The sequence below is a fragment of the Parabacteroides goldsteinii DSM 19448 = WAL 12034 genome, assembly GCF_000969835.1.
Taxonomy (GTDB): domain Bacteria; phylum Bacteroidota; class Bacteroidia; order Bacteroidales; family Tannerellaceae; genus Parabacteroides; species Parabacteroides goldsteinii.
Genome location: NZ_KQ033914.1, coordinates 195,909 through 311,251 on the forward strand (window position 1 = coordinate 195,909; position 115,343 = coordinate 311,251).

Genomic DNA, 115,343 nt, shown 5'->3' on the forward strand with positions numbered 1-115,343 from the left:
GCGGTCAAGACTGCGAGTCCTTTAACGCGTGTATGAAATTTTTTTTCTTAGCTGTTGTAAAATTATAAAATGCCCAAAGATAATAGCCAACCGCATTTGTATCTATACAAGTGCTCTCTTTTGTTTTGTCTGAACTCTAAAAAAATCAATTTATTAATGGTTTAAACGGCTCTCTTGAGATAGGGAGCGCAATTTATTTACATATGAAACATTGTATTAGAGTTCACGGAAATATCCAGTCCTTCTTTTTGTGCTTTTTTGGTTGTCACCATAATAGCGCCGTCTCCACCTCTCGAGCCATAAAGTGCCGAGGCTGTAGAACCTTTCAAGACACTGATGGATTCAATATCATCTGCCGGTATATCAGACATGGAGACATTATAATGAGGGATTCCGTCTACTACCAGTAAAGGCGTGCTTCCACGTAAAGTCAAAGTTGGGGCTGCAGCAAATTCCGTACTGTTCTTAATATTCAAGCCTGCAATTTTTCCTGTCAGGGAAGTTGCAACGTTTGCTCCTTTGGCAACAGTCAATTGATCGCTTTTCACTTCCTGAACTGCGTATCCCAGTGCCTTTTGTTCTCGTTTGATGCCTAAAGCAGTAACGACAACTTCGTCTAACAATTCCGTGTCATCTACTAAGGTAATGGAGAGATCCTGTTTTTTATTAATAGTGATTTCCTGTGTGTTGTAACCGATATAGGATATTAGTAAGACGTCACCTTCGGCAACTTCCAGCTGGAATTTACCATTGATGTCGGTGATGGTTCCGTTTATAGTGCCTTTGACTAGAATGTTAGCTCCTACAATCTGTTGGCCTTGAGTATCAAGAACTATCCCGGAAATAGTTTTGATCTGTGCTTTGAATAGAGCAATGTGTTTATTGGATATGCGAAAAGAAATATTTCTTTTGCTGCGGAGTAGACTCCGTAGTATTTCTGTTAAATCAAGATTGGTTTCTTGGATGGAAATCCTTTCATTTTTATCAATGTCGGAAGTATTATAAACGAATTTATATCCGGTCTTTTCTTCTATCTCATTGAATATCTCTTCAAATGTTGCATTTTGCTTATTCAGGGAGAGTTTTACTGTCTGTGCATGTATAAATGAAATATTGATAAACAGAAATAGTAAAAGAAGTCCGGTAACACTGATTTTGTGTTTAAAAGTCTGTTTTGATGAGGTATAATGCCCCTTACAGGTAAAATCCTTCTGATTTTGCCTGATAAATGAAATTTTATCCATAATTTTGTATGTATTAATTTAAAAATTAGCAGGTATATATCTGCTGATTAACAATGTAGAATTCGGGAATGGTCTCAACATTCCCAATTCTTTTGTATCTGTTTCTTTGAATTAAGTAGTGTTTTTCATGTGCTATCCATAATTGTTTGTTTTTTGTGGTTTAACATTCTGTGTTTATTTGAGGAAAATTTCTCCTTTCCTTTTTTCTATTTTATATCGGGCGGAGATCTGTAAAACAGATAATATTTCTTCCAGTGTTTCTTTTTCCGTAAAGTTCGCATTGAAAGTCTGTCTTTTCAGATTTTCGTTTTCGATATGTATTTTCACATGGAAAGCTCGTTGCAGCTCTTGCATGATATCTTCTAATGAATTGTCTTTGAATTCAAATACTCCTGTAACCCACGATATTGTATTTTCCGGACGTATAGTCAAAATCTTTAGGTCATTATCCGATTTAAAATATACCGCTTGTTCACCTGGCTGTAGTATCTGGTCTGCTGTTTGATTTTGATTTGTACTTTTGTATAGTCCGATTTTTCCAGTAAGAAGGGTAATCAATGTTTTGTCTGATTCTGTATCAACATTAAATGTTGTGCCTAATACTTTGATTCCAACTCCATCGGTCTGAACGATAAAAGGCCTTTTTTCATCTTTCCGGACTTCGAAGAATGCTTCTCCTTTTATTATTTCAACTTGACGGATTTGCTGACTGAATTCTCTCGGATAACGTAGACAGGCATTTGCATTTAACCATACGACGCTACTATCCGGTAATGTTATTTTTGTTTTAGCATCAGGAACCGCCGTTGTTTCATAATAAACAAGTGCTCGTTCTGGTTCTTTATCTATTAGGAAGATACTGGTAACCACTAATAGGGCAATGGATGCAGCTATAGATAAATATTTCCAGGCGGAATTTCCTCTATCAGCATAGGATATGACAACAGGTCGTTTGACTCTATCTACTAAACGATCGAACATATGTTTTTCATCAAATGGCAAAGACTTAAAATGTATACGCTTTGTCAGTGATTCGAGTTCTTTGTTATTTTGTTCATTTTTCATCTTATTCCGATACCTTTGTAAATAAAGATGACAGGTAAAGTAAAAAACTCCTACTCAAGATATGAAAAAAATATACTTTTTTAGGATGCATTCAAAATTCATCGATAAATAGTCATTTACATGCTCATTTTTTTCTTAACTCTAACATCTATGGTTGTTGTGTATTTTTGTATTGTATATCATATGTGGCATATAAAATACTTTCATGAAAAGATACATTTTTTATCTTTAGGTAGTATCTTGAAGAATTTTTAATTACATTTACTGACTAATATATTGTAAAAAGACTGTATTCGAGATGGAGAAGGAGAGTGGCATGTCTCTTTTTAAAAGTGTAGTGAGAGGGGATGAAACAGCGTTCCGGTTATTATTTGAAACTTATTCCCGGCGTCTGTTCCATGTCGCTTATTATTATCTGAATTCTCGTGAACTGGCGGAGGAAGCTGTTCTGGATGTCTTTACTGTTATTTGGCAAAAGCGGGAAACGTTGTCCCATGTGAAAGAACCGGAACGTTATTTGTATATATCAGTAAAAAATCAGGCTTTACATTATGTAAGAAGAGGGTATGTGCAGGAAAAAGATTCTTTTTCTTTGTATGAAATGGAACTGATCCCGGATTCGGATACACCAGAAAAAAGTTTGATGGATGAGGAATATCAAGTGTTAGTCCAACAGGCTATTGATTCTTTGCCCCCCAAATGTAGAGAAGTTTTTCGTCTTGTGCTCTCTGATAAATTAAAGAATCGGGAAATTGCCGATGTATTAGGAATTAGTGAGAAGACAGTGAATATACATATTGCTAAAGCTTATGAACGTATTGCAGAATATGTAAACCGGCAATATAAACAGGTGAAGTTTTTTTTGTTTCTTTTCTTTTAATCCGGAAGATCATAAAAATCCCCGAAGCCTGTATCGCTCCGGGGATTTTTTATTTTTTCATTTCCTTTTCTTCCATCATGTCGAGTTCGTTCTTGTCGGAATCAATAAACTTGTATTCCAGAAAACCCAGACTTTGGTTAGGAATGACTTTCATACCCATTGAGTATTTTAGTTTCCATTTCATACTGAGGGGATAAAGCCCCTTGTTTACGAATGCTGCCACGTAGGGATGTACGTGCAGGGCGAATTTCTTTACATTATGCTTATTCACTAAACAATCGATCTTACCTTCCAGATTGTCGGTAAATAGGATCGAAGGTTTGATTGTCCCTGTGCCGAAACAGGTAGGACACGATTCTGTTGTATCCACATCCATTGCCGGGCGTACCCTCTGGCGGGTAATCTGCATCAGACCAAACTTACTTAAAGGCAGGATGTTGTGTTTGGCCCGGTCGCTTGCCATCGCTTTAGTCATGTGTTCAAACAACTTCTGTCGGTTGGCGGCTTCCGCCATGTCGATGAAGTCGACCACAATAATACCGCCCATATCACGGAGACGAAGCTGGCGTGCAATTTCGTCGGCGGCGGCTGTGTTTACGTCGATAGCTGTTTTCTCCTGGGCGTCGCTCCCTTTGGAACGGTTGCCGCTGTTCACATCTATCACGTGCATGGCCTCGGTATGCTCGATAATCAGGTAAGCTCCACTTTTATACGTAACCGTACGTCCGAACAGCGATTTAACTTGTTTCGTGATACCGAAATTGTCGAAGATAGGTAATTCGCCGGTATATCGCTGTACGATCTCTTCCCTTCCGGGAGCGATCAGGCTGACATAATCGCGTATGTTATGATAAACATCCGCATCGTTTACGTAAATGTTCTGGAAAGACGGGTTGAAGATGTCGCGGAGCAAAGCTACCGTACGTGCCGTTTCTTCATATACAATCGACGGCACTTTCAGTTTGGGAACTTTGACGATGTTATCTTCCCATCGTTTCACTAATGTCTTTAATTCATGGTCGAGTTCAGCAACACGTTTTCCTTCGGAAGAAGTACGTACGATCACGCTGAAATTTTTCGGCTTGATGCTCTGAATCAACTGCCGCAAACGGGCACGTTCTTCGCTCGACTTGATTTTTGTGGAGACAGAGACCTTATCGGCAAATGGTATCAATACGATGTATCTTCCGGCAAATGACAGCTCGGAAGTCAGTCGCGGACCCTTTGTTGAGATCGGCTCTTTGGCAATCTGTACCAACACCTCTTGTCCTACTTTTAGCACGTTACTGATGCTTCCGTCCTTTTCAATCTCCGGAAGTATCTGTACTTTTGAAATGGCGGGCATCTTTTTAGGATCGCCAAGTGCTTGTTTGAGGAACTTTTGTTGGGTGTTGAAGTTAGGACCTAAGTCCAGATAATGAAGAAATGCGTCCTTTTTGTACCCTACGTCGATAAAAGCAGCGTTCAAACCCGGCATCAGTTTTTTTACTTTGCCAAGATAAATATCGCCTACGGCAAACGAGACATTGCGGGCCTCCTTCTGGAGTTCCACAAGGTTTTTGTCTTCCAATACGGCAATAGATACCTCTTTGGGTTGTACATCAACTACTAATTCACTTATCACTTAATAAGAGGGTTTTTTAATTCAGACCTTTCTAAATACGCAAAGAACAAACTTAAAAGGTCACTTATTAAGTTTGTTCTTTAGAGTTTCTCGATAGACTTATTTCTTTTTATGTCTATTCTTTTTCAGTCTCTTTTTGCGCTTGTGCGTAGACATTTTATGTCTTTTTCTTTTCTTTCCGCTAGGCATTGTTTCTAAATTTTAAATTAAACTATAATTACTAATTACTTAACTTCGTTCAGGAAAGTTTTAGCCGGCTTGAATGAAGGGATGTTATGCTCCGGAATGATGATCGTAGTATTTTTTGAAATATTACGAGCAGTTTTCTGGGCTCTCTTCTTAATAACGAAACTTCCGAATCCTCTCAGATAAACGTTTTCACCCTGAGATAACGAACTTTTCACGATGTCCATGAAAGATTCTACGCTATTCAATACCGTCTGCTTATCGATACCGGTACTTTTTGAAATCTCGCTAACAATATCTGCTTTAGTCATGTCTATAAATTAATTAATGATTTGGACCTATTAATTTTTTGGAATGCAAATATATAGCTTTTTATTTAAGTGGGAAAAGAATTGCCCGCCATTTTTTAATAAAAAAGATTCCTTACAATTCATTATATCTGTGTATGTTTGCATTAATCAACGAGTTGAGAGTTTCAAAACTACAAAAACAGGACATTTTAACGCAAATGGAAAACGAATTGGAAGTCAGCCATATTTTGCTGGTCTGGTATAAAACGAATAAGAGGATGCTGCCCTGGCGGGAATCATCCGACCCGTATATAATTTGGATATCGGAAATTATCCTTCAACAAACCCGTGTCGCTCAGGGAATGGACTACTTTTACAGGTTCACCGAACGCTTTCCGGATGTCGCTTCCCTGGCGGCGGCGGAAGAGGATGAGGTGCTGAAATATTGGCAGGGGTTGGGCTATTATAGCCGTGCCCGTAACCTGCACGCTGCCGCTAAGAGTATCATGGAACGGTTCGGCGGCGTTTTCCCCCGGGAATATAAAGAGATATTGTCTTTGAAAGGTATCGGTGAATATACGGCTGCTGCCATCGTGTCTTTTGTATGGAATAAGCCTTATCCGGTTGTCGACGGGAATGTGTACCGTGTCTTATCCCGATTGTATGCAGTCGACACGCCAATTGATAGCACGCAGGGAAAGAAACAGTTTGCGGAACTGGCCGCTCTTGTGATGAATCCTAAATATGCGGGGACGCATAACCAGGCGATTATGGAGTTCGGGGCTTTGCAATGTGTTCCACAAAATCCGGATTGTGAAGTTTGTCCGTTGAAGGAACGTTGTATGGCCTATGTTTCGGGTAATGTGCAGGCGTTTCCGGTCAAGCAGAACAAGACGAAAACACGGCCCCGTTATTTTCATTATCTATACATTATATATAAGGGGCAAACCTGGCTTTCGCGCCGGGGCAAAAAAGATATCTGGGAAGGGCTTTATGAATTCCCATTGATCGAGACGGCGGAACCGATGGATTTTGCCGGATTGCAGCAAACGGAAGCGTACCGGAAATTGTTTGCCGGTGCCGGTCGGATGAATGTTTCCGTCGATATGTCCGAGGTGAAGCATGTCCTTTCCCACCAGGTTCTTTATACGACATTTTACCGGGTCGAGATTGAAAATGTGACGGAAGCACTGGATTCGTATCTGGTTGTTCCGTATGAAGATATCGAACGTTATGCCGTTCCCCGCCTGGTACATATTTATTTGGAGAAATTAAACGGAAATTTGTCTGAATGATCGAATTTATGTTTCTTTGTAAGATATTAAAAGAATTACAACTATGTCATTGAATAAAGTCATATTGATTGGTAACGTGGGCAAAGATCCCGACGTTCGTTATTTCGACAGCGGTACGGCCGTTGCAAACTTCCCTTTGGCAACTTCCGAAAGAGGTTACACACTGGCAAACGGTACGGTTGTGCCGGAGAGAACAGAATGGCACAATATCGTGGTTCGCCGCGACCAGGTTGCTTTTGTTGAGAAATGGGTGAAGAAAGGTTCGGGTGTTTATGTAGAAGGAAAGATTCGTACCCGCAGTTATGACGACCAGAGCGGTGTGAAACGTTATGTGACTGAAATTCATGCAGACCGTATTGAATTTTATAATACGGGTACACGTCCGGCCGACGGTACGACTACAAATACCGGAAATGGTTTCCAGCAAGGTGGACAGCCACAGGCAACACAGCAGGCAACGTCTTACCAGCAACCGGCGCAACCGGATATGTCATCAGATTCAAACAGTGCGGATGATCTTCCGTTCTGATATTGTTTAACTAATACGGTTCCCCTTGGACTCAGACTATTATTTATCGGGCTTATTCGATCAGGTTACTATACAGGCGCTCACAGCAGGCCCTGTTATAGCGTTAAGCCTTGCTTGTTTACTGCTGTTGGTGTCCGGCTTCGTGTCGGCATCGGAAGTGGCATTCTTTTCTCTTTCCCCGGGTGATATAAACGACATCCGGGAGGAGAATTCGCCTTCGGACCCGTTGATCCGGAAATTACTGGACCGCTCCGAATATTTACTTGCGGCTATTTTGATTGCCAATAACTTTGTGAACGTGGCCGTGGTTATGCTTTGTACCTACGGTATCAATTCTTTGATCAATTTCTCGGCTGTCCCTGTCTTGGGTTTCATTCTTGAGACAATCGTACTGACCTTTTTGCTTTTACTTTTCGGCGAGATCATGCCTAAGATTTACGCACAGAAAAATTCGCTCCGTTTCGTTCGCCGTTCCGCCTCGGTGTTGAATATGGTGGAACGCCTCTGTCGTCCGCTTTCGGTGGTATTGGTTAATTCTACTTCTATTATCAACAAGGCGCTGGTGAAGAAAAAATATGACTTGTCGGTCGATGAGTTATCTAAGGCATTGGAGTTGACCTCTAAAGAGATTCCGGAAGAGAAAGAGATGCTGGCTGAGATCATCAAGTTCTATAATAAGACGGCCGATGAGATTATGACGCCCCGTTTGGATATGGAGGACATCGAGATAAAGACCAGTTTTCGTAATGTGATCGATTTCATTATCAAATCCGGTTATTCGCGAATCCCTATATATGCCGAATCGGAAGATAATATTAAAGGTATCCTTTATATAAAGGATTTGCTTCCTTATATAGAAAAGCCGGATACATTCCGCTGGCAGAGCTTGATTCGTCCGGCTTACTTTGTTCCCGAAACAAAGAAGATCGACGACCTGCTGGAAGAATTCCGTACCAATAAGATTCACATGGCGATTGTGGTGGATGAGTTTGGCGGTACATCCGGTATCGTGACGATGGAAGACATCCTGGAGGAAATTGTCGGCGAGATTTCGGACGAATATGATGAAGATGAAAAGCAGTTTGTCCGTCTGGCAGACGGTAGCCTGATCTTTGAAGCCAAGATTTTATTGACAGACTTCTTCCGTGTTATCAATACAGACCCGTCTGAGTTCGGCAAACTGACGGAAGATGTAGAAACGCTTGCTGGGCTTTTGCTGGAAATAAAAGGTGACTTCCCGCGCCGCAGGGAGATCATTGATTATGGTAAATATCGTTTCCAGATTCTGGAAATGGATAACCGGAGAATCCTGAAAGTGAAATTCAACTGCATTTCAGAAATAGAGAAAGAAGGAGAGGAGTGATGAAGCAGATTCTGTCCGGCATGGTTTTCTTTTATATCCTGTTGTGCTGTGTGTCTTGTACGGAATATACACCGAAACCGCGTGGTTATTTCCGTATCGAGCCGCCTCAGGCACGTTATCAGGTGTTGCCTCTGGACAGTTTGCCCTACTCATTCAATGTTTCTCAGTTGGCTATTGTCGAGCTGCCGGAGATTGGAAGTCCTGAAGGATGGATCAATTTGTCTTATCCTTCATTGGGTGTAAAGATTTATTGCAGTTACTTACCCGTCACCCGTTCTACTTTGCAAATAGCAGAGAATGAGTCGCGTTCCCTGGTTTCCCGCCAGGCGAAGCAGGCGAAAGCGGTAAAGGAACAAGCCTATAGCAACCCGGATGAACGGGTGTATGGCTCTCTTTTCCTGTTGGATGGGGAGTCTGCTTCTCCTGTACAGTTTATGCTGACCGACAGTGCCTCGAACTTCTTTCGGGGTGCTTTATATTATGATTGTGTACCGAATGCCGATTCGTTGGCACCGGTTACAGATTATCTGAGAAAAGATATTATCGAGTTGATACAATCCTTTAGCTGGAAAAAGTAATGCCTGTCCTGTTTAAATACACAGAGCCGTTGTTGGGTGTCTGGAAGATTGAAGAAAGTTCGGAAGAATTGCTGTCGATGCTGGAACAGTCATCCGAATATCTCCCTTTCCTGCAACAGATAAAAACAGAAAAACGTCGTCAGGAATGGCTGGCGTCTCGTGTTCTCCTGAAAGAGTTGGCGGGAGAGGAGTTGCTGATCGCTTATCATGACGATGGCGCTCCTTACTTACCTGATTCATCCTTATCACTGAGCATTTCCCATACGAATGGCTATGCGGCAGTGTTGTTGCAGGAGCAGGGGGCTGCTGGTATAGATATAGAATACCGTTCCGACCGGGTATTAAAGATACGTAGCCGTTTTATGTCTCCGGAAGAGAATGCGTCGGTCGGTCCAGATTATGAAACAGAACATCTGCTTGTCCACTGGTGTGCCAAGGAGGCTTTATTCAAGATGATCCGGCAACAGGATGTTGACTTTATAGAACATCTGCATGTGGAGCCGTTTACTTATACCGGTTTCGGAGAGCTTTGGGCGTTTGAAACCCGGACTCCCGAACGAAAGTCGTATGTTCTGAGCTATAAAGTATTTCCGGAGTTTGTTCTTGTTTATAGTATCCCTTCCTGCTTTGGCAATCCGGAATAGAGAGGTTGTTTTTATCCGTTCGCAACATTCTACCGATAGCTTTGTTCTAAATGATAGAGAAGTATATTTATATAAATTGTTGAGTAAATAATAAAACAGGTGTATTATATATTAGGAGAAAAGTGTATCATAATATATGATATTTTATTTTCATAATATATGCGATTCTAATATCATAATATATGATACTGTGATCCGCAATAAGGGAACACGATGTTACTATGTCAACGATATAGATAGGGAAAGGATATGGGACGGAACAAGAAGATCATAAAATACATTTTCCCGGCAATAGGATTGCTGGCGGTGCTTCTGACTGTCCTGAACCTGTATCTGAGCAACCGCCTGGAAAGATATTTGAAAGTAGAACTGAGCCGGCGTACCGCTGAGGCTACGGACGGATTCTATAATCTTTCTTTTGATGATCTTTCGATCGGTTTTGTGAAAGGGGAACTGAAGATCGAAGGCATCAGGCTGATGCCCGATTCAACTGTGTTTCAACAGTGGAAAGCTATTGACAGCCTTCCCCGTACTTATGTGAAAGCGGAGATCGGCATGATAGATTTCAAAGGTGTAAACCTTACCTGGCGGTGGAGTTATAAGGAATTGCATTTTAATACGTTTGAAATAAAAGACCCACGGATAGAAGTTTTTGATTCTTATTATTCGGGGCGTGTGGAGAAAAAGGTCCGGCATGCCGATACCAAATCATTGTATGAAGTAATCTCTCCTTATATAAATGTGTTGAGCGTACGGACACTGAACCTGTCGAACGCCAGCGTATCCTATACCGTCGAGAATCCTGTGACACCGATCGTCTATGGGCTTGATGATGTCAGCTTCCGCGCTTACGGTTTTCTGTTGGATAAGAACTCGTCACAGAGCGGAAAGTTACTCTATTGCGATAACTTTGAATTTGTGACGAACCAACCGCAGACGCTGCTAGCCAATAACGACTTTCTCCTTAAAACAGACAGCATAAAACTCAGTACGCAGGATTCGATTATTTATATAGAGAAGATACGATTGATTCCGCAGGATAGTTTATGGACGGAGACAAAACAACGTCCGGACAGCTATGTCGATGCACAGGTCCGGACAGTGGAAGTCAACGGAATCCGTTTTAAGCGGGAGGATGCGCTGAATTATCTGACAGCCCGTTCTTTTGAAATATCTTCGTCGGACATTCAGGTATTTAATCTGGCCGCTAATGCCCCGGCAGCGAAAACTCCGGCAGATAATGCAACAAAGATCGATACGGATTCTTTGGTACAGGCTTTATCTTTATACGATATTATATCGCCGGTATTGCATAGCGTTTCCATCCGAACAATTGGAATCGATGCTGCCAGGGTCACTTATTCGCAAGCCGTAAAAGATTCAGTGGAAGTCTATAAACTGGATAACTTCAATTTCCGGGCAAACGACTTCCTGGTTGATTCGGTTTCGGAAGAGAAGCATGGTTTGTGGTATTCCCGTAGTTTCGCCTTTGAAGCAACCGGCATCAGCGGGGAGATGACGGCACGTAACCACCGTTTCGATATTGCCCGTATGGCATTGGATACGGAGTCCGGCGATTTCAATATAGAGAAAATCCGCCTGAAGCCTATAAAAGTAAATTCCCGGAAAGACTATATGTCTGGTAGCATTGACACAATCGGTATCAGGGGATTGCTTTATGATAAAGGGATCAGTGCCGACCTTTTCAAGATAGACCATCCGGTTATCTATTATTATAAATCCCCGTCTTATGCGAAGAAAAGCAAGGAAACGAAGCTGCCGGTAAATCCGAGGGCGGATGTGGAAAGTATTCTGAACCCGTTATTGCAATATTTGTCTATTAAACGGATCAATCTGAATCATGCGTACGTAACATTGAATGACAGAAGCGTTCCTGATCCTATAATCTATAAGCTGAAGGATTTCAATTTCTATGCTACCCGCTTCCTGGTGGACGACAGTACGAACCGGAGTGGAGGGCTGTTCTTTGCCTGTGATCATTTTGGTTTCAGTTTCAAAGACTTCGACAATTATTTGCCGGGAAAAGCCTACCGTCTGTCTGTCCGGAAAGGTAATTTCTCTACGGCAAAAGGCATATTGGGGTTACAGGACGTGAAACTGCTCCCGCAAGACTCTTTATGGCAAATGGGAACAAATTCATATTTTCGTATAGAGACTCCGATGATTTATGCAACCGGTTTGAACCGTCTGCCAGAGAATTTGCTTCAGCGCCTGGATGCTACTTCGCTGCATGTCGAATCACCCGATATTCGCATGATGAAAAAAGACGGAAGTCTGTTACAGGTATCACTTCAGGACTTGGGTATCGATAAAGTCGTGTGGGACAGTTTGCATTTTTCTGTCGGTTCAATAAATCTATCTGATCCGGTTGTCAGTTATCAGGCCGGGACTTCTCCCGATACGATAAAGACAAAAAAGAAATCTCCCGCTGTCCTGTCGGATGATATTTATGAGGCTGTCGGTCGGTTTACACCTGACCTTTCACTGGGAAAACTGACAGTCTCCAATGCTGTATGGAATCGTGATACGGCAAACCTGTTTCTTGAAGGACTGCATGTCAATGTCAGGAACCGGACATTCGGGCTGAAGACTGTCCGGTTCGAAACCAAAGACCTGGCATTCCCGTTGGATAATGGTTTTTATACATTGAAGATAGGAAAAGTCAATCTGAATAATACCGATCTGAATCTGGAAGATATCCATTTGGTTTCTGCCTATCCGAAAATGGAATTTGCTTACCGGCAGCCAAAGCATCAGGATTGGTTTGATGTCAAGGTCGGCCGGTTGGGATTGTCGGGAATCGATTTGCCGGCTTACTTCTCGGAGAAAGTGGTCCGGATAAAAAATGTAGAGGTTGACAATGCCGAACTTCAGAATTTCAAGAACCAACAGATTGCCGTGCCCCGCCGTATCGTACCGATGATCTATTCCGGTTTGCAGAAGGCACCGGTGAAAATGGCTATCGACAGTCTCCGTGTAAATAACTTTTCCGTTGTCTACGAAGAATTGTCAAAGAAAGGGATACAACCGGGTAAACTGTTTTTCACGGAAATGAACGGGAAATTCTCCGGCTTTACCAATGTCGTTTCCTATCCGGACCAGTATATCCGTCTGGATGCAAACGGTAAATTAATGGGGAAAGGATATTTTACCGCTACCTGGCAGCTTCCGGTCGATTCCCTGAACGATCGTTTCCTGCTGGATGCGCATATGGAGGACTTTGATCTGACTGCATTGAACCAACTGATCACGCCGCTTGCCTTTGCTAAAGTGGAGAGTGGCAAGCTGGTCGACTTTACATTCAGTACTGAAGCCTCCACTAAAGGTGCCACTGTCGATATGCTATTTCTTTACAGGGATCTGAAGGCTGAAATAATGAAAGAGAAAAACGGGGAAGTGATCGATAATAAATTCCTGTCGCGTTTGGCTAACCTGGTGCTGAAACATGATAATCCCGACCATCCGGAACAGGGAACATACAGGCCCCGTCATTCTCATCTGACGATAGAACGTGACCCGTATCATTCTACATTTAATTATCTGTGGCAAATTCTTCGTCCGGCATTGACTGAGTCGGTCGGTGTTTCTAAAAAGGTGCAGGATGTTGCCAAAGGAGTCTCCGGCTTCTTTACAAAAGTGAAGAATTTCTTCCATCCCGGAAAGAAAAAGCAACAAAAGCAGCCTGTATCCGGACAAAATGAACCGGCAGGTGAACTAATTCCCGAATAAACTGTTTTATCTATAACAGGGTGTTGTTTTGTAGATAAAAAATAAATTATGGAATATGATATTGTTCACCATCCGGAGAAATATCGCTTTGAAATAAAGCAGGATGGTTTAACTGCCTTTGTGCAGTACAGGCTTGTTGGTAATAATCTGGATATTATTCACACAATAGTTCCGGTTCCTCTGGAAGGTCAGGGAATAGCCGCTTCACTGGTGAAAGCGACTTTTGACTACGCAATAGAAAATCAATTGAAACCCCGGGCTGTCTGTTCTTATGCAGTTGCCTGGCTAAAAAGACATCAGGAATATGCAAAATAACGAATTTGAAGAAGATTATCCTTTAATTGTAACACCCAGCAGATGGGCTAATTCCAATGCTTGTAAAGAGGTGACTGTTGCTCCGCGTAATTCACAGCCGATGATAGGACTTATCCGGATGCCGGATATGTCGCAGCTACTGAAGTCGACACCTTTTAAAGATGTACGGTAAAACTCAGCTTCCTTGAGATCACTCTCATGAAAGTTCACGCTGGCATACTGACCGTTCTCAAAGGAACTGTTTCGCAGGTCGCATCGGTCGAAACTGACATATTTCAGTTTACTCATGCTCAGATTGAGGTATTCTGCCTTGCAGTTGCTGAAAACAATATGGTTTAGCGCTGATTCGGAAAAGTTTGTCCCGATCAGTTTGCATTCGACAAATTCGATACGGTGAAAACCGGAACCGGAGAAATTCATATTAGACAGGTCGCAGTTCTTGAAGATGATATCACAGAACTGCGATTTTTTATGCCGCAACCGATCAGTATGCTGTTTGTAAACAGGCAGTCCTGCATACTCATATTTTCCGTTTTAAATTCGAATACTCTTTGATTCCTGAAAGAATATTCCGCCAGGTCTTCTCCCGGTTGCAGGAGCATTTCATCGAGTGTACAGTCTTCTTTTAATACTTTAGTTATCCGGGGTGCAGTGATCTTCATCTTTTATATTATTTTTGAGCGGGTAAAGATAACGATTTAGATCCGTATTTTATGAAACCGGTGTCGATATCGTTTTATCCCTTGCAGAAATATTCTTATTTCGGTTGCATAATAATCGTTACATTTGTACTGTAATCGTTCCTGTTGAACGAATTAAAAAATAATATGGTTTATGGAAGATAAAAAGAACGGATACAAAAGCAAACATTATGATTTCCCGACTAAACGTTATTGTCAGACGCTGGACCTGAAAGATGATCCGGAGTTAATCAAAGAATACAGGAAAAGACATGGGCAGGAATGTTACTGGCCCGAAATAGGCGAGGGGATTAAAAGCGTCGGAATCCTGGAGATGGAAATTTATCTGTGCGGGAACCGTTTGTTCATGATCGTGGAAACACCGCTTGATTTTGATTGGGATACGGCATTCAGCCGTCTCGCCGGTTTACCCCGTCAGGCTGAGTGGGAAGAATATATGTCTGTTTTTCAACAGGCTGACCCGGGTGCCAGTTCCGCAGAGAAATGGCAGTTGATGGAACGTATCTTTCATGTGTATGAATAGCTTATAATTTGTTTTTATACATGACGGAAGTCTGTCCTGTATATCTTTTGAAAAGGCGATATCAGGTGAAGATTTGTCTGATCTGGCCGTCAGCGATTAGCATGTCCATAATAGGAGAGCCGTTTACTTTGGTTTTCATGATTCCTTTTTTATAGGATTCGCATTGTAGTGCCAGAGGGATACCTCCCGAAAGTTCTATCTCATTTCTTTATCCGTTTGCAAGATAGGGTTTTTACATAGAAGCAACCTGCCGTTTGGATAGGATGGGGCTGTAAGCCAGATAATTCTTATTGTTAGCATAAATAAAAAGCAGGGAACCGCCTTTTATCGTGTTGATAATAGGCTTGCTTACAGCCTGTGGCAGGGCCGGACAGCCGAAACTGCGTCCCAGGCGGCCGGATGAAGCAATTACGGAAGGATTGGAGTAAGCAGCTCCGTGGATAACGATCGCCCGTTCTTTGGCGCGGTCGTTGATCCCTTTTTCCAATCCGTTCAGGACAAGTGAGTAACCGTTCTTTCCCTGATAGGTGTTTTCTGTCAGGAAGAACCCCAGTGAACTTTTGAGGGAACCGTTCTCGTTGGAAAAGGAGGTGGCATAATTCCCTCCGCTATTCTTTCCGTGTGATACCAGCGAAGAGAATAATAATTTTTTATGCCTCATGTCGAATACATAAAAACGCTCTTCGGTCGAAGGCTTACTGAAATCGACCAGTGTAAGGATCTCTTTCGTTTTATCTTCGATTTTATGGTATCCGGTGATTGCTTGTTCGAATGCCTCAAAGTTTACCACCCCATCCAGTTGCATCTCCTGGTACAACTGCCGGCAGCTTGAAACTTCATGGATGACCGGTTCCGTACTTCTCATTTTTGAGAAGTTTACTGGGATAAACAATAGGAACAGATAGATGAAAACTTTGTGCATGTCTGTGTGAATCAGACTGCAAAGTTAGAATTTTTAATCGAAAACAAAAACAAGAGTCTCATAAACCGGTGCCCAGTCGTAGATGAATTTAGCATGTGAAGTGGCATTCCTGACACACATATGGGAGCGGGGAGTGGTTCCCAACGTCGAACTGTATTCGATCAGTGACTTGCGCGGAGCATTGACGGGTACCCCGTGGATATACCCCCCGTTTGTGAAGCGGCTGGCATACGGAGCAAAGCCTCCTGTCTCCGTGGTACCGTCCACCAGATAGATCATGCGGGGTTTCTTTTCCTGGATAATATATACTCCGGGAGGCGTTTCCTGGGCATAGGGTGGCCTGTGCAGTCCGGTTGTAGCCGGGTTCATGCTTCTGACCAGCCATTTGTCGCCTTCCTGTTCCAGTGTCGCGATATTCTGATTCCGGGTATCTACAAAGACAGCTTTTTTGAAGACGATCGTATCAGGAATCGTCTGGATATATTTTTTAGGGATCATCCACTCTTTTCCGGTGTGCACGGAAGCAACCCTGGTGAAATTCGTATAGTCTTCCAGGTGTTTTACCAGGGCACCGTCCCTGCCGTAGAGTTCGGGCACCGCAGTGTCTGTTGTCAGGTAGAGCGGTATTCCCTGGAAGCGTTCGACGCCCAGCGAGTCGGCTATACGGCGGTATGAATCTCTGTGATAGTTTTTTACCAATGGCGCTTCCCCGTTTTTATTCCTGTAATTCTGGAGGATCGCCCAGGTGGCCGGTTCTTTCTGGATGGATTCGAGCCAGGCAAGGCGCTCCTTTATCTTTTCCCACTGGAACTCCCGTGTCGTATCTTTATACGGATAAGTATCTTCCAGAGTATGCTGGTCGTAAAGCAATTCCTTTTCAATGATTATTTCTTTAGGGACAGTATCTATTATTTCCGCTACTTCTACAGTCGCAGAGTCTGGTGCAGGTTGTCCGTCAGTAATCGGCTTATCCGTTTTGCCGGTACAGAAACTCAGCAGAATAAGGCAAAATACCGGAAGTATAGCAGTTTTCTTCATCCCAATTATCTTTTTTGTGAATATACGGTTTTTTATTGGAATACCGACAAATCCTGACAGGAAAAGAGGTTATCCCAAACCGGAATAACCTCTCCACTTTTTACTCTGTAAAACGTGAGTGGTCCTCCTCACTTAATCATATTTAATAACGCTGACCGGACAGCTTTCGGCTGCTTCTTTGATCTCTTCCTCGTAATCGTTGAAGTCTACTCCCTCGTTTACGCGGGAACGATCCGTCACATGAAAAACCTCCGGGCAGATGCCTTCGCAAGTACCGCAAGCGATACAGTCTTCTTCTATCCAAACACTTTTAATAGCCATAGTTTCTATACCTTTAAGATGATTATATTTTAATAACAGCTATGGATGGGAAAATGTTGATATATACCATATACCAAAGTGTTTCTAATTAAAACTAATTTAACTCTTTACTCACTTTGTTTTAAAATTATTTTACTACGTTTACAGCATAGAAAAAATCATTGATTAACTATTTATAAACTAAGAAACAACATGGATAACGCTATTTTTAGATTTCCTAAGCCTATTAATGAGCCGGTAAAATCGTATGCACCCGGATCGAGTGAAAAAGCAGCTTTGAAAAAAACGTTAGCTGAACTCTCAAATGAAGAATGGGATATTCCTTTGATCATTGGCGGAAAAGAAGTCCGTACGGGTAATACCGGTAAAGTGGTTATGCCGCACGACCATCATCATGTGCTGGCTACTTACCATAAAGCCGGCGAGAAAGAGGTGCAGATGGCCATCGACGCCGCTATGAAGGCGCACAAAGAATGGTCTGAACTACCCTGGGTTGAACGTGCTTCCGTTATGTTAAGGGTGGCTGAACTCTTTGCTACAAAATATCGTTATCTGTTAAATGCCTCAGTGATGCTGGGACAGAGCAAGAACCCGTTCCAGGCGGAAATCGATGCTCCCTGCGAACTGATCGACTTCCTGCGTTTCAGTACGTTCTATGCCAGCCAGGTATATGCCGACCAGCCTTATTCGGAAACGGGTATCCTGAACCGTATGGAATACCGTGCCCTGGAAGGTTTCGTGTTCTCGTTGACACCGTTTAATTTTACTTCTATCGCCAGCAACCTGAATATGGCTCCCGCCATGATGGGTAATGTGGCTGTCTGGAAACCGTCTACTACGGCTATCCATTCAAACTATCTGTTGATGAAGGTATTCCAGGAAGCCGGACTTCCGGATGGTGTTGTCAACTTTATCCCTGGACAGGGGAGCGTGATCGGTAAGGTGATAACTGCCAGCCGCGATCTGGCAGGTTTCCATTTCACAGGTTCTACTGCGACATTCAATACGCTATGGCGCCAGATGGGCGAGAACCTCGGCCATTATAAATCTTATCCGAAGATTGTCGGTGAAACGGGCGGTAAGAATTTTATCTTTGTTCATCCGTCTGCTCCGGCATTGGACGTGGCGACTGCTATCGTTCGCGGTGCGTTCGAATATCAGGGTCAGAAGTGTTCTGCCGGATCACGTGCCTATATCCCGGCTTCTTTATGGAAAGATGTAAAAGAGATGGTAGGCGATATGCTGAAAGAGATCAAGATGGGTGACGTGCAGGATTTCACGAACTTCATCAATGCGGTGATCGATGAGGCTTCATTCGATAATATCATGAGTTATATCAACTATGCGAAACAATCTCCGGATGCTGAGATCGTCTTTGGCGGTAATGGCGACAAGTCGGTAGGTTATTTTGTTGAACCGACTGTTATCCAGACAACAGATCCGATGTTCAAGAGCATGGTGGAAGAAATATTCGGTCCGGTGATCACTATTTATGTATATGACGATAATAAATATGAGGAAACATTGGAGTTGTGCGACCGTACTTCTCCTTATGCCCTGACCGGTTCGATCTTTGCACGCGACCGTTATGCTATCGACGTGGCATTCAATAAACTGCGCTATGCTGCCGGTAACTTCTATATCAATGATAAGCCGACCGGTGCCGTTATTGCACAGCAGCCGTTCGGTGGCTCGAGAGCTTCCGGTACGAATGACAAGGCCGGTGGTCCGCTGAACCTGATCCGCTGGACGAATCCTCGTTGTATCAAGGAGGCTTTGGTTCCGCCTACTTCTTACGGTTATCCGTTCTTAGGAGAAAAATAACATATCAGCTGGCAGTTGACAAGTGACAGTTGACAGGTAATATGCTTCGAAATTGTTTACTGTCAACTGTCATCTGTCAACTTTAAAAATCAGATACTATGTTAGACTTTAATAATACCGAGATTGCATTTTCATCCAAATCGCAGTCTGAATTGAGAAACGCTTACTTACTCTTCAATACAATAAAATATCCGTGGCTGGTAAAATGTGCCAGTTTTGGAAGTAATATCGCCTTAAAGATTCATTTCCCTTTAGCATGGGCTGTAAAGCCAACTTTATATAAACAGTTTGTCGGTGGTGAGACATTACAGGATTGTACCAAAGCGATCGACCATCTCCGACAGTTTAATGTGCGTTCTACCCTTGACTTTTCAGCCGAAGGCGAGCAGACTCCTGAAGGTATCCAGGCTACATTTGAAGAAACACTACGTTCAATCGATTTTGCCAAAGGAAATGATAACCTGGCTTATGCCGTATTCAAACCTTCTACTATAACGACCGATGAACTTCTTGCCAAGGCTTCTGAAAAACGGGGCGAACTGACCATTGAAGAAGTAAAAGCCTTCCGCGAATTTAAAGAACGCTTTATGGCTTTCTGCCAGCGTGCTTATGAGAACGATGTCCGTCTGATTGTCGATGCGGAAGATTACTGTTTCCAGGATGCGCTGGATGAACTGACCGACGAGGCGATGCGGAAATACAATAAAAAACGTGCGATCGTATTTGCTACCTTGCAGATGTATCGTCATGACCGTATGCCTTACCTGCGCCGTATTCTGGATGATGCCAAAGAAAAAGGATATATCGCCGGTGTCAAGTTCGTGCGTGGTGCTTATATGGAGGCCGAACGTGTGCGTGCTGCGGCTTTGGGTTATCCCGACCCGATCTGCAAGGATAAGAAGGCGACCGATGAGAATTTCGATGCGGCTGTTCGTTTTACCATGGACCATCTGGAGCATTTCGAGATGTTTATGGGAACGCATAATGAGGAAAGTAATTATAAACTGGCTAAGCTGATAGATGAGAAAGGTCTCAAACGGGATGATTCCCGTATCTTTTTTGCCCAGTTGCTGGGGATGAGCGATAATATCTCATTCAATCTGGCCCATGAAGGATTTAATGTAACCAAGTATGTGCCTTATGCTCCGGTAAGAGACGTATTGCCTTACCTGATCCGGCGTGCTGAAGAAAACACTTCGGTCGCAGGGCAGACCAGCCGTGAACTGAAGATGTTGCAGTCAGAATTGAACCGGCGTAAGAAGATGAATCGATAAACACTCACAGAATGTTTTCGGTATTTTGTTTGCCATTTGCAATATGCCGATGCAATGCATTGTTAAACAGTTATATATACTATTGCAAATGTTTTTTCTGTTTGCAATGTTATTTGTCATTTGCCATAATCAACCGTAAGAGGAATGATGGCAAATGGCAAATAGTATGGCAAATAGAATAGTTATTTGCCATGTCTTATTGTGCTTATTGATAGGATATTATAGAAGTATATTGCAAATGGCAAATAAATACTGAAAACATTGTGTATAAAAGATGTTTTATCATGTATCACTTCTGAAACTATTGCTCTCTTCCGGTCTGAGTAAATCAAACCCTATAATAAACTAATTGTTAACTCCTTACTTAGTATAACTACCCTGTACAGGATAATCGATTAGCCTGTACACCTTGGTGGATTATCCTGTACACCTTGGCTGGCTATCCTGTACACCTTGCCAATAAGGAGTTCTTACATTTCAATTAGTTAGTAGGGAGGAATGAATTAGTTTCCCGGCTTCTGCCGGTTAGTTTGTCGTTCTGGCACGACTCGCATATTCCTTTATTCTATTTTCGCAAACTTCTTTGGTGATCGCTGCTAAATGCTCTACACGTGGGATTAAGGCTTCTATATCTTCCTTCGTTGTAGCATAATATTTATTGTATCGTGCTTCTATGTAGGCTTTAAGCAACAAATTGAACAATCGTATTTCTTCTTCGGTATCGCGGGGGAATACTTTGGTTATTTCCAAAGAATGTGTTTTGGCAGCTTTAATTAACTCTTCCAAATCATGTATTTTATAGGTATGCATTGTAAATGTCAGAATAATAGCACGGTATAAGTTCTCGCAAGCCTGATGCAGATGAAACGCGGCCATATTGAATTCACTTTCACTTAAATAAAAACAAGCCCCTTTCATAAAACTTGTCGCTAATTTAAATTTAGTAGTATAATATTCTTGTCCCAGTTCTCCAATCTCGGAAAAATTAAGCTTGCGGCGACGGGCTAATTTGCAATTACCACTATCGTATAGCAGGATACCTTCTTTCTTTATGTCTGTATAAAAGTAGCGGCTTTTTGTTATTTCTTTGTTAAAGTCTTTGATCGTTTCATCGATAAAATGGATGTGAGTCGTAAATGCATATCTTCCCATCCCTTTATATTTGTAATAACGATCTTCCACTTTTTCCAACTGACGGCTTATTCCGCTACTATTGCAATCATTCCGGGTGATGACCAGTATATCGAAATCACTCATGAAGTAAGTCGGTATTCCAAATTCGATCCGTTGGTCGTACTCTACGTAGTTGCCGCGAGCATAACTACCATAAAGAATGATCATTTCACATTGATCACCAAGAACTTCGACTACATATCGGGCGATCAGACGTAAATCGGTCTGTTTCTCTTTAGGTAAATGGGATAAGGACTTTTTCATTCGGATTTGCATTTATCATAGCATACAAAAGTATGGAAAAAAGGAATAACCCCCGTACATTTGCTGCAAAATATATAAAGCTTTTACTCGCTACGTTGTAGCATGACTTTTTCTTACATTAACAAGTCTCCTTACGAATGGCATAACATCCGAAATTAGAAATAATTGAACCTACTTTTCCCTTGATGGAAAAGTAGTCAAAAGATCAAGGCTTAACCGGCTTCACTGCTCCGGTGAAAGACTTCGCTGAAAAATCCGAAACTCGCTTCGCTCAGACAACGGATTTTTTTAACCGCTTCGTCTTCCCCCTACGCGGACGTTCACCCGCTTAGGCCTTTCCTAGGAAGCTTTGCTTCCTCTTAGGATGGCTGATACCGGTACTTATAGAACAAAAACTATCGGATTTAACAGGTAGTATCGGCAATCTTAAGAGAACGCAAAGCGTTCTATGAAAGGCCTCATCTGGTGAGCGTAAAGCGAAGTATCCGTAGAGAGCGTCCGGAGGCTGTGCTGTTTGAGCGTAGCGAGTTCACAGACGACAGCGAACGCAGGATGCTGAGTAGCGAAGCAGATGCAGCCTTGATCTTTTGGTTACTTTTCTATCAAGAGAAAAGTAACATTCACTTCTGATAAATTCTGAATCAATTTATAATTCTCTTTTTATTTACTGGCTTTCAATCCCCTGATGACAGAAGAGGTGAAACCGGACAGTTCCATTTCATTCAACCCCTTGATGGTAATACCGCCGGGAGTGGTAACCTTGTCGATCTCCATTTCCGGATTGCTCTTGTTTTCCAATAACAGGTCGGTAGCCCCCTTTACGGTATGGACAACGATCTCCTGTGCCTGCTTCGGATAGAAACCCAATTCGACACCGCCTTCAATAGCAGCACGGATATAACGGAGGGCGAAAGCGATACCGCTGGAAGCCAGTGCAGTACCGGCACCCATCAGGCGTTCTTCTACCAACATCGCATTGCCAAGCTCATTGAATATATTTATTATCAGGTCGGATTGCTCCGGTGTTGCGTTATGGGCGGAGACGAAAGTCATACTGCTCAATACCTCGATAGCGGTGTTGGGCATAATACGGAAAAGAGCCGGAGTAACCCAGTCTTCATAACTGGTGTTTTTAGTGAGATAAGAATTCAGCGTATCGAAGGTGATTCCGGCAGCTACTGAAACGATGATCTGTTTGTCGTAATCGAGCACTCCTTTTATCTGGTCGATGATCTCTTCCACCCGCCAGGGCTTTACTGCTATGACGATGATGTCTGCTCCCTTTACAGCTTCTATGTTGTTGAGTGACAACACAAAGTCTGGATTGGCCGCTTTCATTTTGTCCAATGTGGCTTGCGACTGTGCCGTACAGGTGATGTCCGATGCTTTAAACATATTTCCTTTTGCCAGTCCGCGGGCGATGGCACCGCCGATACTTCCGGCTCCGATAATCGTAATTTTCATGTCTCCGTTAATTTATAATTGTAAAATCATGAGTTGCAAAAGTATGGAAAAAAGGAATAAAACCCGTACATTTGCGTCAAAATGTATAATTGCTAATATAATCGAAAACAAAAGATGAAGAAACTTGTTGTTGCCGGCTTGATGCTGGCTTGTGCGTTCTCTGCAACAAATGTTGGAGCACAAGAAAAAGAGGGAGAAAAAGAAGAAGGTTTCATTTTTACAACAGTAAAGGAAAACCCGATTACATCCATTAAGAATCAGAACCGGGCAGGTACTTGCTGGTGCTACTCTACCATGGCTTTCCTGGAATCTGAATTGCTTCGTATGGGAAAGGGAGAATATGATCTTTCGGAGATGTTTACCGTTTACCACACTTATCAGGATCGTGCCGATATGGCTGTCCGCACTCATGGCGATGCTTCGTTCTCGCAGGGTGGGTCTTTCTATGATGTGATTTACGGAATGGAAGCTTTCGGTTTGGTGCCGGAAGAAGAAATGCGCCCCGGGGTGATGTATAGCGATACATTGAGTAACCACGGAGAGTTGTCTGCCCTCACAGATGCTATGGTGGGTGCCATGGCTGGCGGTAAAGTAAAAAAATTCCAGTATGACGAGGATTATAACCTGTTGTGGAAAAAGGCTGTAGCTGCCGTACATGAAATCTATCTGGGAAAAGCTCCGGAAAAGTTTACTTATAAAGGAAAAGAATACACTCCGAAGTCATTTTATGAATCTACAGGATTAAAACCGTCGGATTATGTATCGTTGACTTCTTATACGCATCATCCGTTCTATACGCAGTTCTCGCTGGAAATCCAGGATAACTGGCGTCACGCATTGTCTTACAACCTGCCGATCGACGAGTTTATGGAAGTGTTCGACAATGCGATCAATACAGGTTATACGATTGCCTGGGGATCCGACGTAAGTGAGTCCGGCTTTACCCGCGACGGTGTAGCTGTTATGCCTGACAACGAAAAGGTACAGGAACTGAGCGGATCTGACATGGCTCATTGGTTGAAGATGAAACCGGAAGAAAAGAAATTGAATACGAAACCGCAACCGCAGAAATGGTGTACACAGGCAGAACGCCAGTTGGCTTATGATAACTGGGAAACTACTGACGACCACGGTATGCAGATTTATGGTATTGCCAAAGATCAGGAAGGAAACGAATATTACATGGTGAAAAACTCTTGGGGTACAGCCAACAAATATAACGGTATTTGGTATGCATCAAAAGCATTCGTACGTTACAAAACAATGAACATTGTCGTTCATAAAGATGCACTTCCTAAAGCGATCAAGGCTAAGTTAGGAATTAAATAATTCAATTATCTGAAAATAAAAGCAAAAAGAGGCGTTTCCCGGTAGGAGTTGGGGCGCCTCTTTTCTATTTATACAAAGATGTGCTTTTTTATAGGGTCGCTTTTTTATGGAACCAGTATCAGCGTATAATTCAGATCTGATGCTGCTTTCTGTAATTCCTGGTTTAATAGTGTCAGGCTGTCGCCTTCTGCCTGGAAGTAAAATGCCATGTCGCCGTCGCTGGGGATCAGTTCGTAAACGATTGCTTCGGAGTTGGACGGTGTTCCATGTTTTACTTTGCGTTTACCGGTGGAAGAGAATGTTTTATCCTTTCCGTTTTCAGCTTCCAGGTAAGTGGCATCCATTTCGTAAACGCCGTCGTCGCTATCCTGCTGATAATATAAAGTCAGGTCATAAACGATGCCGGGACCGTCTGCTGCCGGGAATGTGCCCTTATATTTTTTCTGAATGACACTTCCTTTTTTAGGATCTACTTTCAGCGAATCACGCATATTGACCGGTTTGGCAGCTTTCCCTGTTACGGTAGGCAAAGCCGGTGCGCCTGGCGCAGCCTCGTTTATTGCATAAACATCTTCTTCTATAAGAGCGGGTTCGGCTGTTTTCTTCCCGCTACATGCAGCCAATAAAGCCAGAGCTGCTACTGCGATAAAATACTTTTTCATTATTCTGCATTTTTTATTAGTGACTTTGCCTTATAACAAAAGTCCCCCTGCATTTTGTTTTGCAGGAGGACTTTTTTAACTATATAATGTGCTGTTTCTTACTTTTTATCAGGAGAATCCGGCTTTTGCTGATATTCAGCCGGGATAGTGACGGCACTTCCGTCGCGCTCAGCGTAATAGTGGGGCGACATGATCTCGATGCCGGCTTCGTTAAACACATCCTGTATGTTCTGATGCAGGTCCGAATAGATCTGCGAAAGCTGGTCGGCTTCCTTTATATATGCATTTATCTGGTAACAGGGGTAGTAATCCTGCAACTCCGTTTCCAGAACGAAGGGTTTCGGGTGTGACATGACTCCCGGCGTGGATCGCGCAGCGTTGACCAGTAACTGATGGACTTGACGCCAGGGGACATCGTAGCCGATGCTGACTGTCGAGTGGATGATCAGGCCGAACTGGCGGGCAGAGGCACTGTAATTAACCGTATGTGACGACATGATGAACGAGTTCGGGATCGTGACCACTTCGTTTTTAGGTGTGCGGATACGGGTGACGAACGGGGTTTTCTCTATTACGTTTCCGGTCGTTTCGTTCAGTTTGATACGGTCGCCCAGTTTGAATGGCCGCATGTAAGTGATGACCAGTCCTGCTATGATATTTCCGATGACCGTGCTCGATCCTAAAGAAACGATCAGCCCGACGAAGACGGATATGCCCTGGAACACACCGGAGTCGGAGCCGGGCAGATAAGGGTAGATCATCGCGATCATAAACGCGTACAACAGGAAACGTATGATATTGAAAGAAGGTTGCGCCCAGTCCGGATAGAAACCGGTGATCTTGAGTTTTTCGCTTTCAATCTCATTGGCTATATACTGAATACCCTTGATGATGTATTTTACGCAGTAATAAATGACAATGATAATGAACAGGTTGGGGATATATTCAATAACCGATTTAAGGACCATTTTGATCGGTTCTATGATATAAGTGAACAGTCTCATTGCCAGGTGTTCCGTCTGTGGGAATATGGCGAACAACATCGGTACACTGAACATAAGCTGTATCAGCAGGACAATATAACGCAGGATATTATTCAGAAAGATGAGTATCCTGCCTTGCCGGTGGGTATTCAGAAACTCATAATCCCGTATGGTAATGGATTTGAGCTTGTTTTGTTTCAGCCAGATAATCCGGCGGCGGAGTTTCCTGAACAGATAGTTGGTCAGTTTGAACAGGAAATACTGGACGACCAGTACCAGGATGAACAAGGCAACCCGTTTGGCAATCTGAAGTATACTGTGTTCCTTTTTTAACTCCAGGATCTTATTATTGACAACAGACTGATACTCTTTGGCTAGCTTTTCCCTTTCCGTATTCAGCCAAAGGGCGTCCTGATCCGTCACACTGAGGATCACTTTTTCCCCGTACATGACATCTGTCTGGTATTCACTGTTAAACAGGTAGACTGAATCTGCTTTCAGGCTTAGGTTTTTACCTATTTTCTGGATCATGTTGACGGCATTTTCTGCCCGGTCATAGGCCGAGACACCTCCTCGTTTGGCATAAAAAGTGAGGAGGGTATCATTGTCGATGATCAGATGAACACCGGGTGTCAGTGTCCGTAGCGAGTCGATGCTGCGGCGCTGTTCTTCTTTTTTCAGCGAGTCGGTGGTGATATGCTTGTTCAGCGCGTCACTCAACTCGTTCCGGAGTACGATTTCGTTCAACTTCATCTCCTGTAGTTGAAGTTCGAGCTCCTGCATCCTGATGGAATCCTGGCGGAGTTTATCTTCAATCGCTGCCGATGAATCAGCAGGAATATCATTTGTTTTATTCTCTGTAATAACGGCATTCAGTAATCCTTCCGCCTTTTCCCTGATCTGGGACGTTGCCCGGGAAGGCATAAGGAATATTGCCGATAGAGTGGCAATGCACAAAATCAACTGTTTCATTGTGTTTCTACCCTTTTAGTAATTGTTTTATTTGCCTCCTGCCGGTAGATGGTCCAGCCAGTATTTAGCCATGCTTTTCCGTAGGTGCAGGCTTGTTCCTTCACGCTCGTAGATACCGTGGCTACGCATCGGATAACTGATCTGGCTGAATACTTTGCCATGTTTAACCAGTTCGTCCACCAGCATTTCGCAGTTCTGGTAGTGCACGTTATCATCACCCGTTCCGTGTATCAGCAACAGGTTGCCCTGCAAGCCTTTGGCGTAGGAGATAGGGGAACCTTTGCGGTAACCTTCCGGGTTATTCTGTGGTGTGTTCATATAGCGTTCCTGGTAAACGGTATCGTATAAACGCTGGTCGGCAACGGCTGCGATCGCAATGCCCGTATGGAATATTTCCGGATAGCGGAACATGCAGTTCAATGTCTGGCTGCCACCACCGCTCCATCCGTTGATGCCGATGCGTGACAGGTCGATGAACGGATACTGGCGTGCCAGGTCCTGTATGCCCCGTGCCTGGTCTTCCGATGCAAAGGTACCGACTTCGCCATAGATGCACTTGCGCCATTCCCGGCCGCGTGGAGCATTGGCCCCGCGGTTTTCGATGCTGACATAGATATATCCCTGGTTGACCAGATATTGATTCCACAGGTCGCCGCCTCCCCATGAGTCTTGTACGGTCGAGCCGGCTGGTTCGCCGTAGACTTCGATGATGACCGGATATTTCTTTGAAGGGTCGAAATTGACGGGCTTGATCATGCATACGTCCAGTAGCAGGTCGCCCGATCTGGCTTTGACAAACTCTTTCGGGTTCAGCCCCAGGGCATCGTATTGTTTCTTGGCCTCTGCATTATCTTCGAGGATGCGTACGGATTGATTTTTCGGGAATGAAACCATGTCGGTCACCGGAGGGGTTACCGAGTTGCTGTAGGTATGTACGGCCCATTTTCCGGTCGGAGACATGTTGTAGCGGTGCTGTCCCGGCTGGTTTTCCGGACTCAGCCGTTTCACTTCGCCTTTGCCGAACAGGTTGGCGCTGTAGAGGTAACGTTGCGTATAGTTTTCCGGTGAAGCGATAAAATAGACCAGCCCCTTTTGCAGGTCGGTCCCGACGGGCTGGATATAGTCGAAGTCACCTTTGGTAACGGGGACGATCTCTTTTCCGTCGCGGCTCACACGATACAGGTGGCGCCATCCGCTCCGTTCGCTTTCCCAGGTGAAATACTGGTTGTTTTTCAGCCACTGAATATTATCGTTCGTGTCCAGCCATGCCGCATCTTTGTCTGTAAAGATATTCTTAGGGGTTGCGCTGCCGATTTGGGCGATCCATACTTTGTTGGTATTTTGTTCCCGGTTCAACTGCTGGATGAACAGTTCATTGCTTTCGGGGATGAAGTCCATGCGCGGGATATAGTTGTTGCGGGGATCTCCGGGAATGTCGATCCAGGTCGTTGTTCCTCCTGCTGCCGGGATGTATCCGACTTTTACGGCCGAGTTGGCAGTTCCTGCTTTCGGATAGGGGAAATGAAGGATAGTGGGATAGATGGAATCGACGTTGTTGATAATATCGAATACGCCGGTTCCTTCCGTATCGCTTTGCCAGTAAGCGATGAATTGGCCGTCCGGGCTCCAGCGGAAACCGTCGCGGCAACTGAATTCCTCTTCATATACCCAGTCGAATGTACCGTTTACGATGGTCTTGCTTCCGTCGCTGGTCAGTTGGGTGATTTTGCCGGAGTTTATGTCTTCCACATATATATTATTGTTGGAAACATAAGCCACCCTTGTTCCGTCGGGTGAAAATTTGGCGAACATCATGGACGATTCGGGTAGTCCTTTTCCCAGTTGGCGCAGGTTGCCGTCATGTAAAGAAAGTACCCAGTAATCACCACGGGTATCGTAGCGCCATACACGCTGCGTATTGTTGTAGATCAGTACTTTATCATTGTCATCACTCCACGATATTCTTCCCATGGCAATTTTCTTGCCGGTCGATTTATCTGTAAACATAGTAGAGGGGATAATTACTTCGCGGGCATTGTCTTTGGCGCGGTAGGCTACGACATCCATTCCTCCTTCTTCCTTGTTTGGTTCGAGGCGGCTGTAACGTTCCCCGTCTTTCATCCAGTTCATGGCACCAACGCCTTTTGTCCGGATAAGTTTCCCACTCAGTACATCTTCTAAATCCAATGATTTTTGTGCGGTACACAGATTACTGCAAAAAATAGTAATAGCGGCGGCAACAATCAGCTTATTTAGTTTCATTTGTATTTATTGTATTTGTTTCTGAACATACAAATAACGTAAAGTTCTTTGAGATAACAAAGGGGAAACTCTTTATTATTATCATTGCGGCTTCAAAAGAGGTTGCGGGTGACGCGAAAGGAGCGGTTGCGGGTGGCGCGAAAGGAACGGTTGCTGATGCCGCAACAAGCCTTTCGCGCCACCCTCGAAACAGCTTTCGCGGTATCCTCGAAAGTGGTGTCGTTGCTGCCGCGAAAGTACAGGAGATAAAATAAAGCAAGAAGGCCGCCTTCGGAAATTCCGTTGGCGGCCTTCTTTATAATAAAGAACTAATTAAGCATTGAGTACTTTTTTGAAACGGGTAAGGAATTCTTTCGCTTCGTCCATTGTCAGGCAAAGCGGCGGAAGCAGACGGATCGTATTGGTGCCGGCCACTCCTGTGAATACCTTTTCTTCGAAGAGCAGTTTGCTGCGCACTTCTTTAATAGATTCTTCAAACTCGATACCGATCATCAGGCCGCGTCCTCTGATTTCCTTAATACCCGGCAGTTTGTGTAATTCTTCAATCAGGAAGTTACCAACCTGTGCGGCATTGTCGATCAGCTTTTCATTTTCCATGATTTCCAAAACGGCGATAGCAGCCGCACAAGCCAGATGGTTACCACCGAAAGTGGTTCCCAACATACCGTAAACGGGTTTGAACATCGGACTGATCAGCAATCCGCTCATCGGGAAACCGTTGCCGATGCCTTTAGCCACTGTGATCAGGTCCGGTTTGATACCGGCATACTGGTGGGCGAAGAATTTACCGCTACGTCCGTAACCGGATTGGATTTCGTCCAGAATCAGGCAAGCCTCATATTTTGTACACAGGGCACGCAGTTCCTTCATAAAGTCGTCTGTCGGAAGCTGGATACCGCCGACACCCTGGATACCTTCGATGATTACGGAAGATACATCTCCTTTCTGCAATTCAGCTTCAACGGCTGCCGAATCGTTCAGTGGCAGATAGGTCACTGCCAGGTCTTCATTGACCGGGGCAATGATTTTCGGATTGTCCGTTACGCGAACCGCAGCCGAAGTACGTCCGTGGAAAGCATGCTTGAAAGCGATCACCCGTTTCTTGCCATTATGGAAAGAAGCCAGTTTCAGCGCATTTTCATTTGCTTCGGCACCTGAGTTGATCAGGAACAGTGAGTAGTCATCATAACCGGATGCTTTACCGAGCTTGTCTGCCAGTTTTTGTTGCAGGCTGTTGATGACCGAGTTGGAATAGAATCCCAGTTTGTTTACTTGGTCGGTGATAGCAGCTACATAAGTAGGGTGGCTGTGACCGACGGAGATAACGGCATGTCCGCCGTACAGGTCGAGGTATTCAGTACCTTCCGTATCCCATACATGGCATCCTTTGCCTTTTACAATCTCTATATTAAATAAAGGATATACGTCGAATAAATTCATGATGAATAATGTGTTAATTTGCCAATATGCCAATATGCCAATGAATAGTATTTCCTGATTGGCACATCGGCATATTGGCACATTGGTTAATTATTAAAAAGCCGAAGGCTTGAGATGCAGTCCTACAGTCTCTTCCAAACCGAACAGCAGGTTCATATTATGCACCGCTTGTCCGCTGGCGCCTTTCAACAAGTTGTCGATCATGGAAATGATCAGCAGTTTGTTGTCGTATTTCTGAAGATACAGGAGGCACTTGTTGGTGTTGACTACCTGTTTCAGATCCGGGTTCTTGTCGGTGATGAACGTGAATGAATGATCATCGTAATACTCTTCGTAAATACGGCGGATTTCATCCAGTCCCACCTTGCAGTCGATATAAGTCGTTGCAAAAATACCACGGGAGAAATTACCACGCACCGGAATGAAGTTGATATTGCTTTCGAAACTATTCTGTAATTGACGCAGGCTCTGGCCTATCTCAGCCAAATGCTGGTGCGTGAATGGTTTATAGATCGAAATGTTATCGTTTCGCCAACTGAAATGAGATGTTGATGAAGGCTTTACGCCGGCTCCCGTGGAACCGGTGATCGCATTCACATGCAACTCCGAGTTTAACATCAGATGTTTGGCCAGCGGCAAAACGGCTAACTGGATACAAGTGGCAAAACAACCGGGGTTTGCAATGTGTCGGGACTTGCAGATACGTCGTCGGTTCAGTTCGGGCAGGCCGTAAACGAAATCGTGTTCATCGCTTTCGATACGGTAATCCATGCTGAGGTCGATGATCTTCACGTTGTCGGGAACAGTATGGCTTTCCATGAATTTTTTTGTATCGCCATGAGCGGTACAGAAGAACAGAAGGTCGATGCTGTCCAGCGGGAGTTGGTCGGTGAAACGCATATCGGTTTCTCCGAACAGTCCGCCGTGAACGTCAGTGATCAGGTTGCCGGCGTTGCTGGTACTATTCACAAATGTAATCTCGGCGTCCGGGTGATTCAACAGCAGACGAATCAATTCGCCTGCCGTATATCCCGCACCACCTATAATTCCGATCTTAATCATATTTCTTCGTCCTTATGGTTGTTATAATAAACACGCAGCGGTGTAGAAGTTACTTTGATAAAGCCTTTGGCATCTTCTGCCGTCCAGCCTTTCTGCATTTCACCGTATTCACCGAATTTAGTCTTCACCAGGTCGTCTTCCGACTCGACGCCTACGGTAGAGAAGGACAGCGGACGCAGTTCAAGGATAGCCGTACCGTTTACGTTACGCTGTGATTCCTGCAACATGGCTTCGATGTCGCGCATAACCGGTTCCAGGTACTGGCTTTCGTGCAGGAACATGCCGTACCAGTTGGCTACCTGGTCTTTCCAATACTGCTGCCATTTGCTTAATGTATATTTTTCAAGGAAACGGTGTGCACCGATGATCAGCATGGGGGCGGCAGCTTCGAATCCTACACGGCCCTTAATACCGATGATTGTGTCGCCGACGTGCATATCGCGGCCGATGCCGTAAGCTGCTCCGATCTCTTCCACCTTCTGGATAGCAGCGATCTTGTCTTCGAATACCTCACCGTTGACAGCATGGATCTCACCCTTTTTAAATTCGATACGCAGTTCTTCGCTACCGGTCTTTTCTACCTGTTTCAGGTAAGCACTTTCGGGTAATCCCTGGGCAGAATCCAGAATTTCACCGCCGCAGATAGAAGTTCCCCACAAACCTACATTATAAGAGTATTTCAGTTTGGTGAAGTCGGCAACGAAACCATGTTCTTTCAGGTAATTGATTTCGTAGTCGCGGGTCAGCGCCATGTCGCGTGTCAATGTGATGATTTCTACGTTTGGAGCCAGCACCAGGAATGTCATGTCGAAACGTATCTGGTCGTTACCGGCACCGGTCGAACCGTGAGCGATAGCGTCTGCACCGATCTCATTGGCATAACGTGCGATGGCCAAAGCCTGGAAGATACGTTCGGAGCTTACTGAGATAGGGTAGGTTCCGTTACGCAAAACGTTACCGAATACCATATACTTCAAACTCTTTTCGTAGTATTCCTTTGTAACGTCGATAGTTACATATTTGGTTGCGCCCAGTTTGTAGGCGTTTTCTTCGTTCTGTTTCAGTTGTTCTTCGCTGAATCCGCCTGTATTAGCGCAAGCGGCATATACTTCATACCCTTTTTCTTTGGCAAGGTACATAACGGTAAATGAGGTGTCCAAACCTCCGCTGAATGCAACTACTACTTTCTTTTTCATTGTCTGTCTGTTTTTGTGGGGGGTAAGGGCGTTTCGCGAAACGCCCCTACGGGCCTCCTTTATTATTTATTATTATTTTTTTCTCTTTCGTCTGCTTCCCGTTTCGCACGGTGCGGGTCGGCAGGGTCGAACAACATCGCCGTACAGATGCAATATTTCCGGTTCGTGCGCTCCAGAATATCATGGTTTATGCAACCGTTGCAACCGCGCCAGAACGATTCGTCGTCCGTCAGATCGGAAAAGGTAACCGGCACGTATCCCAGTTCCGTATTCATTTTCATTACTGCCGCACCGGACGTAAGACTGAAAATCTTAGCCTTCGGCCAACGCATGCGGGCCAGTTGAAACGTCATATCCTTGATCCGTTTGGCAATACCCAAACCACGGAAATCCGGATGAACAATTAAACCGGAGGTCGTCACATACTGCTTGTTGCCCCACGATTCTATATAGCTGAAACCTGCAAACTGATCCCCGGCCAGCGCAATGACCGCTTTCCCTTCAATCATTTTCTGGGCCACATATTCATGCGTACGCTTAGCGATACCTGTTCCACGCACTTTGGCCGCCTCTTCAATGGTAGTCAATATCTTGTCTACGTATATTTCGTGAGAGGCGTCAGCAATCATTACATCGATTTCTGTTTCTTGTTTCATTTTTCCGATTGTTCTTTGTCTTCTTTTGTTTATAAACGGAAGAACCGTTGTCTCCCTTAATCGCCCTTATATAAAATGTGATAATGCTTTTACTATCCGGTCCCTGCTGATCCCTTCGCGGGGGATGATCAGGATGGTGTCGTCTCCGGCAATCGTACCCAGTATCTCGTGCGGGGCATGGGTGTCGATGTCGGATGCGATCCCCATCGCATATCCCGGACGTGTCTTGACTACTGCCAGATTTCCGGAAAATTCGATGTTCGGATGATGTTCTGTCTGCACCTTGTTCGGCTGTATCAAAGCTGAATAATCGGGCAGACAATATACATAATCGCCGTTCGCATCATGTACTTTGGCCACTTTCAGCTGCTTTATGTCGCGCGACAAAGTAGCTTGTGTCACCTGAAATCCGCTGGCTTCCAATTCTTTCAGCAGCTCTTCCTGGTTACATATAGCCTTTGTTTGTATGATACGGCAAATAGCATCCAATCGTTCCTTTTTTGTACTCATGTTTGTATATTTATGCAAAACGGTTGCAAATATAAAGCGAATAATTGAATAAATATACATGTAGGGACGGTTTTTTTGTATAATTATTTATACTGTATATCTGTTGAGCAAAAATGCCTTTGGAATTGTTCTATTCTTATAAAGAAATGATAATTTTGTATTCGTAAAAACAACTGTTCCGTTAGGGTGAAATATTTTTGAGGATTGTATGAATAATGTGAAGGTAATTCGTAGTTGCTGCTTTTCTTAGTTATAAAAAATTGATTTCCAAAATTTATCGTATATTTGGGCGCAAAGGAAATAAACCGGAAGAAATGTCGGATACAACTACCACAGATGAAAAGCTGATTGAAGCAATTGGGAGAGGTGATTACGTTAGTTATAATAAACTGTTCGAACGTTATTATGCTCGCCTCTGTCAATATGTGTATAGTCTGCTCATGGATAAAAGTGATGCGGAAGATGTTGTGCAGGAACTTTTTCTGAAGATATGGAAGAATCGGGAAAAGATTGAAATTAAAGAAAATGTAAGCGGCTATCTCTATCGTATGGCTAAACACCTGGCATTGAATCAACTCAGGTCAAAAGTTTATTTTAATAACTTATCGGAAAGCAAGGACCAATTATCTTATGAAGAAAACAGAGTTGAAATCGAAGAATTTCGGATAGCAGTCTACGATTGTATAGATCGCCTCCCGGATCGTAGCAGGGAAGTGTTGTTGCTTCACCGTATAAAAGGACTGAAACAGAAGGAAATATCAGAAAAACTCCAAATCTCGGTAAAAACAATCAAAAATCAGATATGGTCGTCGCTTCAGAAACTAAAGAGATGCTTGGAGTTAAAAGGAATATAATTTTTTTCGGGTCCTGAATAGGACCTTTTTTTATTTGTTGTGTCATATATTAAAAGCATGATTTATGGAAGAGCAAAAAAATATAAAAGATCACATCATAGACTATTTACTGGATGACGGAGAAGAAAAAGCCATATCTCCTGTATTGTCGGAATGGTTAGCTGAAGATGTATCTAATCAAAAAGAATTTGAGCAATATAAGAAAATATGGAAGGCATCGGGCTCTTATACAGAACCCAATGCCTATGACTCTGATCTGGCATGGGAGAAAATTAATATGATAAACGGACAGCAGATAAATACCCGGACGTATTTAAAGAATATATCTTATGTAATTTCCGGAGTGGCTGCTTCCTTGCTGATTATGTTTGCCCTTTCTTTTATGGGGGTTTTTGAAAAGAATACGGAGGTGCTGGTAAGCATGAATGCTGATTACGGAAACCGTTCGGAAATTGTTTTACCGGACGGATCGGTGGTAAAACTGAATTCCGGGTCGGAGATTACTTATTTATATGATCCGAAGGAGAAAATACGGGAAGTAAGTTTCCAGGGAGAAGGTTTTTTTGATGTATCTAAAAGTAAATCCCCGTTTGTCATAAAAATGGCAGGTGGATTGAGTGTGAAAGTTTGGGGGACTTCTTTCAACCTACAGGCTTATGTGGACGATCCGGTTATTCAGGCTTCATTGGTGGAAGGGTGCATTGAACTGGATAGTGGAAGCGATAAGTTGGTCATGAAGCCGGGAGAAATGGCCGTTTTTGATAAACAAGCAAATAAGATCAAACAAGTGGAAGGTATATTATCTCATTCTTATGGATGGTTGGATAATAAGTTATATATGGAGGATATGCCGTTATCGGTTGTTTGTAAATATCTGGAAAGATGGTATGATGTGAAGATTATGCTCCAACCGGGGCTAGGGGAAAATATTCGTTATAATGGGGTCATACAGGAAGAAACCGTAACGGATGTAATGAATGCATTGTCCCGCCTGAGTAAGATACGCTATCATGTGACAGGAAAAAATATAAGTATAACCTCTAAATAGAATTGCCTATGAAGTAAAGAACCATGAATACACAAAACGGGAAATGCTGGAAACATCTCCCGTTATAAGTCTGATCATAAAATTAGTGCTTGCAACACTAATAGTTAACTAATAATCAATTTACAAATATATGAATTTTTTCAATAAGTTAGAGTCGGTTTTTTATCCGACCCTTAAAAAGATATTATCTATTATGAGATTAACGACATTACTTTTGATTGTATTCTCACTTAATATATCTGCAACTGTTTATTCTCAAAACACGAAGTTATCGTTGGATGTTAAGAACCAATCGATAAAGGAAGTTCTTTTCCTGATCGAAAATCAATCTGATTTTCGTTTTATATATGAAAGTGGGAAAATTAATTTGGACAAAATAGTATCTGTCCGTGTGAAAGACCAATCTGTCGAAACGGTTTTAAAACGTCTTTTTGAACAGGAAGGAATCCAATATGAAATTACGGAGAATAATTTTATCCTGATCAATCCGATGGAAAAGAAGGGGAATGTTTCGCCCGTAGTATTACAACAGGGCCGGCGTGTTACAGGCGTGGTAAAAGATGTAACCGGCGAACCGATTATAGGAGCAAACGTGGTGGAAAAAGGCACGACAAATGGAACAGTTACGGACTTTGACGGACGTTTTTCCATAGATGTTTCAAGCCATAATATTCTTGAAGTATCCTATATCGGATATGCTTCGAAAGAATTCAAACTTACGGATAAGTCAACGTATGATGTTGTCCTGACGGAAGATACCGAGTTGCTGGATGAAGTCGTGGTGGTCGGTTATGGTACACAGAAGAAGGTAAACTTGACTGGGGCCGTAGAATCTGTGAGTGGTGATCGATTGGCAAAACAACCGGTAGCACAAGCTTCGCAGGCATTAGTTGGACTTGCTCCAGGTTTGACTGCTATTCAGGAGAGCGGACAGCCGGGAGAAGATAAGGCGATTTTGCGTATTCGCGGTATGGGCTCGATCAGTGCGTCTAATGATCCTTTAATTTTGATTGACGGCGTGGAAGGAGATATTAATACGATAGATGGAAATGATATCGAAAATATTTCGGTATTGAAAGATGCTGCATCTGCTGCGATTTATGGCTCACGTGCTTCAAATGGAGTTATATTAGTTACCACGAAGAGAGCAAAAGAAGGAGGTGTTTCGGTAAATTATAAGAACTATCTGGGGTGGCAGAACCCGACGAATCTTCCTTCGTTCTTAGGTGCTCTTGATTATTTGAAGTATACAGGTTCCGATCAGGCGACAATTGATGCTTATCGGGCGGGTATGAAGACAGACCCGGACCGATATCCGGATACTGATTGGGTTGGCTTGCTGTTTAGTGAAACGAACTTTCAACAATATCATAACCTGAATGTTAGCGGAGGTTCTGATAAGGCGAAGGTTTTGGCTTCAGTCTCTTTTACGGATCAGGGAGCTGATATTGTCAATTATGGTTTTAAGCGTTACAATGGACGATTTAATTCAGATTTGAAGTTATCGGACAAATTTGATATTAATTTTGATTTGGCTTTTAGCCGGTCAGAGCAAAATGCATCTAATGCTACATTGACGGCTGTTGTACGGGATGCGTTCAGAATTGCGCCTAATTATCCTGCAGTCTATTCAGATGGTACCTGGGGGGATGGTTTCTCCGGAGGAAACCCGATAGCGCAGGTACGGGCTGGCGGTTATAACAAAAGACTTTATAATGAATTCAGAGGTTTGTTGAAAGCGAACTACCGGCCTTTCGATGGGATGAATATCTCAGTCTTATATGCACCCTCCTATGAAGATATTTATGTAAAAAGAGCATCTAAGACATACGAGCAAGTGATGGACTGGGATACTAAGACGATCCGGAAAAAGGGAGATCCTAATAGCTTTACGCAGACAAACGAGCGTCCGTTCAGTCAGAGTTTCAACGCTGTAGTTTCTTATACAAAGACGCTTAAAGATCATAGTTTTTCTGTGTTGGGAGGATATGAGTTTATCAAGTATAACTATGAGATGTTTTCTGCCGGGCGGCAATATTATGTTTTGCAGGATTATGAAGTGCTTAATGCCGGTTCGGAAGAATATGATTCAAACTCCGGAACAGCGACTCATAATGCGTTAGTCTCATATTTCGGACGTGTCAATTATTCCTATAAGGACCGTTACCTGTTTGAAGCAAATCTGAGACGAGATGCTTCTTCCCGGTTTGCGAAGGATAATCGGGTGGGTATTTTCCCATCTTTTGCTGCGGGGTGGAGACTTTCTGAGGAGAACTTTATGAAGGATCTTTCGTTTTTGTCTAATTTGAAATTACGTGCCTCATGGGGTAAATTGGGTAACCAAGAAATTGGTAGTGATTTTCCTTATACATCTTCTATTGCATTGGGTAGTGCCAATTATCTGATGGGAGGACAAATTGTAAACGGAGCAGCCCAGAAAGTACTGGCGAACAAGAATATCAAGTGGGAAACGACAGCAACGACCAATATTGGAGTAGATGCAGGATTGCTGGATCAGAGATTGACTCTGACCGCTGATTATTATGTTCGTAAAACAAAAGATATTTTGTTGAATATACCGGTACCTGTAGTAACGGGTCTTGAAGCACCGATCCAAAATATCGGAAATGTAGAAAACCGTGGATGGGATGTAACGGTCGGATGGCAAGATCGGGTTTCGGCTTTTGACTATGGCATAAAAATTAATTTATCAGATGTGAAAAATGAGGTTACCAATCTGGGTGGAAGCGAGATGATTATTACGGGAAATTCTATTATCCGGTTAGGAGCACCGATCAATTCCATTTATGGTTATGAAACTGAAGGTATTTTCCAATCGCAGGAAGAAATAAATGGGGCGCCCAGCCAATTTGGTACTTTAAAACCTGGTAATCTCCATTATAAAGACCAATTGACCGTCGATACCGATGGAGATGGTGTGATGGATGCAAGCGACGGCGTGATCAATGCGGATGACAGAGTTATATTAGGCGATCCGTTTCCAAGATATACTTTTGGAATTGATTTGACTGCCGGTTATAAGGGATTTGACCTTGCGATTGCATTGCAGGGAGTAGGTAAACGTGATGTCCTTTTAGGTGGCGATCTTGTTTATCCTTTGTTTAATGCTGGTAAACTTCAGGAATGGCATGTCAAAGAATGTTGGACTCCTGAAAACTCAAATGCAAAGTTCCCTATTCTGGAGGCAACGAGCTTTGGTAGTAATGATGTGCAGGCAAGTAACACATGGTTGTTCAATGCTTCTTACCTGAGAGTGAGAAATGTAACATTGGGTTATACGTTGCCGAAACAGCTCTTGAGCAAAGTATTTATCAAGAACTTAAGAGTATATTTCTCCGGGCAGAATTTATTGACCTTTGATAGCCTTCCGCAGGGGATCGATCCGGTTGTTCCGAATGATTCGCAGGGAGCGATCTATCCTGTTGCTAAGAGTTATACATTTGGTATTGATTTATCCTTTTAAATGAAGAATATTATGAAAATATATAAGCTGTTATTATTGTTGGTTGTCGGATTTTCTTCTTGTGAAAATAATATTTTGGATTTGGAATCTCTGACAGAGCCGGTTGACGATGTTTTTTATAAAAATGAAGAAGAATTGAACCTGGCACTTAATGGAACTTATAATTCATTGCGTTTGACAACTGATTATAAGATACCTCTTATGGTTGCGATGGATAATGGAGCGACGGATATCGGTGTGTCCAGGGGTGTTTGTTCTGCTATGATGAATCAGGGACAAGGAACACAAAGTTCGACTAACGGAGGTTTTCTCACAATTTACTCGGATCATTATAAAGGTATTGCCCGAGCAAATGCATTGTTGGAAAATATGGTACGATCCAAGGATGTCGTGTCTGAAACCATATATAAGCAGATTGAAGCGCAGGCTTTGTTTATAAGGGCGTTTCATTATATGTATCTCACTGAGCTTTTTGGTGATGTCCCATTTTTGAATAAAGTAATAAAAGTTCCGACAGAAGGACTGATTCCACGTGAATCGAAAAAGGTTATAATTGATCAAATCCTCGCAGATTTGAAAAAAGCGGCAGAAGTGCTTCCTTATTCATGGAAAGGTGAGCCGGAACGTATTACAAAGGGAGCTGCTCTAGGGTTACATGCCCGTATCTCGTTGTATAATGGATATTATGCAGAGGCTGCGGCATCGACTAAAGAGATTATGGATAATGAACAGGCTTTTGGGTATAGCCTTCATGCAAATTACGGAGAATTGTTCCAATTAGCCGGACAAGCATCTGCAGAGATTATGTTTATCATGCCGTTTAAATATGAATATTATATTACGCAGTTTTCTGTAACTCAGGGATCACGTAATAAAGGGGCTGTCAGTGTAATGGTACCTACTCAGTCTATGGTCGATTCTTACGAATGTATTGATGGTGAAACAATCGACAAGTCGAAAGTGTATAGTCCGAAACGCCCCTTTGAGAACAGGGATCCTCGTTTAAAAGCCTCTATAATTACTCCGCAAAGTGAATGGGCTGGTATGATTTTTGAAAGCCATCCGGACAGTACGACTTATCGTTTGGTAAATGGGGCAATCGGCGGATCTAACAGTGATTGTCGTACAGTTTCCTGGCCGGCAGCTTTCTGTGGCTATTTATGGAAGAAAAATACGATAGAAGAAACGCAGGTAAAAATTCAATCCTGGGATGATCATAACTTTATCCTGATGAGATATGCCGAGATTTTATTGACCTACGCGGAAGCAAAAATCATGCAAGGAGAGGTTGATGAGTCAGTGTTGACTGCCATAAATAGAGTTCGTGCCCGTGCTTATGGAGTAGATGTTTCTGCAACAGCTGATTATCCGGCTATTACGACTATGGATGTGGCAAAGTTGAAAACGATTATCCAGCGTGAAAGAAAAGTAGAGTTAGCAGATGAAGGTTTCCGTTTGTTTGATATCCGACGGTGGAAGATCGCAGAGAAAGTAATGCCGGTTACTATTTACGGTCGAATATTGGATACTGAAACAGCTACTGGCATACCTCAAATTGATGAAGACGGTTTCGTTTCCTATAGCGGAATAGCAAGCCAATATGATTTGAATACCGATGCTCGTTTCCCGAATGCAGTTCGTGTATTCAATTCTTCACGGGATTATTTGTGCCCGATTCCTCAGCAGGAAATAGATACCTATGCCCGTTTTGGCATAACACTCGGTCAGAATCCGGGTTATTGATAATAGGTTTTGATTCAAGGAACACAGAAAATTGCAGATTAATGCTCAATTTTCTGTGTTCACTTAAATATTTTATTTGATAACATTTAATATAACAGAATGGGATATTTCTATAAATTCATTTTTCTCTCCGGTTTTCTGCTTTTTATAAATATTGCTATGCAGTCTCAAAATTTGGAAAGTTCATATCTGAGAGGAGATGCTAATGTTCAATTTCGATGGAGATTCGGTTACAGTGAATATCCGATTAACAGGTCTTCCCGTACAGATCTGGAAGATGTCACAAAAGGAAGATACGCCTGGTATGATGGTCTTTTGTGGTCTGGAGCTTATAAAGACTGGCAAGACAGGACGATTCATGGAGTGAGTCTCTTGTTTAGAGGAGGATCACCTTATGCCCGGACTATACGTTGTATAAGCGATTTAGTACCATTCAGCCATTCCGGTTATGCAAAGACATTTGTCATACCATTGAGTTATGGGATTGGTTCTGAAGAACGTCTGTCTTTTTCTTTAACTGTGACGGGACAGGAAAGCGAGACAATCGTAATGAATTTGTACCCTAAAAAGGTCGTGGAGGCAACCAGTGGTAATTTGAAAGTCTCGTTTAAGGCATTACGGATTGATACTTCTCCGAATGAACGTCCTGTGACAAAGGTCATGGGGGTATTGTATGTCAGGGTTTATCCGACTTTATTGAAATATGGGAATCGTATGGTCTTTGAGTTTAATTCGTTGACACATCATATGGATATTGAGTCAAGTATGTGCATCGGATCTTTATGGGAGGATTTGAGTAAGACGGATGCTGATAATGCATGGAAAGAATCCGGTTTAACGGAAACGAAGTTGGAAGAGGGATACAGGCGGCATATAGAGAACCTGGAAAAGTGGGATGAAAAGGTTAAGCGTGTATCTGCCGGTTTGGATAAAGAGGGAACGATAGAAGTATCCTGTAATGCGAAAGTTTTTTCATGGGATCGGGGAGAAAGGCGTGTACAGGCTTATTCCGGAAATCCGGTTAAAGACTACCAATATGGTGAAGTTACAGACAAAATTGAAAAAATGGCCTTGTCTGTGACGGGGCAAATGAAGGGTAATTTCTCCCTTTTTCGGTATCAACACCATCAGTTGCCCTGGAAAGAGGACAATCCAGCTTTACTTGACAGTGCTGATATTGTTTATATGGACCAATGGCTGAAAGTTGCGGCTTTGACTGCGGATGAAGTGGTGTTGGATATGCAGATATCTCCTGTTACAAAGGCATATAAAGTAGCATCTAAAATGGGGACGATCCCATTGCCGGAAGAAGGTATTCCCGGGTATTCCTGGGAGGATTTAACATTAGGGTATCAAACTGCGATAGCTCACGCAAAAAAAGTCTGTCCGCAACTAAAAATTGTGCAGATGCCTTATGAATATGATAATATTAGTGGCAGTGAATGCCATATGGATGCACATTATAGTATTTTTAAATGCTTGTACAAAGCAGTAAATAATGTTAGCAAAGGATTGAAAAAGAAGGAACAGGTGGAAGTCGCAGGGTTGGGTTCCAATACTCCTTATCATTGGGATTTTATCGATGGTTTTCTGAAACGTTATCGGGCGGATACAAATCCGGATAAACGATTGGACTACATTACCTGGCATAATTATTTGTTTCCGGGGACAGCTCCCAATATAGCACAAGGTTTCAAATCAAAAATCAATGAAATATTAGCGAAATATGATATTTTGCCTGATTTGAAAATTCTTGTGGATGAATCCGGGCTTGCGGAACCTTCTACGATCGAAGACCTGTCGGATATGGAGGGAGCTTGCAGAAAGGAAGCGGCGATGGCTTGCTTTGCTTCGACTGTACACTATTGGTACTTAAAAGAAGAGGGGAACTTTTTACCGATAACAGGAGGAGGATTCCACTTTGGATTACTTACTTATGGAAATCAGAATGTGATTTCTCCTTATGCAAAGGGGATGATTCTTCGCAACTCCTTATTCGATAAGATGATACCATCTGTTTCATATCCTTATGATAAAGATGGATATGGGTTGTATAGTCAGGCGACAGCAGATAAAAATGAATATCGCATCCTGGTTTGGACTGCTTCACCTTCTATCTTTTATGAGAAGGCAACTCCTTTGGCTTTTCCGGATGCAAAGATCGTGTTGAAAGATATTCCGGAAATGTTTGAAGGAAAAAATGTCCTTGTGGAAATAGAATCGATTGATCCGGAGGAGAAAAAATCGCTGGAAATTTTACGGCAGGAGAAATGTCAGACTTTGCCATTAACCCGGGGAGCTGATCGTTATTATATAGATTTTACGGATGAAGAAGCTGAAATATTAAATTCGATTCCGGTAGAAAAAAGAATGTTGACAGTAAATGGGAAAAAGCTTGTTGTTCCATTGGATATCAGGCCATACAGTATGTATCTTTTAAAAATTAAATTAGATGAATAGAATAACATATATTTTATTAGTGGCATTATTTGCTTTTATTCCGGAATACATTTATTCGGCGGATTTGTGGGTCGAGGCTGAAGGATTCGATAATAAAGGTGGTTGGGTTGTTGACCAGCAGTTTATGGATCAGATGGGATCCAGTTATTTGATGGCTCATGGTATGGGACAACCGGTTGAAGATGCGGAGACTGAAATTAATTTTGATAAGACAGGAGTCTATCATGTATATGTACGCACATATAATTGGACATCGCCCTGGTATAATGGAGAGGGACCGGGCAAATTTCGGTTGAAATTGAACGGAGAAACCTTTTCTGCCGTATTAGGAGTTACGGGTGACCGATGGATGTGGCAGAAAGCTGGCATTGTAGAAGTAAAACAGAAGAAGAATAGACTAGCCTTGCACGATTTGAGTGGTTTCAATGGACGTTGTGATGCCATCTATTTTACAATGGATGAGAATGATATTCCGGCGGCAGATGTAAAAACTTTATCTGAAATGCGGTATCGGAAATTGAATTTGACAAAGAAAACACCTTCTGCGGAAAAGTTTGATTTTGTGGTTGTAGGAGGAGGAATTGCAGGTATGAGCGCAGCCATTTCTGCTGCTCGCTTAGGATGTAAGGTCGCTTTGGTCCATGATCGCCCGGTTTTGGGGGGAAATAATAGTTCGGAAGTCAGAGTTCATCTGGGAGGTCGTATAGAGGCGGGTCCTTATACGGCTTTAGGTAGTTTGCAAAAAGAGTTTGGCCCTTTGAAAGGAGGTAATGCCCAACCTGGGAATTATTATGAAGATGAAAAAAAAATGAATGCGATTAAGCAGGAAAAGAATATAACTTTGTATGCTTCTTGCAGGGCATTTGATGTGGAGACGAAAGATAGCCGGATTACCAAAGTTTTCATACGTAATATTGAAACGAATCAGGAAATGGTTCTTACTGCTCCGCTATTTGCAGATTGTACGGGAGATGCCAACCTCGGATTTATGGCTTCTGCAGAATATCGTTCCGGTCGGGAGGCTAGGTCTGAATATAATGAACCGACCGCTCCTGTGCAGGCTGATAAAATGACGATGGGGGCATCGGTACAATGGTATTCAGAAGAAGATTCACAGAGTTCGATTTTCCCTGATTTTAATTATGGTGTGGAATTTAATGAAAAGAGTGCCGAAAAGGTGATGATGGGAGAATGGACCTGGGAAACCGGAATGAATAAGGATCAGGTAAATGACGCGGAATATATTCGCGATTATGGGTTATTGGTTGTATACTCAAACTGGTCTTTCCTTAAAAATTCCTATTCATTAAAGGAAAAGTATACTAACCGTTCATTGAAATGGGTTGCTTATATTGCCGGAAAAAGAGAGTCACGTCGTTTGATCGGTGATCATATTTTAACGGAGAATGATTTGGTTGATTTTGTGAAATATCCGGACGCAACAGGATCTACTACCTGGACGATTGATTTGCATTATCCGGATCCGGATAATACAGCCCATTTTCCGGGAAAGGAGTTTAAATCTATTTGTGAAATGAAAAAGATACACCCTTATCCGGTTCCCTATCGTTGTCTTTATTCGAGGAATATTGATAATTTGTTTATGGCGGGGCGTAACATCAGTGTTACTCATGTCGCGCTGGGAACGGTTCGGGTGATGAGAACTACCGGTATATTAGGAGAAGTGATCGGAATGGCGGCCTCTTTATGTAAACAGAATGGGGTTTCTCCTCGCGCTATCTATCCGTCGTATTTTGACAAGTTGAAGGTGCTGATGGAAAAAGGTATTTCTAAATCGGAGCTTCCTAATAATCAAATGTACAATCAAGGGGAAACATTGGGTCCGAAAAAATAGAACAAGATGAAGACATTATGGGTGATCCTTTTGTGTTTGTTTTCTTTTTCCGTCGTAGCTGAAGAAAAGTTGTATGAAGTCTCGACTCAGAGATATACATATTACTCCGGAGCGTTGGGTAGATTTGATCTGGAAATTGATCTGCCCCGGTGCGATAAAAAGCAAAGTCCATATATGATTTATATACATGGTGGCGGATGGCAGCATGGAGATATGGGGGTTTTTAAAAAGCATTCCATTTATATGGCGGAAAGAGGCATTGCAGGTGTTCGGATCTCTTATCCTTTGATGGATCAGGGCGGTACACTAGGACGTGTAATGGATTTGATTGAAAAGTCTGTATTATTTATCAGAAAGCATGAGGAAGAATGGAAGTTGGACTCATCTTGCTACGGTTTTTGCGGCGCTTCGGCCGGTGCGCATTTAGCAGCATTGGCAGCCATGAAAATACCTGGATGCAGACTTTGGGTAGGTATGGCCGGGACTTATAATTTGTTGGAAACGAGAGAGGGTGATTTTCCTGTACCTGTAGTACAAAAAAGGTTTATTCAGGTGATAGACTCGCTGGACTTGCGTCAGGCTTCTGCTATGTTTAATATTCCGGATAGGAATATTCCTGCTAGTCTCTTGATGCATGGGATGAAAGATAATGTTATTGATTATAATCAATCGGTAAATTTTGCGACAGCGTTGGAAAGTAAAGGCGGGATAGTGGAAACTAAATTATATGAGAATGTCGATCATGGAATAAATTCCCGGACAAACGAAACATTGTTTAATCGTGTTTCTGACGATATGTACACTTTTTGTAAGGATATATTTTCCCGTAAGCGGATTGCTTGTGTGGGGAATAGCATCACATACGGGTATTTAACAAATTCGGTTGAAGAAACATATCCTTATAAATTGCAGAAAATGCTGGGAGATAGTGTTGAGGTACGCAACTTCGGAGTACCGGGTGCAGCTGTGCAGTTTGATAAATTTACTACTTATTTGAAGACGGAGGCATACAAAGATTTGAAATTATTCAGACCGGAAGTAATCATTGTGAAATTGGGAACTAATGATTCGAGACCGGATGAATGGGTAAATGAAGATTTTTTTTATGCAGATTATCTCAGGTTGGTCCGGAGAATGAAAAGTATTTCAGATCAAGTATATCTTTGTTATCCGATATTGCCGTATGGATTTAAATGGCAACAGCGTGATGACATTTTGCGCAATAAAGTAATGAAGCTGATTAAGCGGGTTTCAGAAGAGGAACAATTGCCGGTGATTAATTTGTATCGGGAGGAGATGAGAGATAGCGTTAATTATTACCCGGACGGTATTCATCCGACTTCAAACGGGTATGATATAATAGCAAAGATTATTTATGACAATTTATAGTACATAGGATATGTTTTTACAAAGTAAAGTTTGGATTCGTGTTTTGGGAGTATTGATGTTCGCTTTGATGAACATTGGACATATGAAGGGGGTGGAGTATTCCCTTTTGTCTCCGGATGGAAAGTTGGAAGTCCGGTTTGTTCGGACGGATAAGGGAACTTTTGAATATAAGTTTTCGATGGGGAATAAGTTGGTTATAGACTCTTCTCCAATCGGATATTACATGACAAATGGAAACAAAATACCTGGAAATGACTGGATAATAGCAAATCATAGCAAAAGAATGTCTAAATCTGTCTGGAAACCAGTATGGGGAAAAAGAGAGGTGGTGCCGGATGTTTTTAATGAATTGTCATTAGAATTGGCGCCACAGTCGGGGAGCGAAAAAACTAAACTATCGTTTGTCGTTCGGTTATATAATGACGGACTTGCTTTCCGTTATGAATTTCCGGAAAAACAAGTAGATATCCAGTCTGAATTGACAGGGTTTTGTTTTGTAGCTGATTATACAGCCTGGTCCTATAATGGGGAAAATGCCAATATTGGTCCGGAAAAACTCTCGGATATTGATGGTATAAGACGTCCGGTTGTGCTTTTGGAAGTTGATCCGAAATGCTATGTGGCTATTCATGAAGCTGATTTACGGGCGGGAAATCCTTTGCGGTTAATCTCCGGAAAAGGGGATCAGAGTTTTATGATAGAATCGTCTCCTGTGACTTTGTCCGAGGAAAATTGTTCTCCCTGGCGTGTTGTAATGGCTGGTGATAAATTGGGTACTTTAGTCGATTCGCACATTATTGAATTGTTAAATCCTGAACCTCAGATGGACTTCTCATGGGTCAAACCGGGTGTTTATGTTTGGGATTGGCGTATTGATGGTGCGATTGTTGAAGATTTTACTTATTCGATGACATATCCTTCCTGGGTACGTATGGTTGATTTTGCTTCGAAGCAAGGTTTTAAAGGGTTGGTATTGGATGCGAACTGGTATGGACCGGAGCATGAGAGTGAATCAGATCCGATGAAAGGAGGCCAGGCGCAGGATGTCCGAAAAATTATTCAGTATGCGAAAAGTAGAGGTGTAGGCATCTGGTTATACTTGAATGATGTTGGAGGACGTAATTTCCCGATCAGTGAGACATTAAAGTTGTATCACGATTGGGGCGCCGTGGGGGTAAAATATGGATTTATGAAAGGCTCCGAGCAGGAGAAAAATATTCGTACCAGAATGATTACTGAACTGTGTGCCCGAAATCAGTTATTGGTAGACTTCCATGATGGGCCTGTTCATCCTTATGGACAAATGCGGACCTGGCCTAATGCCATTACGAGGGAATATTGTCATGCTCAGTTGGATGCCCATCGGGTTTTTGTTCCGTCTACATTCGTAACATCTGTTTTTGTGAATATGTTGGCCGGTCCGATCGACATGAATAATGGCATGTTTGATTTAAGACAAGGGCCGACAACAAGAGTAGATGAAAACCAGCCGGTCCCCTCGACTGTCGTGTCGGAAGCAGCCCGGACATTGGTGACTTTTTCAGGAGCAACGATTCTTCCTGACATTCCGGAATATTATGAAAAGTATCCGGAGTTACTTTCCTTTATCTCTGCTCAGCAGATGCCCTGGAAAGAGAGTAGGACGTTGGATGGTAAAGTCGGTGAATATATTGTTATGATGCGTCAGACTGATAATGTTTATCTGGTTGGGGCTGTGACGAATGAATCGGCAAGAGAATTGGAGATCCCCTTGTCTTTTTTACCACGTGGACAATATGAGCTAATGTTAGTTCAGGATGGTGTTGATGCGCATTATTTGAACAATAGAGAATCTTATCAGGTGTCTAATCAAATTGCGACAACTAACGATAAAATTAAAGTCAGACTTGCTGCAGGTGGTGGTGCGTGCCTTTTGTTGAGAAAGCAACTTCCGGATTGTTTAGCGTTAAGGAATGGGTTATATTGGACTAATAAAAAGATACAAGAGAAAAAACCGCTGACGATAGCCTTTTTGGGAGGAAGCATAACACAAGCTTCTGGCTATCGGGTACAATTTGAAGATTGGTTTAAAAAATCTTACCCGGATGTCCTTTTATCGACTATAAATGCAGGTATCGGTGGTACAGGTTCAGATTTGGGAGTTGTTAGAATGGACAGTGATGTCTTAGCTAAAAATCCAGACTTGGTTTTTGTCGAATTTGCAGTGAATGATTCACAAACTGATTCATTAGAGATTGTACGTTCTATGGAAGGGATAGTAAGGAAAATCCGAAATCATTCAGATCACGTAGATATTTGTTTTTTGTATACGACAAATAAGCCACAGGAAAATGTGATTTTGAATGGAGATCATTGGCGTTCATCCCGCATAATGGAGCAGATAGCTCAATATTATGGTATTCCGTCTGTTTCTTTTGATTTCGCTGTTGCAAAACTACTAAGAGATAATAAGTTAGTGATGCATGCTTTACGGGATATGGATTATGGAGAGAAAATACGTTTTACGGAGGATGGTACACATCCTGGTTCAGACGGACATGCTGTTTATACGGAAACTCTATGCAATTCGTTTCAGCAAATGGTGAAAGGGACCCCAATGGTTCAGAAAATGAAAGTCCCGTTTTGCGAAACGAATTATGAAAAAGCTAAAATGTATGATGTAAAAAAGGAATGGCTTTCAGAAGGATGGGAGAAAAAAGACGGAAGTGATCCTTTTGTCAAGCCTTTTAGGGAACATTTCTCTTATGTCGCTTCAACTGAGAAAAGTGGAGAGACTCTTCAATTTCGTTTTAAAGGTACAAGAGTCGGATTGTTTGATATTATGGGTCTTAGAGGAGCTCGTATAAAAGTTTATATTGATGGAAAGCTAATAAAAGACACGCGTAGATTTGATAAATATTGTACCTATAACAGGATGAATTATTTTTGGATGCCTGAACTACCGTATGGTGAGCATTCTGTTATAATAGAAGCGGACTGTACCCCTTTTGATAAAATGGATATTTTGCAAACAGAGAAAAAAATGAATATTGAAGAACTAAATAAATATGAGGTATTGATTGGTAAAATATTATGTGTTGGGAGTATATTGGAATAGAGTTGGTCTCTTAATTGACGAGAACAAATGTAATAATATACAGAAAGTGTTACGCCTCATACCGATTCCGCCGGATAAACAGGTTTCGTTATATATATGTTGAGCAAAAATGCTTTTTGAATTGTTCTATTCTCATAAAGAAATGATAATTTTGTATTCGTAAAAACTAAATGAGAGAGATGAAAAAGATTACAGGTTTATTGATGGCGATGCTTCTGATGCTGAGTGCGTGCGGGAGTGTGCCTTTGACAGGGAGAAAGCAGGTGCTGCTGGTTTCCGATCAGGAGGTATTGTCCTCCAGCTTAACGCAATATAGCGATTATATGAAATCAGCCACAAAGTCGTCGGATAAGAATGAGAGTGCGATGGTGACCCGTGTGGGGAAGAAGATTGCCGCAGCAACGGAGGCTTATCTGAAAGCGAACGGAATGGAAAGCGAGATTAAGAATTTCCAGTGGGAGTTCAATCTGGTGAAAGATAACCAGATAAATGCTTTTTGTATGCCGGGCGGAAAGATTGTGGTTTACGAAGGTTTGATGTCGCTGGTATCGTCGGATGACGAACTGGCCGTAGTGGTTGGTCACGAAGTAGCGCATGCGGTGGCAAAACATAGTAACGAACGAATGAGCCAGCAGCTGATGGCACAATACGGAGCCGCCATCTTGGGACAGGCTGTAAGCAATAAGAGTGCGGCAGTCCAGACGGTTGCCAATACGGTTTATGGTGTGGGTGCGCAGTATGGTGTCATGCTTCCTTTCTCACGCAAACATGAATCGGAAGCGGATTATATGGGATTGGTATTTATGACGATGGCTGGATATAATCCCGATGTAGCGGTAAATTTCTGGCAAAAGATGTCTGCCGGAAAAAGCGGTTCGACTCCGGAGTTCATGAGCACTCACCCAAGTGATGCCACCCGTATCGCAGAGATACAGCGGGCGTTGCCGGAGATTAAGGCGAAGTATAAAACAGGAAAATGATAATAAATGGAGTTGTATTAAAACCGAATTTTGATACAACTCCATTTGATAAGTTTTATTTACGTTCTTTTATTTCGCTTTGAAGTTGTTTGGGATTACGTCGGCAATCCCAAAGCATGTGGATATAAATATATTTATCGTGAACGGTATAAATTATTTTAATGTGCCCCGAGACTAGTGAACGGTAAGAGAGTTGATCGACGTCACTCAGACAGGTTTCACAGAATCCCAGAAAAGGATGTAAACAGAGCAAATGATATATGTCATGATGAAGTGTGTCGCGGACTTTTTGAGCTGTTTTAACTCCAAAAGCATCCCGGTAATAGTATATAATCTGATCAAAATCGTTTGATGCAAACGGATGCTATATGATTTTCATACTATTATATAATATCTTTCATTCGCTGTTCCATCTCTTCACCGCTGATACCTATTCCGGCAATAGCATCCTTACCAGTGATAGCCAATCGCTGACGAACCTCTTCGAGGGTATATTCACACGGACTTGCCTCTTCTTTGTTACTCCGGAGCTTACTTAGATATTTGCGAAGTTTTCCGATGGTTTCACTATTTTCGATATTTAATATCTCACGAACCAATTCCGCTTTGCTGGCTTCAAGTTCTATTGTTGTCATAAGTGACTCCTTTCTATTAATTTACGTGCAAATATAAGTATTTAAACCGTTATCCCCATCTTCTTCATCAGGAAACATGCATTCATATTTTGTGCTACCCCTTCACGAAGCAGATAGGAGAAGGTTAGTTCTTCATTTGTAATATCGGCTTCAAAGCGGTAGTTCTTTATCTGGTTGGGGAATTCGTTTTCCAGTTCGCCCAGTGCCAGGTCGTGTGTGGCGATGATGCCGCAAGTCTGGTAAGCTACCAACTGTTTCATCAGGGCGATCGAACCTTTTTGCTTGTCGATCGAGTTAGTTCCTTTCAGGATTTCATCCAGTATGATAAATAGTTTTTCTCCCTGTTGCAGACGGTCGATAATCATTTTCAGCCGTTTCAATTCTGCGAAGAAATAAGATTCATTGCTGACCAGCGAATCGGAAGTACGCAGGCTGGTCACCATCTTTGCCGGATAGACAGTCAGGGAGTCTGCATAGACCGGAGCACCGATACAGGCCAGCAGATAGTTGACTCCGACTGTACGGAGGTAGGTGCTTTTCCCAGCCATATTTGCCCCGGTGATAATCAGGAACCACGGACTTTTTTCTATCGAAATATCATTCCGTACGCAAGCATCACGGCGGAGTAGGGGGTGCCCAAGTGCTTTACCACTCATCTTGAAATAAGAGTCGGCTATTTCCGGATAGATATAGCCGGTATGATTGAATGCAAATCCTCCCAACGAACTGTAGGCATCAAACTCGGCAAGGGCATCGAACCATCGGGGAATATCCTCGGCGTGTATCTGTATCCAACGTTCCAGACGGATGGCTGTCCGGGTGTCGCGGAGAATAAAGATGTTCATAATGAATCCCATCATACTGCCCCGCTGGTCCAGCGCACCAATGCTGCGGGATAGCTTTTTCAGAGCCTTCGAGGCTGTTCCGTCTGTCCCGTTAAACTGGTTGCTGATCGCTGCCAGTTCGGTTGACTTGAAAAGGTCGCCTTCTATGCTTTTGATCAGTGAAGAATACGTATACAGGATTTTCTCCATCTTGTTCACGGAGTTATGAAGTTCTGTGATTTGTTTTCCCCGTATGTAGGAAATCAGGAACGAGATGGCGAAGAATATGCTTATGCCGGTGAAACTGATTATTCCGCTTGATGCTCCTGCGATCAGTATCACCCATATGGCAGGAATGAGCCATATCAGTATTTTCCAGAGCTGGCTGTTAATGAAGGCCGGTTTATGATCTGTTAGTGCGTTTAGGGTATTCACATCTCCTTTATTTCCCGGACTTAATACACCAGTTACATAGAAGTGTTGCCTTAATTGCGTCATTTCGCTCAGTTCACGGATTGCTTCCTGGCGTTTGAGTATCTTTTCTTTATCGGTAAGCGGGTTGATAAACCAGTCGGCAAGCCTTTCTTTTCCCATCGAAGTAACTGTCCGGTTGATGGACTGGAAGATGGAGCGGTTTCCGAAAAGATCCAGGTCCAGGCTGAATGAATGGTCGGCCGAACTTTTCTCCGGTGCCCCGTCGAAAGCGCTGAAATCGTAATCCAGTCCTTTCAGTTCGTTGTTACACAGGGCGGATAGTGCATCGGCATACGACTTTTGCGATGATAAAAATGTATGATAAACCATTAACCCGATGAAAGGAATGATGAATAAGAGGATTGCTCCGCCTAACACCATCCAGTTTTCGGCTTTCAGAAACCATATCGCAGCAATAAGCCCGGCGACCAGCAGCAGGCGTATTGTTCCTATCAAATGCATTTTTTTTCTCAGACCGTCCGAGCGACGTGTGTAAGCAGCTATTGTATCCCTGTAATATTGATATACTTTTTCCATGCGGGCAAAGATATAAAAAATGAACATACCAGTTAAGATTTGGTTATTAATAAAGAAGAGGTAACTGAATTGACCATAATTCATGAAATCGGGGAGAATTGTTAAACCTTGATGGATATTACCTTTGTTCTATTTTTATAAGGTTTATATATTCATGTTTTATGAAAAGGACAGCAGTATTTCTATACGTTTTATTCATTTCCTGTTTTGTTTCAGTATCTGCCCAGGTTCTGGTGCAGGATCCGAAGTTGGAATATAACGCGGACAGTGTGCGTGCGGTATTGGACAAAGCGCCTTATTTCACTTTATTCAAAGATAATTATTTCATCGGCGGAACGACGATCGGGCATAAACCGACCGCAGCCAATTCGGATGTGAAGTTCCAGTTGAGTATTGCCCAACGCCTGACGAAAAGTAAGCTGCCTTTCGACACTTATCTTTTTATCCAGTACACCCAGAAAGCCTTTTGGAATGTTTTCCAGAAATCTCTGCCCATGCGCGACCTGAACTTCAACCCGGGGATCGGACTGGGGCATCTGATTATTCATCATAATAAATTCATCGGAAAAGGCTATCTAATGCTCGAACATGAATCGAACGGAAAAGACAGTACGGCTTCGCGCAGTTGGAACAAGGTGACATTTGCAACAGCCATTGTTTTAAACAAAAACTGGGAGGCTCAGTTTAAGACCTGGATACCGATCGTCGATGGAAAATATAATAAAGACCTGTTAAAGTATAACGGTATTTTCCAGATGGCGGCCAATTTCCGGACAGACAATAAGCGGTTTAACTGCGGAGTGATCCTGACGAAACGTAAAACCTGGTTCAGTTTTAATACACAGGTCGAGTTAAGTTATAAGTTTAACAATAACGAGAACCAATATTTTTTCCTTCAATATTATAACGGTTACGGTGAGAACCTGCTGGAATATAACCACTTTAAGAGTATGCTGCGGATCGGGTTTGTGATAAAACCGCAGGATTTCAGTATTTATTGAGAGTTCGTTATAGAGCTTTTTCCCCACAATTTTTATTCATGTGGGGAATTTCCCCCACTACTATGGGGAATACTACCCACTTGTGTGGGGAATATCACCCATTTAAGTGGGGATTATAAGTAATAAAGGCCTAAAAAGTTTACAATTTCTTACCAATCGTATTGCTCTACATATTGGTCGAAAAGCGGATCGGTATGGATACCCTGACGAATAAAGATCAAACGAATGATATTTTGTTCTTCAGGGGTAATCAATCGTTCTTTTTTCTGGATGCGGTAAAGGGTTCCTTTACTGAATTTAGTATTCATTGCCCGCTTAATGGCAACAGCTTTGTTATGAGGCAGATCTTCTAATAATTGAGTGATCCCCAAAGCGTACCTGTCCTTTTGATCTGCTTTGAAAAAGGGGCAGCTATCTGCTTGTGGCGTCGTGCAATCGGGGTTTACGATCGAGAAAACAGTCCGTTCCGGCGTAAGCTGTTTCGAAACGAGATAACGCAGGCATTTCGTAGAGTGCTTGCATTGTTCATTCAGGCAGTAAGCAAAACCATAAGGGACGGATTCGTATTTAGATTCAGGTTCCATGTGTTGAATTTTATGATTTGACAAATATAAGGTTAATATTGAAAAAAAAGAAATGATGTGAGGGTATTTTTTACAACAAGTCGGTCGTTGTATGCGTCCGTCTCCAGGAAAAGAGGAAGGTCTTGTTTTAGATAATGCAGGGCTTTGGCTAGAACATGGATTTTGTCAACAAGACAGAATACGGACACTTAAAGGAAAGAAAAAACGTAAACGTCGTGAATCTCTAGAACCAGTGTTTGTCGTGATGGATCAGGATGGAATAATTCGGGAGGCTCATATTCCCCAACAGGTTGAAGGAATGGAATTAATTGAACTGACTCAGGAAGCTGAAGATTTGTTGGTGTTTGAGTCTTTCTTTTCTTTTGCTTTGAATAAGGGGCATAAACCTTATTCGGCTTATTTGCGTTTTGAAGAACAATATTTGTCTGAGAATAATCAGAATCTGAATTTGATTCATTTGAAATATATCCAGAATCGTATAAGTAGATTACCTGGGGCTCCTAATCAGGGGACATGGTATCATATTAAGAAAAAAGTTATAACTATAGGTTCTTCTGAAGGCCTAGATCGTATGTTTATTATAAAAAAGGTCAAAGTCTCAGGTGCTGAATATTGTGGTTTTTAAAGGATAGGAAGTATATTGATATATTTTCTTCTATATCTTTGTGAAAAGAATTTACTGCTGTCTTTTTATTCTATTGGAGACAATATTTTTGTCTAAAGTTTGGTCATTCGTTTATGGGGAACGACTCTCCACCAATTTTTTGTATCTTTGCCCCTCAAAGTAAAGTACAAAAGGCAGTATGATCAGTTATTTACAGATAGACGGACTTACCAAGAGCTTCGGTGATTTGGTTCTTTTTGAGGATATTACGTTTGGAATTGCACAGGGGCAGAAAGTGGGCCTTATTGCAAAGAACGGTACAGGTAAAACAACTTTACTGAATATCATTGCCGGGAAAGAAGATTATGACAGTGGAGCTGTCGTGTTCCGTAACGACCTGCGTGTCGGTTATCTGGAGCAGACACCGGTTTATCCCGAAGGATTAACCGTTCTTCAGGCCTGTTTTTATTCCCCGAATGAGACGGTTCGACTGATCGCTGAGTATGAAGAAGCTATGGCCAGTGACGATCATTCCAACTTGCAGGATATCCTGATGCGTATGGATAATCTGAAAGCCTGGGATTATGAACAACGGGCCAAGCAAATCCTTTCACAACTAAAGATCACAAACTTCGACCAGAAAGTGGAACATCTGTCCGGCGGACAGTTGAAACGCGTGGCATTGGCTAACGTTTTGATCACTGATCCTGAACTGATTATCCTCGATGAGCCGACCAACCACCTCGACCTGGAAATGACCGAATGGCTGGAAGGATACCTGAGCCGTGCCAATATCAGTATTCTGATGGTGACGCACGATCGTTATTTCCTGGATCGGGTTTGTAGTGAGATTATCGAAATAGATCGTCAGCAAATCTATCAATATAAAGGTAATTATAGCTACTATCTGGAAAAACGGCAGGAACGTATGGAGGCGATGAATACGGAAGTGGAACGAGCTAACAATCTGTTACGTAAGGAACTGGAGTGGATGCGCCGGCAGCCGCAAGCCCGTGGAACGAAGGCTAAATATCGTATCGATGCTTTTTATGAACTGGAGAAGAAAGCCAAGCAGCAACGGGATAACGGAAATGTGAATCTGGATGTGAAAGCTTCCTATATCGGATCGAAGATATTTGAAGCGGAGCATGTGACGAAAAGCTTTGGCAATATTAAAATCGTAGAAGATTTCAATTATATTTTTGCCCGTTTCGAGAAGATGGGTATTGTCGGTAATAATGGTACCGGGAAATCTACCTTCATTAAAATGCTGATGGGGGAAGTGGAACCGGATAGCGGACGCTTCGATGTGGGCGAAACTGTTCGTTTCGGCTATTACAGTCAGGATGGCTTGAAGTTTGACGAACAGATGAAGGTGATCGATGTCGTACAGGATATTGCCGAATATGTAGACCTGGGCGACGGAAAGAAACTGGGTGTTTCTCAGTTCCTGAATTATTTCCTGTTTACTCCCGAAAAACAACATAGCTATGTTTATAAACTGAGTGGGGGAGAGAAGCGGCGTCTTTATCTGTGTACAGTCCTGATGCGTAACCCGAACTTCCTTGTACTGGATGAGCCGACCAACGACCTGGATATCGTAACGCTGAATGTGCTGGAAGAATATCTGCGTAACTTTAAAGGTTGCGTGATCGTTGTTTCGCACGACCGCTACTTTATGGATAAGGTTGTCGATCATCTACTGGTATTTCGTGGTAATGCCGACCTGAAAGATTTCCCCGGCAACTATACTCAATATCGCGATTGGAAAGAGGTACAGGATCAGTTGGAGAAGGAAGCGGAAGCTGCCCGCCAGCCCAAACAAGCTCCTGCTCCTGAAAAGAACAACCGCCCTCAGAATGAACAGAAAAAGAAACTATCTTTCAAGGAACGGAAGGAGTTTGAAGCCCTGGAAGAAGAAATACCTGCGCTTGAAGCTGAAAAAGCTGAACTTGAAACGGCTATGAGCAGCGGAACATTGAGCAACGACGAGTTGATGGCAAAGTCGGAACGCATTGCAAAAGTGATTGAAGAAATAGATGAAAAGACAATGCGCTGGCTGGAGTTAAGTGAGCTGGCTTAAAGATATGAACGAAACGAAACCTGTGCTTTGGAACCGGAATTTCATCCAGTGTTGTATCTCTTATTTCCTGATGAATTTCTCTTTTTACATGCTGATGCCGACTATGCCGGTTTATTTGGTGGAGGTATTGAAGATTAATCCGTCGGAGGTGGGTGTGGCATTATCCAGTTATTCGATAGGGTTGCTGTGCGTCCGTCCCTTTTCCGGATACTTGGTGGATTGCTTTTCACGCAAACCGTTATATCTCTTTGCCTTTATGGTCTTTGCCTGTATGTTTGCCGGTTATTTGTTTGCAACAACGGTCCTGACGATAATGGCTGTCCGTTTCATTCAGGGTGGCTTTATGGGGATGACTTCCGTTTCCGGTAATACCATTGCGATAGATGTGATTCCTTCCAGGCGAAGAGGCGAAGGAATGGGGTTTTATGGCTTGACGATTAATCTGGCGATGTCGCTTGCTCCGTTGGTGGCGGTCGCTGTTTATGATAGGTATGGTTTTCATCCGCTGGTGCTGGTAGGTCTGGCGATAGCGTTGGTTGGTGTCGGCTCTGTCTGTCTGATTCGTTATCCGAAACGGGAGAAGGTGGAACGGCCTCCTTTTTCGCTGGATCGTTTTATTCTGGTGAAAGCGTTACCGACGGCATTGGCTTACCTGTTGAGTGCAATCCCTTATGGGATGGTTGTTTCTTTCGTCGTGCTGTACGGAAAAGAGATCAATGTGTCGAATCCCGGTTATTTCTTTATTTTTATGGCGATAGGGGTCGGTACAGCAAGGCTTATCTCCGGGCGGTTGGTCGATCACGGGAAGATTCATCTGGTATCGATTAGTGCGTTGGTATTTCTGACACTTTCGTTTGCTGTATTTGCTTTGTTTCATAATGAAATTGTCTTTTTTGCTTCTGCGCTGGCGATAGGCATCGGATTCGGTGTTTGTGTCCCGGCTATCCAGTGTCTTTTCGTAAATGTCGCTCCGCATCATATGCGTGGAACGGCAACTTCCACTTATCTGACTTCTTTTGATTTCGGAGTGGGAATCGGAATGTTGGCAGCCGGCTTCATCGCTTCGCATGCCGATCTGGCAACAGCCTATCTGGTAGGATCGGGTTGCTGCCTGGTGTCGCTCCTGGTTTATTTGCGGTGGGTGAGGCCGTCGTATGAGAAGCATAAATTGGTCGATTGAATTTTATTACTTGCCTGATTAGATTGGTTTCTTTTGTTTATATTTGTGCTGTGGTCTTGTTTTGGGGACTGCAATGATAATTAAAAATGTCGGGTACATGAAAAACATTCTGTTAACCATCTTTTTACTGACATATACCTGTTTGCCGTGTTTTTGCCAGCAAACAGTCGATGAAGCCTGGGTCGCTTCTATTAATGAAGAATATGCTGCCTTTCCTTCCGAACTTATCTATCTCCAAACCAGCAAGGGTATTTATGAGACAGGAGAAGACCTTTGGTTTAAAGCATATCAGTTGAATTCCCAATCTTTTGCATTCTCCAATCAAAGTCAGACATTGTATCTGCAAATGATAAATAATAAGGATAGTATCGTTTGGCAAGAGAAATATCCGGTAGAAAACGGTATGGTATTCGGACATGTTTATGTCAGTGAGAAGCTGGTGGATGGTGATTATTTTCTGGAAGCCTATACCCGTCACTCTTTTCATAACGACACAACAGGAATTCTGTCTTCACGTAAAGTAAGGATTGTCAAAAATATAGCTCATGATAATCAACAATCGGAAGATGTAGGAAAAGATAGTTTGCGATTTGATGTTTTTCCGGAGGGAGGAAATCTGGTTTCGGGTTTGCCTTCACGTGTGGCGTTTAAGGCAACAAATGGCAAAGGATATCCGGTAGAGGTAAAGGGTACTTTATACCAAGATGATACTCTGGTCACCCTATTGGAAAGTAGTCATGACGGAATGGGGGTTTTCTTCTTTACTCCTGATACAGAAAAGAAATACCGGATAGAGTTAGAGGATGGTGCTTGTTATTCTTTACCGGAGATTTACCCACAAGGAATGACTTTAAGCCTATCCAAACAAGACAAGAAAAATCTGGAGTTTTTTATCTCACAAACCGAAGGTTCTCCTGCTCAGGACGTTTGTCTGGTAGGACAAGTCCGTGGGATGATTTGCTGTGTGGCAAAGGGAGTGTTGAAGGACCGGCTTAAAATAAAAATGCCGCTTAGTGAGTTCTTTTATCAGGGAATCGCAGAGTTCACCTTGTTTAATGGCGATATGCAACCGGTTGCAGAAAGGTTGGTTTACGTGCATCCGGAAAAGAAGTTACAGATCAATATTGAACCGGATAAGAAAACATATGCCCTTCGTGAAAAAGCTACATTGAAAATAAAGGTGACGGATGGGAATGGAGTACCAGTGAAAACGAATCTGGGCCTTAGTGTATTTGATAAAGCATATATTAATCCGGCAGATCCGGTAAACATATTGACGCATTGTTATCTATCCTCTCAGATACGCGGAAAGATTCATAATCCGCTTTATTATTTCGATGAAAAGAATAAAGATCGTATGCAGGCAATGGATTTATTGTTGCTGACTCAGGGATGGAGGCGGTATGTCTGGAATATAGAATATGCCCCCGATAATGAAAATCTGTTTTTGTCTGATGAAATAATAGGCATACAATCTATTCATAGTAAGAAAAAGAGGAAAGAGGCGCAGGGGACGGAACAACTTATTCAGATATCCGGTGCTGAGGGAAATTCATTGTATGTATGGGCTGACTCAACCGGTTCTTTTACTGTCGGTACGGATATATTGAAGGAACTTCGAGGTGGTTATGTGTATTTGAAACCGATGTTGTCGAATGAACATAAGCCTCAACTTGAAATAGAAGATTATTTTCCGCAAATCGATAGTCTAAGGAAAAAGAAACAGAGATATTACCCTATTATGGATATTTCTCAGTCTGTAAAAGAACAGATTCTCGATATGCCGGTCGTTAGTAATGATAGTACAATTTTACTGGATGAGGTAGTTGTTACCCGTAAAGCAAGTAGACCTTTCAGGGATAAGTTTATGGGACGTTTAGATAGTTTGGCACAGATGGACATTGGTATGCCTTGGGTGTGCCCGGATGGACATTTGGAAAATTATAAAGACGGATATACGGTACATCATGACCCCCGTTATTGTCCCAATGCAAATATCGTTCCTCTTGAAGAACGAAGTAAACCGGTAGAGGGTAAAACGTATCGAATTATTAAACCTAAATATTTCGATGGAGGAAAATGGTTTATTGTGGAAGACGAACAATATGTCGTTTATCACGGTCCTATTTATTCGGAAGGAGAACTTCTCCGCCGGAACAACCTTTGGCGTGCCAAAGGCTACTACGCTGCCCGTGAATTTTACCAACCGGACGAAATAGATATGCAATTGTCAACTCCCGATGCCCGTAATACATTGTTATGGCAACCTTCCGTCGTAACGGATGAAAAAGGGGAGGCGGAAGTTTCTTTCTATTGTTCCGATATCAATACCGGATTTGTGGGAATAGCGGAGGGTGTTGATGGAACGGGACTGCTCGGTACAGGGAAATGTGAGTTTAGGGTCGTTAGAAATTTTAATTGAATAAGATTGAATGAAGTTAGAGGATATAGTTGAGCATTATGGCACAATGGTCGCAACCATTGCCCACCGGATGATTCAGAACAGGGAGATTGCGAAGGAGGCGGCTCAGGAAGTCTGGTATGAGGTGTTTAAGAGCCTGCCTTCGTTCAATGCAGATTCTGAATTATCGACCTGGATTTATACGATTGCGAAGCGGACTATTTCGCGGTATGCTCAAAATGAAAAGGTGGCGACCTTGGTGAAGCTGGAGCAATTCAGGGCCTTGCAGGAAATCGAATATTCCGGTTCTGATGAGGAACGGAAAGTGGGTCAAAGAAAGATGTGACTGGTGCTTGACGGCTTTGAATCATTGCCTGAATAATGATGCCCGGCTAATTTTTATTTTTAAGGAGAATATAGGGCTTTCTCATAAAGAGATCGGGGAGATTATGGAAATGTCAGTGGAGAATGTCCGTAAGATATACTCCCGTTCCATTGATAAGATTAGCCATTTTCTGACTGATACCTGTCCGCTTTATAATCCTGCGGGAACCTGTAAATGCAGGATTTGTAAACAGGTCTTTTTTATTGACCTGGATAAAGAATATACCACAGTCGCCAAAATGATACGGTTGGCCGACCTGTATCAGAAGTTTGAAAAAGATTTGCCCCGGAAGAATTATTGGGAAAAATTTTTGGACTGAGTTGTCACAATCTCTACACTGTTACTCACTAATTATAATGTATAACTTAAAAAGTAACATTATGATGAGTAAAATTGAATTTTTGAGAGAACAAATCATTGAAGCACGGAATTTTGTAAACCGTCTGATTTCGGAAATGCCCGAAGAGCTATGGTACACAATTCCGGAAGGTACGGATTCAAACTTTGCCTGGCAGATCGGGCATCTGCTGGTTTCACAGAATTTTCATGCCATTACAACGATAACCGGGTTAAATGAAGATGTCGGACGGCAGATACCTATCGCCCGTTATAATAAAATCTTTAATGGCATGGGAACTTTGCACCGTTCCGCCGAAAGGAACTTTATCCCTGTTTCGGAATTAAAGGAACAATTGGGTTTTGTGCACGATATTTGCCTTGCAAACCTACTGACTCTTAACGATGAAACTCTGAAAGAACCCCTTGAACCAATCCCGTTTAAGCATCCCGTTGCCGATATAAAGTACGAAGCCTTGTCCTGGTGTTTCAAGCATGAGATGTGGCATAGTGCCGAGATGGAGGCAATAAAAAGGGCTTTGGGATATCCGATAGTCTGGATGAAGTAATAAATCTGTTCGTGAACAATGTTATAAAACATATTGTTATATACACAAAGGCAAAAAGAAAAAAGAGAGATAGATTCGGAGGCAGCGGCCTCCATGTTTAGGTTTATTAATTTAATGTTTAGGTATTATGAGACGTTTAGGTATGGCTGTATCAGCCATTTTATTATGTGCAACGGTAGGTTTTGCACGCGAGAACCGGAACAATGTGAGTAAAGAACCGTTTGCTATTAACTTTGAGAAACTGAGTTATTATTTACAATTAACCCCGTCTCAGACAGGTGAAGTAGCAAATATAAATGAATTTTTCCTGGATAAACAACGTGAGAGTCTTCGTGCCAGCGAAAGCCAGCAACAAAAAAAGATGCATCAGGCTGTTTATGGAAATCTGAAGTTGATGAAAAAGGTTCTGACGCCCGATCAGTATCGCAAATATGTAACATTGTTGAATGTGACAAATAATAATAATCGTGCACTGAACCTTTAATATAAAAGGTGAGGGGGATTTGTTCCCCGGATCGCGATTGTTGAAAACAGGTGGAAGAGATTACGCAATTTGTTTGTGTAGTCTCTTCTTTTTTTATCTATCTTTGCGGCATTGAAAACAAATAATGATTGAATCTAAATTATGAAACAACTTGGTTTTCCTTCTAATGCTACATTGAAGAGTAATGCAGTCGATTATTCTCTGATTGTGGTTGGGGCTTTTTTGCAGGCATTGAGTTATGTACTTTTCCTGGCTCCCTTTAAAATTGTACCGGGGGGTGTTTATGGTATTTCCATCGTTTTGCATTATGTGACGAAAGGTGTTTTCTCCATTTTTCCGGACGGTTTGCCGATGGGTGCTACTGCCTTATGTTTTAACGTTCCATTGTTGTTGCTGGCAATGAAAAAGATCGGTCTTGCTTCAGGACCGAAAACGATCGTGACATTTGTGCTTATTTCCGTCTTTACGGACACATTATCCTATTTTTGCGGAACGGAACCGCTGGTGGAAAATGATACGTTTATCGCTTGTTTCTATGGAGGGGCGATATTGGGTATCGGTGTGACTTGTGTGTTTAAGGCGCAAAGTACCAGTGCGGGAACAGATGTGTTGGCCCGTGTTATTGCCAATAATTCCAATTTGAAAGTAAGTAATATGATTATAATACTGGATTCTGCGATCGTGATGTTAGGCTTGATCGTATTCCAGGACTGGGCGGTTCCATTGTATTCCTGGTTCGCTATTTTCGTGTATGGAAAGGTTGTTGAAATGTTCCAGACGGAGAATCCGAATCGTGCCGTCTTTATCGTATCGAAGAAGACACAGGAGATAAAAGACCTGATTGTCGGAAAGATGGGGATGCGGGGTACTTTCCTCCACGGACGGGGCATGTATGAAGGAAAGGAAAAAGAGATCATCTTTACCATTGCCGAACGTAAGGATATGCCGCGCCTGAAAGATGAAATTAAGGAGATCGATCCGAACGCTTTTATTTCTACTATGCATGCGAGCAAGGATTCGCCTCGTCCGGGAATCTGAGGAATTGAAAATTAATAATTTAAAATTGAAAATTAAATGGGGAGATTAACTGCAAACCGATATTAATTTTCAATTTTCAACTTTCAATTTTCAATTATTTCCTATCTTTGCCGAACTTTAAACTAACATATAGAAAAAGTAATGCCTAATATCTCACAGCGGGGTGTCAATATGCCGGCTTCCCCCATTAGAAAACTCGTTCCGCTAGCCAACAAGGCTAAAGCAAAGGGTACCAAGGTGTACCATCTGAATATCGGTCAACCGGATTTACCTACTCCCGAGGTCGCGATGGAGGCCATGCGCCGTATTGACCGTAAAGTATTGGAATATTCTCCGAGTGAGGGAATTCGTAGTTTCCGTGAGAAATTGGTTAAATACTATGCGAAATTCAATATCAATGTCGATGTTGAAGATATAATCATCACTACCGGAGGCTCGGAAGCTGTATTCTTTTCGTTTATGGCTTGTCTGGATCCGGGGGATGAAATTATTGTTCCCGAACCTGCGTATGCAAACTATATGGCGTTTGCCATTTCCTGTGGAGCTGTGATCAAAACAGTTCCGTCTACTATCGATGAAGGTTTTGCTCTTCCTTCGGTGGAACGGTTTGAGGAGCTGATCACTCCGCGTACCAAAGCGATCCTGATCTGTAACCCGAATAATCCGACCGGTTATCTGTACACACAGAAGGAAATGGATCAGATTCGTGAAATCGTAAAGAAATATGATCTGTTCCTGTTCTCGGATGAGGTATATCGTGAATTCTGTTATACGGGTGCTCCTTATATCTCGGCATTCCATTTGAAGGGTATCGAGAATAATGTGGTGCTGGTGGATTCGGTTTCCAAACGTTACAGCGAATGCGGTATCCGTATCGGTGCGCTGATTACGAAGAACCAGATGGTGAAGGAAAATGTTATAAAATGGTGTCAGGCACGTCTGAGTCCTCCTTTGGTCGGACAGATCATTGCAGAGGCTTCACTGGATACGCCTGAAGATTATATGCTGGATGTTTACAACGAATATGTGGAACGCCGTAAATTCCTGATCGACGGGTTGAACCGTATTCCGGGTTGTTATTCTCCGATCCCTATGGGGGCCTTCTATACGGTTGCCAAATTGCCGGTGGATGATGCCGATAAGTTCTGTGCCTGGTGTCTGGACGAGTTCGAATATGAAGGACAGACGGTTATGATGGCTCCGGCTTCCGGTTTCTATACAACACCCGGTTTGGGGAAAAATGAAGTGCGTATTGCGTATGTCCTGAAAAAGGAAGATTTGGCAAAAGCACTGGTGGTTCTGGCAAAGGCGTTGGAGGCTTATCCGGGAAGAGTCATTTAATCAACTGAATCGAATTGAACTTAGAACTATTTATAGCACGAAAAATTCATTTCAGTAAGGAGGGGAATCGTCAGGTTACTCCTCCTGCTGTTCGTATTGCCATAGTCGGTGTAGCGCTAGGGTTGGCGGTGATGATTCTTTCGGTCGCTATTGTGATTGGTTTTAAGAAAGAGGTTCGTAATAAGGTGATTGGTTTTGGTTCTCACATTCAGATCACCAATTTTGATAATAACAGTTCGTATGAAACGACGCCGATTGCGGTGAGCGATTCTTTGCTTCAGGCACTCCGGGAGTTTCCTGGTATTAAGCATATAGAAGGATATGCCACTAAAATGGGCATTTTGAAAACGGATAGTGATTTTCAGGGTGTCGTATTGAAAGGGATCGATACGGATTATGACTGGAGTTTTTTCCGGAACAACCTGAAAGAAGGTGAGTTGCTGACGATAGACCCCAAAAAGACTTCGACTGATGTGATCATTTCCAAATATTTATCCGACTTGCTGGGATTGAAGCTGGGCGACAGTATTCGGACTTATTTTGTGCAGGAAGATGTTCGTGCCCGAAAACTCAATATCGCCGGGATTTACGAGACCGGCTTTATGGATTATGACAAGCTATTTGTTTTGGCTGACATTAAGCAGATCCGCCGGTTGAACGGTTGGGAGAAGGATGAGGTCAGTGGACTGGAATTGCTTGTAGATGATTACGATAAGCTGGACCAGATTGCGGAAGACCTGTATTTCAATCTGGTGGAGAAACAGGACCGTCATGGGAATACCTATTTTACTCGTTCGATAAAGGAGATGAATCCTATGATATTTAACTGGCTTGATGTGCTGGATGTGAATGTGGTAGTTATTCTTATCCTGATCTTTGCGGTTGCAGGGTTTACTATGATTTCCGGTTTGCTTATTATTATTCTGGAGCGGACGAATATGATCGGTATCCTGAAAGCGTTGGGTGAGAACAATGTCAGTATCCGCAAGATATTTCTTTATATTTCTTTCTTCCTGATCGGGAAGGGGATGCTTTGGGGGAATGTGGTTGGTATCGCTATTTGTTTGATCCAGTCTCATTTTCGTATAATAAAACTGGATCCTTCCATCTATTATCTGGATGCGGTGCCTATTGATTTAAGTATAGTCTCCTTGATTCTCCTGAATATCGGGACTTTATGCGCATCAATGCTGATGATGCTCGGTCCGTCTTACCTTATCACGAAGATCGATCCTGCCAAGAGCATACGATTTGAGTAATTTTCAATTCATTTATTTCCCAGGCGGAATGTATAATCGTTTTTTCCTCTGAATATCCTGTAAATTCTTACGTATAGATTGAACAGGGGCAGCAGCAGTTCCAGGAAGAACAGCCAGCCGGTTACAGGTTTCTGTTGTAGGAGTTTGGCTGATTTGTGCAGGATTGTCGCTTTGCTTGAAAAGCGTATGATGTATAATAATCCTGCCAGTATGGATATCAGCCAGTTGCCTAAAATACCCATGACGATACTGGTGATTACCGCGATAAAGAAAAGGAAATAACTCAGGCTTTCCATCCTGAAAAAGGTCAGGTTCCAGCCTTTATAATAACGTTGGGTGGCGGCACGTGATACTTTCATCTCTTTCCACATGCTGAAACGGTCTATCTTTGCCATTTCCGTGATGCTTTCCGGAGAATATTCTACCCAGGTATTCTGATCGGTTGCAGACTCGTTGATAAATAAATCGTCATCGCCGGCATGCAGGCTGAGCGATTTGTAATACCCTTTATGGGCAAAGAATAAATCTTTCCGGTATGAGAGGTTACGGCCGTTGCCGGTATAGGGATTTCCGGTGAGGGCGGACGAGATATATTGCAATCCGGTTATCAGGTTATCATAAGCGACCAGCTTATGGAAAAATCCTTTGTGATGCCCATATGCACAAAAGCCTAAAATGATGTTTGTCCTGGAGGTATAGTTGCGTGCCATGGCTGATATCCAGTTTTTACCCATAGGTTCGCAATTGGCTTCCGTAAAAAGGAGGATGTCGTGTTTGGCGGCTTTGATACCGACAGTGAGTGCCAGTTTTTTACGGCTCAGGTATTTTACGTCTTCCGGGATATAGGTGTGATAAAGATGATCATATTCGTTCTTGAATGTTTTTAAAACTTCGTCACTCTCATCGGTGGAACCGTCGTTGACAACAACGATTTCGTATTCCGGATAGTCCTGGTCCAACAAAGCCGGAAGGTGTTTCTTTAGATTCTCCGATTCGTTCTTGGCATAGACAATCACGGAAACGGCAGGCTTTGCCTGTCCATGTGGCATTTGTCTTCTTTTAGCCTGTCTCAACGGGCGGGCATAAGTGACAAGATAATATAAGAGCTGGATGATGAATAGACCGGCAGTCGTGCCTGCCAGTATCATTTCTATATGATTGAAAATAAGTAAGTCGTTCATTCTTGAAGATGTAAATTAAAAAACGTACAAATGTACATGTTTCCTTCCTAATTACCACATTCAAAAAGAAATATCCTGAAGTTCCTGTTTATACCAGTAAATGTGCAATTAATGTAAAAGGCAGGCGGAAAGAAGGAAGTACTTTTGCTGCGGTAATTTTAATAGGAATAATGTGATGAATAGAAAAATGGGAATCGTGGTTCTGGTCCTTTCTTTATTAGCGGCTCTGGAACCTTTGAGCATAGATCTTTATCTCCCTGCTTTTACAGATATTGCTGAAAGCCTGCAAGTTTCTTTGAGTGAAGTACAAATATCCTTATCCATCTTTCTGGCAGGTTTTGCTATCGGACAACTGTTCTGGGGGACGCTTTCTGATTATTACGGGCGGAAGAATCCGATCTTGGCAGCTACGGCTTTGTATACGATCAGTTCGTTTGCTTCCATCTATGTGACTTCGATCGAACAGTTGTGGGTAATCCGCTTTCTGCAAGCCTTTGGCGGTTGTGCCGGGGTGGTGGTAGGACGTGCTGCTGTAAATGATTTGTTTGTAAATGAACAGCGGACGAAGGTATTCTCCCTGTTGGTGATCATCTCCGGAATTGCACCGGTTATTGCGCCGACTATCGGAAATTTGTTATTGAAACAGTGGCATTGGCATGGGGTGTTTAATACAATGGCCCTGTTAGGAGCCTTTACTATTCTGCTGACCTGGTTGTTTCTTCCGAAAAGTAAACCGGTGGCATTATCCGGAGAGATGAATGCGAAGAAGCCTTCAGTGAAAGAGATGGTAAAAGGATATGTCAGGGTGATGAAAGTATGGCCGTTCATGGTTTACACTATTATTGGTTGTATGGCTTATGGAGGTTTGATGGTCTATGTGTCTAATGCTCCTTTTCTGATTATGGAGAAGGGGGGTATGTCGGGTGATACGTTTGCAATCATTTTTGCGATCAATTCGTTGGGATTGATGTTCGGGACTTATATTATTAATTTTATGCTGAAATATATGACGTTGAAGAAGCTGGTACGATATACGCTGGCTGTGCAACTGTTGATCGGGACATTGCTGATTGTTACAGCTTTTGCTTCGACCTCTGTTATTCCTTTGTTGGTACTGGTATTTCTGAATCTGATCCCGATCGGATTATTGTTACCGGCTACGACATCGCTCGGTTTGGCTTATTTTAAGGAAGACAGCGGATCTGCTTCGGCATTGATGGGATTTTTGCAATTGTTCTTTACCGGTGTTCTTTCGGCAGTAGTCAGTTTCTTACAAAATGATTCGGTTGTACCGATGATGTGCGGATTATTTGTTTGCGGATTGACTTCTTTTGTGTTGCTGTTTGTCGATACGCGTCGTCGCCTGGCGGTGATTAAGGTCCGTTCATGACAGGTCTTTCTTTAGCAGCGACCGGAATTGCTCGGGCGTGTATCCGCTTTGTTCCTTGAAAAAACGGGTGAAATAAGATGCTTCGCTGAATCCGAGATCGAACGCTATTTCTTTGAAACTCGAAGCGCCATGGCTTATCATGCGTTTGGCTTCCAATAACAGCCGTTGGTCGATCAGTTGTTTAACTGTGTGACCGACGGCTTTTTTTGTCAGTTCGTTCATCCGTTTGTTACTGAGGTTTACTTCGCGGGCATAAAAGTCGGTTGTGCGTTCACTGATAAAATGGGTGTCGATCAGGGAAAGCACTCTGTTGACGCGGATGTCCTGGTTGCCCGGGGCATCGGTATGCAGCTGTAATAAGTGGGTGATAAAGGCATGCATATAAGAATTTAGCAGGCTTTTGCGGTGCAACCCTTCGTGTTCGGCATAAATCAGATCTGCTATCCGGCGGACGGCAGGAGCTTCGCTATCGGGAAGGGTGAGAATGTCCGGGAATGAATAATCGGCATAACTCTCGATATGCAGGCAGAGCCGTTCGAAATAATCGCGATTGATGGCAAACAGAAAACCTTTTTGTTCTTTCAGTTTCATGGTGTGTACCTGTCCCGGACGGATCAGGAAAATCTGGTTGGATTGCAGCGGATGCTCGGTGAAGTCGATGCTGTGACTTTCCTCCGGCCCGGTTTCCATGAAAAATAAAAGTTCGTAAAAGTTGTGACAGTGTGATCCCCGGAAATTCAATGGTGCGCAGTTTTCGATGCGTTCGGCGACGAAGAAATCACTTTCATCCAGGTTATGTACGGGAATATTATCTAAGAACATTTCACTCTATTTTATCGCAAAGATAGTTTTTAATTCCTTATTTTTGTGTGGTATATCCCCGTGAAATATGAATGAAAATGTACTTGAAAAACTGAAAGTATTAGCAGAATCAGCTAAATATGATGTATCCTGCGCGTCAAGCGGCACATCCCGTTCCGGAAAGAAAGGAATGATAGGCAGTGCGGCTGGCTGGGGTATTTGCCATAGTTTTGCGGAGGACGGACGGTGTATTTCTTTGTTGAAGATTATGCTGACCAACAATTGCATGTATGATTGTGCCTACTGCATTAATCGCCGGAGCAATGATTTGCCGCGGGCTACGCTTTCGGTTACGGAGCTGGTCAATCTGACGATCGAGTTTTACCGGCGTAATTATATAGAAGGGCTTTTCCTCAGTTCAGGCGTGGTACGCAGTCCGGATTATACGATGGAACGGTTGGTGCGCGTGATAAAAGATCTGCGTCTGGTTCATCGTTTCAACGGGTATATCCATATGAAAAGCATTCCCGGTGCCAGCCAGGAATTGGTGAACGAAGCCGGTTTGTATGCCGACCGCCTGAGTGTGAATATCGAGATTCCCAACGAAAAAAGTTTGCAGGTGCTTGCACCGGAAAAAGACTTTAAAAGCGTCTTTGCCCCGATGCGTTATATCCAGCAGGGGGTATTACAGAGTGCAGAGGAACGGAAGCGTTTCCGTCATGCTCCGAGGTTTGCTCCCGCCGGACAAAGTACGCAGATGATTGTCGGGGCGACTGCCGATACGGACAAGGATATTCTCCGCCTGTCATCGGCCCTGTATCAGCGTCCGACGATGAAACGTGTTTATTATTCCGGTTTCATTCCTGTGAACGATTATGATAACCGGCTGCCGGCATTGAAACAGCCGCCTCTGGTGCGGGAGAACCGTTTGTATCAGGCCGATTGGTTGTTGCGCTTTTATGAATTTAAAGTGGATGAGATCGTGAACGATGCTTATCCGGAACTCGATCTGGAGGTCGATCCGAAATTATCGTGGGCGTTGCGAAATCCGCATATGTTTCCGGTCGATATCAACAAAGCTGATTACGAGTTGCTTCTGCGCGTTCCCGGTATCGGGGTGAAATCGGCGAAAATGATCATCGTTTCCCGCCGTTACTCCCGTCTCGGGTCGGAGCAATTGAAGAAGATTGGGGTCGTGATGAAGAAAGCGCAATATTTCATTACCTGTCATGAACTGGCGATGCGGACGGTTAACGAACTGACGCCGGAGAATGTGCGCCACATCCTGATTCAAAAGAAGGGAAAACAATTTGACGACCGGCAACTAACATTTCAATTCCGGGACTAAACAAGATGATTGCTTTTATATATGACAAAACTTTCGAGGGATTACTGACTGCCGTCTTCGACGCTTACGTCCGGAAGTCGTTTCCTGATGTGTTGCTGGCCGAAGGGGAACCGTTGCCTTTGTTCTGTGAGGAGACGGTGACAATCTGTTCCGACAAGCAAAAAGCCGACCGTGTCTGGAAAGGCCTTGAAAAGAAAATATCCAAACTCTCCCTTTCCGGACTGACAGTCTCCTGGTTGTCGGAGCTGCCGGAGATCGACATGCTTTTATTCCGCTATATCCGTAAGGCGATCGACTATTCCAAGTCTATCGAGGTGAATTTCGGCGATCCTGATGTATTGCAGATGTCCAAAATATGGAAGAAGGTGAGTAATGAGCGTCTTCGTATCATGCAGTTTCTTCGTTTCCAGAAGGCGGTGGATGGTACCTATTTCTCGGCTGTCGAACCTATATATAATGTATTACCGCTTGTACTTCCTTATCTGAACGACCGTTTCGGTGACCAGAAATGGCTGATCTACGACATGCGCCGTGAATACGGATATTATTATGATCTGAAGGAAACGATCGAAGTTCGCTTTGAACAGAAGGAGGCACATCTGCTTTCCGGTTTTCTGAGTGAGGAGCTGATGGATGAAAACGAAAAACTTTTCCAACAGATGTGGAAAGAATATTTTAAAACGATCGCGATAAAAGAAAGAATCAATCCGAAACTGCACCGGCAACATTTGCCGGTTCGTTTCTGGAAATATATGACGGAAAAGCAGTAGGAAAGTCCGAAAATGGCTTCGGCTTGTTTTCTCACTCGTGAGAAAATGCCGGGCAGAGGAGTTGGGTTATTTTTGCCAGATCTCCCAGGCCGCAAAAGCCTGAAGCAGCAACATTTCGAGTCCGTTCTTAACGACAGCCCCTTTTTCTTTTCCTTTTTTCATGAAGAGCGTTTCATCCGGGTTATACAACAAATCATATAACAGATGATTTGGGGTGAGCAAATCGTATGGAATATCCGGACAACTGTTGACATTGGGGAACATTCCCAATGGGGTCGTATTGACGATGACGGTGTATTGCTCCATTGTTTTCGGAGTGATTTCGTCATAGGTAATACAAAATTCCTTCGGTTTGCGTGAAACCAGGGTTGCTCCGACACCCAGTTGCTTTAGTCCCTGGAATACGGCTTTGGAGGCACCGCCTGTCCCCAGGATCAATGCCTTCCGATGTGTTTCATTTAATAAAGGATCGATAGACTGTTTGAAGCCAATGATATCAGAGTTGTATCCTTTCAGTTTTTTACCGAAAAGGCCTTTTGTGAATTTGATAACGTTCACGGCTCCGATCAGGCGGGCGTCTTCATCCAGTTCGTCCAGATAAGGAATGACCTGTTCTTTGTAAGGAATCGTTACATTCAGACCATTCAATTCGGGATTCTCTTTCAGTACATTTTTAATTTCCTTGATATTCGGAATCTCGAAATTCACATATTGGGCATCTATTTTTTCCGCTTCAAACTTCTGGTTGAAATAAGTTTTGGAAAACGAATGTCCGAGTGGGTATCCCAATAAACCATATTTCTGCATAACCTTTTCTAGTATTTGTTTATTTCGTAGGGGTGGTTCGCGAACCATCCTTACAACCTGTGTATAATGAACAAATTCCAAAGGTGAAGGTGCGTGCTTTCGCCTGGGCAAATCCCTGGCGGGCAAGCAATTCTTCCATGACCTTACCTTGAGGAACGACTTTGATGGATTCCGGAAGATAGCTGTAAGCGGCTTTCTCTTTTGAAAATAACCGGCCAATAAATGGAATGATCGTTTTTGAATAAATAGGGTAGAGCTGTTTCATCGGGAAATGTTCCGGTGTGGAAAGTTCCAGAATCATGAGATGGCCGCCGGGTTTGAGTACCCGGAACATCTCGGCAATACCTTGTTCGATATTTTCAAAGTTACGTACTCCGAATGCGGCGGTAACGGCATCGAATGAATTATCCGGATAAGTGAGTGCCGTACAGTCCTGTTGTTCGAACGATATATACTCCGATAAACCGGCTTTCGCTACCTTTTCGCGTCCGACCTGCATCATGCCTTCTGAAATATCGGCCCCGATGATCCGGTTGGCTTTTAGTTTCCGGTGCATGGAAATGGCTAGGTCGCCCGTTCCGGTGGCAATATCCAGTATGGATTGCGGAGAAAAAGGCCGCAGGAAAGCAATGCCTTTCCTGCGCCATATTTTATCGATACCGAACGAGAGCGTATGGTTCAGTAGATCGTAAGTGCCTGCAATAGAGTCGAACATGCGTTTGACTTGCGTGCCCTTCTGTTCCTCCTGGTTGTAAGGTAAAATCTGTTCCGAACCGTACTTCATATATGCTTATTTATTGTTCAGATAATCGGTTACATTTTTTTCGATGCGGGCCAACAGATTGTCTGTGTCGCCTTTTTCAAATTTCTCGCCGGTGATATGTTCGAAGAGTTCGATATAACGTTCGCTGATACCTTTAACGATAGCCGGAGTCATTTCCGGAACCTGCTGTCCGGCTTTGCCCTGGAAACCGTTGTCCATCAACCATTCGCGAACGAATTCTTTAGACAGCTGTTTCTGCGGTTCACCTTTGGCGAAACGGTCTTCATACCCTTCCGAGTAGAAATAGCGTGAAGAGTCGGGCGTATGGATTTCGTCGATCAGGTAGATCTTTCCATCGCGGTGACCGAATTCATATTTTGTATCTACCAGGATCAGGCCGCGTTGTGCAGCGATTTCCGTACCACGTTTGAACAACTCCATGGTATATTTTTCAAGAACGGCGTAGTCTGCTTCAGAAACAAGTCCCTGTTTCAGGATTTCTTCTTTGGAGATGTCTTCGTCGTGAGCTCCGATAGCAGCTTTAGTTGTCGGAGTGATGATCGGTTCGGGGAAACGCTGGTTTTCGCGCATTCCTTCCGGTAGTTTCACACCACAGATTTCACGTACACCGCTTTTGTAAGCACGCCATGCACTACCGCAAAGGTAACCGCGTACGATCATTTCGACAGGGAAACCTTCGCACTGTACACCAACGGTAACCATTGGGTCCGGTGAAGCTAATTTCCAGTTTGGGCAAATGTCGGTGGTCGCGTCAAGGAATTTGGCAGCAATCTGGTTCAACATCTGGCCTTTGTAAGGAATACCTTCCGGCAATACTACGTCGAAAGCTGAGATACGGTCGGTTGCGACCATCACCAATACTTCGTCATTGATATTGTACACATCGCGTACTTTACCATGATAGACACTTTTTTGTCCCGGGAAATTGTAATCTGTTCTAACTAACGCCTTCTTCATGACCAATTTATTTTTGATTATTTATCTGATAGTTTGTTGTTCTTTTCTATTTTTTTTGCAGCGGTTTCCGCTTTCTTTTTCTCATCGAATTTATCGTATGCTTCAACGATTCGCTGTACCAGCTTATGACGAACGATGTCTTTCTTGTCGAATTCCACCTTGCCTATTCCTTTGACACCTTTCAGTATCTGCATCGCCTGCACAAGGCCGGAGGTCGCGGTAGGGGGAAGGTCGATCTGTGTCACGTCGCCGGTAATGATCATTTTAGCGTTCATACCCAAACGGGTGAGGAACATTTTGATCTGGTGCGTCGTTGTATTTTGTGCTTCATCAAGGATAATAACGGCATCGTTCAGCGTACGTCCGCGCATAAAAGCCAACGGGGCGATCTGAATCACGTTATTTTCCATGTACTCTTTGAGTTTGGCACCCGGAATCATATCCTGCAATGCATCGTACAGAGGTTGCAGGTACGGATCGAGCTTATCTTTCATTTCTCCCGGAAGGAATCCCAGCTTTTCGCCGGCCTCTACAGCGGGACGGCTCAGGATAATCTTCCTTATTTCCTTATTCTTTAACGCTTTCACTGCAAGAGCTATTGCAACGAATGTCTTACCTGTTCCGGCAGGGCCGGTAGCAAAGACCAGGTCGTTCTCTTCAAAAGCTTTTACGAGTATTTGTTGATTTTCGGTGCGGGCAACGATTGCCTTCCCGTTCATTCCGTGGATAATCAGGTTTTCCTGTTTGACGACTGTCGGAGTTTTTCCTTTGATAATGTCGAGGATGACATCTTCGCTCAGGGAGTTAAATTCCTCGCAGTATTTTTCTACTTCACGGATCTTCTTAAGGAACAGTTCGGATTCGTCTTCGTCTCCGATTACTTTCATCACATTTCCGCGGGCAACGATGCGAAGCTTGGGAAACAGTGTTTTAATCAGCTGCATGTTCGCATTATTCACTCCGTAAAAAATAACCGGGTCCACACTTTCCAGAATATATATTCGTTCTATCATCCGTTCTTTTCCTTGTCTTATTTTTTATGTTTTTATTCCCATTTGATTTAGGTACGCAAAATTAGCAATATTCTTTATCTCATGAATATATTCCTGTCTTTTTTTGATATTACCGATGGAACATTTCTTTTAGCCGCCAGTTGTCCTGCCTGCAATCCCATATGGCATGTATCTCGATCAGGGTTGGACTGATGGTGTAAATCAGCTTGAAGTGTTTTTCGACAACCAGGGAGCGGAAATTCTGAGGAAATTCTTCCAATAAAGGTTCGGAAATTCCGGCATAGGGAAATGTCTTCAAAGGTTCAGCAGAATCAAGTAGCTTATTATATATGCGGATTGCAGATCTTTCACTTTTCTCGCTGTAATATTCGTAAATGTCGTCAAGTAAGGCGATGGCTCGTGGTAACCACTTTAGTTTTATTTGCATAATGGATGTCTTTTGCGTAATTCTTCTGTAGTCATTCCCAAGCCTTGTTTGGATTCTTCGATAGATTTCTTCAGCACCTCTTTCAGTTCCTCAACCGTCATTTGTGCCGGATATCTCTCCGTCTTCTTTTCTGCATGCTGGCTGATCAGCTTTTTGATCTTGTTCAGCAACTGCTCATCGTCGATTTTGGTGAGTTGTTCGATCAGTGAAAGTTTTAGTTCTAAAGTACTCATATTCTTATTAATTAATTGTGTTGACCACAAAAATAGGTAATTCTTTTTGATCTTCATACAACAAAGTATTGTAATTTTCTTATTTTTGTCCTCCGTAAAATTGAAAAGGATGAAAATAGCTATTAATGCAATTATATTGTTTTTTGTACTGGTGTCGACCAGTGTGTTCCCTTCCTGTAAAGAAAAACGTGGCGAGTTGAAAACCATCTGGTATAACGGAAGTTATAATCGCGATTTTAACGATTTGAATGACGTCCAGCTGGCTGTCGCCCAAAAGATCGGAATAGAACCCATCAGTAACCGTGAAGATGCCGAACATGCTTCCAAAAAGATGCAGGAGATCAAAACCGGCGATTATTATGAAGTGGAAGAACTGAAACACTCTATCCCTTATCTGATTCCGGAAGCGGCAACCTTACTGGAAGATATCGGCCGTAATTTTCAGGACTCCCTTTATAATCTGAATGCATCTCTCTATAAAATAAAAGTAACCAGCGTTACCCGTACGGTAGATGATGTGAAGAAACTGGGCAAACGCAATTACAATGCTTCCATGAACTCGGCTCACCGTTATGGTACAACCTTTGACGTTTCCTGGGTGCGTTATACCAAGATCAATGAGAAAGATACCCTGAATATCGACAACGACCGCTTGAAAATGGTACTTGCGTCAGTGCTTCGTGACCTGAAAAGAGCAGACCGTTGTTATATAAAGCACGAACGCAAGCAAGGATGTTTCCATATTACAGTTCGTAAATAAACTGTTATAGGGGTTTTTTACAGAATTTTCTCTTCGATGATCTTCTTCAACTCGTGTTTGGGCATAGTTCCCAGCATGAGTTCTTTGGTCCCGTCCGTTTTACAGATAAGAAGGGTAGGGATTGTGCGGATATTAAAGAGCGTTTCGAGATCTTCTTCTTTGTCTACATTCACTTTATAAATATCCAATCGTCCTTCATATGTTTGGGCGAACTCTTCCAGTATCGGGTCGAGACGTTTACAGTAACCGCACCAGGGAGCCTGGAAATCTACGATACAAGGTTTGTCACCTACATATTTCCAGTCTTTCGGGGCAGCTTCGACGTTACCTATTTTTTGAATGAATTCAGTCTTTGTTAGTTCTATCGGTTTCATATATTCATTGTTTTAATTGACAATGCAAAATTACATTCCTTCGGTGACTAACGGAATGGCAATATAACTTATATTTTTGTCAATTTTTCCCAGGGGTATATCTTTACCGTTTCTCCGGCATATTACCGGCAGCCTTGGAGAGAAAAGATAAAACAACGTCTCTATGAGGACTATTCAGTAACAGATAGATAAGCTCGGTAAACTTGACCGGGAGCATTTCCTTTTTCAGCTTTTTCTCCAGGTTATGGTATAGCTGGACGGCGTTGAAAAAGTTCCGGAAGACCTTTTGCCGGGGGATGATATATACTTTTTGTCTGGTAACAGGCGGTTGGTACAGACTCAAGGCGCTGATCACTTCCGGGAGTTTGAGAATGCACTGTGCTGTCCATTGGTCGAAGAAGAAGGTAAATCCGGAATGATTCTGATCATTGGCTGATTCGGAAAAAGCGTATGTTCCCGGTGGGATAAGGGCTAATTCCCCTTCTTCAATGATCTGCTCGGAATCGCTGTTTTTCAAACATAACGTACCGGATACTGCATACACAATAGAATAATCAGTCAGGAAATTCCGGGTGTTTTCCTGAGAAGAAGATGTTGAAATGCGCATGCTTTCTAAAAGATCCGGCAAGATAAAGTTTTCCACTACCATCATATACCTCTGAGCCTCTGACTCTTTTTTCGTGTATTACAGCTTAATCAATAATATAAAATCCTTACTAAAATAATAACAGGTCTACCATTTCATATACACCTGTTTTCTATAAATTCGAGATAAAGATAAGCCTTTTCTTTAAAAAAACGATAAGAATGAGGTAGTTAGAATCTCTTTTTTTCTGACGGGAAGCCTGCTGGCCGCCCTTAAAACAGTTGGATAAGAAGTAAACCAAGCAATACAGAAACACCGGTCGCTATCAGCCCGGGAACCATAAAAGAATGATTTAAGATATATTTACCAATATGCGTAGTTCCCGTACGGTCGAAATTGATCGCAGCCACGACTGTCGGATAATTCGGGATGAAAAAGTATCCGTTCACGGCAGGGAAGAGGGCGATCAGCATATACGGAGAGATCCCCAGCGCTAACCCTAAAGGAAGCAAAGCACGAACGGTAGCTGCCTGGCTGAATAATAAGATAGACATCAGGAACAGGGCAATCCCGAACAGCCAGGGCATAGCCGTAACGATCTGCTCGATAGAACCTTTCAGTTCCGCCATATTTCCACCGATAAATGTGTCACCCATCCAGGCAATACCGAAGATAGCGACAACGGCCTGCATGCCGGCAGAGAAAACCGATCCCTGTACCGCCTTGATCCCGTCTGTCCGGGTAGCCAGTAAAATAATGGCCGCCGCCGATAACATCAGTATTTCGATAATATAAGCCATTGACAACGATTGCCCATTGAATACCGGACGGATGCTTTCGATAGAACCGAACAGGATAATCCCGATTGTCGCCAGGATAAAGATAATGACCGACCAGCCGGCCGCTTTCTGGTTTTTGACATCTTTCAGTTCATATTTCTGGGTAGTGAATTCTCCTTCAGCAATACGTCTTTTAAATTCAGGATCATCTTCCAGTTCCTTGCCGACATGCAGGGAATAGAATGCTCCCGCCAGAACACCTGCCAATGTGCAGGGTACTGAGATCATCAGGATATCGAACAGGCTGACATTGAACCCCTGTCCGGTCAGCATACTTAACAGGGCAACGGTTGCTGCAGAGATCGGACTGGCTGTAATAGCTTGCTGTGAGGCAATTACGGCGATACCCAACGGGCGCTCCGGGCGTATCTTCGTTTCGGTCGCCACCTCGGCAATAACCGGTAAAACAGAATAAGCCACATGTCCGGTTCCTGCAATAAAGGTAAAGAGATAGGTAACCAGCGGACTTAATATTGTAATCTTGGAAGGATTTTTACGAAGCAGCTTTTCCGCCCATTTCACCATCAGGTCCAACCCTCCGGCAGCCTGCATACAACTGGCTGCTGCAATGACCGCTACGATCATTAACATCACGTCGATAGGGGGTGACGTTGGTTCGAGGCCGAAGACAAAAGTCAGTACTGCCAGTCCCAGGCCACCCAGTACGCCTAAACCAATACCACCTAAACGGGCTCCGATAATTATTGCAACTAAAACGAAGGCTAATTGAATCAACATATTCTGTAACTTGTTATTGTAGATTTAGTTTGATAAAGTCGCAAATTTAGTTATTTTTGTTGCGCTAAGAACTACAAACACATTTAAAATGCGCATGAAAAGATTCAATTTTGTTATTTTAGTCGCGTTATTCGGTTGGCTGACTAACCTTTCGGCACAACAAGTACGCAGTGAATTCCTGTTGGAGAAAAACTGGAAGTTCACCCGTGAGGATAACCCCGACTTTATCAACCCCGCTTTCGACGACAGTAAATGGCAATCGGTGACGGTTCCGCACGATTGGGCGATATACGGTCCGTTCAGTTCCCAGAACGATAAGCAGGAAGTGGCTATTTCGCAAGACGGCCAAAAGGAGGCGATGGAACATGCCGGCCGTACGGGCGGTCTGCCTTTCGTGGGTGTGGGCTGGTACCGCACCGAGTTTGAAGTACCTCAGTTCGCTGAAGGGAAAAAAGCTTCAATCCTGTTTGACGGGGCGATGAGCCACGCTAAAGTCTATATCAATGGCGAAGAGGTTGGTTACTGGCCTTATGGCTATAACTCATTCCATTTTGACATTACGAAGTACTTGAAACCGGGACAGAAGAACACGCTGGCTGTCCGTCTGGAAAACCTGCCGGAGTCCTCCCGCTGGTATCCGGGTGCCGGCTTGTACCGAAATGTACATGTGATTGTTACGGAAGATGCCCATATTCCGATATGGGGGACTTTTGTTACAACACCTATCGTTAAGAAAGAGTTTGCCAAAGTGAATGTCAACACAAAGGTTAACCTTCCTGAAGGTGCCGATCCGAAACAATATGCCGTGAAAACCAGCCTGCGTAACCCGAACGGACAAATGCTGGTTGAAACAATGCTCCCGCTGAACGATATCATATATAATAATGGTACGGTCGACCAGGAATTCATTGTTCACACCCCGACCCTCTGGTCGCCGGATATGCCTGCCCTATATGTGGCTGAAAGCCGCCTGTACAAGAACGGAACAAAGTTAAAAGATGAATATACGACACCTTTCGGTATCCGTTCCATCGAAATCATTCCGGGAAAGGGATTCTTCCTGAACGGCGAAAAGACAGTCTTTAAAGGCGTATGTAACCATCATGACCTGGGTCCGTTGGGTGCAGCCGTCAATGATGCGGCTATCCGTCGCCAGATCCGTATCCTGAAAGATATGGGTTGTAATGCGATCCGTACTTCCCATAATATGCCGGCTCCCGATTTGGTGAAGGCCTGCGACGAAATGGGTATGATGCTGATGGCTGAAAGTTTCGACGAATGGAACGTGGCCAAATGTAAGAACGGCTATAACCTTTTCTTCGACGAATGGGCGGAAAAAGACATGGTGAACCTGCTTCATAACTTCCGTAACAACCCAAGTATCGTCATGTGGTGTATCGGTAACGAGGTGCCGAATCAGTGGATCGAAGGCGACGCCAAGATTGCCCGCTTCCTTCAGGACATCTGTCACCGCGAAGACCCGACACGTCCTGTTACCCAGGGCATGGATGCCCCGGATGCTGTTGTGAATAATAACTTTGCCGCTGTCATGGAAGTAGCCGGTTTCAACTACCGTCCGTTCAAATACCAGATCAATTATAAGAAACTGCCGCAGGAAATCATCCTGGGAAGCGAGACTGCTTCTACGGTAAGTTCACGCGGTGTTTATAAGTTCCCGGTTGAACGTAAGGCGATGGCAGTCTACGACGATCATCAGAGCTCTTCTTACGATGTAGAACATTGCGGCTGGTCAAACCTGCCGGAAGATGACTTTATCCAGCATGAAGACCTGCCTTACTGTATCGGTGAGTTCGTATGGACCGGTTTCGACTATCTGGGTGAACCGACGCCGTATTATACCAACTGGCCGAGCCACAGCTCCCTGTTCGGTATCATCGACTTGGCCGGTATTCCAAAGGACCGTTACTATCTGTACCGCAGCCATTGGAACAAAGCGGAAAAGACATTGCATATCCTGCCTCACTGGACCTGGCCGGGACGCGAAGGCGAAGTCACTCCGGTATTCGTGTATACCAATTATCCTTCTGCCGAACTGTTCATCAACGGAAAGAGCCAGGGCAAACGTACGAAAGACCTGAGTATCGGTATCGACAGCAGCTATACCGAAGCTGCTCAGAAGAGTTTCGAACGTCAGAAACGTTACCGTCTGATGTGGATGGATACTAAATACGAGCCGGGAACATTGAAAGTGGTAGCCTATGATAAGGATGGCAACGCCGTAGCCGAAGAGGAAGTGCACACAGCCGGCAAGCCCCATCATATCGAACTGTCTGCCGACCGTACCAACCTGACAGCCGATGGCAAAGACCTCTCTTTCATCAACGTAAGAGTGGTCGACAAGAACGGAAATCTTTGTCCGGATGCCACCAACCAGATCAAGTTCAACGTACGTGGCAACGGAACCTACAAGGCGGCAGCCAACGGTAACCCCGCCAGCCTCGAATCCTTCCAGGCTCCGCAGATGAAACTGTTCAGCGGCCAGCTGACAGCCATCGTACAAACGGAAGAAACACCGGGAACGATTTACTTTGAAGCATCCTCCCCGGGTGTCAAGAGTGCACGGATCGAGTTGATAAGCCGGTAAGTCAGTATATATTTATTGATATAATAGGAATAAGAATCCCCTTGGCACTTCAAACATGCCAAGGGGATTCTTGTTGTAGGGAGATTCGGTTATTATCAAAATTGAGCAATCTTGTCCCCGTGCTTGACACGGGGCCGCAAGAGAACTGGCAGTATCAAAAGATATTATAGGAAACGGTCTGTGTCTTTGCGATCCCGTGTCAAGCACGGGAACGGGATAGCTCAATTATTTCTAACGCTGTTTCATCCAACAACATTCCCTATCGCATCGAATGTGACATCTGTGCTCTGTCCGTTATGATCGACGGTGAAGGTGTAGAATGTTCCGGCAATCTCGATCTTTACTGTTATTGTTTCGATTGTATCTCCGGCATAGCCTGTGGACTGGAAGGCAGCCATGATAACCTCCGGTACCTCCTGTACGGCTATCTGGTAGGTGGTACTCTGCCACCGGTAATCTTTATTCAGTTGGGCGATCTTATAAACCTTTCCGTCCAGCATATTCAGGATATATCCTTCGCTGTTGCTCTGTATATCCAACAGGTCGCAGGTAGCGAAAGTAAGGTTCATCAACGTATGTACCTCTGCCGGGATTACGATCGGGACATCTTCGTTCCCTTCGTCGTTCACCGCTTTGATCAGGTTGCCGTATTGCGAATAATACAGGTCCATGTCGCTGTTCCCCTTTTCGGCATTAATCTTATAGACGACAGCCATGCTATCCCGGTTGATCGTATAAGAATCATCCACTTTCCAGCCCGCATAAAGGCCGTTATTGAATGCGCCGGTCACCGCCTCCGGAAGTTGGTTGAAAGGTGTATCTGCCTTGTCCATCATCCACTTGCCCTGTTCGGTGAGCCATGCTTCGGTCGAAACGCCATTGTTCGTGAACTCGGCTACGTAATAATTCCCTTCAATTGTAAAGAGCGGGTTGGAGGCATCGGGATATTTCTTATTGAAAGCCTGCATTACCGGCTCAGTCGGTTCGATGGCATTTTTGTGATTGTCATCATTATTGTCGCAACCGGTGAGGACGAACCCCAGGGCGACGAAAAGCGATAAAATAATAGATCTGGTACTCATATCTTTCTTGTTTTAGCGATTAATAAGTGTTTTACCTTCTTTGTCGATAAAGAACAACGTGGAGAGCCGGAATGTTTTCTGTAAAACCGAACACACTGTCCGATATTGAACACTGTTTGTTTTATAGTAGGCTCACAATATCAGTGGTTTAGCTTTTTGGCACGGAGTTTGCCTCTACTGTGGCGGAAAATAAAAACAATACTAAATATGGACAGAGAGATATCAAAAGAAGTTCGAAGAAAAGAACAACGCAAACAAATCATAAAGATCGGGGGAGGCGTGGGAGCGGTCGTAGCCGTCATTGCCGTGATCATTTCTTTCCTGCAAACCAGCCTGAACCGTAAAGACCTGACTATATCCACCGTCGACCAGGGCGTCATCGAAGTATCGGTCAGCGCCTCCGGCAAGGTGATACCCGCTTTCGAAGAGATCATCAATTCCCCCATCAACACCCGTATCGTCGAGATATACAAGAAAGGCGGCGACTCCGTCGATGTAGGAACACCGATCCTCAAACTCGACCTGCAAAGTGCCGAAACGGAATACAAGAAGAAACTGGACGAACAACAGATGAAACAACTCGAACTGGAAAAACTCCGTGTCACCGGCCATAGCAAACTCTCCGAAATGGAGATGAACCTGAAAGTCTCCCGCATGGAACTTGACCGTAAAGCCGTCGAACTGCGTAACGAACGCTACCTCGACAGCCTCGGCGCCGGCACCACCGACAAAGTCCGCCAGGTAGAACTCGACTACAACGTCAGCCAGCTAAAACTCAAGGAAGACGAACAAAAATACATCAACGAACAGGCTCTTGCCGAAGCCGACCTGAAAGTGAAGGAGCTCGAACTCAACATCTTCCGCAAAAGCCTCGCCGAAACCAAGCGCACGCTCGACGATGCCCAGGTCCGCTCCCCCCGCAAGGCGATCCTGACCTATGTGAACAACGAGATCGGCGCTCAGGTAAGCGAAGGCACCAAGATCGCCATCGTCTCCGACCTCTCGCATTTCAAGATCGAGGGTGAGATAGCCGACACCTATGGCGACCGTATCGCCGCCGGCAGCAAAGCCGTTGTCAAGATCGGCAGCGACAAACTGGAGGGTACCGTCAGCGACGTCACCCCGCTGTCGAAGAACGGCGTCATCTCCTTCACCGTCCAACTGGAAGAAGACAACCATCGCCGCCTCCGCTCCGGCCTCAAGACCGACGTATATGTCATGAACGCCGTCAAGGATGACGTCATGCGCATCGCCAACGCCTCTTATTATGTCGGCAAAGGTGAATACGACCTCTTTGTAGTCAATGGCGACCAACTCTTGAAACGCAAGGTACAGCTAGGTGACAGCAACTACGAATACGTAGAAGTGATCAGCGGCCTGCAACCCGGCGACCAGGTAGTAGTCTCCGACATGGCAAGCTATAAGGACAAGAACAAACTCAAAATAAAATAACGTCCCGTACGGGCGGTTCGCGAACCGCCCCAACATAAACAACAACAATATGTTCAAACAATACCTCAAACAAGCCCTGAACATGCTGCGTGAGAACCGCCTCATCAGCCTGATCTCCATACTCGGCACGGCCCTTTCGATAGCCATGATCATGGTTGTCATCCTGGTCTTCCAGGTACAACTGACCTCGTTCGTGCCCGAAGTAAACCGCGACCGCATGCTCTATGTCGAAAACGGTACCGAAGTAAAGGCTCAGAACAGTTGGAGCCGCGGCAACATGTCGGTCGAAGCCGTTCGCGAATGCTTCTATTCCCTGAAGACACCCGAGGCCGCCTGTGCCTGGGCCACCCGCTTTTCCCCGCTCTCTTTGCCGGGCAAGCAGATGTTCAAGACCTATACGATCTACTATACCGATCCCGGTTTCTGGAAGATATACGCATTCTCTTTCCTGGAAGGCAAACCTTTCTCGGAAGCCGACTTCAGCTCCGCCATCCCACAGGCCGTTGTCTGTGAGAGCGTCGCCAAGCAACTTTACGGTACTACCCAGGTTGTCGGCAAACCCGTCATCATCGACCGCATGTCCTATACGATCTGCGGTGTCGTGAAAGACGTCAGCCGTGCCGCCGACACCGCCTACGGGCAGGTCTGGACGCCCTATACCACCAACCGGGTCCTGTCGGATATGGCGTTTATGGAGAATATGTCGGGGGCCTTCAACGTCTGCCTGCTGGCCCGTGAGACGTCCGGTTTCGACGCCATCCGTCAGGAACTGAAGGGGCAGATGGCCCGCTACAACTCCACAAAGAAAGAGGTGCAGATCAACTTTTTCCATAACCCTATCAGCCGTTTCGACAAAGCGATCGGTACGAGCGGACAGATCAAGGTCGAGCTGAAGGACTACCTCACGGAGATGGGCGGCTTGCTGCTTTTCCTCCTGCTCGTACCGGCCCTTAACCTGATGGGCGTCACCCAGTCGGCGGTGCAGAAACGCCGTTCGGAAATGGGAATCCGCAAGGCATTCGGGGCGACTTACGGCGACCTGGTCCGCCAGGTCCTCTACGAAAACGGGGTGATCACCCTGGTAGGCGGCGTGATCGGTTTGCTGCTCTCGTTCCTGTTGTTGCCCCTCTGCCGCAGCTTCCTGCTAGAAAAGGCGGACACGGTACTGCAAAGCGATATGCTGTTCAAACCCGGACTTTTCCTGGTGGCCCTGCTGTTCTGCCTGCTGCTGAACCTGCTTTCTGCGGGTATTCCCGCCCTGCGTATCGCCCGCCAGCAGATAGCCGCTTCATTGAAAGGCGAAGAATCCGAAGAGATGTAACCATATAAATACGAAAGGAAGATGATAAAGCATATACTGAAAATAATCTGGAACCAGCGCCGCAGCAACGGCTGGATATTTGCCGAACTGCTGGTCGTAGTCAGTATCCTGTGGGTAATGACGGATTCGCTGCTGGTCGATAAATACACTTACTATTCGCCCCTGGGGTTCGACATCGAAGATACGTATAAGGTACAGTTGGGTATCCTCGCGCCGGGCACTCCGGGATACGTGGACGATTCGTTGCTGACCACCCGCCAGGGGGAGGACGTGCTTCGGCTGGCGGGACTGCTCCGACAGGCGTCCGAGGTAGAGGAGGTCTCCATCTCCCATGTCGGCTGTGTGTACACCCAAAGCCGTGCCTTCTCGCAACTCTACCGGGCGGATGCGGATACGTTCATCAAGGCGAACTTCCGCCAGTCTACCGTCAGTCCCGAGTATTTCACGGTGCTACGAATGAAAGATACCGAAGGCAACCTGCTGGGTCCGCAGATCGGACAGCGGACAGGCGGCGTTATCACCTCCGACCTGGAGCGGCTCTTTTATGGAGCGGACGTCTCCGCCCGGGGCAAGGCCGTCAAGTATCATCCCGACAACACCGATGAGATGGCAATCCTGGCAGTCTCTGGCCCTGTCCGCGAATCGGAGTATAAGAAGAGTATCCCTTTCTTTTATTATATCCCTTCGCAGTCAGAAATGATCAGGCAGATCGAAGAGGCGAAGGCGGTAGGCATCGACTGCCTGGTGCGAATGAAATCCGGTTTCCGTCCGGAAGACATGGAAAGGTTCCTGCAAGGAATGGGCGAACGGCTGACGGTGAATAACGTCTATGTTTCCAGCGTCGTCCCCCTCAGCGAGATGCGTACCGGGATACTGAAGAAATCCGAAGACGCCATGAAGAAGAAGTCTGCCCTGGTCAGTTTCATGCTCATCAATGTTTTCTTCGGTATTATCGGAACGTTCTGGTTACGCACGCAGGCACGGCAGGGTGAGATCGGACTTCGTATGGCTCTGGGTTCCAACCGTAGCCGGATTGGTAGCCTGATGAATTGCGAGGGATTGATGTTGCTGGTGCTGACTGTCCCGCTGGTACTGGTTTTTATCCTGAATATGTTGTATTTCGATATGCTCGATACCATCCGTTTGCCTTATACCAGGTGGCGTTTCGCGGTCACCTTCGGAGGAGCCTACCTGCTGATGGCGGGTATGATCAGCCTCGGCATCTGGTTCCCGATGTACAAGGCGGTACGGATGAAACCGGCGGAGGCGTTGCATTATGAATAAAGAACAATAATAACAATTTAAATATCAAACATCATGATCAAATTAACAAACCTCGAGAAGATCTACCGTACGAAGGAGATCGAAACAGTTGCCTTGGAGAATGTGAATCTGGATATCCAGAAGGGAGAATTCCTCAGCATCATGGGCCCCTCCGGTTGCGGAAAGTCCACCTTGCTGAACATCATCGGACTGTTGGATGCCCCGACAGCCGGTACGGTCGAGATCGCCGGAACCAATACGGTCAGTATGAACGACAAACAACTGGCCGCCTTCCGTAACAAGACGCTCGGTTTCGTCTTCCAGTCCTTCCACCTGATCAATTCGTTGAACGTACTGGATAACGTAGAACTCCCGCTGCTCTACCGCAACGTATCTTCTTCCGAACGCCGCAAGGCTGCCGAAGCCGTTCTCGAAAAGGTCGGACTGAGCCACCGCATGCGCCACTTCCCGACACAGTTGTCCGGCGGTCAGTGCCAGCGTGTAGCCATCGCCCGTGCCATCGTAGGGAATCCCGAGATTATCCTGGCGGATGAGCCGACCGGTAACCTGGATTCAAAGATGGGTATCGAGGTCATGGATATCCTACACCGCCTGAATAAGGAAGACGGCCGCACCATCGTGATGGTAACCCACAACGAAGCGCAGGCACAGCAGACCAGCCGCACAGTGCGTTTCTTCGACGGACGACAGGTTCAATAGTAGCCCTTCCCCTCTCGGGAAGAGGCAGGGAGTGTGTTACAGGCAGGGCAGACAGAGGTTGTGGACTTCCCCGCTCCCCGTTTGCCGGGAGAACGGGGAGCCTAATGCTAGACCTCGCATCACGCCGATGAGGCAGATCACCTCACCCTGATGAGGTGGTTAACATCATCCAGATGAGGTAGATTACATCACCCAGGTGAGGCAGGTTACATCATCCCGGTGAGGCAGGTTACATCATACCGGTGAGGTAGTGTCTAGCACGGTAAAGGCGACAGTGCCGACACGAGGCTTCTTGTACAGGTGGTAAGTAGGTGTGTACTGGCTATGCACCTCCGCTACCCATCTTCCCGGCGTAAGTGCTTCGGGGATCATGAAAGCCAGGCGCATCGTCTGGTTGATGAAGACGAACCGGGGTTCGATAAAGTAACGTTTGTCGCCCTCCTCCTGACGGATCACGATGCCGACATCCGGATGGTCGCCCATTACTTTCACGCGTTGTCCGTGGATGAAGAGCGGAAGGGTGTAGTCGGAAGGGATACAGCAGAACTCGTAGGCATGTCCTTTTTCATGGCGTTCGTTGTAGATGCTGAGTTCGTTTGGCAGCGGGGCGTTCGCATTGAAGTTGCTTACCTCGGCCGGAAACGAGTCGATCAGCTGGTTCAGACGGGGAGAGGGGCGGAAGTTGGCACGGATGGCGTGCTTTGCGCGGTCGAACTTGTCGGTAGGGGCGTTGAAACGGCCGGTGACGGTCAGTTCCGTGCGTCCCAGGCCGAAGTCGACGTTGAAGCCGTCGTGGATGGCACCGTACATCTCTTCGATCATCGTACGGAACACTTCGACGAACGTTCCGTGGCGGTAGGAAGAGCGGGCTTTAACGGCCCGGGCGGCGATATCTTCGATAGTGAGCGTCGGATGGTTGGGCAACGTTCCTTTATAGAACGGCTTTTGTCCGGGCAACTGGCTTTTACTCAGTTTGACGAATAGTTTGCCGGGTTTAACGGTCATTTTTGATTTAGGTAGCTCTTTATCCATAACACACATAGATTAATGTTAAACGACAAAGATAAGTAATATGTTCAGACAATATCTCATACAAGCTTTGAATCTGATGAAACAGAATCACATAAATTAAGAAAGGTAATATATATGTACAAACAGTATCTCAAACAAGCCTGGCAACTGATGAAGCAGAACCGCTTCTTCAGCTTCGTCTATATTCTGGGGACGGGGCTTGCCATCTCGATGGTGATGGTCATGGCGATCGTATATTATATCCGTACCGCGGATATCGCTCCCGAAGACTGCCGGAGCAGGCTGTTGCAGTTGAACCGTGCCTCCGTGAAGTCGAAGGATGAGGAAAAAGGGGGGACCTACAACTGGATGCTTTCGTACCATGCGGCACGGCAGATCCTGGACGGGCTGTCCGAAGTGGAGGAGGCGTGCCTGCGTATCGATCCGGGTAGTACGGGGCAGTTGATGGGGACTGTCTATTCACAGCTACCGGGAAGCACCGACCGCTATAAAACCCGTTTGATGGCTACCGATGCAGCCTTCTGGCGTATCTTCAGTTTTCGGCTGCTGCATGGCAAACCTTATACCGATGAAGAATATGAGAGCGGCATGAAACGGATCGTGTTGAGCGAATCGTATGCCCGCAAACTGTTCGGTTCGGCTGATGTGATTGGCAAAGGGGTTATGATTAATCAGGTGGAGTACCGGGTGGCCGGGGTGGTGGAGGATGTGTCGTCCGTCATGACGATGACCTGTGCCGATGCCTGGGTGCCTGTTTCCTCTGTGCCTGCCCTGGTGGAAGCGGGGGGAGCCGAACGATCGGCAGGCCCTGTCTGCGCTTATATGCTGGCAAAGAGCACAGCCGGCTTTGAGGCGATCAGGGATGAGGTGAATCGCCGCCGTCTCCAATATAATACGACTTTGCAGGAGCGGTATGTGGATGCTTTCAATCTTTCCACGCCTCAGCAGACACAGATAGGCAGTCTCAACTTTAGAATGTCTTATGCCGATATTATCCGTCGTTATCTGCTGATCGCGTTGGTTTTCCTGCTCGTCCCGGCTATCAACCTGACGGGGCTTATCTCGTCGAGGATGCAGGAGCGTACCGAAGAGATGGGGTTACGGAAAGCCTTCGGGGCCCGTTCGCATTCCCTGGTGACGCAGGTGCTGACCGAGAACCTGCTGTTGACCTGTATCGGGGGAGTGGTCGGTTTGCTGGTCTCGTGGCTGCTGGTGGTCGTGTTGCGCAATTACCTGTTGAGCAATTTCGGGTTTATGAATGAGGGGAATGTACAACTGACATTCGACATGCTGTTTAACCTGCCGCTTTTCCTTTCGGCTTTCGGGTTGTGCGTCGTGCTCAACCTGCTCTCGTCGCTGCTGCCGGTATGGAAAGCGACACGCCGTCCGATAGTAGATTCAATCAACGATAAATAAGGATACATTATGATAAGACATCTGTTTAAACTAATATGGACACAGCGCCGTTTCAACGTCTGGATCGTGCTGGAGTTGTTTGTCGTATCCACACTGATGTGGTACATTGTCGATTACCTGAGCGTCCTGGCCATCACCGCCAGTACCCCGACAGGCTTCAATATCGAGAATACCTATAAGCTGAACCTTGCGCTGAAGCAGGCGAACGAAAACGGGTATGTCACCTACGAGGAAGGCAGCCCGGAGCCTTACCAGAACATGAAACGCATCGAAGAACGCCTGCGCCGGCATCCCGATATCGAAGGGGTGAGCGTGGGCGAATGGCATTATCCTTATTGCCGCAGCAACTCGAACAATAGCTACTGGAGGGATACCTTGCGGGTGAATACCGAGATACTGACCGTTACGCCCGACTACTTCCGTGTCTTCCGCGTGTCTTCTGCTGACGGTGGTGGTCCGGAGACACTGGCACAGGCGATGGGGAGTGATTATATTATTACTCCGGCCGTCGAGGAACGGCTCTTTCCCGGCTCTTCCGCCATCGGAGGTTTTATCTTCGACCGCGACGACAGCCTGAATATGCGTGTGGCAGGAGTCACCACGCTGATGAAGCGGATGGAGTTTAGTCGTCCGGCATGCTTTCTCTTTATGCCTTTGGACGAATCGGACAGGGTGCTTCGGGGGGAGAATGATTTATGGAGTTCTACCGATATCTGTTTCCGGGTGAAAGAGACGGCGGCTACGGCCGACTTTGCCGAACGTTTTGCCCGTGAGATGCGTCCGCAGTTGCAGGTGGGTAACTTCTATTTGTCGGAGATCACGCCTCTCAGCGATTTTCGCGAGGAGCAGTTGGAGTGGGTATATAGTCCGCTGCGTTTCCGGATCGGCTTTTCGATCTTCTTCCTGACCAATATCTTCCTGGGAATAATCGGGACTTTCTGGCTGCGCATCAACAAGCGGCGGTCGGAGATCGGATTGCGCATGGCGGTCGGCTCTTCCCGGCGTATGGTGTTGTGGCAGATGATAGGCGAGGGGCTGGTGTTGCTGGTCATCGCTTTTATCCCGTCTTTGCTTGTTTGCCTGAATCTGGTACAGGTGGATTTACTGCCGGAAGAATATATGGATGTAACACCTTTGCGCATCTTGCTGAATACGGTGATAACGTTTACCCTGCTGGCTGTTGTCGTCTGCCTGGGTACCTGGTATCCGGCACGCCGCTCGGCAAAGATCGAGCCGGCTGAGGCGCTGCATTATGAATAGGGGATAGGAATCCCGGCCGCTTGTTTGCCGGATATATATGTAGTGTTCGATACTGTGATGACTGTTCGGTATCGAACACTATCTGTTTTAGACTTTCTGCTTATTATCAACGGGTTATATTTGTGGCACGGCATTTGCTTTTAGTCCGGCATAACAAATAAAACCGTATCATGTATAAACAATACTTCAAACAAGCCTGGAACCTGATGAGGCAAAACCGCTTCTACAGCGGGGTGTATATCATCGGGACGGGACTTGCCATTTCGATGGTGATGGTGATAGCGATCGTGTACCATATCCGTACAGCTGACATCACACCCGAAGTGCACCGCGGCAAATACCTGTATATCGACCAGATGAAATATGAACGGGGGAAAGGAAACAGTAACTTTTTCTGGGGCGTCCGTTCGGCCAAAGAATGCCTGATGCCGTTGAAGTCGGCAAAGGAGGTGGCGCTTATGACCAATACGGCCATCACCAGCCTGCTTTATGGCGACACCTATGTGCAGATTCCCGGGGGAGACGACCCCCAGAAGGTGCAGGTGATGGGTACGAACAATAGCTTCTGGCGCCTCTTCTCTTTTTCTTTCGTCGAAGGGAAACCGTTCAGTGAGGAGGAGTTCCAGTCGGGTTTCCCCCGGGTGGTCGTTTCCGAATCGCTGGCACGCCGTATCTTTTCGACGGCGACCGGCGTGACGGGGAAAAGTATCCTGCTGGACGATACCGAATATTCCGTTAGCGGCGTGGTGAAGGATGTCTCCGCCGTGACTCCCTCCGTGTATGCCGATATGTGGGTGCCTTATACCTCGATGCCGTTGGTCATGGGGGCTTCCGACGAGCGCGATGTTTCGGTCGGCTTGCTGACGGTCTGTATCCTGCCTGCCGACGGGATGGGAGTCGACGAGGTGAGCCGTGAACTGGAAGAAATGATCGACCGTTATAATACGACCCTGGCCGACGGAAAGCTCAGTATGATGAACGGGGTGGAGACGCATCTGACGCATGTGGTCCGCCAGTTTGTGATGGGTGGTTCCGTGACGGCGGTTTATCTGATGCTCCTGTTTCTGATCTTTCTTTTCCTGCTGATTCCGGCGCTGAACCTGTCCGGCCTGAACGCTTCGCGGATGCAGGACCGTATCTCCGAACTGGGGGTGCGGAAGGCTTTCGGGGCGCGTAAGAACCGGCTGCTGACGCAGATACTGATCGAGAACCTGTTGCTGATGCTGCCGGGCGGATTGGTCGGGCTGCTGGTATCGTATGGGATGGTGGCGCTCTTTCAGCAGTTGCTGCTTACGCCGGGTATCATTGCGATGGTGCAGGGCAGTGTGCAGACGGAGCTGACAGTCGGGATGCTGCTGAGTCCGGCGGTGTTCGGCTATGCTTTCGGGGTCTGCTTCCTGCTGAACCTGATGTCGTCGATGATCCCTGCCTGGCGTGCGATCCGTGTGAATATTACTGAGTCGTTAAACCACTATTAAAAGGAATAGATATGCTGTTACATATACTGAAACTGATTAAGACGCAACGCCGCAGCAATACCTGGGTGTTTATAGAACTGCTTGTCGTCTTCGTACTGCTCTGGTACGCCGTCGACCGGATGACGATGAGCCGGATCACACAGGCGCAACCGATGGGATACTCGTTTGAGAATGTATATAAGGTGACGCTGGCCGTGCGCCCTTCCACCAGCGCTTCCTATATTACCTACGAACAGGGGAGCCAGGGGGCGGGAGAGGATTTCATGCGTATCATCCGCCAGTTGGAAACGCATCCCGACGTGCAGGTGGTAGGCCTGGCGAACGAGGCTTCGATGCCTTATACCTATATGTCCAATTCGGATACTTATTTTCAGGAGAAAGATTCTATTTACCGGAATGCTTTCGACTTCAGTGTTACGCCCGGTTACTTCCGTGTGTTCGATATACATGCGGCCGATGGCGGTTCGCCGGACGAACTGGCTTCCGCTATTCAGGAAGGTATCCTGCTCAGTGAGCCGATGGCAATGAAATGTTTCAGCTCGACCCTGGTGGACGGCCGGGAGTTGCTAATCCTTCAGGATGACACCTTGCGTTACCGTGTGAAGGGAGTGACGCAAGCCGTAAAGCGGGAAGAGTTCAGCCAGCCGCCTTCGATTGTCTTTAAAGAGATGAAAGAGCGGAGTATCCTGCGGATGAGTGAACAGGAGCTGGGGAAGATGCAGATCTGTTTCCGTGTCCGTCCGGGTGCGGCGGCGGAGAGTGCTTCCGAATATGCCGTCCGTTTTAAGAAAGAGATGAAGCACCGGCTGGCGGCAGGCAACTTCTGGCTGGCTAACGTGCAATATTACCCCGATGTGCGTACGAACTATCTGGAGACTTCGATGAATACGAGTGGGGGAAAGCTGGACATTGCGATCAATATATTCCTGCTGATCAATGTCTTCCTGGCTGTGATCGGGACGTTCTGGTTCCGTGTGAACCGCCGTCGTAACGAGTTGGGGCTTCGCATGGCCGTCGGTTCCAGTCGACGCCGCCTGCAACAGTTGCTTATCGGCGAAGGATTGATGATACTAACTATAACCGCCGTACCCGCCTTGCTGATCTGTGTGAACGTGGCCTTTGCCGGCCTGCTGAGTACGGAGGTGATGGAGGTGACTGTCGGCCGCCTGTTGCTTGTCAGCCTGCTGACGTGGCTGTTGCTGGCCGTTATCATCACACTGGCTATCTGGTATCCGTCCCGTAAGGCGGCCCGTCTCGAACCGGCGGAAGCCTTGCATTACGAATAAACAAATACTGACATTATGTATAAGATCTATTTAAAACAAGCACTTGCCATGCTGAAGGAGAACAAACTCCTGGCCCTGATCTCTATCCTGGGGACGGCATTGGCTATCTGCCTGATCATGGTGATGGTGATCACGTATCAGGTACGTGTCGAAAACTATTCTCCCGAGGACAACCGCGACCGGACGATGTATGTGCGGTGGGGCGGACGGACCTATAAAGGGGAGCAGTACGGGAACGGTTATCTTTCCTTGCGTACGGTCAAAGCGTGTTTCCTACCGTTGAAGACACCCGAGGCTGTGTCGTTTATCTCTCCCTGCCGCAGCTTGCTGGCTTCTTTGCCGGGCGGGAAGGAGAAGAAAGATTGCCTGATGATGTTTACTGACGATGTGTTCTGGAAGGTCTTCAACTTCGAATTTATATCCGGCAGTCCTTATACGAAAGAGGAAGTGTCTTCGGGTATAAAGAAGGTAGTCATCAGCGAGTCGACCGCCCGCCGGTTATATGGCACGGCCGATGCTGCCGGCAAAACGATTATGATCGCTTATAAGCCTTACACGGTTGGCGGGGTGGAAGGATATTTCCACAATTGCCAAAGCGGCATATGCGGAGGCGTGGATTCCTTATACGGCTTCGGCTGCCGATTTGAGCGATGATTCCTGGGCGGAGAATATAACGGGATGGTTCCAGGTGATTATCCTGGCCCGTTCGGCATCCGATTTCGATACAATCAGGAAAGAAATAAGCAACCTGCAAGCGCAATATAACAGTTCGTTGAAGGATTATAAGCTCGTGTTATACGATCAACCAGATACGCAGCTTGAATTGGAGATTAAAGGAGTGAGGGCTATCGGACCTGACAAGACAAGGACGATCGTGCAGTATTTGCTGATTATCGTGATTCTGCTGTTGGTGCCTGCAATCAATCTTTCCGGCATGACCTTGTCACGGATGCGCAGCCGTCTGCCGGAGATTGGCATACGCAAGGCGTTCGGAGCGACCAAAGGCCGTCTGCTGGTGCAGATACTGTCGGAGAATATGTTTCTGACCTTGCTGGGTGGGGTGGTCGGACTGCTCTTCTCTTACATCGCCATCTTTTTGTTGCGAACCTGGTTGCTGAGTAATAGCTTCGGCTCCATCTCTTCCGTGTTCGGAGGGACACCGATGCTGTCTGTTTCTGAGTTGCTTAATCCGGTGATATTCCTCTATGCATTCCTGTTCTGCCTGATACTGAACCTGCTGTCTGCCGGAATACCTGCTTACCGGATGTCGCGCAAAGAGGTGGTAGAAGCTTTGAATGAAAACTAAACCGTTAAAATAGTACGAAGATGATCAAACATATCATTAAATTAATATGGAACCAGCGGAAAAGTAATAGCTGGTTGTTGGGGGAATTGTTACTTGTGACGGTTTGCCTGTGGTATATTGTAGATTATTTGCTGGTCGTATTATATACGTTCAGTGCACCGGTCGGTTTCGACCTCGACCATACCTATAAGTTTGAGTTTAACGCCCGGGAAGAGGGGGCCGAAGGGTATTTGACACCTGGGGAGCACCCCGCCAAAGCCGGTGAAGATTTGTGGGAGGCGATGGAGCGCATACGCAGGATGCCGGGCGTGGAAGAAGTGGCTTTATCCAGGTTTGGCGTTCCTTATAATAGCATGGATAATTACCAGCCTCTTCGCCGGGATACGCTTTCGGATGCTGTTTCCTGCCGTATCCAGTTTGTTACTCCGGAGTATTTCGATGTATATCGTATTGGTTCCGCTATTTCCGGAAATCCTGAAGAACTGAAAGAGGGGATAGGCGGTATGAAGGTTATTATAACCCGGGATGCGGCAGAGAGGCTTTTTCCGGAGAAAAGTGTAAAGGACGCAGTAAAACAGACTGTTTATACAAATAATAATTCCGGAACGATGACCATTGGCGGAATTAGCCAGGAGGTCCGCCGGTCGGAATTTAGCAAGGTGGGAGCAAGGATTTATATTAATCAGAGTGAGGCGGAGGTAAAGACCGTCTCGGCAGAGATGTTACCCTGGATGGAAGTCTCTGTGCGGGTTAAACCGGAAGCCGACAGGAACTTTGCCGATACATTTATGCAGGAGAAGAGTGACCAGGTGGAGATCGGTAACCTCTATCTTCAGAATATTATCCCGCTTTCCAATATAAGGGAAGATGCTTTGCGGGACGGAAAAGGGGAGATGAAAACGCGTTTGTCCATCCTGCTTTTCCTGCTGGTGAATATCTTTCTGGGGATTGTCGGTACTTTCTGGTTCCGTACCCGTCAGCGGCAGGGGGAAATGGGACTTCGGATGGCATTAGGGGCTACACGGGGGCAGTTGAGGATGACGGTGTTGGGCGAGGGGCTCGTGTTGCTGACACTTGCGTTTATTCCGGCCGTTGTCATCTGTCTGAATATTGCTTTTGCCAATCTGATCGATTCGAACCTGATGGATAACAGCCTCCTGCGTTTTGCGGGAGGGATGCTGGTCACTTTCCTGCTGATCGCCGGGATGATTATTGCCGGTATCTGGTATCCGGCCAACGAAGCGGCACAGCTGCAACCGGCAGATGCTTTACATTACGAATGATTAAAACCTCAAAGAATATAGAGTTAGTCACATATAGACTTGTAATTAAGCCCGGATCTGTAGCGAGTACACGTCCGGGCTGTTTTTTCTATTCCGTTATATCAGTTATGCTCAGAAGGTCATGGAAGCATAAATGCCGAAATGTTTGTCACCGGCCAGTGGACTGAGGGTCAGGTTGTGCTTTTGGGCAAACGGACGGGTGAAGATATAGGCACTGCCGATACCCATGGCGGCTCCGGCGGCCACATCCCACCAGTCGTGCTTCTTGGCATACGTACGGCTCCATCCTACATAGGTTGCTACGGCATACGCCGGGATACCCCATTTCCAACCGTAACGGCGCTGGATAAAAGCAGCGCCTGTAAACGATACGGAGGTATGCATGGAAGGAAACGAATGGTTGTCGCTACCGTCGGGACGTTCTTTCTTTACCAGATACTTCAGTGCATAGGTCATGCCGACCGTACTTACACCGGCCAGTGCACCCTGTTTCAACCCCTGCCAGTCCTGAAGGATCAGCACGGTTGCCAGGCTCGCCGCAGGAGTAAGGCAGGCCAGCACGTCGCCCGATTTACGGACGGCATTACGGCTACCGCTTAGTTTGACTTCTTGTGCATGGCTGTTGAAGCAGACCATGAATGCCAGAAGAAAGGTAAAAAGATAGGTTGTTCGTTTCATATTTTCTTTGTTGATGCAAAGTAGAAACGGAAGTTACCAGAACTTATTGTTTTCAGCACTGTATTCAAAGCCGGCAACGGCAAGTTTATGGACAAGCATGTCCTTGTCTACGTCCATCTTACGGCATAATTCATCAAGGGATGCATATTTGTCGCGCAGTTTCATGTTAACTACGCTGAAAAGCATCGTCGGGTCTTCGGGAAGTTTCATTGTTATGTGTAATTAAAATTAATAGTGAATATTTGAAATAACTATTGTTTGTTCTGTTTTGTTTAAAATGTTCTGATTTGTTTAAAACGTACGGATTCAACATAAAGCAATCAGCTTGGGAAAAAAGATGATTCCGCCTACTATTGCGGCGGCAATCGCCATTAACAATACGGCTCCGGCTGCCAGGTCTTTGGTCCGTTTGATTGCTTCGCTATATTCGGGCGATACAAAGTCGGCAATAGCTTCCAGGGCTGAGTTGACGGCTTCGGCTGCCAGCACGGCACCGATCACGATTACGACAGCAACCCATTCCATGCGCGACAACCCCAGAAGAACACCGGCAATCACCACGCATACAGCTGCAAAACAATGTATCCAGGCATTATGTTCTTTCGTGATCAACAAACGTATCCCGTTGAACGCATACCGGAAACTCCGTAGCCGCTTGCGGAAAGTAAAGCCATCATTCTTCATATATCCATTCTGTTGAGGTGGCAAAGATAGGTATTTTTTATGATTCTTCCTCTTCCTCCGTCAACGGTCCCAATTCCGGTATGATTGCACGGGCTTCACGGCCGCTCAGGGTGTCTACGTCTTTCAGCTTGCGTTGGATGGCGCGGGTACGGGTTCCGAGCACTTCTTCTATCTGGCCGCTGGCCGTTTGCAGGTTCTTCTGCGCTTTTTCCAGCATGCTGCCTACCTTTTCGAACTCTTTCTTTACTGCACCGAGTATGGTCCATACTTCGCCGGAATGTTTCTGGATGGCCAGTGTGCGGAAACCCATTTGCAGGCTGTTCAGGATAGCGGCAAGGGTGGTAGGACCGGTTACGACAACCTTATAGGTCCGTTGCAATTCATCCAGCAGGGCGGAACGGCGCACTACTTCTGCATAAATGCCTTCGAAGGGAAGGAACATAATGCCGAAATCGGTCGTCGCGGGGGGAGCCAGGTATTTGTCGGAAATGTCTTTTGCCATCTTTTTAATGGTTGTTTCGAGCAGCTTGCCTGCCGTTTCGATAGCCTGCGGGTCGGCATTGTCGTAAGCGTCCAGCAATTGTTCGTAAATATCTTTGGGAAATTTGGCGTCGATGGGGAGGTAAACGTATTCGCGGATATCGTCACGCCCCGGGAGCTTGACGGCAAATTCCACGACCGCGTCCGAACCTTTGCGGGTGTGTACGTTCGCTTCGTATTGTTCCGGTGCCAGTATTTGTTCCAGCAACATGCTCAGTTGTATTTCTCCGATGTTTCCTCGTGTCTTCACATTGCTCAGTACCCGTTTCAGACCGCCAACGTCCTGCGCCAGTGTCTGCATTTCCCCTAAACCTTTCTGCACGCTTTCCAGTTGTTCGGTAACGAGGCGGAAAGACTGGCCGATGCGGTCGTTCAGTGTCTTCTGTAATTTTTCGTCTACCGTGACGCGGATTTCATCTAGGCGCTTTTCGGTGTTGGCAACCAGCAGGCGCTGCTGTTCGTCGAGGTTGGCGAACTTTTCCCGTTGGAGGTTGTTGAAAGAAGCGATGCCCCGGTCGAAAGCCTCCCTGAATTCGTTCATGGAGCGGGTCAGTTCTTCCCGGTTGTCGCGGGCAACGATACGGCCCTCTTCGCGGTTCAGCCGGAAGTCTTCCCGGAAGTTTTTTTCAATGCGTTCGAAAGAACGTTGCATTTCATCGAGCAAGCGTTTCAGTTCGTTTTGTGTATCGGATTTATCCTCTTTCGGGCGGAATAAGATTTGTAAAACAATGATAATAAGAAGTCCGCAAATAATTAACCAGTTCATGTCGTTCTATTTTGCGGCAAAGATAGAAAAACAGTTCTTAGGGCAAGTGATTAAAAAGAGTTAAAAGGAAAAACATTCTTCATTAACGTTTGTTTTAGTCATACAAAGCGGCCTATATTTGTACGTCGCTTTTTAGTAACAAAAACATAAAATACTACAAAGATGGCAAAGATAACATTTAAAGGTAATCTGGAAGTAAATACAAACGGAACATTACCGGCAGTCGGAGCAGAGGCTCCCGATTTCAAAGGAGTAAAAAGTGACTTATCTGAATTATCACTGAAAGAACTGAAAGGAAAGAACGTTGTAATCAATGTTTTTCCGAGTTTGGATACAGCCGTATGTGCTGCTTCGGTGAGACGTTTCAACAAAGAAGCTGCTTCTTTGCCAAATACTGTGGTGTTGGCTGTATCGAAAGATTTGCCTTTTGCGCACGGACGCTTCTGTACTACGGAAGGTATTGATAAAGTGATTACACTTTCTGCATTCCGCTGTTCGTGCTTTGAAGATAAGTACGGGATGCTGATGGTTGACGGTCCGCTGAAAGGGTTACTGGCCCGTGGCGTGATAGTAGTCGACGAAGCAGGCAAGGTGGTATATGAGGAACTGGTTCCTGAAATTACCAACGAACCGAATTACGAAGCCGCAATCGCTTCGCTAAAAAACTAATTAAGTAGATTATTGTTTTTCATTGGTTAAAGTTAAGGGTTAGTGTAGAAGGCTGTCGGATGTGAATCCCGCAGCCTTCGTTTTGTTGTACTGAAAACTTTCGTACCTTTGCTCTTGTTGAATATAAAACAAAGCGAGTATGGCTACAATGACGATACCTTATGCAGTTGCCGATTTCGTCGATTTACGCGAACGTGGTTTTTATTATGTGGATAAGACCAACTATATCAGTAAACTGGAATATTATAATGCCCCTGTTTTCCTCCGCCCGCGCCGTTTTGGCAAGAGTCTGCTTATCTCTACGCTGGCCTGTTATTATGATCGTACCAGGGCGGCACGCTTTGATGAACTTTTCGGTGGAACCTGGATCGGTAGCCATCCTACCCCGGAACATAACCAATATATGATTGTGCGCTATGACTTCTCAAAGATGGTAATGGCGAACGATATGGACGGATTGGAACGGAACTTCAATGATTTGAATTGTATTCCGGTCGAGATTATGGTGACACATAATCGGGATTTGTTCGGCGACTTTCAGTTTACTACTAAAGGTAATGCCTCAAAAATGTTGGAAGAAGCTTTAGGATATGCCCGTGAACATGGCTTGCCTAAAGTCTACGTGCTGATAGACGAATACGATAATTTCACCAACCAGCTGCTTACAGCTTACAACGATCCGCTGTATGAACAGGTGACTACTAAAGACAGTTTCCTTCGCACCTTCTTTAAAGTGATAAAGGCAGGTATCGGTGAAGGAAGCATCCGCACCTGTTTCTGTACCGGCGTATTGCCTGTCACAATGGACGACTTGACCAGTGGTTACAATATAGCCGAAATATTGACCCTGGAACCTTCATTCTTGAATATGCTTGGTTTTACGTATGCGGAAACGGAAACGTATTTGCGTTATGTGCTTGATAAGTATGTGGGCAGCCAGGACCGTTATGACGAGATATGGCAACTTATCGTAAACAACTACGATGGCTATCGCTTTAAACCGAAAGCCGAACGGTTGTTTAATGCCACTATCCTGACCTATTTCTTTAAGAAATTTGCTGTCAATGGCGGCAGTATTCCCGAAGAAATGGTTGATGAGAACCTCCGTACGGATATCAACTGGATCCGTCGTTTGACCATGTCGCTCGACAATGCGAAAGCGATGCTCGACGCGCTGATTATCGATGATGAACTGGCCTATAACGTAGCCGACCTGTCCAGCAAATTCAACAAGCAAAAGTTCTTCAACAAAGAGTTTTATCCGATCAGCCTGTTCTATCTGGGTATGACTACGATCAGAGATAACTATGTGACATCGCTTCCGAATATGACTATGCGCAGTGTCTATATGGATTATTACAACGATTTGAACCGTATAGAAGGAAATGCACAACGTTATGTGCCTACCTACCGGAAATATGACGGCGACCGCCGCCTGGAACCGCTCGTGCAGAATTATTTCGAACAATACCTCGGACAGTTTCCCGCCCAGGTTTTCGACAAGATAAACGAAAACTTCATCCGTTGCTCATTCTATGAACTGGTTTCCCGTTATCTGAGTAATTGTTACACCTTTGCCATTGAGCAAAACAATTCGGTGGGGCGTTCCGATTTCGAGATGACCGGTATTCCCGGCACGGATTATTATACCGACGACCGTGTCGTAGAGTTCAAATACTTCGAGGCTAAAGATGCCGAAATGATGTTGGAATTTTCAGACCCCCGACCTGAAGATGTGGAGCAGGTAAAGAAGTACGCCGATGATACCCGCCGGAAATTCCCCAATTATCAGGTACGCCAGTATATTGTATATATCTGCGCCAACCGCTGGTGGAAATGCTGGGAGGTATAGCGAAAAAACAGCATCGTTATTAATCATCGTTTGGTAATTCATATTTTATTCGTATACTTGCGGAAAATAAAATAATCTTTATGTGTTCAATAACTTCTAAATCAGGCATCATTTATTTGGTGTGATAAACGGATAAGATCCTTCTTGTTTTCTGAGTTTATATTGTCGATTTCCCGGAACCGTGGGGAATCCCGTATCTATTATTGTTATATTATAAAAGAAGTTATGAATAACTGGAAAAAAGTATTCGCCATTATATGGACCGGTCAGTTCTTCTCTATCCTGACCAGTTCAATCGTTAATTTTGCAATCATCCTATGGCTTAGTTTTGAAACGAAATCGGCAGAAGTGTTGGCTTTTGCTGCCATAGCAGCCATGCTTCCGCAATCAGTATTGGGACTGTTTACCGGTATCTTTATCGACCGTTGGAAAAGGAAGCGGGTGATGATACTGGCAGATAGCTTTATCGCTTTCTGTACATTGATCCTGGCTGTCCTGTTCTACCTGGATATAGCGAAGATCGAACATATTTATATTTTGTTGGCTTTACGTTCGGTAGGTTCGGCTTTTCATATGCCGGCCATGCAGGCGTCGGTCCCTTTGCTGGCTCCGAAGTCGGAACTGATTCGTATTGCCGGCATCAACCAGATTATCCAGTCTGCCTGTAATATTGCCGGGCCGGCCCTGGCTGCGCTTTTCATCTCTTTTATGGAGATGACGAATATCTTGCTGCTGGATGTGATTGGTGCGGCTCTGGCATGTACTTCACTCTTGTTTGTGAAAATCCCCGATCCGGATAATACGGAAAAAACGCAGAAAGTACATCTCTTGAAAGAAGCGAAGGAAGCCTTGACAGAGGTCCGTGCACAAAACGGATTGTCGTGGTTGTTTATCCTTTCTATCATTGCTACCTTCTTTATTATGCCGGTCAGTGTTTTGTTTCCGTTGATGACGTTGGACCATTATTCAGGGAATGCTTTTCAGATCAGTCTGGTTGAAGCAGCCTGGGGAATAGGCGCCTTGCTGGGCGGTGCTTTTCTGGGGATGAAGAAGTTTAAGCTGAATGAGATTTCATTGATAAACTGGATGTATATCCTGTTGGGAGTTACGTTCGGACTATCCGGTATTCTGCCGGTTTCAGGTTACCCGTTGTTTGTCGTATTGACGGCGGTCGGCGGTATATCCGGTTCTCTTTATATGGCCTCCTTTACGACGGTGGTACAGACACGTATCAATCCGGTGGTGATGGGACGTGTGTTCTCGTTTTATATGAGTGTTAGTCTGTTGCCTTCGATGATCGGATTGTTGAGTACCGGATTTCTGGCGGATACGATCGGTATTGGAAATACATTTATCATCGGTGGAGGACTGGTGGGAATGATCGGATTGATCTCGTTTGCTTTGCCAGCCATAAAAGAATTGAAGAAGGGATTTGATAAGTAGTAAAAGGTCTCACTATGGCACACTTATCCGTGTTCATCTGCTTAATCTGTGTCATCTGTGTGCCATAGTGAGACTTTTGTAACATTTAATCCTTTCCGCTTTGATCCGGATGGAGCGATTTATAGTAATTAATACGTTCTCCCCAGGGACGGTATTCAAAAGGAAAGACATGTTTTTCTTCGGCCCATCGGTTCCATTTACTCTCTAATGCCTTTACTTTTTCCGGGTATAAGGCTGCCTGATCGTTTTCTTCAAACGGATCGTTCATCAGGTCGATCAACTCCCAGGACTGTTTGCCGTTGTTACGAACCAGTTTCCAGCCATCCGAAATGATTGCACATGAGGTCTGATGTTCGAAAAACAGGTCGCGTGGTTCCAACGTCTTGTTTTGGACGGCGGGTATCAGGCTTCTGCCTTCGGTGGTACTCAACTTTTTATCATTGAATTGTCCGGGATATTCAACCGAAGCCATATCCAGGCAGGTCGGCATTATATCTATAATATGACTGAATTCGCGATTGAACTTCCCTTTGAGAACATTCTTTTGCGGATCGCCGTACATAACGATAAAAGGCGTACTGGTTCCTCCCTGGAAACACCATTGTTTGTAACTTCTGTAAGGCGTATTGTTCAGGTCGGCCAGTAATTGGGCAATAAAACCCCCTTCATTGGTTGAACCGTTATCACTCAGGAAGAGGAAGACGGTGTTTTCATAGAGTCCTTTTTCTTTGGTAGCAGCAATAACTTCCCCGATACCGTCGTCCATTATTTCAATCATGGCGGCATAGGTAGCCATTTCGGTTATCCATGCTTCCTGTTGTTCGGGAGTGAGACTTGTCCAGGCCGGGCGTCCTCCTTCAAATTCTTTCTGATGGATGGGGAGGGTATCTCCGGTATTCATCAATCCCATCTTTTTCTGGCGGTCGAAACGTTGTTGGCGCAGGACGTCATATCCTACTTTATACCGTTGCCGGCATGCTTCCACCCGTTCTTTGGGTGCCTGCAACGGCCTGTGAGGGGCATAATGCGCCAGATACATGAACATCGGGACATCGGCCGGATGGCTATGGATGAAACTGACGGCCGAATCCGTAATGGCCGTTGTATAATAAAAGTCGTCGGGGAATGTCGTGATACGGTCTGTATTCGAATAGACGGGAGTCGGGGTGTAATAGCTTCCGCCGCCGCTCAGGCAACCGTAATATTTATCGAACCCTCGTTGTGTGGGATAACTACCGTTCGGTTTATCGAATGCGCCCTGTACTGTCAGATGCCATTTCCCACTCATATAGGTCGCATATCCGTTTGCTTTGAGGACTTCGGCGATAGTCGGGTAATCGGCAGATATCTGTCCGCGGTATCCGGGCCGGTGCTCGTCGACAGCCGTCATCCATCCCATTCCCGCTTCATGCTGGTAACGTCCGGTCAGGAGGGCGGCACGGCTGGGGCAACTGCGTCCGGTGTTTTTGAACTGGCTGAAACGCACTCCGTTCTCTGCCAAAAAATCAATGTTCGGAGTCTTAACTTCTCCTCCGTAACATCCCAAATCTGAAAATCCCATATCGTCGCATAGGATCAGAATAATGTTGGGATGCGATTGTTCACCGGCATTACCGGCTGCCGCGAATTGTGCCATAGAGGCAAGAACCACGGTACTTAATAGAGTTTTATTTGTCATGTTATCTAAGGTTATAATAGATATGGCGATAAAGTTACAGATAAGTTTTTATATAATTCTATCCGGCTTTGTAAAAGGTATTCTTATAATGGACTTACTATATATGGTGATTGTCGCCGGATTTGTTATAATTGGTTATTTATATAAAAGATTATTAGCATGGTGGATGGCGGTATCTGTATTGATCATTTGCTTTGCCTTTTTTAAAATAAGATATGTGGCGTTTTTGTATTGAGTTCTTACAGAACTACGGCTTTTCTTATTTCACAAATAGCATGGTTTCAGCATATTAACTCTAAAGAGACAATCATCTACCTTTATAATGGATTAACTTTAGTTTAAACGTTATTATTATTAAACGATCTCCAACGACTTGACTATTACTGAATAATCTGCACAATTTAATGTTTTATTATAAAATTAATATTACATTTGCAGGGTCGGTATTAAATTAGTTCTGTAAGAACTGTGGTTTCATAGGGATAAGATTTTTACAGAAAGAGTAAATGTTAATACCATGAATAAGGTGAATCTATAAGTAAAGTGAGTTAATCTCCTTAAATCTTATTTATAAAGTTACTAGTATTATTAAACAAAAAGCAATTGTTATGTTGAAAATCGTAAGACCAGTCAGCCTTTTGTTGTTGTCAGCCACATTGTGCTCCGGAGGGACAGCACATGCTTCCGACAGTACGGCAACATCCAAAGTTGACATTTCTCAGCAACAAAAGAGTTTAAAAGGAACAGTTAACGACGATTTCGGCCCTGTTGCCGGTGCCTCTATTGTCGTAAAAGGAACAACGAACGGTACTGTCACCGACATGGATGGTAACTTCGTACTGGATGTAAAAGCCGGGGATGTGATCCAGATCTCTTTCATCGGCTATCTGACACAAGAAATTAAGTACACAGGACAATCGACTCTTAAAATTACTCTGGCTGAAGATACGCAAAAGCTGGACGAAGTCGTGGTGGTAGGATACGGTACCCAGCAGAAAGCCAACCTGTCCGGAGCCGTAGCTTCTGTGGCAAGTGAAGAACTGACAAGCCGACCGATCTCGAATGTATCCTCCGGTTTGCAGGGATTGATGCCGGGTGTGACGATCACAGCCGGTGAAGGCCGTCCTGGTGAAGATGGAAGTAATATCCGTATCCGTGGTGTCGGAACGTTGAATAACGCATCTCCCTACATCCTGATCGACGGGATCGAGAGCGGTTCGATGGACAGTATCGACCCGAACGACATCGAAAGTATCTCTGTCCTGAAGGATGCCTCCTCTGCCGCCATCTACGGTTCGAAAGCCTCCAACGGAGTTATTCTGATAACGACCAAACGCGGTAAGACCGGTGCTCCGCGTATTACTTACAACGGATATATCGGAGTATCAAGCCCGACTGCTGTAATAGACCGCGTCAGTTCGGCCGAATATGCGATGCTGTATAACCGGATCGACGATGATAACGGACAGCCTCACCGCTACAGTGATGAAGACATCCGCCTGTTTCAGGATGGCTCCGACCCATACGGACATCCGAACACAGACTGGAATGATGCCGCTTACCAAACCGGTGTATTGCATAAACACAATGTAAATATCAGCGGAGGTACCGAGAATACGAAATATATGGCTTCTGTCGGTTATCTGGGACAAACCGGTATTCTTCCTAACTCGGAACGTAAACAATTCAACGGCCGTACGAACCTGGATATGAATATCACGAAGAAACTGACAGTTCGCTTGAATATGTCATATATAAAGAACGACTATAAAGACCCCAACTCCAATTATGGCGGCGGTTGGTCGGACCAGATTATCCGCCAGCTGAATATTCTGAGCCCGATGATTCCGGTTTATAATGAGGATGGAACATATGGTGCAACAAATGACGGTAACCCTATCGCCTGGCTGGACTCCGGACAGACTGTGGACAAATACAATCAGAACTTTACCGGTTCTCTTGCAGTCGACTACCAGATCATAGACGGACTGAAGGCAACAGTGTCCGGTTCGTATGTAAATGACGACCAGCACTTCAAGGCATTTGTTATGAAATTGGATACCGACCCGGCACAGGCCAGTCGTCCGAACAGCCTGGAAGAACGTTTCACCAACTGGTCACGTTACAATTTCGATGCTTTGCTGAACTATGACAAGACATTCGGTAATCACGGTTTGAAAGTGATGTTGGGATATCATGCCGAGAAATATGATGTGCGTTACAACAAGGAATACCGCGAAAACTTCCCGAATAACGAACTGGATGATATGAATGCCGGTGCTACGGCTACCCAAACCAACGAAGGTTTTACCCGCAAACTGAATATGCTTTCTTATTTCGGCCGTGTAAACTACGACTATGCCGGCAAATACCTGCTGGAAGCAAACTTCCGTTCGGATGCTTCTTCCCGTTTCGCCCCCGGACACCGTTGGGGATATTTCCCTTCCTTCTCCGCAGCATGGCGTATCAGCGAAGAGAGCTTCATGGAAAATACAAGAGGCTGGTTGAATAGCCTGAAACTTCGCGGATCATGGGGTATGCTTGGTAACCAGGATGCTTTGAGCGACGGGACACCGACAGGCGGTGACTTTTATCCCTGGTTGAATACGTATAACCTGGGTGCCAACTATCCTTTCGGAAGTGCGTTGACGACCGGTTATTATCAGAGTAATTATAAAATAGCAGACCTTTCGTGGGAAAAGTCAACGACATGGGGTATCGGGATAGATGCAATGATCAATAATAAGATCAGCTTTACTTTCGATTACTACGATCGCAAGACAACCGATATCATCATGGAAGTTCCGGTACCGACGGAATTTGCGTTGGGTGCTTATAAAGATAATGTAGGTGCCATGCGTAATCGAGGTGTCGAAATGCAGTTGGGCTACAGTAACCAATGGGGTGACTGGAAGTTCGGCGTAGTTGGCAACTTTGCCTATAACAAGAATAAGATAGAAAACCTGGGAGGTGTTAACCGTATGTCTGACGGCGACTTCATGCGTCAGGTCGGTTCTCCTATCAATTCCTGGTTCGTGTACAGAACAGACGGTTTCTTCCAGTCGGACGAAGAGGCACAAGCCTGGATGGATAAATATGCCGGTCAGGACGGATATCCGTTCGGCCTGAAATTTAAAGGGGGCGACCTGAAGTATGTCGATACCAACAATGACGGTAAGATCACTGCCGAAGACCGTGAACTCTATAAGACAAAAGATCCGGTGATGACATTCGGTCTGAACCTGAACGGCGCTTATAAGAACTTCGACCTGACGCTGAACTTTACCGGTGCGGCAAACGTCGGTTTCGCTTATACCAAAGAAGCCTTCGGTGAATTTTCCGGCAGCGCCGGCCACCCTTCAACAGCCTGGCTGGACTCATGGACACCCGAAAATAAAGGAGCAAGTATGCCCCGTGTAGCAGAAGCCCGTAAGTCACCGAGTGAAGCATCCGTTGTCATGTCTGACTTCTGGATCATGAATACGAGCTATCTGCGTCTGAAGACTGCACAGTTAGGCTACACCTTCCCGAAAAGCCTGATAGAAAAAGCCGGTATTCAAAGCCTGAGGATTTATTATTCGGCTGAGAACCTGCTGACATTCGATTCTATGCCGTTGAATGTAGACCCGGAGACAGTCAGCACCCGTTTGTCAAGCTATCCTTTGTCTACTACCCATTCATTCGGAGTAAATGTTACGTTCTAAACTATTAATGACTATCTAATATAAGTTGAATTTTATGAAACGATTATCAATATATTTAATGGCCGGAGCAGCGTTTTTATCTACATCCTGCTCGGACTTTCTGGATACGGCTCCACATGATGCATTGTCTCCTTCCACCACCTGGAAGACCGAAACGGATGCTGAAAGTTTCGTGGTGGGATGTTATAACGGTCTGTGGGATCCGACCGCCATTCTCTATCTCGATTGTGGTTCAGATATTGCTTACAACAACTTTCCGTGGGAAGGTTGGCGCCCCTGGGGTGACGGTTCTTTGTCAAGCTCCAACCCCGGCAGTTCATTTTATAGCTTCACGACTATTCGCCGTTGCAACACCGTGCTGGAGAATATCGACAATGTAACATTCAAGTCGGAAGCAACGAAGAATGACCTGGTTGCACAGGCGAAAGCGATTCGTGCTTATAAATACTTCCAGATGAACTGGTGGTATGGCGGTGTGCCTATCATCGGCTCTTATCAGTCAGCCGAAGAAGCCCAGGTGCCCCGTAATACCGAAGAAGAAGTTCGTCAGCAGATAGCCAAAGACCTGGAAGATGCTTTGACGGGTATTAATACGACACCGGCTGCCCGCGGACGCATCGGCAAAGGCGGTGTACTGGCAATAAAAATGCGTGAAGCATTGTATTATGGAGAATGGCAGAAGGCTAAAGAGGCTGCCCAGGCCATCATCGACCTGAAGCAGTATGAACTGGAACCCGATTATTCCAATTTGTTCAAGCTCACTGGCACAGATTCGAAAGAGGTGATCATTGCCGACCAGCGTATCCCTAATACATTCGGTTTGGGAGTGATCGGCCAGATGTATAATAATGTAGACGGCGGTTGGTCCTCTATCGTCCCCACCCAGAACCTGGTGGATATGTATGAAATGACAGACGGTAAAACGAAGGAAGAGTCAGCTCTGTATGATGCGGCTCATCCGTTTGCCAACCGCGATCCCCGTATGGCGATGAGTATTCTTTATCCGGGACAGGACTGGAGAGGTTCGGTGCTGAACACGCTGGATAAAACACTGGCGGATAAGTCGGATAATAAGAACTATCCCACCTACACCGACAATGCTTCGAAATCCAGTCTGACTTGGGCGAAATATCTGGACCCCATCGACCAGTATCCCAATATGTGGAGTACCGGAACTTGTGTGATCGTGTTCCGGTATGCCGAAGTTTTGTTGTCGTATGCCGAAGCGGAGAATGAATTGAACGGCCCTTCCGCCCAGGTATATGATTATCTGGATCAGATCCGTACCCGTGCCGGCATGCCTGTTGTGGACAGAGCCAGATACAGCACGAAAGAAACATTGCGTGAGCTGATTCGTCGTGAGCGCTGCATTGAATTGGCGGGTGAAGGCTTGCGTCGTGCAGATATTCTGCGTTGGAAAGATGCCGCAGGAAAGATGTTGGCCGAAACATTATTGAACGGCCCGTTAAACCGTATCGTCGGTACAATCGATTACAACGAGACAGATCCTTATAAACGTGCCGTCGTAACAGGCAAGGACCTGATTGAAAACCGTGAGTTTGCTGCCAAGAACCGTTATCTGCCGATCCCGCAGGACAGCATGGATAAGAATCCGAACCTGAAACAGAATTCCGGTTACTAACGTATTATTATGTTGAAACTGCCGGAACGAATTTCCTGGTAATCCAGTTGATTAAAGTTAAGGGTTAATGTGGAAGGCTGTCGGATATGAATCCCGCAGCCTTCGTTTTTGACTCCCCCGGCAAATGCTTCGGCACAAGCAAGTCCAATCAGTTGTGAAGACAAATGAAGATAACAGACAAAAGGGAAAACGATATAAGATAATTATTGAAATTGTTTTCTGTACCTGCTGGGAGAGACTCCTATATTATTTGTGAAAACCCGGACAAAGTGAGGTAAATCATTGAATCCTACCGTGAAACATATTTCGGATACTTGCTTCTGTGAATGTTTCAAAAGTTTGCAGGCTGTATTTAAACGGTATTGAGTTACATACTGCGAAAAAGTTATTCCTTTACAACGCTTAAAGTAAGAACAGAAAGCAGAGCGGTTCATACCTACTTCGGCGGCAATATCATCCAACGAAATAGTGTGGACGTAGTGAGCCATCACATAGCTACATATTTGCTGCATACGACGTACATCCCGTTCGATGCGCATCGGTCTGCCTACAAACGTATGGTCGGACGATTTGAAAATGACTGGCAGCAGACGGAACATTTCGCACAAGCGTCCCAACTCGTCCAGGTTGTTCATCCGTGATAATATCCGGCGGATGGTTCGTGAACTTTCGGAACCGAACTTCAGTGCATCGACTGGAAATGTAATGTTTTTCAGATGGTTGCGCAGTTCGGGAAATACCTGCATGCACCGTTCTACCAGTGAATGACTGAAAGCTACCATCAGATAACGGACATGGCCTTCTTCGTCCGCTGAATCCGGCGTATACTTCCAGCGGTGGAGCATGGACGGAGGTATCAATGCCACATCGCCAGCTTCAAAGGGTTGTAAAGTGTCGCCTGCCATCCGGTTACCATACCCGTGGACAACATAATACAATTCCCATGCATCATGTTGATGCAATTTGGCCTCGAGACCCGTTTCTACCCGTTGGTCTATAAAGAAAAACGAATGATTTTCCACCTCGGGCAATTCGTAAGGAATAGCAGTCTCTTCCATAAAGGTATGCTTAAAATGATCCGAATGCAAATATACGACAAGTATACGAAACAATATCACAAATATGTAACAAGAAAGCCGGATAACTTTGCTGCCGGAAACGATAAGTATAACCAATAAAATGTATTGTTATGGATTTCTATCAAGTATTAGAGAAAAGAAGAACTATCCGGGATTTTTCTGATAAAGAAGTTACGGACGAAGTATTGAAGAAGGTATTGTCGGCTGCATTTAAAGCTCCTACCAATGACCATTTGCGTCAGTTTGAATTTGTTGTGGTGAGAGGACAAGAGAATATTGCCCGACTCGTATCGCCTGTGGCACAAAACACTAAAAATATTCAGCAGACAGGACTTAACGCTGCTGCCGGTGTGATGGACAAAGATGAGCACGCCATGTTTACCGATGCGTTGCCCAAGCAGCAACGTATGCTTATGCAGAGCAATTGCCTTGTTCTGCCGTTTTTCCGGCAAAAGGATTATCCTCTGTGTCAACCTGCCGACCAAAGTTCGCTCAACTATTTCGCTTCGGCGTGGGCTGCCGTTGAAAATATCCTGTTGGCAGCAACAGCAGAAGGGTTGGCATGTGCTTTCCGTATTCCCATCGGCAACGAACCGGAACATGTAAAACAACTGGTTAAAGCCCCCGATGGATATGAGTTTACCTGTTATCTTGCTATCGGTTATCCGGCCGAAAACGCACATATCTGTAAACAGAAAGAAATTCGGATAGAGGACAGAATTCATGATAATCGTTGGTAATCCGGGAATGAAGCGACATGTCCTGCCGTTTGTTGCAGATAGCAGACGAAATTGGGGAATAATCCTATATGACATTGAGAGAATGTTATAGGCATCAAAGTATTCCATCCAACTCATTGACAATTTGTCCGTCAAAAAGATTGATGATGTAGTCGGCGTATGTGGCATCGTGCTGTGAGTGTGTCACCATGACGATAGTCGTTCCTTCGGCATTCAACTGACTGAGCAGTTTCATTATTTCGAGACTGTTCTTGGAGTCGAGGTTGCCGGTCGGCTCGTCGGCCAAAATCAATTTAGGTTTGCCTACCACGGCGCGGGCGATGGCTACTCGTTGCTGTTGGCCTCCGGAGAGTTGTTGCGGGTAATGTTTGGCGCGTTGGCTGAGGCGTACTTTGCGCAGGATGTCAAGTACCTGCTGTTTGCGTTCGGCTTTAGGTACGCCAAGATATTTCAGTTGGAGGTCTATGTTTTCTTCCACCGTCAGCTCGTCGATGAGGTTGAAACTCTGGAAGACGAACCCGATACGTCCTTTGCGGTAACGGGTTCGGTCTTTCTCTTTCAAGTGTCCCATTTCTTCCCCATCCAACAGGTAGCTGCCTTCGTCCGGGTTGTCCAGCAGACCGAGAATATGCAGCAAGGTCGATTTGCCGCATCCGCTTGGACCCATGATGGCGACGAACTCGCCCTTTTTCACTTCCATGCTTACGCCGTTGAGTGCGATGGTTTCTATTTCTTCCGTCCGGAAGCTTTTGCTGAGATTCTTTATTTTAATCATGACTCGTTTCGTTTTTTATAATGATGTTACCTGTTATATACTGTTGCTTTTATTCCGTCCGGATGCTTTTTATAGGGTTGCGGCGGGCGACTTTCAAAGTTTGACTGATGATTGACACGAAAGCGATAACTATGGTTGCCAAAACAGCCGCGGCTATGAGGTGCCACGGGAAGGCGATGCGGTTATAGAATGACTCCAAACTGATTTGAACCGCTTTCAAACTGATGGGCAGGGCGAAGCAGGCGGCAAGCAACGAGAGCATCATGAATCGTTTGGAAAGTTCCCATACCGCACCGCTTGTTTCGGCTCCCATCACTTTGCACAAAGCAATCCGCTTGCTTTGCTGTTCGGTGTAGCTTATCGACATGGCAAACAATCCCATGGCAGAGATGAGGATGGAGATGACCATGAAGCAAAGGACGAGCATCACGATGTTCTTCTCGTGTGTCAAATCTTTGTCCAGATAATCATCTATATAATCGGTTTCCAGGTCTTTCGGCATCCCGATCACCTCTTTGGACACTTCCCGACAGGTATGGCGGATGGCGGCCAAAGCTTCCGACCGGTTACCTTGGGTCCGGACGACTTGGCTGATCACATAGCCTTGCGGGTCCATCACCCCGACCGCTCCGTGCGAATCGGGTGTCGGAGTGTTTAACGGCATGAGTGAACGGTAATCACGGATAACACCACAGACGTTATACCGGTAGCCGCCCTCGTCACCGTTCTTTCCGAAATGGGGGTTGTCGGCCGAAAGGTTATAACGGCGGCAGGTCTCTTCCGTTACCCAAACCATGCCGGGTAGCGGGTCCGACCAGCGTTCTGTCACTTCGAAGCCCAACATCCGGAATGCAGTGCTGTCCACATCCGAGAGGTGGAGCCATGACATTCCCTCTTCGTCCGGCTGGCGTACGCCATCGTGGCCGCTGACGAAAGGCAGTTTCCGTGCCAACGCCACTTCTGCCACCTGGGGCAATGCCTGCAAACGTTTCTGGAGGATGGCTTGTTTGTCGTAGGTCGGTCCTAAATCCCAGGCCCGTACAAAGACCAGATCGGTATTATAACCGGTCGGCAGGGTAGCAAGGTAATGTATTTGGACGGCCATTGTCAGCCCCAACGCAATGAGGAACGTGCTGATCACGTTCTGCACGATGATGAACAGGCGGCTGAACAGTTGCTTGTTCTGCAAGCGGAAGTTCCCCTTTACAATATCTATCGGGCTGTATTTGCGAATGATGAGTGCCGGTACTAATCCTGATATACCGGTGATTCCAACTAATAACAGCAGGGCGTAGGCCACCGTTGCGGGAGAAAGCGACATGGCGATTTGGGTAGAGAGCAAGTATTCGAAATAGGGTTTGGCAATGACGGCGATGAGGCATCCGCCGATGAAGCACCCGGTTGTGAAGATTGCCGACTCGGCGAGGTAGCGCAACACGATTTGCCCGGCAGAATCGCCCATCAACCGGCGAGTCGCCATCTCATGTGCCCGCTTGCCGGTTTGCGACACGGTCAGGTTTATGTAGTTGAAGACGGCCGAAAGGAGCAAGATCATCGCGATGGCCAATAAGATTTGAACCTGTTTCCGTGTCCCGTT

General features: G+C 44.9%; 97 protein-coding genes and 1 pseudogene (1 of these 98 only partly in view). 55 read left to right on the plus strand and 43 right to left on the minus strand.

The genetic code is table 11. The annotated features are described in order from the left end of the window. Positions 1-197: 197 nt before the first annotated feature. Together HMPREF1535_RS23345 and HMPREF1535_RS23350 are read right to left on the minus strand one after the other, a co-directional pair. Positions 198-1,244, minus strand: coding sequence for a SusC/RagA family TonB-linked outer membrane protein (locus HMPREF1535_RS23345; RefSeq protein WP_052716782.1), 1,047 nt, complete (start codon positions 1,242-1,244; stop codon positions 198-200). 174 nt (positions 1,245-1,418) lie between these two features. Beyond that, positions 1,419-2,309 carry a FecR family protein gene (locus HMPREF1535_RS23350; RefSeq protein WP_010800332.1) on the minus strand — a complete coding sequence of 297 codons (891 nt, stop codon included), beginning with the start codon at positions 2,307-2,309 and terminating at the stop codon, positions 1,419-1,421. A 298-nt stretch (positions 2,310-2,607) separates the two neighbouring features. Between HMPREF1535_RS23350 and HMPREF1535_RS23355 the strand changes: the two genes are divergently transcribed. Continuing rightward, positions 2,608-3,189 carry an RNA polymerase sigma-70 factor gene (locus HMPREF1535_RS23355; protein ID WP_046147777.1) on the plus strand — a complete coding sequence of 194 codons (582 nt, stop codon included), beginning with the start codon at positions 2,608-2,610 and terminating at the stop codon, positions 3,187-3,189. A gap of 49 nt (positions 3,190-3,238) precedes the next feature. Here HMPREF1535_RS23355 and HMPREF1535_RS23360 read toward each other — a convergent pair whose 3' ends face one another. Together HMPREF1535_RS23360 and HMPREF1535_RS23365 are read right to left on the minus strand one after the other, a co-directional pair. Beyond that, complete coding sequence (locus HMPREF1535_RS23360) at positions 3,239-4,813, minus strand: Rne/Rng family ribonuclease (protein WP_007653739.1); 1,575 nt, start codon at positions 4,811-4,813, stop codon at positions 3,239-3,241. Between the two features lie 224 nt (positions 4,814-5,037). Then, positions 5,038-5,310: an HU family DNA-binding protein gene (locus tag HMPREF1535_RS23365; RefSeq protein ID WP_005636204.1), complete on the minus strand. Its 273-nt coding sequence runs from the start codon at positions 5,308-5,310 to the stop codon at positions 5,038-5,040. A 134-nt stretch (positions 5,311-5,444) separates the two neighbouring features. On the opposite strand from HMPREF1535_RS23365, the gene mutY reads away from it, so the two are divergent. The 7 genes from mutY to HMPREF1535_RS23400 all read left to right on the plus strand — a co-directional run bounded on the left by mutY (position 5,445) and on the right by HMPREF1535_RS23400 (position 13,763). Then, positions 5,445-6,584: an A/G-specific adenine glycosylase gene (mutY, locus tag HMPREF1535_RS23370; protein WP_046147778.1), complete on the plus strand. Its 1,140-nt coding sequence runs from the start codon at positions 5,445-5,447 to the stop codon at positions 6,582-6,584. Between the two features lie 43 nt (positions 6,585-6,627). Continuing rightward, on the plus strand, positions 6,628-7,113 hold the full coding sequence (locus HMPREF1535_RS23375) for a single-stranded DNA-binding protein (protein ID WP_010800328.1): 486 nt from the start codon (positions 6,628-6,630) through the stop codon (positions 7,111-7,113). A 25-nt stretch (positions 7,114-7,138) separates the two neighbouring features. After that, on the plus strand, positions 7,139-8,476 hold the full coding sequence (gene gldE, locus HMPREF1535_RS23380; RefSeq protein WP_007653736.1) for a gliding motility-associated protein GldE: 1,338 nt from the start codon (positions 7,139-7,141) through the stop codon (positions 8,474-8,476). Next, positions 8,476-9,054, plus strand: coding sequence for a gliding motility lipoprotein GldD (gene gldD / locus HMPREF1535_RS23385; protein ID WP_010800326.1), 579 nt, complete (start codon positions 8,476-8,478; stop codon positions 9,052-9,054). The genes gldE and gldD overlap by 1 nt, the downstream gene beginning before the upstream one ends. Continuing rightward, the gene (locus HMPREF1535_RS23390; RefSeq protein WP_046147779.1) at positions 9,054-9,698 is read left to right on the plus strand and encodes a 4'-phosphopantetheinyl transferase family protein; all 645 of its coding nucleotides are present in this window, start codon (positions 9,054-9,056) and stop codon (positions 9,696-9,698) included. Before gldD ends, HMPREF1535_RS23390 begins: the two co-directional genes overlap by 1 nt. A 249-nt stretch (positions 9,699-9,947) precedes the next feature. Then, complete coding sequence (locus HMPREF1535_RS23395; protein ID WP_046147780.1) at positions 9,948-13,448, plus strand: DUF748 domain-containing protein; 3,501 nt, start codon at positions 9,948-9,950, stop codon at positions 13,446-13,448. A 48-nt stretch (positions 13,449-13,496) separates the two neighbouring features. Continuing rightward, positions 13,497-13,763 (plus strand): GNAT family N-acetyltransferase, encoded by a 267-nt coding sequence (locus HMPREF1535_RS23400; protein ID WP_007653729.1) that lies wholly within the window; start codon positions 13,497-13,499, stop codon positions 13,761-13,763. 15 nt (positions 13,764-13,778) lie between these two features. On the opposite strand, the gene HMPREF1535_RS26365 is transcribed toward HMPREF1535_RS23400, so the two are convergent. Beyond that, on the minus strand, positions 13,779-14,183 hold the full coding sequence (locus tag HMPREF1535_RS26365; protein WP_244275702.1) for a pentapeptide repeat-containing protein: 405 nt from the start codon (positions 14,181-14,183) through the stop codon (positions 13,779-13,781). Continuing rightward, positions 14,180-14,425: a hypothetical protein gene (locus HMPREF1535_RS26370; protein ID WP_244275703.1), complete on the minus strand. Its 246-nt coding sequence runs from the start codon at positions 14,423-14,425 to the stop codon at positions 14,180-14,182. The genes HMPREF1535_RS26365 and HMPREF1535_RS26370 overlap by 4 nt, the downstream gene beginning before the upstream one ends. 172 nt (positions 14,426-14,597) lie before the next feature. Between HMPREF1535_RS26370 and HMPREF1535_RS23410 the strand changes: the two genes are divergently transcribed. Then, positions 14,598-14,987 (plus strand): L-rhamnose mutarotase, encoded by a 390-nt coding sequence (locus HMPREF1535_RS23410; protein ID WP_046147781.1) that lies wholly within the window; start codon positions 14,598-14,600, stop codon positions 14,985-14,987. Between the two features lie 232 nt (positions 14,988-15,219). Here the strand turns inward: HMPREF1535_RS23410 and HMPREF1535_RS23415 are convergent, their stop codons facing one another. From HMPREF1535_RS23415 to HMPREF1535_RS23425, 3 genes are all read right to left on the minus strand, one after another. Next, positions 15,220-15,852 carry a murein L,D-transpeptidase catalytic domain family protein gene (locus tag HMPREF1535_RS23415; protein ID WP_082150470.1) on the minus strand — a complete coding sequence of 211 codons (633 nt, stop codon included), beginning with the start codon at positions 15,850-15,852 and terminating at the stop codon, positions 15,220-15,222. Positions 15,853-15,942: 90 nt separating this feature from the next. Further along, the gene (locus tag HMPREF1535_RS23420; RefSeq protein WP_046147783.1) at positions 15,943-16,947 is read right to left on the minus strand and encodes a L,D-transpeptidase; all 1,005 of its coding nucleotides are present in this window, start codon (positions 16,945-16,947) and stop codon (positions 15,943-15,945) included. 132 nt (positions 16,948-17,079) lie between these two features. Further along, positions 17,080-17,268, minus strand: coding sequence for a ferredoxin (locus HMPREF1535_RS23425; RefSeq protein WP_007653717.1), 189 nt, complete (start codon positions 17,266-17,268; stop codon positions 17,080-17,082). 192 nt (positions 17,269-17,460) lie between these two features. On the opposite strand from HMPREF1535_RS23425, the gene pruA reads away from it, so the two are divergent. Both pruA and HMPREF1535_RS23435 read left to right on the plus strand, forming a co-directional pair. Beyond that, positions 17,461-19,092, plus strand: a complete 1,632-nt coding sequence (pruA, locus tag HMPREF1535_RS23430) for an L-glutamate gamma-semialdehyde dehydrogenase (RefSeq protein ID WP_007653716.1) — start codon at positions 17,461-17,463, stop codon at positions 19,090-19,092. A gap of 98 nt (positions 19,093-19,190) precedes the next feature. Beyond that, the gene (locus HMPREF1535_RS23435; protein WP_046147784.1) at positions 19,191-20,366 is read left to right on the plus strand and encodes a proline dehydrogenase family protein; all 1,176 of its coding nucleotides are present in this window, start codon (positions 19,191-19,193) and stop codon (positions 20,364-20,366) included. Positions 20,367-20,891: 525 nt separating this feature from the next. On the opposite strand, the gene HMPREF1535_RS23440 is transcribed toward HMPREF1535_RS23435, so the two are convergent. After that, on the minus strand, positions 20,892-21,803 hold the full coding sequence (locus HMPREF1535_RS23440) for a HEPN domain-containing protein (RefSeq protein ID WP_046147785.1): 912 nt from the start codon (positions 21,801-21,803) through the stop codon (positions 20,892-20,894). 465 nt (positions 21,804-22,268) lie between these two features. Here HMPREF1535_RS23440 and HMPREF1535_RS25920 point away from each other — a divergent pair, with 465 nt between their 5' ends. Further along, positions 22,269-22,433 (plus strand): hypothetical protein, encoded by a 165-nt coding sequence (locus HMPREF1535_RS25920; protein ID WP_154278159.1) that lies wholly within the window; start codon positions 22,269-22,271, stop codon positions 22,431-22,433. Positions 22,434-22,463: 30 nt separating this feature from the next. Here the strand turns inward: HMPREF1535_RS25920 and proC are convergent, their stop codons facing one another. Then, positions 22,464-23,267: a pyrroline-5-carboxylate reductase gene (proC, locus tag HMPREF1535_RS23445; protein WP_007653711.1), complete on the minus strand. Its 804-nt coding sequence runs from the start codon at positions 23,265-23,267 to the stop codon at positions 22,464-22,466. A 141-nt stretch (positions 23,268-23,408) separates the two neighbouring features. On the opposite strand from proC, the gene HMPREF1535_RS23450 reads away from it, so the two are divergent. Beyond that, a complete protein-coding gene (locus HMPREF1535_RS23450; protein WP_370449595.1) occupies positions 23,409-24,596 on the plus strand; it encodes a C1 family peptidase in 1,188 nt (395 codons plus the stop codon). A gap of 104 nt (positions 24,597-24,700) precedes the next feature. Here HMPREF1535_RS23450 and HMPREF1535_RS23455 read toward each other — a convergent pair whose 3' ends face one another. The 8 genes from HMPREF1535_RS23455 to argR form a co-directional block, all read right to left on the minus strand. Further along, positions 24,701-25,258 carry a copper resistance protein NlpE N-terminal domain-containing protein gene (locus HMPREF1535_RS23455; RefSeq protein ID WP_007653707.1) on the minus strand — a complete coding sequence of 186 codons (558 nt, stop codon included), beginning with the start codon at positions 25,256-25,258 and terminating at the stop codon, positions 24,701-24,703. A 98-nt stretch (positions 25,259-25,356) separates the two neighbouring features. Beyond that, positions 25,357-27,213 (minus strand): mechanosensitive ion channel family protein, encoded by a 1,857-nt coding sequence (locus tag HMPREF1535_RS23460; RefSeq protein WP_046147786.1) that lies wholly within the window; start codon positions 27,211-27,213, stop codon positions 25,357-25,359. Positions 27,214-27,240: 27 nt separating this feature from the next. Next, on the minus strand, positions 27,241-29,475 hold the full coding sequence (locus HMPREF1535_RS23465) for a S9 family peptidase (protein ID WP_046147787.1): 2,235 nt from the start codon (positions 29,473-29,475) through the stop codon (positions 27,241-27,243). 312 nt (positions 29,476-29,787) lie between these two features. Continuing rightward, entirely contained in the window at positions 29,788-30,915 is a 1,128-nt protein-coding gene (locus tag HMPREF1535_RS23470; protein ID WP_046147788.1) for an aspartate aminotransferase family protein, read from the minus strand. A 93-nt stretch (positions 30,916-31,008) separates the two neighbouring features. After that, a complete protein-coding gene (argC, locus tag HMPREF1535_RS23475) occupies positions 31,009-31,977 on the minus strand; it encodes an N-acetyl-gamma-glutamyl-phosphate reductase (protein WP_010800306.1) in 969 nt (322 codons plus the stop codon). After that, positions 31,974-33,173, minus strand: a complete 1,200-nt coding sequence (locus tag HMPREF1535_RS23480; protein ID WP_007653701.1) for an argininosuccinate synthase — start codon at positions 33,171-33,173, stop codon at positions 31,974-31,976. Before HMPREF1535_RS23480 ends, argC begins: the two co-directional genes overlap by 4 nt. A 62-nt stretch (positions 33,174-33,235) precedes the next feature. Continuing rightward, entirely contained in the window at positions 33,236-33,829 is a 594-nt protein-coding gene (locus HMPREF1535_RS23485; RefSeq protein ID WP_007653699.1) for a GNAT family N-acetyltransferase, read from the minus strand. Between the two features lie 66 nt (positions 33,830-33,895). Continuing rightward, a complete protein-coding gene (argR, locus tag HMPREF1535_RS23490; protein WP_044215257.1) occupies positions 33,896-34,339 on the minus strand; it encodes an arginine repressor in 444 nt (147 codons plus the stop codon). Positions 34,340-34,653: 314 nt separating this feature from the next. Between argR and HMPREF1535_RS23495 the strand changes: the two genes are divergently transcribed. From HMPREF1535_RS23495 to HMPREF1535_RS23540, 9 genes are all read left to right on the plus strand, one after another. Then, positions 34,654-35,193, plus strand: coding sequence for an RNA polymerase sigma factor (locus tag HMPREF1535_RS23495; protein WP_046147878.1), 540 nt, complete (start codon positions 34,654-34,656; stop codon positions 35,191-35,193). 64 nt (positions 35,194-35,257) lie between these two features. Beyond that, entirely contained in the window at positions 35,258-36,241 is a 984-nt protein-coding gene (locus HMPREF1535_RS23500) for a FecR family protein (protein WP_010800303.1), read from the plus strand. Between the two features lie 193 nt (positions 36,242-36,434). Then, positions 36,435-39,725: a TonB-dependent receptor gene (locus tag HMPREF1535_RS23505; RefSeq protein WP_244275705.1), complete on the plus strand. Its 3,291-nt coding sequence runs from the start codon at positions 36,435-36,437 to the stop codon at positions 39,723-39,725. A gap of 12 nt (positions 39,726-39,737) precedes the next feature. Continuing rightward, on the plus strand, positions 39,738-41,468 hold the full coding sequence (locus HMPREF1535_RS23510; protein WP_046147880.1) for a RagB/SusD family nutrient uptake outer membrane protein: 1,731 nt from the start codon (positions 39,738-39,740) through the stop codon (positions 41,466-41,468). Between the two features lie 159 nt (positions 41,469-41,627). Continuing rightward, positions 41,628-43,928: a hypothetical protein gene (locus HMPREF1535_RS23515; protein WP_148499132.1), complete on the plus strand. Its 2,301-nt coding sequence runs from the start codon at positions 41,628-41,630 to the stop codon at positions 43,926-43,928. Further along, complete coding sequence (locus tag HMPREF1535_RS23520; RefSeq protein ID WP_046147790.1) at positions 43,921-45,783, plus strand: FAD-dependent oxidoreductase; 1,863 nt, start codon at positions 43,921-43,923, stop codon at positions 45,781-45,783. The genes HMPREF1535_RS23515 and HMPREF1535_RS23520 overlap by 8 nt, the downstream gene beginning before the upstream one ends. A gap of 6 nt (positions 45,784-45,789) precedes the next feature. After that, positions 45,790-47,172: a GDSL-type esterase/lipase family protein gene (locus HMPREF1535_RS23525; RefSeq protein ID WP_046147791.1), complete on the plus strand. Its 1,383-nt coding sequence runs from the start codon at positions 45,790-45,792 to the stop codon at positions 47,170-47,172. Between the two features lie 82 nt (positions 47,173-47,254). Next, positions 47,255-50,269, plus strand: a complete 3,015-nt coding sequence (locus HMPREF1535_RS26040) for a glycoside hydrolase family 97 N-terminal domain-containing protein (protein ID WP_244275722.1) — start codon at positions 47,255-47,257, stop codon at positions 50,267-50,269. Between the two features lie 179 nt (positions 50,270-50,448). Then, positions 50,449-51,249, plus strand: a complete 801-nt coding sequence (locus HMPREF1535_RS23540) for a M48 family metallopeptidase (RefSeq protein WP_010800296.1) — start codon at positions 50,449-50,451, stop codon at positions 51,247-51,249. Positions 51,250-51,632: 383 nt separating this feature from the next. Here HMPREF1535_RS23540 and HMPREF1535_RS23545 read toward each other — a convergent pair whose 3' ends face one another. Both HMPREF1535_RS23545 and HMPREF1535_RS23550 read right to left on the minus strand, forming a co-directional pair. Next, complete coding sequence (locus tag HMPREF1535_RS23545; protein ID WP_010800294.1) at positions 51,633-51,884, minus strand: hypothetical protein; 252 nt, start codon at positions 51,882-51,884, stop codon at positions 51,633-51,635. Between the two features lie 41 nt (positions 51,885-51,925). Further along, positions 51,926-53,719: a MutS family DNA mismatch repair protein gene (locus tag HMPREF1535_RS23550; RefSeq protein ID WP_044215261.1), complete on the minus strand. Its 1,794-nt coding sequence runs from the start codon at positions 53,717-53,719 to the stop codon at positions 51,926-51,928. 161 nt (positions 53,720-53,880) lie between these two features. On the opposite strand from HMPREF1535_RS23550, the gene HMPREF1535_RS23555 reads away from it, so the two are divergent. Then, the gene (locus HMPREF1535_RS23555) at positions 53,881-54,720 is read left to right on the plus strand and encodes a phospholipase A (RefSeq protein WP_007653691.1); all 840 of its coding nucleotides are present in this window, start codon (positions 53,881-53,883) and stop codon (positions 54,718-54,720) included. A 149-nt stretch (positions 54,721-54,869) separates the two neighbouring features. Here HMPREF1535_RS23555 and HMPREF1535_RS23560 read toward each other — a convergent pair whose 3' ends face one another. Beyond that, entirely contained in the window at positions 54,870-55,304 is a 435-nt protein-coding gene (locus HMPREF1535_RS23560) for a DUF6078 family protein (protein WP_046147792.1), read from the minus strand. Between the two features lie 91 nt (positions 55,305-55,395). Between HMPREF1535_RS23560 and HMPREF1535_RS23565 the strand changes: the two genes are divergently transcribed. From HMPREF1535_RS23565 to HMPREF1535_RS23610, 10 genes and pseudogenes are all read left to right on the plus strand, one after another. Continuing rightward, positions 55,396-55,929, plus strand: a complete 534-nt coding sequence (locus HMPREF1535_RS23565) for a hypothetical protein (RefSeq protein ID WP_046147793.1) — start codon at positions 55,396-55,398, stop codon at positions 55,927-55,929. Between the two features lie 178 nt (positions 55,930-56,107). Next, a complete protein-coding gene (locus HMPREF1535_RS23570) occupies positions 56,108-57,991 on the plus strand; it encodes an ABC-F family ATP-binding cassette domain-containing protein (RefSeq protein WP_046147794.1) in 1,884 nt (627 codons plus the stop codon). A gap of 4 nt (positions 57,992-57,995) precedes the next feature. Beyond that, positions 57,996-59,171, plus strand: coding sequence for an MFS transporter (locus tag HMPREF1535_RS23575; RefSeq protein ID WP_046147882.1), 1,176 nt, complete (start codon positions 57,996-57,998; stop codon positions 59,169-59,171). Between the two features lie 97 nt (positions 59,172-59,268). Continuing rightward, positions 59,269-61,593 carry a hypothetical protein gene (locus HMPREF1535_RS23580; protein WP_046147795.1) on the plus strand — a complete coding sequence of 775 codons (2,325 nt, stop codon included), beginning with the start codon at positions 59,269-59,271 and terminating at the stop codon, positions 61,591-61,593. Positions 61,594-61,603: 10 nt separating this feature from the next. Next, a pseudogene (locus HMPREF1535_RS26455) lies at positions 61,604-62,276 on the plus strand (RNA polymerase sigma factor). A 64-nt stretch (positions 62,277-62,340) separates the two neighbouring features. Continuing rightward, positions 62,341-62,862, plus strand: coding sequence for a DinB family protein (locus HMPREF1535_RS23590; protein WP_046147883.1), 522 nt, complete (start codon positions 62,341-62,343; stop codon positions 62,860-62,862). A 127-nt stretch (positions 62,863-62,989) separates the two neighbouring features. Continuing rightward, positions 62,990-63,346 (plus strand): hypothetical protein, encoded by a 357-nt coding sequence (locus HMPREF1535_RS23595; RefSeq protein WP_046147796.1) that lies wholly within the window; start codon positions 62,990-62,992, stop codon positions 63,344-63,346. Between the two features lie 141 nt (positions 63,347-63,487). Next, positions 63,488-64,384 carry a YitT family protein gene (locus HMPREF1535_RS23600; protein ID WP_046147797.1) on the plus strand — a complete coding sequence of 299 codons (897 nt, stop codon included), beginning with the start codon at positions 63,488-63,490 and terminating at the stop codon, positions 64,382-64,384. A 141-nt stretch (positions 64,385-64,525) separates the two neighbouring features. Further along, entirely contained in the window at positions 64,526-65,725 is a 1,200-nt protein-coding gene (locus HMPREF1535_RS23605; RefSeq protein ID WP_046147798.1) for a pyridoxal phosphate-dependent aminotransferase, read from the plus strand. Between the two features lie 14 nt (positions 65,726-65,739). Then, positions 65,740-66,984 (plus strand): ABC transporter permease, encoded by a 1,245-nt coding sequence (locus HMPREF1535_RS23610; RefSeq protein WP_046147799.1) that lies wholly within the window; start codon positions 65,740-65,742, stop codon positions 66,982-66,984. An 8-nt stretch (positions 66,985-66,992) separates the two neighbouring features. On the opposite strand, the gene HMPREF1535_RS23615 is transcribed toward HMPREF1535_RS23610, so the two are convergent. Next, positions 66,993-68,165: a glycosyltransferase gene (locus HMPREF1535_RS23615; protein ID WP_046147800.1), complete on the minus strand. Its 1,173-nt coding sequence runs from the start codon at positions 68,163-68,165 to the stop codon at positions 66,993-66,995. Between the two features lie 175 nt (positions 68,166-68,340). On the opposite strand from HMPREF1535_RS23615, the gene HMPREF1535_RS23620 reads away from it, so the two are divergent. After that, entirely contained in the window at positions 68,341-69,555 is a 1,215-nt protein-coding gene (locus tag HMPREF1535_RS23620) for a multidrug effflux MFS transporter (RefSeq protein ID WP_046147801.1), read from the plus strand. Here HMPREF1535_RS23620 and HMPREF1535_RS23625 read toward each other — a convergent pair. Continuing rightward, positions 69,550-70,377 (minus strand): helix-turn-helix domain-containing protein, encoded by an 828-nt coding sequence (locus HMPREF1535_RS23625; RefSeq protein ID WP_046147802.1) that lies wholly within the window; start codon positions 70,375-70,377, stop codon positions 69,550-69,552. The genes HMPREF1535_RS23620 and HMPREF1535_RS23625 overlap by 6 nt on opposite strands. 67 nt (positions 70,378-70,444) lie before the next feature. Between HMPREF1535_RS23625 and HMPREF1535_RS23630 the strand changes: the two genes are divergently transcribed. Continuing rightward, complete coding sequence (locus HMPREF1535_RS23630; RefSeq protein ID WP_010800280.1) at positions 70,445-71,704, plus strand: putative DNA modification/repair radical SAM protein; 1,260 nt, start codon at positions 70,445-70,447, stop codon at positions 71,702-71,704. Positions 71,705-71,709: 5 nt separating this feature from the next. Continuing rightward, positions 71,710-72,474, plus strand: coding sequence for a TIGR03915 family putative DNA repair protein (locus HMPREF1535_RS23635; protein WP_007653663.1), 765 nt, complete (start codon positions 71,710-71,712; stop codon positions 72,472-72,474). 66 nt (positions 72,475-72,540) lie between these two features. Here HMPREF1535_RS23635 and HMPREF1535_RS23640 read toward each other — a convergent pair whose 3' ends face one another. From HMPREF1535_RS23640 to HMPREF1535_RS23665, 6 genes are all read right to left on the minus strand, one after another. After that, complete coding sequence (locus tag HMPREF1535_RS23640) at positions 72,541-73,281, minus strand: shikimate dehydrogenase family protein (RefSeq protein ID WP_007653662.1); 741 nt, start codon at positions 73,279-73,281, stop codon at positions 72,541-72,543. 19 nt (positions 73,282-73,300) lie between these two features. Next, the gene (ubiE, locus tag HMPREF1535_RS23645) at positions 73,301-74,065 is read right to left on the minus strand and encodes a bifunctional demethylmenaquinone methyltransferase/2-methoxy-6-polyprenyl-1,4-benzoquinol methylase UbiE (RefSeq protein ID WP_010800278.1); all 765 of its coding nucleotides are present in this window, start codon (positions 74,063-74,065) and stop codon (positions 73,301-73,303) included. Between the two features lie 6 nt (positions 74,066-74,071). Then, positions 74,072-75,022, minus strand: a complete 951-nt coding sequence (locus HMPREF1535_RS23650; RefSeq protein WP_046147803.1) for a phosphoribosylaminoimidazolesuccinocarboxamide synthase — start codon at positions 75,020-75,022, stop codon at positions 74,072-74,074. Between the two features lie 17 nt (positions 75,023-75,039). Beyond that, a complete protein-coding gene (locus HMPREF1535_RS23655; protein ID WP_007653659.1) occupies positions 75,040-76,035 on the minus strand; it encodes a PhoH family protein in 996 nt (331 codons plus the stop codon). Positions 76,036-76,144: 109 nt separating this feature from the next. Beyond that, positions 76,145-76,462 (minus strand): type II toxin-antitoxin system RelE/ParE family toxin, encoded by a 318-nt coding sequence (locus HMPREF1535_RS23660; protein WP_046147804.1) that lies wholly within the window; start codon positions 76,460-76,462, stop codon positions 76,145-76,147. Continuing rightward, positions 76,453-76,695 carry a hypothetical protein gene (locus tag HMPREF1535_RS23665; protein WP_046147884.1) on the minus strand — a complete coding sequence of 81 codons (243 nt, stop codon included), beginning with the start codon at positions 76,693-76,695 and terminating at the stop codon, positions 76,453-76,455. The genes HMPREF1535_RS23660 and HMPREF1535_RS23665 overlap by 10 nt, the downstream gene beginning before the upstream one ends. Positions 76,696-76,804: 109 nt before the next feature. On the opposite strand from HMPREF1535_RS23665, the gene HMPREF1535_RS23670 reads away from it, so the two are divergent. Beyond that, complete coding sequence (locus HMPREF1535_RS23670; protein ID WP_046147805.1) at positions 76,805-77,455, plus strand: DUF5715 family protein; 651 nt, start codon at positions 76,805-76,807, stop codon at positions 77,453-77,455. Positions 77,456-77,472: 17 nt separating this feature from the next. On the opposite strand, the gene HMPREF1535_RS23675 is transcribed toward HMPREF1535_RS23670, so the two are convergent. The 3 genes from HMPREF1535_RS23675 to HMPREF1535_RS23685 form a co-directional block, all read right to left on the minus strand. Continuing rightward, positions 77,473-77,829, minus strand: a complete 357-nt coding sequence (locus HMPREF1535_RS23675) for a thioredoxin family protein (protein ID WP_010800274.1) — start codon at positions 77,827-77,829, stop codon at positions 77,473-77,475. Between the two features lie 103 nt (positions 77,830-77,932). Beyond that, positions 77,933-78,481: a hypothetical protein gene (locus HMPREF1535_RS23680; protein WP_046147806.1), complete on the minus strand. Its 549-nt coding sequence runs from the start codon at positions 78,479-78,481 to the stop codon at positions 77,933-77,935. Positions 78,482-78,687: 206 nt separating this feature from the next. Then, positions 78,688-79,992 carry an anaerobic C4-dicarboxylate transporter family protein gene (locus tag HMPREF1535_RS23685; protein ID WP_046147807.1) on the minus strand — a complete coding sequence of 435 codons (1,305 nt, stop codon included), beginning with the start codon at positions 79,990-79,992 and terminating at the stop codon, positions 78,688-78,690. 94 nt (positions 79,993-80,086) lie between these two features. On the opposite strand from HMPREF1535_RS23685, the gene galB reads away from it, so the two are divergent. Continuing rightward, the gene (gene galB, locus HMPREF1535_RS23690) at positions 80,087-82,597 is read left to right on the plus strand and encodes a beta-galactosidase GalB (RefSeq protein ID WP_046147885.1); all 2,511 of its coding nucleotides are present in this window, start codon (positions 80,087-80,089) and stop codon (positions 82,595-82,597) included. 242 nt (positions 82,598-82,839) lie between these two features. Here galB and HMPREF1535_RS23695 read toward each other — a convergent pair whose 3' ends face one another. Continuing rightward, positions 82,840-83,679, minus strand: coding sequence for a PepSY-like domain-containing protein (locus HMPREF1535_RS23695; protein ID WP_046147808.1), 840 nt, complete (start codon positions 83,677-83,679; stop codon positions 82,840-82,842). A gap of 207 nt (positions 83,680-83,886) precedes the next feature. Here HMPREF1535_RS23695 and HMPREF1535_RS23700 point away from each other — a divergent pair, with 207 nt between their 5' ends. From HMPREF1535_RS23700 to HMPREF1535_RS23715, 4 genes are read left to right on the plus strand one after another with little or no spacing between them, the layout of a single operon-like run. Further along, the gene (locus HMPREF1535_RS23700) at positions 83,887-85,131 is read left to right on the plus strand and encodes an efflux RND transporter periplasmic adaptor subunit (protein WP_046147809.1); all 1,245 of its coding nucleotides are present in this window, start codon (positions 83,887-83,889) and stop codon (positions 85,129-85,131) included. A 49-nt stretch (positions 85,132-85,180) separates the two neighbouring features. Further along, positions 85,181-86,452, plus strand: coding sequence for an ABC transporter permease (locus HMPREF1535_RS23705; RefSeq protein WP_046147810.1), 1,272 nt, complete (start codon positions 85,181-85,183; stop codon positions 86,450-86,452). Between the two features lie 21 nt (positions 86,453-86,473). Then, complete coding sequence (locus tag HMPREF1535_RS23710) at positions 86,474-87,736, plus strand: ABC transporter permease (RefSeq protein WP_046147811.1); 1,263 nt, start codon at positions 86,474-86,476, stop codon at positions 87,734-87,736. A 33-nt stretch (positions 87,737-87,769) separates the two neighbouring features. Further along, entirely contained in the window at positions 87,770-88,435 is a 666-nt protein-coding gene (locus HMPREF1535_RS23715; protein ID WP_007653641.1) for an ABC transporter ATP-binding protein, read from the plus strand. A gap of 234 nt (positions 88,436-88,669) precedes the next feature. Here the strand turns inward: HMPREF1535_RS23715 and HMPREF1535_RS23720 are convergent, their stop codons facing one another. Next, entirely contained in the window at positions 88,670-89,467 is a 798-nt protein-coding gene (locus tag HMPREF1535_RS23720) for a DNA-binding domain-containing protein (protein WP_046147886.1), read from the minus strand. Positions 89,468-89,581: 114 nt separating this feature from the next. Here HMPREF1535_RS23720 and HMPREF1535_RS23725 point away from each other — a divergent pair, with 114 nt between their 5' ends. The 7 genes from HMPREF1535_RS23725 to HMPREF1535_RS23750 all read left to right on the plus strand — a co-directional run bounded on the left by HMPREF1535_RS23725 (position 89,582) and on the right by HMPREF1535_RS23750 (position 97,496). Next, positions 89,582-90,883 (plus strand): ABC transporter permease, encoded by a 1,302-nt coding sequence (locus HMPREF1535_RS23725; RefSeq protein ID WP_046147812.1) that lies wholly within the window; start codon positions 89,582-89,584, stop codon positions 90,881-90,883. 9 nt (positions 90,884-90,892) lie between these two features. Further along, positions 90,893-92,143 carry an ABC transporter permease gene (locus tag HMPREF1535_RS23730; RefSeq protein ID WP_007653638.1) on the plus strand — a complete coding sequence of 417 codons (1,251 nt, stop codon included), beginning with the start codon at positions 90,893-90,895 and terminating at the stop codon, positions 92,141-92,143. Positions 92,144-92,313: 170 nt separating this feature from the next. After that, positions 92,314-93,621 carry an ABC transporter permease gene (locus HMPREF1535_RS23735; RefSeq protein WP_046147813.1) on the plus strand — a complete coding sequence of 436 codons (1,308 nt, stop codon included), beginning with the start codon at positions 92,314-92,316 and terminating at the stop codon, positions 93,619-93,621. 11 nt (positions 93,622-93,632) lie between these two features. Next, positions 93,633-94,907 carry an ABC transporter permease gene (locus tag HMPREF1535_RS23740; protein WP_046147814.1) on the plus strand — a complete coding sequence of 425 codons (1,275 nt, stop codon included), beginning with the start codon at positions 93,633-93,635 and terminating at the stop codon, positions 94,905-94,907. A gap of 15 nt (positions 94,908-94,922) precedes the next feature. Beyond that, positions 94,923-95,561 (plus strand): ABC transporter permease, encoded by a 639-nt coding sequence (locus tag HMPREF1535_RS26385; RefSeq protein WP_244275712.1) that lies wholly within the window; start codon positions 94,923-94,925, stop codon positions 95,559-95,561. Continuing rightward, the gene (locus HMPREF1535_RS26390) at positions 95,467-96,213 is read left to right on the plus strand and encodes an ABC transporter permease (RefSeq protein ID WP_244275714.1); all 747 of its coding nucleotides are present in this window, start codon (positions 95,467-95,469) and stop codon (positions 96,211-96,213) included. Before HMPREF1535_RS26385 ends, HMPREF1535_RS26390 begins: the two co-directional genes overlap by 95 nt. Positions 96,214-96,233: 20 nt before the next feature. Continuing rightward, on the plus strand, positions 96,234-97,496 hold the full coding sequence (locus HMPREF1535_RS23750) for an ABC transporter permease (RefSeq protein WP_046147815.1): 1,263 nt from the start codon (positions 96,234-96,236) through the stop codon (positions 97,494-97,496). Positions 97,497-97,607: 111 nt separating this feature from the next. Here HMPREF1535_RS23750 and HMPREF1535_RS23755 read toward each other — a convergent pair whose 3' ends face one another. The 4 genes from HMPREF1535_RS23755 to HMPREF1535_RS23770 all read right to left on the minus strand — a co-directional run bounded on the left by HMPREF1535_RS23755 (position 97,608) and on the right by HMPREF1535_RS23770 (position 100,164). Then, the gene (locus HMPREF1535_RS23755) at positions 97,608-98,132 is read right to left on the minus strand and encodes a phosphatase PAP2 family protein (RefSeq protein ID WP_374692926.1); all 525 of its coding nucleotides are present in this window, start codon (positions 98,130-98,132) and stop codon (positions 97,608-97,610) included. Positions 98,133-98,207: 75 nt separating this feature from the next. Further along, on the minus strand, positions 98,208-98,384 hold the full coding sequence (locus HMPREF1535_RS23760) for a DUF4250 domain-containing protein (protein WP_010800257.1): 177 nt from the start codon (positions 98,382-98,384) through the stop codon (positions 98,208-98,210). A gap of 96 nt (positions 98,385-98,480) precedes the next feature. Further along, positions 98,481-98,858 (minus strand): diacylglycerol kinase family protein, encoded by a 378-nt coding sequence (locus tag HMPREF1535_RS23765; RefSeq protein ID WP_044215250.1) that lies wholly within the window; start codon positions 98,856-98,858, stop codon positions 98,481-98,483. A 37-nt stretch (positions 98,859-98,895) separates the two neighbouring features. Beyond that, the gene (locus HMPREF1535_RS23770; protein ID WP_046147816.1) at positions 98,896-100,164 is read right to left on the minus strand and encodes a DNA recombination protein RmuC; all 1,269 of its coding nucleotides are present in this window, start codon (positions 100,162-100,164) and stop codon (positions 98,896-98,898) included. A gap of 162 nt (positions 100,165-100,326) precedes the next feature. Here HMPREF1535_RS23770 and tpx point away from each other — a divergent pair, with 162 nt between their 5' ends. The 3 genes from tpx to HMPREF1535_RS23785 all read left to right on the plus strand — a co-directional run bounded on the left by tpx (position 100,327) and on the right by HMPREF1535_RS23785 (position 104,128). Further along, positions 100,327-100,833 (plus strand): thiol peroxidase, encoded by a 507-nt coding sequence (gene tpx, locus HMPREF1535_RS23775; protein WP_007653626.1) that lies wholly within the window; start codon positions 100,327-100,329, stop codon positions 100,831-100,833. Between the two features lie 139 nt (positions 100,834-100,972). Beyond that, entirely contained in the window at positions 100,973-102,685 is a 1,713-nt protein-coding gene (locus tag HMPREF1535_RS23780; protein WP_046147817.1) for an ATP-binding protein, read from the plus strand. Positions 102,686-102,910: 225 nt separating this feature from the next. Beyond that, positions 102,911-104,128, plus strand: coding sequence for an MFS transporter (locus HMPREF1535_RS23785; RefSeq protein ID WP_046147887.1), 1,218 nt, complete (start codon positions 102,911-102,913; stop codon positions 104,126-104,128). Positions 104,129-104,213: 85 nt separating this feature from the next. On the opposite strand, the gene HMPREF1535_RS23790 is transcribed toward HMPREF1535_RS23785, so the two are convergent. Next, positions 104,214-105,806, minus strand: coding sequence for an arylsulfatase (locus tag HMPREF1535_RS23790; RefSeq protein ID WP_046147818.1), 1,593 nt, complete (start codon positions 105,804-105,806; stop codon positions 104,214-104,216). Between the two features lie 608 nt (positions 105,807-106,414). Between HMPREF1535_RS23790 and HMPREF1535_RS23800 the strand changes: the two genes are divergently transcribed. After that, a complete protein-coding gene (locus tag HMPREF1535_RS23800; protein WP_046147819.1) occupies positions 106,415-109,510 on the plus strand; it encodes a SusC/RagA family TonB-linked outer membrane protein in 3,096 nt (1,031 codons plus the stop codon). Positions 109,511-109,544: 34 nt separating this feature from the next. Next, positions 109,545-111,152 (plus strand): RagB/SusD family nutrient uptake outer membrane protein, encoded by a 1,608-nt coding sequence (locus HMPREF1535_RS23805; RefSeq protein WP_046147820.1) that lies wholly within the window; start codon positions 109,545-109,547, stop codon positions 111,150-111,152. 203 nt (positions 111,153-111,355) lie between these two features. On the opposite strand, the gene HMPREF1535_RS23810 is transcribed toward HMPREF1535_RS23805, so the two are convergent. Next, positions 111,356-112,210: an AraC family transcriptional regulator gene (locus tag HMPREF1535_RS23810; RefSeq protein ID WP_046147889.1), complete on the minus strand. Its 855-nt coding sequence runs from the start codon at positions 112,208-112,210 to the stop codon at positions 111,356-111,358. A 131-nt stretch (positions 112,211-112,341) separates the two neighbouring features. On the opposite strand from HMPREF1535_RS23810, the gene HMPREF1535_RS23815 reads away from it, so the two are divergent. Then, the gene (locus tag HMPREF1535_RS23815; RefSeq protein ID WP_046147821.1) at positions 112,342-112,971 is read left to right on the plus strand and encodes a nitroreductase family protein; all 630 of its coding nucleotides are present in this window, start codon (positions 112,342-112,344) and stop codon (positions 112,969-112,971) included. Between the two features lie 94 nt (positions 112,972-113,065). On the opposite strand, the gene HMPREF1535_RS23820 is transcribed toward HMPREF1535_RS23815, so the two are convergent. Then, a complete protein-coding gene (locus tag HMPREF1535_RS23820; RefSeq protein WP_007653611.1) occupies positions 113,066-113,746 on the minus strand; it encodes an ABC transporter ATP-binding protein in 681 nt (226 codons plus the stop codon). A 49-nt stretch (positions 113,747-113,795) separates the two neighbouring features. After that, positions 113,796-115,343: the 3' portion of an ABC transporter permease gene (locus HMPREF1535_RS23825; protein ID WP_046147822.1), read on the minus strand. The gene runs 795 nt beyond the window's last position; 1,548 of the gene's 2,343 nt are visible here — the last part of the coding sequence; its start codon lies beyond the right edge, outside the window; the stop codon is at positions 113,796-113,798.

What these genes read in the sequence shown, in the direction of transcription:
- HMPREF1535_RS23345 (WP_052716782.1), bottom strand. Translation starts at nt 1,244, where the DNA reads ATGGATAAAATTTCATTTATCAGGCAAAATCAGAAGGATTTTACCTGT.
- HMPREF1535_RS23350 (WP_010800332.1), bottom strand. Translation starts at nt 2,309, where the DNA reads ATGAAAAATGAACAAAATAACAAAGAACTCGAATCACTGACAAAGCGT.
- HMPREF1535_RS23355 (WP_046147777.1), top strand. Translation starts at nt 2,608, where the DNA reads ATGGAGAAGGAGAGTGGCATGTCTCTTTTTAAAAGTGTAGTGAGAGGG.
- HMPREF1535_RS23365 (WP_005636204.1), bottom strand. Translation starts at nt 5,310, where the DNA reads ATGACTAAAGCAGATATTGTTAGCGAGATTTCAAAAAGTACCGGTATC.
- mutY (WP_046147778.1), top strand. Translation starts at nt 5,445, where the DNA reads ATGTTTGCATTAATCAACGAGTTGAGAGTTTCAAAACTACAAAAACAG.
- HMPREF1535_RS23375 (WP_010800328.1), top strand. Translation starts at nt 6,628, where the DNA reads ATGTCATTGAATAAAGTCATATTGATTGGTAACGTGGGCAAAGATCCC.
- gldD (WP_010800326.1), top strand. Translation starts at nt 8,476, where the DNA reads ATGAAGCAGATTCTGTCCGGCATGGTTTTCTTTTATATCCTGTTGTGC.
- HMPREF1535_RS23390 (WP_046147779.1), top strand. Translation starts at nt 9,054, where the DNA reads ATGCCTGTCCTGTTTAAATACACAGAGCCGTTGTTGGGTGTCTGGAAG.
- HMPREF1535_RS23395 (WP_046147780.1), top strand. Translation starts at nt 9,948, where the DNA reads ATGGGACGGAACAAGAAGATCATAAAATACATTTTCCCGGCAATAGGA.
- HMPREF1535_RS23400 (WP_007653729.1), top strand. Translation starts at nt 13,497, where the DNA reads ATGGAATATGATATTGTTCACCATCCGGAGAAATATCGCTTTGAAATA.
- HMPREF1535_RS26365 (WP_244275702.1), bottom strand. Translation starts at nt 14,183, where the DNA reads ATGAATTTCTCCGGTTCCGGTTTTCACCGTATCGAATTTGTCGAATGC.
- HMPREF1535_RS26370 (WP_244275703.1), bottom strand. Translation starts at nt 14,425, where the DNA reads ATGAAGATCACTGCACCCCGGATAACTAAAGTATTAAAAGAAGACTGT.
- HMPREF1535_RS23410 (WP_046147781.1), top strand. Translation starts at nt 14,598, where the DNA reads ATGGAAGATAAAAAGAACGGATACAAAAGCAAACATTATGATTTCCCG.
- HMPREF1535_RS23415 (WP_082150470.1), bottom strand. Translation starts at nt 15,852, where the DNA reads ATGAGAAGTACGGAACCGGTCATCCATGAAGTTTCAAGCTGCCGGCAG.
- HMPREF1535_RS23420 (WP_046147783.1), bottom strand. Translation starts at nt 16,947, where the DNA reads ATGAAGAAAACTGCTATACTTCCGGTATTTTGCCTTATTCTGCTGAGT.
- HMPREF1535_RS23425 (WP_007653717.1), bottom strand. Translation starts at nt 17,268, where the DNA reads ATGGCTATTAAAAGTGTTTGGATAGAAGAAGACTGTATCGCTTGCGGT.
- pruA (WP_007653716.1), top strand. Translation starts at nt 17,461, where the DNA reads ATGGATAACGCTATTTTTAGATTTCCTAAGCCTATTAATGAGCCGGTA.
- HMPREF1535_RS23435 (WP_046147784.1), top strand. Translation starts at nt 19,191, where the DNA reads ATGTTAGACTTTAATAATACCGAGATTGCATTTTCATCCAAATCGCAG.
- HMPREF1535_RS23440 (WP_046147785.1), bottom strand. Translation starts at nt 21,803, where the DNA reads ATGAAAAAGTCCTTATCCCATTTACCTAAAGAGAAACAGACCGATTTA.
- proC (WP_007653711.1), bottom strand. Translation starts at nt 23,267, where the DNA reads ATGAAAATTACGATTATCGGAGCCGGAAGTATCGGCGGTGCCATCGCC.
- HMPREF1535_RS23450 (WP_370449595.1), top strand. Translation starts at nt 23,409, where the DNA reads ATGCTGGCTTGTGCGTTCTCTGCAACAAATGTTGGAGCACAAGAAAAA.
- HMPREF1535_RS23455 (WP_007653707.1), bottom strand. Translation starts at nt 25,258, where the DNA reads ATGAAAAAGTATTTTATCGCAGTAGCAGCTCTGGCTTTATTGGCTGCA.
- HMPREF1535_RS23460 (WP_046147786.1), bottom strand. Translation starts at nt 27,213, where the DNA reads ATGAAACAGTTGATTTTGTGCATTGCCACTCTATCGGCAATATTCCTT.
- HMPREF1535_RS23465 (WP_046147787.1), bottom strand. Translation starts at nt 29,475, where the DNA reads ATGAAACTAAATAAGCTGATTGTTGCCGCCGCTATTACTATTTTTTGC.
- HMPREF1535_RS23470 (WP_046147788.1), bottom strand. Translation starts at nt 30,915, where the DNA reads ATGAATTTATTCGACGTATATCCTTTATTTAATATAGAGATTGTAAAA.
- argC (WP_010800306.1), bottom strand. Translation starts at nt 31,977, where the DNA reads ATGATTAAGATCGGAATTATAGGTGGTGCGGGATATACGGCAGGCGAA.
- HMPREF1535_RS23480 (WP_007653701.1), bottom strand. Translation starts at nt 33,173, where the DNA reads ATGAAAAAGAAAGTAGTAGTTGCATTCAGCGGAGGTTTGGACACCTCA.
- HMPREF1535_RS23485 (WP_007653699.1), bottom strand. Translation starts at nt 33,829, where the DNA reads ATGAAACAAGAAACAGAAATCGATGTAATGATTGCTGACGCCTCTCAC.
- argR (WP_044215257.1), bottom strand. Translation starts at nt 34,339, where the DNA reads ATGAGTACAAAAAAGGAACGATTGGATGCTATTTGCCGTATCATACAA.
- HMPREF1535_RS23495 (WP_046147878.1), top strand. Translation starts at nt 34,654, where the DNA reads ATGTCGGATACAACTACCACAGATGAAAAGCTGATTGAAGCAATTGGG.
- HMPREF1535_RS23500 (WP_010800303.1), top strand. Translation starts at nt 35,258, where the DNA reads ATGGAAGAGCAAAAAAATATAAAAGATCACATCATAGACTATTTACTG.
- HMPREF1535_RS23505 (WP_244275705.1), top strand. Translation starts at nt 36,435, where the DNA reads ATGAGATTAACGACATTACTTTTGATTGTATTCTCACTTAATATATCT.
- HMPREF1535_RS23510 (WP_046147880.1), top strand. Translation starts at nt 39,738, where the DNA reads ATGAAAATATATAAGCTGTTATTATTGTTGGTTGTCGGATTTTCTTCT.
- HMPREF1535_RS23515 (WP_148499132.1), top strand. Translation starts at nt 41,628, where the DNA reads ATGCAGTCTCAAAATTTGGAAAGTTCATATCTGAGAGGAGATGCTAAT.
- HMPREF1535_RS23520 (WP_046147790.1), top strand. Translation starts at nt 43,921, where the DNA reads ATGAATAGAATAACATATATTTTATTAGTGGCATTATTTGCTTTTATT.
- HMPREF1535_RS23525 (WP_046147791.1), top strand. Translation starts at nt 45,790, where the DNA reads ATGAAGACATTATGGGTGATCCTTTTGTGTTTGTTTTCTTTTTCCGTC.
- HMPREF1535_RS26040 (WP_244275722.1), top strand. Translation starts at nt 47,255, where the DNA reads ATGAAGGGGGTGGAGTATTCCCTTTTGTCTCCGGATGGAAAGTTGGAA.
- HMPREF1535_RS23540 (WP_010800296.1), top strand. Translation starts at nt 50,449, where the DNA reads ATGAAAAAGATTACAGGTTTATTGATGGCGATGCTTCTGATGCTGAGT.
- HMPREF1535_RS23545 (WP_010800294.1), bottom strand. Translation starts at nt 51,884, where the DNA reads ATGACAACAATAGAACTTGAAGCCAGCAAAGCGGAATTGGTTCGTGAG.
- HMPREF1535_RS23550 (WP_044215261.1), bottom strand. Translation starts at nt 53,719, where the DNA reads ATGGAAAAAGTATATCAATATTACAGGGATACAATAGCTGCTTACACA.
- HMPREF1535_RS23555 (WP_007653691.1), top strand. Translation starts at nt 53,881, where the DNA reads ATGAAAAGGACAGCAGTATTTCTATACGTTTTATTCATTTCCTGTTTT.
- HMPREF1535_RS23560 (WP_046147792.1), bottom strand. Translation starts at nt 55,304, where the DNA reads ATGGAACCTGAATCTAAATACGAATCCGTCCCTTATGGTTTTGCTTAC.
- HMPREF1535_RS23565 (WP_046147793.1), top strand. Translation starts at nt 55,396, where the DNA reads ATGCGTCCGTCTCCAGGAAAAGAGGAAGGTCTTGTTTTAGATAATGCA.
- HMPREF1535_RS23570 (WP_046147794.1), top strand. Translation starts at nt 56,108, where the DNA reads ATGATCAGTTATTTACAGATAGACGGACTTACCAAGAGCTTCGGTGAT.
- HMPREF1535_RS23575 (WP_046147882.1), top strand. Translation starts at nt 57,996, where the DNA reads ATGAACGAAACGAAACCTGTGCTTTGGAACCGGAATTTCATCCAGTGT.
- HMPREF1535_RS23580 (WP_046147795.1), top strand. Translation starts at nt 59,269, where the DNA reads ATGAAAAACATTCTGTTAACCATCTTTTTACTGACATATACCTGTTTG.
- HMPREF1535_RS23590 (WP_046147883.1), top strand. Translation starts at nt 62,341, where the DNA reads ATGAGTAAAATTGAATTTTTGAGAGAACAAATCATTGAAGCACGGAAT.
- HMPREF1535_RS23595 (WP_046147796.1), top strand. Translation starts at nt 62,990, where the DNA reads ATGAGACGTTTAGGTATGGCTGTATCAGCCATTTTATTATGTGCAACG.
- HMPREF1535_RS23600 (WP_046147797.1), top strand. Translation starts at nt 63,488, where the DNA reads ATGAAACAACTTGGTTTTCCTTCTAATGCTACATTGAAGAGTAATGCA.
- HMPREF1535_RS23605 (WP_046147798.1), top strand. Translation starts at nt 64,526, where the DNA reads ATGCCTAATATCTCACAGCGGGGTGTCAATATGCCGGCTTCCCCCATT.
- HMPREF1535_RS23615 (WP_046147800.1), bottom strand. Translation starts at nt 68,165, where the DNA reads ATGAACGACTTACTTATTTTCAATCATATAGAAATGATACTGGCAGGC.
- HMPREF1535_RS23620 (WP_046147801.1), top strand. Translation starts at nt 68,341, where the DNA reads ATGAATAGAAAAATGGGAATCGTGGTTCTGGTCCTTTCTTTATTAGCG.
- HMPREF1535_RS23625 (WP_046147802.1), bottom strand. Translation starts at nt 70,377, where the DNA reads ATGTTCTTAGATAATATTCCCGTACATAACCTGGATGAAAGTGATTTC.
- HMPREF1535_RS23630 (WP_010800280.1), top strand. Translation starts at nt 70,445, where the DNA reads ATGAATGAAAATGTACTTGAAAAACTGAAAGTATTAGCAGAATCAGCT.
- HMPREF1535_RS23635 (WP_007653663.1), top strand. Translation starts at nt 71,710, where the DNA reads ATGATTGCTTTTATATATGACAAAACTTTCGAGGGATTACTGACTGCC.
- HMPREF1535_RS23640 (WP_007653662.1), bottom strand. Translation starts at nt 73,281, where the DNA reads ATGCAGAAATATGGTTTATTGGGATACCCACTCGGACATTCGTTTTCC.
- ubiE (WP_010800278.1), bottom strand. Translation starts at nt 74,065, where the DNA reads ATGAAGTACGGTTCGGAACAGATTTTACCTTACAACCAGGAGGAACAG.
- HMPREF1535_RS23650 (WP_046147803.1), bottom strand. Translation starts at nt 75,022, where the DNA reads ATGAAGAAGGCGTTAGTTAGAACAGATTACAATTTCCCGGGACAAAAA.
- HMPREF1535_RS23655 (WP_007653659.1), bottom strand. Translation starts at nt 76,035, where the DNA reads ATGATAGAACGAATATATATTCTGGAAAGTGTGGACCCGGTTATTTTT.
- HMPREF1535_RS23660 (WP_046147804.1), bottom strand. Translation starts at nt 76,462, where the DNA reads ATGCAAATAAAACTAAAGTGGTTACCACGAGCCATCGCCTTACTTGAC.
- HMPREF1535_RS23665 (WP_046147884.1), bottom strand. Translation starts at nt 76,695, where the DNA reads ATGAGTACTTTAGAACTAAAACTTTCACTGATCGAACAACTCACCAAA.
- HMPREF1535_RS23670 (WP_046147805.1), top strand. Translation starts at nt 76,805, where the DNA reads ATGAAAATAGCTATTAATGCAATTATATTGTTTTTTGTACTGGTGTCG.
- HMPREF1535_RS23675 (WP_010800274.1), bottom strand. Translation starts at nt 77,829, where the DNA reads ATGAAACCGATAGAACTAACAAAGACTGAATTCATTCAAAAAATAGGT.
- HMPREF1535_RS23680 (WP_046147806.1), bottom strand. Translation starts at nt 78,481, where the DNA reads ATGATGGTAGTGGAAAACTTTATCTTGCCGGATCTTTTAGAAAGCATG.
- HMPREF1535_RS23685 (WP_046147807.1), bottom strand. Translation starts at nt 79,992, where the DNA reads ATGTTGATTCAATTAGCCTTCGTTTTAGTTGCAATAATTATCGGAGCC.
- galB (WP_046147885.1), top strand. Translation starts at nt 80,087, where the DNA reads ATGAAAAGATTCAATTTTGTTATTTTAGTCGCGTTATTCGGTTGGCTG.
- HMPREF1535_RS23695 (WP_046147808.1), bottom strand. Translation starts at nt 83,679, where the DNA reads ATGAGTACCAGATCTATTATTTTATCGCTTTTCGTCGCCCTGGGGTTC.
- HMPREF1535_RS23700 (WP_046147809.1), top strand. Translation starts at nt 83,887, where the DNA reads ATGGACAGAGAGATATCAAAAGAAGTTCGAAGAAAAGAACAACGCAAA.
- HMPREF1535_RS23705 (WP_046147810.1), top strand. Translation starts at nt 85,181, where the DNA reads ATGTTCAAACAATACCTCAAACAAGCCCTGAACATGCTGCGTGAGAAC.
- HMPREF1535_RS23710 (WP_046147811.1), top strand. Translation starts at nt 86,474, where the DNA reads ATGATAAAGCATATACTGAAAATAATCTGGAACCAGCGCCGCAGCAAC.
- HMPREF1535_RS23715 (WP_007653641.1), top strand. Translation starts at nt 87,770, where the DNA reads ATGATCAAATTAACAAACCTCGAGAAGATCTACCGTACGAAGGAGATC.
- HMPREF1535_RS23720 (WP_046147886.1), bottom strand. Translation starts at nt 89,467, where the DNA reads ATGGATAAAGAGCTACCTAAATCAAAAATGACCGTTAAACCCGGCAAA.
- HMPREF1535_RS23725 (WP_046147812.1), top strand. Translation starts at nt 89,582, where the DNA reads ATGTACAAACAGTATCTCAAACAAGCCTGGCAACTGATGAAGCAGAAC.
- HMPREF1535_RS23730 (WP_007653638.1), top strand. Translation starts at nt 90,893, where the DNA reads ATGATAAGACATCTGTTTAAACTAATATGGACACAGCGCCGTTTCAAC.
- HMPREF1535_RS23735 (WP_046147813.1), top strand. Translation starts at nt 92,314, where the DNA reads ATGTATAAACAATACTTCAAACAAGCCTGGAACCTGATGAGGCAAAAC.
- HMPREF1535_RS23740 (WP_046147814.1), top strand. Translation starts at nt 93,633, where the DNA reads ATGCTGTTACATATACTGAAACTGATTAAGACGCAACGCCGCAGCAAT.
- HMPREF1535_RS26385 (WP_244275712.1), top strand. Translation starts at nt 94,923, where the DNA reads ATGTATAAGATCTATTTAAAACAAGCACTTGCCATGCTGAAGGAGAAC.
- HMPREF1535_RS23750 (WP_046147815.1), top strand. Translation starts at nt 96,234, where the DNA reads ATGATCAAACATATCATTAAATTAATATGGAACCAGCGGAAAAGTAAT.
- HMPREF1535_RS23755 (WP_374692926.1), bottom strand. Translation starts at nt 98,132, where the DNA reads ATGGTCTGCTTCAACAGCCATGCACAAGAAGTCAAACTAAGCGGTAGC.
- HMPREF1535_RS23760 (WP_010800257.1), bottom strand. Translation starts at nt 98,384, where the DNA reads ATGAAACTTCCCGAAGACCCGACGATGCTTTTCAGCGTAGTTAACATG.
- HMPREF1535_RS23765 (WP_044215250.1), bottom strand. Translation starts at nt 98,858, where the DNA reads ATGAAGAATGATGGCTTTACTTTCCGCAAGCGGCTACGGAGTTTCCGG.
- HMPREF1535_RS23770 (WP_046147816.1), bottom strand. Translation starts at nt 100,164, where the DNA reads ATGAACTGGTTAATTATTTGCGGACTTCTTATTATCATTGTTTTACAA.
- tpx (WP_007653626.1), top strand. Translation starts at nt 100,327, where the DNA reads ATGGCAAAGATAACATTTAAAGGTAATCTGGAAGTAAATACAAACGGA.
- HMPREF1535_RS23780 (WP_046147817.1), top strand. Translation starts at nt 100,973, where the DNA reads ATGGCTACAATGACGATACCTTATGCAGTTGCCGATTTCGTCGATTTA.
- HMPREF1535_RS23785 (WP_046147887.1), top strand. Translation starts at nt 102,911, where the DNA reads ATGAATAACTGGAAAAAAGTATTCGCCATTATATGGACCGGTCAGTTC.
- HMPREF1535_RS23790 (WP_046147818.1), bottom strand. Translation starts at nt 105,806, where the DNA reads ATGACAAATAAAACTCTATTAAGTACCGTGGTTCTTGCCTCTATGGCA.
- HMPREF1535_RS23800 (WP_046147819.1), top strand. Translation starts at nt 106,415, where the DNA reads ATGTTGAAAATCGTAAGACCAGTCAGCCTTTTGTTGTTGTCAGCCACA.
- HMPREF1535_RS23805 (WP_046147820.1), top strand. Translation starts at nt 109,545, where the DNA reads ATGAAACGATTATCAATATATTTAATGGCCGGAGCAGCGTTTTTATCT.
- HMPREF1535_RS23810 (WP_046147889.1), bottom strand. Translation starts at nt 112,210, where the DNA reads ATGGAAGAGACTGCTATTCCTTACGAATTGCCCGAGGTGGAAAATCAT.
- HMPREF1535_RS23815 (WP_046147821.1), top strand. Translation starts at nt 112,342, where the DNA reads ATGGATTTCTATCAAGTATTAGAGAAAAGAAGAACTATCCGGGATTTT.
- HMPREF1535_RS23820 (WP_007653611.1), bottom strand. Translation starts at nt 113,746, where the DNA reads ATGATTAAAATAAAGAATCTCAGCAAAAGCTTCCGGACGGAAGAAATA.